Origin of the sequence: Streptomyces sp. NPDC048507, from assembly GCF_043199995.1 — a bacterium.
Classification (GTDB): domain Bacteria; phylum Actinomycetota; class Actinomycetes; order Streptomycetales; family Streptomycetaceae; genus Streptomyces.
On record NZ_JBICWZ010000001.1, the window covers coordinates 113,474 to 225,214 of the forward strand.

Annotated in this window: 102 protein-coding genes, 1 tRNA gene and 1 riboswitch (2 of these 104 only partly in view); of the genes, 55 read left to right on the plus strand and 48 right to left on the minus strand. The window is 74.1% G+C overall.

The features are described from left to right. The 4 genes in view from ACGFXC_RS00530 to ACGFXC_RS00545 are tightly spaced (at most 54 nt apart) and all read left to right on the plus strand, a layout consistent with a single transcriptional unit that may run on beyond the window. Positions 1 to 12, plus strand: partial view of a nitrilase-related carbon-nitrogen hydrolase gene (locus ACGFXC_RS00530; RefSeq protein WP_393708088.1) — the 3' portion only. Its footprint begins 831 nt before the window's first position; only the last 12 of its 843 coding nucleotides appear in the window; the start codon falls outside the window, past its left edge; the stop codon is at positions 10 to 12. Then, a complete protein-coding gene (locus ACGFXC_RS00535; RefSeq protein WP_393708090.1) occupies positions 9 to 1,304 on the plus strand; it encodes an aspartate aminotransferase family protein in 1,296 nt (431 codons plus the stop codon). The genes ACGFXC_RS00530 and ACGFXC_RS00535 overlap by 4 nt, the downstream gene beginning before the upstream one ends. A gap of 21 nt (positions 1,305 to 1,325) precedes the next feature. Then, positions 1,326 to 2,726: a dihydropyrimidinase gene (gene hydA / locus ACGFXC_RS00540; RefSeq protein ID WP_393708092.1), complete on the plus strand. Its 1,401-nt coding sequence runs from the start codon at positions 1,326 to 1,328 to the stop codon at positions 2,724 to 2,726. A gap of 54 nt (positions 2,727 to 2,780) precedes the next feature. After that, complete coding sequence (locus tag ACGFXC_RS00545; RefSeq protein ID WP_393708094.1) at positions 2,781 to 3,782, plus strand: TIGR03842 family LLM class F420-dependent oxidoreductase; 1,002 nt, start codon at positions 2,781 to 2,783, stop codon at positions 3,780 to 3,782. 14 nt (positions 3,783 to 3,796) lie between these two features. Here the strand turns inward: ACGFXC_RS00545 and ACGFXC_RS00550 are convergent, their stop codons facing one another. After that, the gene (locus ACGFXC_RS00550) at positions 3,797 to 4,795 is read right to left on the minus strand and encodes a glutathione S-transferase family protein (RefSeq protein ID WP_393708096.1); all 999 of its coding nucleotides are present in this window, start codon (positions 4,793 to 4,795) and stop codon (positions 3,797 to 3,799) included. 164 nt (positions 4,796 to 4,959) lie between these two features. Between ACGFXC_RS00550 and ACGFXC_RS00555 the strand changes: the two genes are divergently transcribed. The 3 genes from ACGFXC_RS00555 (at position 4,960) to ACGFXC_RS00565 (ending at position 7,795) form a co-directional block, all read left to right on the plus strand. Further along, complete coding sequence (locus ACGFXC_RS00555) at positions 4,960 to 5,784, plus strand: inositol monophosphatase family protein (RefSeq protein WP_393708098.1); 825 nt, start codon at positions 4,960 to 4,962, stop codon at positions 5,782 to 5,784. A 71-nt stretch (positions 5,785 to 5,855) separates the two neighbouring features. Continuing rightward, complete coding sequence (locus ACGFXC_RS00560) at positions 5,856 to 7,274, plus strand: phytoene desaturase family protein (RefSeq protein WP_393708099.1); 1,419 nt, start codon at positions 5,856 to 5,858, stop codon at positions 7,272 to 7,274. Continuing rightward, on the plus strand, positions 7,274 to 7,795 hold the full coding sequence (locus ACGFXC_RS00565; protein ID WP_393708101.1) for an O-acetyl-ADP-ribose deacetylase: 522 nt from the start codon (positions 7,274 to 7,276) through the stop codon (positions 7,793 to 7,795). The genes ACGFXC_RS00560 and ACGFXC_RS00565 overlap by 1 nt, the downstream gene beginning before the upstream one ends. An 8-nt stretch (positions 7,796 to 7,803) precedes the next feature. On the opposite strand, the gene ACGFXC_RS00570 is transcribed toward ACGFXC_RS00565, so the two are convergent. Beyond that, entirely contained in the window at positions 7,804 to 8,286 is a 483-nt protein-coding gene (locus ACGFXC_RS00570; RefSeq protein WP_393708102.1) for an Lrp/AsnC family transcriptional regulator, read from the minus strand. Between the two features lie 337 nt (positions 8,287 to 8,623). Here ACGFXC_RS00570 and ACGFXC_RS00575 point away from each other — a divergent pair, with 337 nt between their 5' ends. From ACGFXC_RS00575 to ACGFXC_RS00605, 7 genes are all read left to right on the plus strand, one after another. Next, positions 8,624 to 9,526: an EamA family transporter gene (locus ACGFXC_RS00575; RefSeq protein ID WP_393708104.1), complete on the plus strand. Its 903-nt coding sequence runs from the start codon at positions 8,624 to 8,626 to the stop codon at positions 9,524 to 9,526. Then, positions 9,519 to 10,706, plus strand: coding sequence for an aromatic amino acid transaminase (locus ACGFXC_RS00580; protein ID WP_393708105.1), 1,188 nt, complete (start codon positions 9,519 to 9,521; stop codon positions 10,704 to 10,706). Before ACGFXC_RS00575 ends, ACGFXC_RS00580 begins: the two co-directional genes overlap by 8 nt. Before the next feature lie 129 nt (positions 10,707 to 10,835). After that, positions 10,836 to 11,426 (plus strand): hypothetical protein, encoded by a 591-nt coding sequence (locus ACGFXC_RS00585; RefSeq protein WP_393708107.1) that lies wholly within the window; start codon positions 10,836 to 10,838, stop codon positions 11,424 to 11,426. Then, positions 11,423 to 12,643 (plus strand): MAB_1171c family putative transporter, encoded by a 1,221-nt coding sequence (locus ACGFXC_RS00590; RefSeq protein WP_393708109.1) that lies wholly within the window; start codon positions 11,423 to 11,425, stop codon positions 12,641 to 12,643. Before ACGFXC_RS00585 ends, ACGFXC_RS00590 begins: the two co-directional genes overlap by 4 nt. Then, complete coding sequence (locus tag ACGFXC_RS00595) at positions 12,640 to 13,575, plus strand: DNA-binding protein (RefSeq protein ID WP_393708111.1); 936 nt, start codon at positions 12,640 to 12,642, stop codon at positions 13,573 to 13,575. Before ACGFXC_RS00590 ends, ACGFXC_RS00595 begins: the two co-directional genes overlap by 4 nt. 130 nt (positions 13,576 to 13,705) lie before the next feature. Beyond that, positions 13,706 to 14,182: a DUF3574 domain-containing protein gene (locus tag ACGFXC_RS00600; RefSeq protein WP_393708112.1), complete on the plus strand. Its 477-nt coding sequence runs from the start codon at positions 13,706 to 13,708 to the stop codon at positions 14,180 to 14,182. 139 nt (positions 14,183 to 14,321) lie between these two features. Further along, positions 14,322 to 16,379, plus strand: a complete 2,058-nt coding sequence (locus ACGFXC_RS00605) for a SpoIIE family protein phosphatase (RefSeq protein WP_393708114.1) — start codon at positions 14,322 to 14,324, stop codon at positions 16,377 to 16,379. 31 nt (positions 16,380 to 16,410) lie between these two features. On the opposite strand, the gene ACGFXC_RS00610 is transcribed toward ACGFXC_RS00605, so the two are convergent. Continuing rightward, positions 16,411 to 19,197: a SpoIIE family protein phosphatase gene (locus tag ACGFXC_RS00610; RefSeq protein ID WP_393708116.1), complete on the minus strand. Its 2,787-nt coding sequence runs from the start codon at positions 19,195 to 19,197 to the stop codon at positions 16,411 to 16,413. Continuing rightward, positions 19,194 to 20,192 (minus strand): GlxA family transcriptional regulator, encoded by a 999-nt coding sequence (locus tag ACGFXC_RS00615; protein WP_393708118.1) that lies wholly within the window; start codon positions 20,190 to 20,192, stop codon positions 19,194 to 19,196. Before ACGFXC_RS00615 ends, ACGFXC_RS00610 begins: the two co-directional genes overlap by 4 nt. Before the next feature lie 113 nt (positions 20,193 to 20,305). On the opposite strand from ACGFXC_RS00615, the gene ACGFXC_RS00620 reads away from it, so the two are divergent. After that, positions 20,306 to 20,902, plus strand: coding sequence for a cysteine hydrolase family protein (locus ACGFXC_RS00620; protein ID WP_393708119.1), 597 nt, complete (start codon positions 20,306 to 20,308; stop codon positions 20,900 to 20,902). 99 nt (positions 20,903 to 21,001) lie between these two features. Here ACGFXC_RS00620 and ACGFXC_RS00625 read toward each other — a convergent pair whose 3' ends face one another. Next, a complete protein-coding gene (locus ACGFXC_RS00625) occupies positions 21,002 to 22,150 on the minus strand; it encodes a glycerate kinase (RefSeq protein WP_393708121.1) in 1,149 nt (382 codons plus the stop codon). Positions 22,151 to 22,293: 143 nt separating this feature from the next. Here ACGFXC_RS00625 and ACGFXC_RS00630 point away from each other — a divergent pair, with 143 nt between their 5' ends. From ACGFXC_RS00630 to ACGFXC_RS00640, 3 genes are all read left to right on the plus strand, one after another. Beyond that, entirely contained in the window at positions 22,294 to 24,015 is a 1,722-nt protein-coding gene (locus tag ACGFXC_RS00630; protein ID WP_393708122.1) for a BCCT family transporter, read from the plus strand. Positions 24,016 to 24,065: 50 nt separating this feature from the next. Then, complete coding sequence (locus tag ACGFXC_RS00635) at positions 24,066 to 24,566, plus strand: NUDIX domain-containing protein (protein ID WP_393708123.1); 501 nt, start codon at positions 24,066 to 24,068, stop codon at positions 24,564 to 24,566. A 61-nt stretch (positions 24,567 to 24,627) separates the two neighbouring features. Further along, the gene (locus ACGFXC_RS00640; RefSeq protein ID WP_393708125.1) at positions 24,628 to 25,056 is read left to right on the plus strand and encodes a hypothetical protein; all 429 of its coding nucleotides are present in this window, start codon (positions 24,628 to 24,630) and stop codon (positions 25,054 to 25,056) included. On the opposite strand, the gene ACGFXC_RS00645 is transcribed toward ACGFXC_RS00640, so the two are convergent. The 11 genes from ACGFXC_RS00645 to ACGFXC_RS00695 form a co-directional block, all read right to left on the minus strand. Then, on the minus strand, positions 24,999 to 25,559 hold the full coding sequence (locus ACGFXC_RS00645) for a methylated-DNA--[protein]-cysteine S-methyltransferase (RefSeq protein ID WP_393708127.1): 561 nt from the start codon (positions 25,557 to 25,559) through the stop codon (positions 24,999 to 25,001). The genes ACGFXC_RS00640 and ACGFXC_RS00645 overlap by 58 nt on opposite strands. Positions 25,560 to 25,570: 11 nt before the next feature. Then, complete coding sequence (locus ACGFXC_RS00650) at positions 25,571 to 27,046, minus strand: AlkA N-terminal domain-containing protein (protein WP_393708129.1); 1,476 nt, start codon at positions 27,044 to 27,046, stop codon at positions 25,571 to 25,573. 149 nt (positions 27,047 to 27,195) lie between these two features. Further along, the gene (gene pssA, locus ACGFXC_RS00655; protein ID WP_393709555.1) at positions 27,196 to 27,978 is read right to left on the minus strand and encodes a CDP-diacylglycerol--serine O-phosphatidyltransferase; all 783 of its coding nucleotides are present in this window, start codon (positions 27,976 to 27,978) and stop codon (positions 27,196 to 27,198) included. Positions 27,979 to 28,042: 64 nt separating this feature from the next. Then, complete coding sequence (locus ACGFXC_RS00660; protein WP_030868027.1) at positions 28,043 to 28,699, minus strand: phosphatidylserine decarboxylase; 657 nt, start codon at positions 28,697 to 28,699, stop codon at positions 28,043 to 28,045. 186 nt (positions 28,700 to 28,885) lie between these two features. Beyond that, positions 28,886 to 30,091, minus strand: coding sequence for an acyl-CoA dehydrogenase family protein (locus ACGFXC_RS00665; protein WP_393708131.1), 1,206 nt, complete (start codon positions 30,089 to 30,091; stop codon positions 28,886 to 28,888). Between the two features lie 2 nt (positions 30,092 to 30,093). Further along, positions 30,094 to 30,606: a MaoC family dehydratase gene (locus tag ACGFXC_RS00670; RefSeq protein ID WP_393708132.1), complete on the minus strand. Its 513-nt coding sequence runs from the start codon at positions 30,604 to 30,606 to the stop codon at positions 30,094 to 30,096. 16 nt (positions 30,607 to 30,622) lie between these two features. Then, positions 30,623 to 31,597 (minus strand): HpcH/HpaI aldolase/citrate lyase family protein, encoded by a 975-nt coding sequence (locus ACGFXC_RS00675; RefSeq protein WP_393708134.1) that lies wholly within the window; start codon positions 31,595 to 31,597, stop codon positions 30,623 to 30,625. Then, a complete protein-coding gene (locus ACGFXC_RS00680) occupies positions 31,594 to 33,663 on the minus strand; it encodes a protein meaA (protein WP_393708136.1) in 2,070 nt (689 codons plus the stop codon). The genes ACGFXC_RS00675 and ACGFXC_RS00680 overlap by 4 nt, the downstream gene beginning before the upstream one ends. Before the next feature lie 22 nt (positions 33,664 to 33,685). Then, on the minus strand, positions 33,686 to 35,023 hold the full coding sequence (ccrA, locus tag ACGFXC_RS00685) for a crotonyl-CoA carboxylase/reductase (RefSeq protein ID WP_393708138.1): 1,338 nt from the start codon (positions 35,021 to 35,023) through the stop codon (positions 33,686 to 33,688). A 390-nt stretch (positions 35,024 to 35,413) separates the two neighbouring features. Then, on the minus strand, positions 35,414 to 36,250 hold the full coding sequence (locus ACGFXC_RS00690) for a TetR family transcriptional regulator (protein ID WP_393708140.1): 837 nt from the start codon (positions 36,248 to 36,250) through the stop codon (positions 35,414 to 35,416). Between the two features lie 178 nt (positions 36,251 to 36,428). Next, positions 36,429 to 38,243, minus strand: coding sequence for a 3-hydroxyacyl-CoA dehydrogenase family protein (locus ACGFXC_RS00695; protein ID WP_393708141.1), 1,815 nt, complete (start codon positions 38,241 to 38,243; stop codon positions 36,429 to 36,431). A gap of 330 nt (positions 38,244 to 38,573) precedes the next feature. Between ACGFXC_RS00695 and ACGFXC_RS00700 the strand changes: the two genes are divergently transcribed. Next, complete coding sequence (locus ACGFXC_RS00700; RefSeq protein WP_393708142.1) at positions 38,574 to 39,155, plus strand: HEAT repeat domain-containing protein; 582 nt, start codon at positions 38,574 to 38,576, stop codon at positions 39,153 to 39,155. 4 nt (positions 39,156 to 39,159) lie between these two features. On the opposite strand, the gene ACGFXC_RS00705 is transcribed toward ACGFXC_RS00700, so the two are convergent. The 3 genes from ACGFXC_RS00705 to ACGFXC_RS00715 form a co-directional block, all read right to left on the minus strand. After that, positions 39,160 to 39,591, minus strand: a complete 432-nt coding sequence (locus ACGFXC_RS00705; protein ID WP_393708144.1) for a RidA family protein — start codon at positions 39,589 to 39,591, stop codon at positions 39,160 to 39,162. Between the two features lie 24 nt (positions 39,592 to 39,615). Beyond that, positions 39,616 to 41,217 (minus strand): alpha/beta hydrolase, encoded by a 1,602-nt coding sequence (locus tag ACGFXC_RS00710; protein WP_393708146.1) that lies wholly within the window; start codon positions 41,215 to 41,217, stop codon positions 39,616 to 39,618. 124 nt (positions 41,218 to 41,341) lie between these two features. Further along, positions 41,342 to 42,397 (minus strand): Rv2578c family radical SAM protein, encoded by a 1,056-nt coding sequence (locus tag ACGFXC_RS00715; protein WP_393708148.1) that lies wholly within the window; start codon positions 42,395 to 42,397, stop codon positions 41,342 to 41,344. 150 nt (positions 42,398 to 42,547) lie between these two features. Between ACGFXC_RS00715 and ACGFXC_RS00720 the strand changes: the two genes are divergently transcribed. The 5 genes from ACGFXC_RS00720 (at position 42,548) to ACGFXC_RS00740 (ending at position 47,675) form a co-directional block, all read left to right on the plus strand. Then, a complete protein-coding gene (locus tag ACGFXC_RS00720) occupies positions 42,548 to 42,991 on the plus strand; it encodes an SRPBCC family protein (RefSeq protein WP_393708150.1) in 444 nt (147 codons plus the stop codon). Positions 42,992 to 43,159: 168 nt separating this feature from the next. Further along, on the plus strand, positions 43,160 to 43,993 hold the full coding sequence (locus tag ACGFXC_RS00725; RefSeq protein WP_393708152.1) for a M55 family metallopeptidase: 834 nt from the start codon (positions 43,160 to 43,162) through the stop codon (positions 43,991 to 43,993). Next, positions 43,986 to 45,401: a M20/M25/M40 family metallo-hydrolase gene (locus ACGFXC_RS00730; protein WP_393708154.1), complete on the plus strand. Its 1,416-nt coding sequence runs from the start codon at positions 43,986 to 43,988 to the stop codon at positions 45,399 to 45,401. Before ACGFXC_RS00725 ends, ACGFXC_RS00730 begins: the two co-directional genes overlap by 8 nt. 10 nt (positions 45,402 to 45,411) lie before the next feature. Beyond that, on the plus strand, positions 45,412 to 47,415 hold the full coding sequence (locus ACGFXC_RS00735) for a prolyl oligopeptidase family serine peptidase (RefSeq protein WP_393708155.1): 2,004 nt from the start codon (positions 45,412 to 45,414) through the stop codon (positions 47,413 to 47,415). A gap of 23 nt (positions 47,416 to 47,438) precedes the next feature. Next, positions 47,439 to 47,675: a DUF1049 domain-containing protein gene (locus ACGFXC_RS00740; RefSeq protein WP_393708157.1), complete on the plus strand. Its 237-nt coding sequence runs from the start codon at positions 47,439 to 47,441 to the stop codon at positions 47,673 to 47,675. A gap of 26 nt (positions 47,676 to 47,701) precedes the next feature. Here ACGFXC_RS00740 and ACGFXC_RS00745 read toward each other — a convergent pair whose 3' ends face one another. Continuing rightward, a complete protein-coding gene (locus tag ACGFXC_RS00745; RefSeq protein ID WP_393709557.1) occupies positions 47,702 to 48,424 on the minus strand; it encodes a hypothetical protein in 723 nt (240 codons plus the stop codon). A gap of 37 nt (positions 48,425 to 48,461) precedes the next feature. Between ACGFXC_RS00745 and ACGFXC_RS00750 the strand changes: the two genes are divergently transcribed. Beyond that, positions 48,462 to 49,055, plus strand: a complete 594-nt coding sequence (locus tag ACGFXC_RS00750; RefSeq protein ID WP_393708159.1) for a GNAT family N-acetyltransferase — start codon at positions 48,462 to 48,464, stop codon at positions 49,053 to 49,055. A gap of 64 nt (positions 49,056 to 49,119) precedes the next feature. Then, positions 49,120 to 51,084 carry a DUF5107 domain-containing protein gene (locus tag ACGFXC_RS00755; RefSeq protein WP_393708161.1) on the plus strand — a complete coding sequence of 655 codons (1,965 nt, stop codon included), beginning with the start codon at positions 49,120 to 49,122 and terminating at the stop codon, positions 51,082 to 51,084. A gap of 186 nt (positions 51,085 to 51,270) precedes the next feature. On the opposite strand, the gene ACGFXC_RS00760 is transcribed toward ACGFXC_RS00755, so the two are convergent. Beyond that, positions 51,271 to 52,101: a methyltransferase domain-containing protein gene (locus tag ACGFXC_RS00760; RefSeq protein ID WP_393708163.1), complete on the minus strand. Its 831-nt coding sequence runs from the start codon at positions 52,099 to 52,101 to the stop codon at positions 51,271 to 51,273. Positions 52,102 to 52,290: 189 nt separating this feature from the next. Between ACGFXC_RS00760 and ACGFXC_RS00765 the strand changes: the two genes are divergently transcribed. The 3 genes from ACGFXC_RS00765 (at position 52,291) to ACGFXC_RS00775 (ending at position 55,772) form a co-directional block, all read left to right on the plus strand. Continuing rightward, on the plus strand, positions 52,291 to 52,863 hold the full coding sequence (locus ACGFXC_RS00765) for a TIGR03086 family metal-binding protein (protein ID WP_393708164.1): 573 nt from the start codon (positions 52,291 to 52,293) through the stop codon (positions 52,861 to 52,863). Positions 52,864 to 53,001: 138 nt separating this feature from the next. Beyond that, entirely contained in the window at positions 53,002 to 54,273 is a 1,272-nt protein-coding gene (locus tag ACGFXC_RS00770; RefSeq protein WP_393709559.1) for an aminotransferase class I/II-fold pyridoxal phosphate-dependent enzyme, read from the plus strand. A gap of 89 nt (positions 54,274 to 54,362) precedes the next feature. Beyond that, positions 54,363 to 55,772, plus strand: a complete 1,410-nt coding sequence (locus ACGFXC_RS00775) for an amidase (protein ID WP_393708166.1) — start codon at positions 54,363 to 54,365, stop codon at positions 55,770 to 55,772. A gap of 33 nt (positions 55,773 to 55,805) precedes the next feature. On the opposite strand, the gene ACGFXC_RS00780 is transcribed toward ACGFXC_RS00775, so the two are convergent. Together ACGFXC_RS00780 and ACGFXC_RS00785 are read right to left on the minus strand one after the other, a co-directional pair. Beyond that, complete coding sequence (locus tag ACGFXC_RS00780) at positions 55,806 to 56,468, minus strand: DedA family protein (protein WP_393708167.1); 663 nt, start codon at positions 56,466 to 56,468, stop codon at positions 55,806 to 55,808. Continuing rightward, positions 56,465 to 57,241: an MBL fold metallo-hydrolase gene (locus ACGFXC_RS00785; RefSeq protein WP_393708168.1), complete on the minus strand. Its 777-nt coding sequence runs from the start codon at positions 57,239 to 57,241 to the stop codon at positions 56,465 to 56,467. Before ACGFXC_RS00785 ends, ACGFXC_RS00780 begins: the two co-directional genes overlap by 4 nt. Before the next feature lie 201 nt (positions 57,242 to 57,442). On the opposite strand from ACGFXC_RS00785, the gene ACGFXC_RS00790 reads away from it, so the two are divergent. From ACGFXC_RS00790 to ACGFXC_RS00810, 5 genes are all read left to right on the plus strand, one after another. Next, positions 57,443 to 57,847 (plus strand): hypothetical protein, encoded by a 405-nt coding sequence (locus ACGFXC_RS00790; protein WP_393708170.1) that lies wholly within the window; start codon positions 57,443 to 57,445, stop codon positions 57,845 to 57,847. Positions 57,848 to 58,038: 191 nt separating this feature from the next. Next, complete coding sequence (locus ACGFXC_RS00795; RefSeq protein WP_393709560.1) at positions 58,039 to 60,144, plus strand: phage holin family protein; 2,106 nt, start codon at positions 58,039 to 58,041, stop codon at positions 60,142 to 60,144. A 75-nt stretch (positions 60,145 to 60,219) separates the two neighbouring features. Then, positions 60,220 to 61,671, plus strand: a complete 1,452-nt coding sequence (locus ACGFXC_RS00800; protein ID WP_393708172.1) for an amino acid permease — start codon at positions 60,220 to 60,222, stop codon at positions 61,669 to 61,671. Positions 61,672 to 61,739: 68 nt separating this feature from the next. After that, positions 61,740 to 62,801, plus strand: coding sequence for an ATP-binding protein (locus ACGFXC_RS00805; protein WP_393708174.1), 1,062 nt, complete (start codon positions 61,740 to 61,742; stop codon positions 62,799 to 62,801). Beyond that, a complete protein-coding gene (locus tag ACGFXC_RS00810) occupies positions 62,798 to 64,609 on the plus strand; it encodes a hypothetical protein (protein ID WP_393708175.1) in 1,812 nt (603 codons plus the stop codon). The genes ACGFXC_RS00805 and ACGFXC_RS00810 overlap by 4 nt, the downstream gene beginning before the upstream one ends. Before the next feature lie 4 nt (positions 64,610 to 64,613). On the opposite strand, the gene ACGFXC_RS00815 is transcribed toward ACGFXC_RS00810, so the two are convergent. Then, positions 64,614 to 66,197 carry an RNA polymerase sigma factor gene (locus ACGFXC_RS00815; RefSeq protein WP_393708176.1) on the minus strand — a complete coding sequence of 528 codons (1,584 nt, stop codon included), beginning with the start codon at positions 66,195 to 66,197 and terminating at the stop codon, positions 64,614 to 64,616. 238 nt (positions 66,198 to 66,435) lie between these two features. After that, complete coding sequence (locus ACGFXC_RS00820; RefSeq protein ID WP_393708178.1) at positions 66,436 to 67,197, minus strand: methyltransferase domain-containing protein; 762 nt, start codon at positions 67,195 to 67,197, stop codon at positions 66,436 to 66,438. 57 nt (positions 67,198 to 67,254) lie between these two features. Next, positions 67,255 to 67,354: riboswitch (ZMP/ZTP riboswitch) on the plus strand. Between the two features lie 27 nt (positions 67,355 to 67,381). Between ACGFXC_RS00820 and ACGFXC_RS00825 the strand changes: the two genes are divergently transcribed. Continuing rightward, positions 67,382 to 68,263 carry a bifunctional 5,10-methylenetetrahydrofolate dehydrogenase/5,10-methenyltetrahydrofolate cyclohydrolase gene (locus ACGFXC_RS00825; protein WP_393708180.1) on the plus strand — a complete coding sequence of 294 codons (882 nt, stop codon included), beginning with the start codon at positions 67,382 to 67,384 and terminating at the stop codon, positions 68,261 to 68,263. 125 nt (positions 68,264 to 68,388) lie between these two features. Beyond that, complete coding sequence (locus ACGFXC_RS00830) at positions 68,389 to 69,909, plus strand: peptide MFS transporter (RefSeq protein WP_393708181.1); 1,521 nt, start codon at positions 68,389 to 68,391, stop codon at positions 69,907 to 69,909. A 12-nt stretch (positions 69,910 to 69,921) separates the two neighbouring features. On the opposite strand, the gene ACGFXC_RS00835 is transcribed toward ACGFXC_RS00830, so the two are convergent. The 3 genes from ACGFXC_RS00835 to ACGFXC_RS00845 form a co-directional block, all read right to left on the minus strand. Then, positions 69,922 to 71,109, minus strand: a complete 1,188-nt coding sequence (locus ACGFXC_RS00835; protein WP_393708182.1) for an MAB_1171c family putative transporter — start codon at positions 71,107 to 71,109, stop codon at positions 69,922 to 69,924. Then, positions 71,106 to 72,509 carry an NAD(P)/FAD-dependent oxidoreductase gene (locus ACGFXC_RS00840; protein ID WP_393708183.1) on the minus strand — a complete coding sequence of 468 codons (1,404 nt, stop codon included), beginning with the start codon at positions 72,507 to 72,509 and terminating at the stop codon, positions 71,106 to 71,108. The genes ACGFXC_RS00835 and ACGFXC_RS00840 overlap by 4 nt, the downstream gene beginning before the upstream one ends. Positions 72,510 to 72,573: 64 nt before the next feature. Next, a complete protein-coding gene (locus tag ACGFXC_RS00845) occupies positions 72,574 to 73,152 on the minus strand; it encodes a toxin-antitoxin system, toxin component (protein WP_393708185.1) in 579 nt (192 codons plus the stop codon). Positions 73,153 to 73,486: 334 nt separating this feature from the next. Here ACGFXC_RS00845 and ACGFXC_RS00850 point away from each other — a divergent pair, with 334 nt between their 5' ends. After that, positions 73,487 to 73,912, plus strand: a complete 426-nt coding sequence (locus ACGFXC_RS00850; RefSeq protein ID WP_393708186.1) for a hypothetical protein — start codon at positions 73,487 to 73,489, stop codon at positions 73,910 to 73,912. On the opposite strand, the gene ACGFXC_RS00855 is transcribed toward ACGFXC_RS00850, so the two are convergent. Then, positions 73,898 to 74,707 (minus strand): helix-turn-helix domain-containing protein, encoded by an 810-nt coding sequence (locus tag ACGFXC_RS00855; RefSeq protein WP_393708188.1) that lies wholly within the window; start codon positions 74,705 to 74,707, stop codon positions 73,898 to 73,900. The genes ACGFXC_RS00850 and ACGFXC_RS00855 overlap by 15 nt on opposite strands. Before the next feature lie 156 nt (positions 74,708 to 74,863). Here ACGFXC_RS00855 and ACGFXC_RS00860 point away from each other — a divergent pair, with 156 nt between their 5' ends. Both ACGFXC_RS00860 and ACGFXC_RS00865 read left to right on the plus strand, forming a co-directional pair. Next, positions 74,864 to 75,169: a 4a-hydroxytetrahydrobiopterin dehydratase gene (locus ACGFXC_RS00860; RefSeq protein ID WP_362126897.1), complete on the plus strand. Its 306-nt coding sequence runs from the start codon at positions 74,864 to 74,866 to the stop codon at positions 75,167 to 75,169. Continuing rightward, on the plus strand, positions 75,169 to 75,921 hold the full coding sequence (locus ACGFXC_RS00865; RefSeq protein ID WP_393708190.1) for a class I SAM-dependent methyltransferase: 753 nt from the start codon (positions 75,169 to 75,171) through the stop codon (positions 75,919 to 75,921). Before ACGFXC_RS00860 ends, ACGFXC_RS00865 begins: the two co-directional genes overlap by 1 nt. Before the next feature lie 21 nt (positions 75,922 to 75,942). On the opposite strand, the gene ACGFXC_RS00870 is transcribed toward ACGFXC_RS00865, so the two are convergent. The 7 genes from ACGFXC_RS00870 to ACGFXC_RS00900 form a co-directional block, all read right to left on the minus strand. Next, positions 75,943 to 76,368, minus strand: coding sequence for an RICIN domain-containing protein (locus tag ACGFXC_RS00870; RefSeq protein ID WP_393708192.1), 426 nt, complete (start codon positions 76,366 to 76,368; stop codon positions 75,943 to 75,945). Positions 76,369 to 76,375: 7 nt separating this feature from the next. Beyond that, a complete protein-coding gene (locus ACGFXC_RS00875; protein WP_393708193.1) occupies positions 76,376 to 77,224 on the minus strand; it encodes an aldo/keto reductase in 849 nt (282 codons plus the stop codon). A gap of 123 nt (positions 77,225 to 77,347) precedes the next feature. Continuing rightward, positions 77,348 to 78,124, minus strand: a complete 777-nt coding sequence (locus ACGFXC_RS00880) for an ABC transporter ATP-binding protein (protein WP_393708194.1) — start codon at positions 78,122 to 78,124, stop codon at positions 77,348 to 77,350. Next, complete coding sequence (locus ACGFXC_RS00885) at positions 78,121 to 80,958, minus strand: ATP-binding cassette domain-containing protein (protein ID WP_393708195.1); 2,838 nt, start codon at positions 80,956 to 80,958, stop codon at positions 78,121 to 78,123. The genes ACGFXC_RS00880 and ACGFXC_RS00885 overlap by 4 nt, the downstream gene beginning before the upstream one ends. A 9-nt stretch (positions 80,959 to 80,967) precedes the next feature. Further along, positions 80,968 to 82,233 carry an ABC transporter substrate-binding protein gene (locus tag ACGFXC_RS00890; protein ID WP_393708197.1) on the minus strand — a complete coding sequence of 422 codons (1,266 nt, stop codon included), beginning with the start codon at positions 82,231 to 82,233 and terminating at the stop codon, positions 80,968 to 80,970. Between the two features lie 142 nt (positions 82,234 to 82,375). Further along, positions 82,376 to 84,199, minus strand: coding sequence for an AMP-dependent synthetase/ligase (locus ACGFXC_RS00895; RefSeq protein ID WP_393708198.1), 1,824 nt, complete (start codon positions 84,197 to 84,199; stop codon positions 82,376 to 82,378). A gap of 113 nt (positions 84,200 to 84,312) precedes the next feature. Then, positions 84,313 to 85,164 carry a LysR substrate-binding domain-containing protein gene (locus tag ACGFXC_RS00900; protein ID WP_393708200.1) on the minus strand — a complete coding sequence of 284 codons (852 nt, stop codon included), beginning with the start codon at positions 85,162 to 85,164 and terminating at the stop codon, positions 84,313 to 84,315. A gap of 246 nt (positions 85,165 to 85,410) precedes the next feature. Here ACGFXC_RS00900 and ACGFXC_RS00905 point away from each other — a divergent pair, with 246 nt between their 5' ends. Both ACGFXC_RS00905 and ACGFXC_RS00910 read left to right on the plus strand, forming a co-directional pair. Further along, entirely contained in the window at positions 85,411 to 86,460 is a 1,050-nt protein-coding gene (locus ACGFXC_RS00905; protein ID WP_393708201.1) for a bile acid:sodium symporter family protein, read from the plus strand. A gap of 9 nt (positions 86,461 to 86,469) precedes the next feature. Next, positions 86,470 to 86,895, plus strand: a complete 426-nt coding sequence (locus ACGFXC_RS00910; protein WP_393708203.1) for a (2Fe-2S) ferredoxin domain-containing protein — start codon at positions 86,470 to 86,472, stop codon at positions 86,893 to 86,895. A gap of 17 nt (positions 86,896 to 86,912) precedes the next feature. Here the strand turns inward: ACGFXC_RS00910 and fdhD are convergent, their stop codons facing one another. Further along, positions 86,913 to 87,764 carry a formate dehydrogenase accessory sulfurtransferase FdhD gene (gene fdhD / locus ACGFXC_RS00915; protein ID WP_393708205.1) on the minus strand — a complete coding sequence of 284 codons (852 nt, stop codon included), beginning with the start codon at positions 87,762 to 87,764 and terminating at the stop codon, positions 86,913 to 86,915. Between the two features lie 205 nt (positions 87,765 to 87,969). Here fdhD and ACGFXC_RS00920 point away from each other — a divergent pair, with 205 nt between their 5' ends. From ACGFXC_RS00920 to ACGFXC_RS00930, 3 genes are all read left to right on the plus strand, one after another. Continuing rightward, the gene (locus tag ACGFXC_RS00920) at positions 87,970 to 88,911 is read left to right on the plus strand and encodes a beta-ketoacyl-ACP synthase III (RefSeq protein ID WP_393708206.1); all 942 of its coding nucleotides are present in this window, start codon (positions 87,970 to 87,972) and stop codon (positions 88,909 to 88,911) included. A gap of 177 nt (positions 88,912 to 89,088) precedes the next feature. Continuing rightward, entirely contained in the window at positions 89,089 to 89,544 is a 456-nt protein-coding gene (locus ACGFXC_RS00925) for a hypothetical protein (RefSeq protein ID WP_393708208.1), read from the plus strand. Between the two features lie 152 nt (positions 89,545 to 89,696). Further along, a tRNA-Leu gene (locus tag ACGFXC_RS00930) sits at positions 89,697 to 89,784 on the plus strand. Between the two features lie 103 nt (positions 89,785 to 89,887). Here ACGFXC_RS00930 and ACGFXC_RS00935 read toward each other — a convergent pair. The 3 genes from ACGFXC_RS00935 to ACGFXC_RS00945 all read right to left on the minus strand — a co-directional run bounded on the left by ACGFXC_RS00935 (position 89,888) and on the right by ACGFXC_RS00945 (position 91,430). Continuing rightward, complete coding sequence (locus tag ACGFXC_RS00935; RefSeq protein ID WP_393708210.1) at positions 89,888 to 90,334, minus strand: hypothetical protein; 447 nt, start codon at positions 90,332 to 90,334, stop codon at positions 89,888 to 89,890. 73 nt (positions 90,335 to 90,407) lie between these two features. Then, a complete protein-coding gene (locus ACGFXC_RS00940) occupies positions 90,408 to 90,839 on the minus strand; it encodes a hypothetical protein (protein ID WP_393708212.1) in 432 nt (143 codons plus the stop codon). Between the two features lie 378 nt (positions 90,840 to 91,217). After that, a complete protein-coding gene (locus ACGFXC_RS00945) occupies positions 91,218 to 91,430 on the minus strand; it encodes a hypothetical protein (RefSeq protein ID WP_393708214.1) in 213 nt (70 codons plus the stop codon). A 186-nt stretch (positions 91,431 to 91,616) separates the two neighbouring features. On the opposite strand from ACGFXC_RS00945, the gene ACGFXC_RS00950 reads away from it, so the two are divergent. Genes ACGFXC_RS00950 through ACGFXC_RS00960 form a run of 3 tightly spaced genes read left to right on the plus strand, consistent with a single transcriptional unit; the run spans position 91,617 to position 93,221 of the window. Beyond that, positions 91,617 to 91,871, plus strand: coding sequence for a hypothetical protein (locus ACGFXC_RS00950; protein WP_393708216.1), 255 nt, complete (start codon positions 91,617 to 91,619; stop codon positions 91,869 to 91,871). Further along, positions 91,843 to 92,358, plus strand: coding sequence for a DUF6879 family protein (locus ACGFXC_RS00955; RefSeq protein ID WP_393708218.1), 516 nt, complete (start codon positions 91,843 to 91,845; stop codon positions 92,356 to 92,358). Before ACGFXC_RS00950 ends, ACGFXC_RS00955 begins: the two co-directional genes overlap by 29 nt. A 14-nt stretch (positions 92,359 to 92,372) precedes the next feature. After that, a complete protein-coding gene (locus ACGFXC_RS00960) occupies positions 92,373 to 93,221 on the plus strand; it encodes a helix-turn-helix domain-containing protein (protein WP_393708219.1) in 849 nt (282 codons plus the stop codon). Between the two features lie 297 nt (positions 93,222 to 93,518). Here the strand turns inward: ACGFXC_RS00960 and ACGFXC_RS00965 are convergent, their stop codons facing one another. Both ACGFXC_RS00965 and ACGFXC_RS00970 read right to left on the minus strand, forming a co-directional pair. Continuing rightward, positions 93,519 to 94,736, minus strand: coding sequence for a hypothetical protein (locus tag ACGFXC_RS00965; protein WP_393708221.1), 1,218 nt, complete (start codon positions 94,734 to 94,736; stop codon positions 93,519 to 93,521). Then, positions 94,733 to 95,335, minus strand: a complete 603-nt coding sequence (locus ACGFXC_RS00970) for a sigma-70 family RNA polymerase sigma factor (protein ID WP_393708222.1) — start codon at positions 95,333 to 95,335, stop codon at positions 94,733 to 94,735. The genes ACGFXC_RS00965 and ACGFXC_RS00970 overlap by 4 nt, the downstream gene beginning before the upstream one ends. A gap of 284 nt (positions 95,336 to 95,619) precedes the next feature. Here ACGFXC_RS00970 and ACGFXC_RS00975 point away from each other — a divergent pair, with 284 nt between their 5' ends. The 3 genes from ACGFXC_RS00975 to ACGFXC_RS00985 all read left to right on the plus strand — a co-directional run bounded on the left by ACGFXC_RS00975 (position 95,620) and on the right by ACGFXC_RS00985 (position 101,130). Next, the gene (locus ACGFXC_RS00975) at positions 95,620 to 97,677 is read left to right on the plus strand and encodes a hypothetical protein (protein ID WP_393708223.1); all 2,058 of its coding nucleotides are present in this window, start codon (positions 95,620 to 95,622) and stop codon (positions 97,675 to 97,677) included. 314 nt (positions 97,678 to 97,991) lie between these two features. Continuing rightward, positions 97,992 to 99,707 carry a methionine--tRNA ligase gene (metG, locus tag ACGFXC_RS00980; RefSeq protein ID WP_393708224.1) on the plus strand — a complete coding sequence of 572 codons (1,716 nt, stop codon included), beginning with the start codon at positions 97,992 to 97,994 and terminating at the stop codon, positions 99,705 to 99,707. A gap of 211 nt (positions 99,708 to 99,918) precedes the next feature. Continuing rightward, on the plus strand, positions 99,919 to 101,130 hold the full coding sequence (locus tag ACGFXC_RS00985; RefSeq protein WP_393708226.1) for a glycosyltransferase 87 family protein: 1,212 nt from the start codon (positions 99,919 to 99,921) through the stop codon (positions 101,128 to 101,130). A gap of 31 nt (positions 101,131 to 101,161) precedes the next feature. Here ACGFXC_RS00985 and ACGFXC_RS00990 read toward each other — a convergent pair whose 3' ends face one another. From ACGFXC_RS00990 to ACGFXC_RS01000, 3 genes are all read right to left on the minus strand, one after another. Further along, positions 101,162 to 101,827, minus strand: a complete 666-nt coding sequence (locus tag ACGFXC_RS00990) for a response regulator (RefSeq protein ID WP_393708228.1) — start codon at positions 101,825 to 101,827, stop codon at positions 101,162 to 101,164. After that, positions 101,815 to 103,119 carry a sensor histidine kinase gene (locus ACGFXC_RS00995; protein ID WP_393708229.1) on the minus strand — a complete coding sequence of 435 codons (1,305 nt, stop codon included), beginning with the start codon at positions 103,117 to 103,119 and terminating at the stop codon, positions 101,815 to 101,817. The genes ACGFXC_RS00990 and ACGFXC_RS00995 overlap by 13 nt, the downstream gene beginning before the upstream one ends. 63 nt (positions 103,120 to 103,182) lie before the next feature. Further along, entirely contained in the window at positions 103,183 to 104,637 is a 1,455-nt protein-coding gene (locus tag ACGFXC_RS01000; protein WP_393709562.1) for a YfcC family protein, read from the minus strand. A gap of 389 nt (positions 104,638 to 105,026) precedes the next feature. Between ACGFXC_RS01000 and ACGFXC_RS01005 the strand changes: the two genes are divergently transcribed. The 3 genes from ACGFXC_RS01005 (at position 105,027) to ACGFXC_RS01015 (ending at position 107,575) form a co-directional block, all read left to right on the plus strand. Next, positions 105,027 to 106,001, plus strand: coding sequence for a helix-turn-helix domain-containing protein (locus tag ACGFXC_RS01005; protein WP_393709564.1), 975 nt, complete (start codon positions 105,027 to 105,029; stop codon positions 105,999 to 106,001). 188 nt (positions 106,002 to 106,189) lie between these two features. After that, positions 106,190 to 106,756, plus strand: a complete 567-nt coding sequence (locus ACGFXC_RS01010; protein ID WP_393708230.1) for a hypothetical protein — start codon at positions 106,190 to 106,192, stop codon at positions 106,754 to 106,756. 42 nt (positions 106,757 to 106,798) lie between these two features. After that, a complete protein-coding gene (locus ACGFXC_RS01015) occupies positions 106,799 to 107,575 on the plus strand; it encodes a hypothetical protein (protein WP_393708231.1) in 777 nt (258 codons plus the stop codon). Positions 107,576 to 107,638: 63 nt separating this feature from the next. Here ACGFXC_RS01015 and ACGFXC_RS01020 read toward each other — a convergent pair whose 3' ends face one another. The 3 genes from ACGFXC_RS01020 to ACGFXC_RS01030 form a co-directional block, all read right to left on the minus strand. Next, positions 107,639 to 108,823: an MAB_1171c family putative transporter gene (locus ACGFXC_RS01020; protein WP_393708233.1), complete on the minus strand. Its 1,185-nt coding sequence runs from the start codon at positions 108,821 to 108,823 to the stop codon at positions 107,639 to 107,641. After that, positions 108,820 to 109,377, minus strand: a complete 558-nt coding sequence (locus ACGFXC_RS01025; RefSeq protein WP_393708234.1) for a toxin-antitoxin system, toxin component — start codon at positions 109,375 to 109,377, stop codon at positions 108,820 to 108,822. The genes ACGFXC_RS01020 and ACGFXC_RS01025 overlap by 4 nt, the downstream gene beginning before the upstream one ends. Before the next feature lie 64 nt (positions 109,378 to 109,441). Continuing rightward, positions 109,442 to 110,110 (minus strand): helix-turn-helix domain-containing protein, encoded by a 669-nt coding sequence (locus tag ACGFXC_RS01030; protein ID WP_393708236.1) that lies wholly within the window; start codon positions 110,108 to 110,110, stop codon positions 109,442 to 109,444. A gap of 334 nt (positions 110,111 to 110,444) precedes the next feature. Between ACGFXC_RS01030 and ACGFXC_RS01035 the strand changes: the two genes are divergently transcribed. Both ACGFXC_RS01035 and ACGFXC_RS01040 read left to right on the plus strand, forming a co-directional pair. Next, positions 110,445 to 111,317 (plus strand): helix-turn-helix domain-containing protein, encoded by an 873-nt coding sequence (locus ACGFXC_RS01035; protein ID WP_393708237.1) that lies wholly within the window; start codon positions 110,445 to 110,447, stop codon positions 111,315 to 111,317. A gap of 194 nt (positions 111,318 to 111,511) precedes the next feature. Continuing rightward, positions 111,512 to 111,741, plus strand: the 5' end (the start) of a protein-coding gene (locus tag ACGFXC_RS01040; RefSeq protein WP_393708238.1) for a 6-phospho-beta-glucosidase. It continues 1,129 nt past the right edge of the window; the window shows 230 of its 1,359 coding nt (coding positions 1-230); it begins with the start codon at positions 111,512 to 111,514; the stop codon falls past the right edge of the window.

The following is a 111,741-nucleotide window of genomic DNA, read 5'->3' on the forward strand; positions in this document are numbered from 1 at the left end:
GTACAGCCGTGACCAACCCCATTCCCCTGCACAGCCGCCACGCCACCGTCCTGCCCGACTGGCTCGCGCTCTACTACGACCGCCCCATCGAGCTCACCCACGGCGAGGGGCGCCACGTCTGGGACGCCGACGGCAACCGCTACCTCGACTTCTTCGGCGGCATCCTCACCACGATGACCGCCCACGCCCTCCCCGAGGTCACCAAGGCCGTCTCCGAACAGGCCGGGCGGATCATCCACTCCTCCACCCTGTACCTGAACCGGCCGATGATCGAGCTGGCCGAACGGGTCGCCGCCCTCTCCGGCATCCCCGACGCCCGGGTCTTCTTCACCACCTCCGGCACGGAGGCCAACGACACCGCCCTGCTGCTCGCGACGACGTACCGGCGCTCCAACCAGATCCTGGCGATGCGCAACAGCTACCACGGCCGGTCCTTCTCCACCGTCTCGATCACCGGCAACAAGGGCTGGTCCCCGACGAGCCTGTCCCCGCTCCAGACGTACTACGTGCACGGCGCCGTCCGCACCCGCGGCCCCTTCGCCCACCTCGACGACACCGCCTTCACCGCCGCGGCCGTCGCCGACCTGGAGGACCTGCTGGGCCAGGCGCGCGGGGGAGTGGCCGCGCTCATCGCCGAACCCATCCAGGGCGTCGGCGGGTTCACCTCCCCGCCCGACGGGCTCTACGGAGCCTTCCGCGAGGTCCTCGACCGGCACGGCATCCTCTGGATCAGCGACGAGGTCCAGACCGGCTGGGGCCGTACCGGGGAGCACTTCTGGGGCTGGCAGGCCCACGCCCAGAACGGCCCCCCGGACATCCTCACCTTCGCCAAGGGCATCGGCAACGGCATGTCCATCGGCGGGGTCGTGGCCCGTTCCGAGGTGATGAACTGCCTCGACTCGAACTCCATCTCCACCTTCGGCGGCTCCCCGGTCACCATGGCGGCCGGCCTCGCGAACCTCGCGTACCTCCAGGAGCACGACCTCCAGGGCAACGCCCGCCGCGTCGGCGGCCTGCTGCTGGAACGGCTGCGCGCCGTCTGCGCCGCCGTGCCCGCCGTACGGGAGGTCCGCGGCCGGGGCCTGATGGCCGGACTGGAGCTGACGAAGCCCGGTACCGACGACGCCGACCCGCAGGCGGCCGCCGCCGTCCTGGAGGCCGCTCGCGCCGGCGGCCTGCTGCTCGGCAAGGGCGGCGGCCACGACACCAGCGTGCTGCGCATCGCGCCGCCGCTCTCCCTCACCGTCGCCGAGGCGGAAGAGGGCGCCGAGATCCTCGAAGAGGCCCTCCGCAGCATCCGGTAGTCCAGTCCGTAGGGGAGTTCCATGAGCACGCGCACGCTGATCCGCGGCGGCCTGGTCATCACCGCCGCCGACGAGCTCCACGCGGACGTCCTCATCGAGGACGGCCGGATCGCGGCCCTCGCCGCACACGGTTCGGCCGCCGCCGACGTCTGGACCGCCGAACGCACCATCGACGCGAGCGGGAAGTACGTCATCCCGGGCGGGGTCGACGCGCACACCCACATGGAGCTCCCCTTCGGCGGCACCGCCGCCTCGGACACCTTCGAGACGGGCACCCGCGCCGCCGCCTGGGGCGGCACCACCACCATCGTCGACTTCGCCGTGCAGGGCGTGGGCCGTTCCCTGCGCGAGGGGCTCGACACCTGGTACGCCAAGGCCGACGGCAACTGCGCGATCGACTACGGCTTCCACATGATCGTGTCGGACGTCAACGAGCGCACGCTCAAGGAGATGGACGCGCTCGTCGAAGAGGGCATCAGCTCCTTCAAGCTCTTCATGGCCTACCCCGGGGTCTTCTACTCGGACGACGGGCAGATCCTGCGCGCCATGCAGCGGGCCTCCGGCAACGGCGGGCTGATCATGATGCACGCCGAGAACGGGATCGCCATCGACGTGCTCATCGAGCAGGCCCTGGCGCGCGGGGAGACCGACCCCCGCCACCACGGCGAGGTCCGCAAGGTCCTCCTCGAAGCCGAGGCCACCCACCGCGCGATCCAGCTGGCCCGGGTCGCCGGAGCCCCGCTGTACGTCGTGCACGTCTCGGCCGACGAAGCCGTCGCCGAGCTGGCCGCCGCCCGTGACAAGGGGCTGCCCGTCTTCGGGGAGACCTGCCCGCAGTACCTGTTCCTGTCCACCGACAACCTGGAGGAGCCCGACTTCCAGGGCGCCAAGTACGTCTGCTCCACCCCGCTGCGCCCCCGCGAGCATCAGGCGGCGCTGTGGCGGGGCCTGCGGACGAACGACCTCCAGGTGGTCTCGACCGACCACTGTCCGTTCTGTTTCCGGGGTCAGAAGGAGCTGGGCCGCGGGGACTTCTCCAAGATCCCCAACGGGCTGCCGGGGGTGGAGAACCGGATGGACCTCCTCCACCAGGCCGTCCTGGACGGGCACATCAGCCGCCGCCGCTGGATCGAGATCGCCTGCGCGACCCCGGCCCGGATGTTCGGCCTCTACCCCCGCAAGGGCACCATCGCACCGGGCGCCGACGCCGACGTCGTCCTCTACGATCCGCACGCCGAGCAGGTCATCTCCGCCGAGACGCACCACATGAACGTGGACTACTCGGCGTACGAGGGCAGGCGGATCACCGGACGGGTCGATACGGTCCTCTCGCGCGGCGAACTCGTCATCGACCGGCGCGAGTACACCGGCCACGCGGGGCACGGCTCCTTCGTCCACCGCTCCACCTGTCAGTACCTCTAGCGGTGCCGGGGCCCGCACGCCCCGGCACCCGCACTCCCCAGCAAGGAGCGACGCATGGACTTCGGCCTCGTCCTGCAGACCGACCCGCCCGCCTCGGCGGTCGTCAGCCTCATGAAGCGCGCCGAGCGCAACGGCTTCCGCTACGGCTGGACCTTCGACTCCGCCGTGCTGTGGCAGGAGCCGTTCGTCATCTACAGCCAGATCCTGGCCAACACCCGGAAGCTGCGCCTCGGCCCGATGGTCACCAACCCGGGCACCCGCACCTGGGAGGTCACCGCCTCCACCTTCGCCACCCTCAACGACATGTACGGCAACCGCACCGTCTGCGGGATCGGCCGCGGGGACTCGGCGATGCGGGTCGCCGGCCGGGCCCCCAACACCCTCGCCCGGCTCGGCGAGGCCATCGACGTCATCCGCGACCTCGCCGAGGGCCGCGAGGCCGAGGTCGACGGCAATCCCATCCGGATCCCCTGGATCACCGACGGGAAGCTGCCCGTCTGGATGGCCGCGTACGGGCCGAAGGCCCTCGCCCTGGCCGGGCAGAAGGCGGACGGCTTCATCCTCCAGCTCGCCGACCCCTTCCTCACCGAGTGGATGGTCAGATCGGTCCGCGACGCGGCCGCGGCGGCGGGCCGCGACCCGGACGCGATCACCATCTGCGTGGCGGCCCCGGCCTACGTCGGCGACGACCTCGCGCACGCCCGCGACCAGTGCCGCTGGTTCGGCGGCATGGTCGGCAACCACGTCGCCGACCTCGTCTCCCGCTACGGCGAGCACTCCGGCATGGTCCCGGACGCCCTCACCGAGTACGTCAAGGCACGCCAGGGCTACGACTACAGCCACCACGGCCGCACCGGGAACCCGTCCGCCGACTTCGTCCCCGACGAGATCGTCGACCGCTTTTGCCTGCTGGGCCCGGTCGAGGCCCACATCGAGAAGCTGCGCACCCTGCGGGACCTGGGCGTCGACCAGTTCGCCGTGTACGACATGCACGACGCGAAGGAGGCGGTGATCGACGCCTACGGACAGCACGTCATCCCGGCGGTGGGCGGCTGACACCGCCGCCGGCGTCAGCGCCGCTGCGGGGGCACGGCCTCGGCGGGGGACGGGGGACCGGGCGGGGTGCCGTCGCCGAACGGCCGCCCGCCCAGCGCCGCCCGGCCGTGCGGCGCGAGCCAGCCCGACGGGTCGGGGCCCGCGGGCACGATCCCGGACGGGTTGATGTGGCCGTGGACGACGTAGAAGTGCTCCTTGATGTGGCCGAAGTCGACCGTGTCCCCGAAGCCGGGCGTCTGGAACAGGTCCCGCGCGTACGCCCAGAGCACCGGCATCTCGCTCAGCTTGTGCCGGTTGCACTTGAAGTGGCCGTGGTAGACGGCGTCGAAGCGCACGAGCGAGGTGAACAGCCACACGTCCGCCTCGGTGATCGTCTCGCCGACGAGGTAGCGGGAGCGCTCCAGCCGCTCGGAGAGCAGGTCGAGGCGGGCGAAGAGGCGAGCGTACGCCTCCTCGTACGCCTCCTGCGAGGTGGCGAACCCGGTGCGGTACACACCGTTGTTCACGTCCGCGTAGATCCCCTCGTTGACCGCGTCGATCTCCGGCCGCAGCGCCGCCGGATACAGCTGCGGGGCCCCGGCGCGGTGGTGCGCGGTCCACTCCAGCGACAGGTCGGCGGTGATCTGCGCGTAGTCGTTGGTGACCACCTCGCCGCTCGGCACGTCCACGATCGCGGGCACGGTGATGCCCCGGTCGTAGCCGGGGTCGCGGGCGAAGTAGGCCTCCTGGAGCCGCTCTATCCCCAGCACCGGGTCGCGGCCGTCCGGGTCGAGGTCGAAGGTCCAGCTCCGCTTGTCGTGCGTCGGTCCGGCGACGGCCATGGGTAGCGCCTCCTCCAGCCCCAGGAGGCGCCGGACGATCACCGCGCGGTGCGCCCAGGGGCAGGCCCGGCTGACCACGAGACGGTAGCGGCCGGGCTCCACCGGGAAGCCGTCGCGGCCGTCGGCGGTGATCCGGGTGGTGATGTAGCGGCTGTCGCGGGTGTACCCCTTGCCGGGGCGTACGTCACTCATCCCCGGGCCCTACCCAGGAACCGGGGTGGCGAGCGGCCGCTCCACCGGGGCTCCGGCGCCGCTCGTCCCGGCCCCGGCGCGGTTCACCGGGAGTACACCCGGTGTGCGGGACGGCGACGGGAATGCCGGTGGGGTTTGTCAGCGGGGCGTGATGTGATGGGGGCATGATCGATGAATTTCTGGCCCGTGACCTGTCCGCTGTCGAAGAGGCCGTCCGCAAGGCCGCGGCGGTCGAGATCATGCCGAGATTCCGGCAGCTCGCCGCGCACGAAGTCGACCAGAAGAGCGGCCCCCACGACCTGGTGACCATCGCCGACCGGCGGGCCGAGGAGCACCTGACGGCCGAGCTGACCCGGCTGCTGCCGGGCTCGGCGGTGGTCGGTGAGGAAGCCGTCCACGCCGACCCCGGGGTGTACGGGGCGCTGCGCGCCGACGCGCCGGTCTGGATCGTCGACCCCGTCGACGGCACCCGCCAGTTCGTGAACGGCGACCCGGGCTTCTGCACCCTGGTGGCGCTGGCCCTGCGCGGGGAGATACTCGCCTCCTGGACCTTCGCCCCGGCGCTGGACGAGCTGGCGACCGCGGTGCGCGGCCAGGGCGCGTTCGTCAACGGCGAGCGCATCACGGCCGGTTCCCCGCCGCCCGGGGCCGCGCTGCGGGTGGCGATGGCCCATCCCCTCTACACCTCCGACGAGGACAAGCGGACCCTGGAGCGGCTGGACGTGCCCGGCGTCGCCGCCCGGCCGTGCGGTTCGGCGGGGCTGGAGTACCTCAAGGTGGCCCGCGGCGAGATGGACGCCCTGGCCTTCACGTGGCCGTCGGCCTGGGACCACGCGGCCGGACTGCTGCTCGTCGCCGAGGCGGGCGGCGCGCAGTCCACCGTCGACGGGGTCCCCTTCCGGGTGGACCGCGACAACGCCCTGCCCTTCGCCGTGGGCCGGGACGAGACCACCATGCTGCGGGTGCGCGGGCTGCTGCGGGGCGAGTGACCGGGAGGAGCCGTCCTGGACGGGCGCCATATCCTGGGGGCAGAGGCCGCCGCCGGACGAAGGAGCTGTCAGTGTCGTCGATTCTCGACGCAGTCGTGGTGGGGGCGGGGCCCAACGGCCTGACGGCCGCCGTCGAACTGGCCCGGCGGGGCCGCTCCGTTGCCGTGTTCGAGGCGGCGGACGGCATCGGCGGCGGGGCCCGCACCGAGGAGCTGACCCTCCCCGGCTTCCGCCACGACCCCTGTTCGGCGGTGCACCCGCTGGGCGCCGGCTCCCCGGTCTTCGCGACCATGCCGCTGGGCCGCTACGGGCTGGAGTGGCTGCACGCCCCGCTGCCCATGGCGCACCCCTTCGACGACGGCACGGCCGCGGTCCTCGCCCGCTCCGTCGCCGAGACCGCGGCCTCCTTCGGGCCCCGTGACGCGGGCGCCTACCGCCGCCTGGTGCAGCCGTACCTCGGCAAGTGGGACACCCTCGCCCGGGACTTCATGTCGCTGCCGGGCACCGCCCTGCCCCGGGACCCGCTGACCCTGGCCCGCTTCGGCCTGACCGGCCTGCCGCCGTCCACCTGGCTGCTGCGCCGCTTCCGCGACGAGCGGGCGCGCGCCCTGTTCGCCGGTCTCGTGGCGCACGTCAACGCCCCGCTGGGCGGGATCGGCACCGGCGCCGTCGGCCTGGTCTTCGCCCTCGCCGCGCACGCCGGCGGCTGGCCGCTGCCGCGCGGCGGCTCGCAGTCGATCTCCGACGCGCTCGCCGCGTACCTGGCGGACCTCGGCGGCAGCGTGCACACCGGCTTCGAGGTCAAGCGCCTCGACGACCTGCCGCCCGCCCGCGCGTACGTCTTCGACACCTCACCGACCGCCCTCGCGCGGATCGCCCGCCTCGGCCGCGCCTACGACGGATACCGGTACGGGCCTTCCGTCTTCAAGCTCGACTACGCGCTGGACGGGCCGGTGCCGTGGACCGCCGAGGCCCCGCGCCGGGCCGGCACCGTACAGATCGGGCCCACCACCCGTGACATCGACGCCGCCCTCCAACTGGCCTCGGGCGGCCGCGCGCCCCGCACCCCGTTCCTGATCACCGCCCAGCCCAGCCTGGTCGATCCCGGCCGGGCCCCCCGCGGCAAGCACGTCTTCTGGGCGTACGGGCACGTTCCCGCGGGCTGGGACGGAGACCTCACCGACGCCGTCGAGCGGCAGCTGGAGCGCTTCGCCCCGGGCTTCCGCGACCTGGTGCTGGCCCGCGCCACCGCCGGTCCGCCGCAGCTCGCGGCCCGCAACCCCAACTACGTCGGCGGGGACATCGCCTGCGGCGCCACCTCCGGCCTCCAGCTGCTGCTGCGGCCGAAGATCACCCCGTCCCCGTACTCCACGGCCCACCCGGCCGTCTTCCTCTGCTCCTCCGCCACCCCGCCCGGCCCGGGCGTCCACGGGATGTCCGGGCACAACGCCGCCAAGGCGGTCTGGCGCCACCTGCGAAAGGCATCCTGATGGTCCGCATCACCCTGGTCCGGGGCGACATCACCGCCGAGCCGGCCGACGCGATCGTCAACGCCGCGAACTCCTCGCTGCTCGGCGGCGGCGGGGTGGACGGAGCGATCCACCGCCGCGGCGGCCCGGAGATCCTCGCCGCCTGCGAGGACCTGCGGCGCTCCCACTACGGCAAGGGCCTGCCCACCGGCCGCGCCGTCGCCACCACGGCCGGCCGGCTGCCCGCCGGGCACGTCATCCACACGGTCGGACCGGTCTGGTCCCGGGAGGAGGACCGCTCGGCGCTGCTCGCCTCCTGCTACCGCGAGTCGCTGCGGGTCGCCGACGGCCTGGGCGCCCGGACCGTGGCGTTCCCCGCCGTCTCGACCGGCGTCTACGGCTGGCCCATGGCCGACGGGGCCCGGATCGCCGTCGAGACGGTCCGGGCGGCGCGCACCGACGTCGAGGAGGTCCGCTTCGTGCTCTTCGACGAGACGGCGTACGCGGCCTTCGCGGCCGCGGTCGCGGCCGACGGGCCCTGACGGCCGGTTCAGGGCCGCCGGGAGGCGCTGCCCGGACTGGGCCGGGGGTAGGTCCGGGACTGCTTCACGCTGCCGAACGCGAAGCTCGACTCGATGGAGGCGATGCCCGGAATGGCGTGGACGCGGTGGCGCACGAGGGACTCGTAGGCCTCCAGGTCCTCGATGACGACGCGCAGCAGGTAGTCGCTGCTGCCCGCCATCAGGTAGCAGTCCTGGATGTGCTCGATCACCGCCACGTGCTCCTCGAAGGCGGCGACCGCCTCCGCGGTGTGCCGCTCCAGGCGGATGCGGACGAACACGGTGACCGGCAGCCCGAAGGCGACCTGGTCGACCATCGCCGTGTAGCCGCGGATCAGGCCCGCCTCCTCCAGCCGCCGGACCCGCCGCAGACAGGGCGAGGGGGACAGCCGCACCCGGTCGGCGAGGTCCTGGTTGGAGAGCCGGCCGTCGGCCTGCAACTCCCGGATGATCTGCAGATCGACGGCGTCCATGGCCACGCTCCGGCGCTCCTCGGCTCATTCCGGTGCCGCCCCGGCGTTCCGTGGCAGATCCTGCCCCAAACGTATGTCCGAGAGGCAGAACTGGCAATCGGCTGCCCCGGCCGAAGCCCTAGCGTTGCGGGAGCACGGACCGGACCGGTCCGGGCCCCGGAGGCTGGAGTTTTCCTTGGTCGCGACGAACACCACCCGAGCGGCCACGTCCCCCGACGAGGCGGGCCCGCGTGCCGGTGACCCCGGCAGGCGCGGGCCTTCCCCCCGGCCGGCCCGCCGGTTCACCCCCCGGCCGTTCCGCCGGGGCGTCCCCCGCCTGTCAACGCAGGCCGAGGGCATGGCCGCGCTGTTCGTGACGGTGGCCATCTGGGCCGCCTTCGCCCTCAGCGCCCGCGCCCTGAGCTCCTCCACCCTGCTGCCCGCCGACGCCGCCCTGCTGCGCTTCGGCGTGCCCCTGGTCGTCCTGCTCCCCGCCCTGTGGAAACGCCGGCGGGCCATCGCGGCCGTCCGGCCGGGCCCCGCCGCCAAGATCGTCTGCGGTGCGGGAGTGCCGTTCTTCCTCGCCGCCATGCACGGCGGCGCCCTCACCTCGGCCGCCTTCGTCGGGTCGATCGTCCCCGGCATGGTCCCCCTGTTCGTCGCGGCGCTGATGACCGCCCGGGGCCGCGGCGTGCCCCGGGGCACCCAGGCCGGCGGGCTCGTCCTGATCGCCGCCGGAGTGGCCGCCCTCGTCTGGCGCTACGTCGTCCCCGTCGACGCCGCCGTTCTGGAGGGCGCCGGCACCCTGCTGGTGGCCAGCGGGCTGTGGGCCCTGTACACGGTGGGCCTGCGCGACGTCGGGCTCGACCCGGTCGGCTCGATCGGCCTGCTCTGCCTGCCCTCCTTCGCCGTCATCGGCCTGCTGGTGCTGGCCGGGGTGCTCCCGACCGGCCTCGCCCACGCGGCGGGCACCGACATCGCGCTGTTCCTCGTGGTGCAGGGGCTCGGCGTCGGGCTCTGCGCCGGTCTGCTGTACGCCTTCGCCATCCGCAGGCTGGGCGCCGAGCGCAGCTCCGTCGTCGGCAGCCTCAGCCCCGTCGCCGTCGTCCTCCTCGCCGTCCCGGTGCTCGGCGAATCCCCGACCGCCGCCGTGCTGATCGGCGTCCCCCTCATCACCGTCGGCGTGGTCCTCGCCAACCGCCGCCCCGCCGCCCCCGCCGCCCGTCCGCTCCCGCGCCCCGAGGTCCCCGCAGATGCTTGAGCTCCTTCCCCCGCCGCCCACCGACCCGCTGTGGGACCTCACGTACGAGTACGGCTGTGACGAGCGCGCCGAGCGGCTCAACCTGGTCCTCGGCGTCTACCGCGACCACACCGGCCGGACGCCGGTGATGGCCGCCGTACGGCAGGCGGAGATCCGGCTCGCGGAGCGTTCGGAGTCCAAGGAGTACCGGGGGCTGTCCGGCAACGCCGCTTTCAACCGGGCCCTGCTGAGCATGGTGCTCGGCCCCGGGGAAGGGGCGGAGCGGGCGGCGGCCGTCCAGACCGTCGCGGGCTCCGGCGCGCTGCGCCTGCTGGCCGACCTGATCTGCCGGACCCGCCCGGGCACCACGGTGTGGATCAGCGACCCGGCGTACGTCAACCACCGGCCCATCCTGGAGGCCGCCGGGCTGCGGGTGCGCACCTACGGCTGGTGCGACCCCGAGGGCGGCTTCGACTCCGCCGGGGTGCTGCGCGAGCTGGGGCGGGCGCGGCGTGACGACGTCGTCCTGCTCCAGGGCTGCTGCCACAACCCCACCGGGGCCGATCCGTCCGCCGAGGACTGGACGGCGCTGGCCGCACTCGCCGTCCGCGACGGCTGGGTGCCCTTCGTCGACCTCGCCTACCACGGTCTCGGCGACGGGCTGGAGGCCGACCTCGCGCCCACGCGCCTGCTGGCCGCGCGGGTGCCGGAGATGCTGGTCGCGGTGAGCTGCTCGAAGAATTTCGGCCTCTACAGCGACCGCACCGGCTGCGCCATCGTCCTCGGCGCGTCCGGCCGTTCGGTGCGGCACGCCGAGACGGCGCTGCAGAACGCCGCCCGCACGCTGTACTCGATGCCGCCCGAACACGGCGCCGCCGTCGTGACGGCGATCCTGGAGGACGCGGACCTGCGCACGCTCTGGCGGGAGGAACTGGAGGTCATGCGCGCCCGGATCGAGGCCAACCGCGGGGAACTGGCCGCCCGTCTGGACGCGGCCGGCCACGGGAGGGCGGCCCGCTCGCTCGCCCGCCAGCGCGGGATGTTCTCGATGCTGCCGCTCACTTCGCGGGAAATGCTGCGGCTGCGCCGGGAACACGCGATCTACGGCACCACCTCCGGCCGCGTCAACATCGCGGGCCTCCCCGCCGACCGGGTTCCCTGCCTGGCCCGGGGCGTCGCGGCGGTCCTCGGCTCGCGCTGAGCCTCCCGGCGCCCCCTCGCCCCGGGGCGGGGGAGTGGCCGGATAGAACGTGCGTCGGGTGGCCGCCAGTTGGGTGTGTGGCATCATGGCCGCGTTGTCCGACCGCTGGGTTCGCCGGAGGACTGAGGGATGAAGTTACCTGGCTCCGCGTTACCGGTGTCGGAGGACAGGCGGCTGCGCCGCCGCCTCAAGAAGGTCCGTCAGACCTGTGAGGCCCTGCTCGAAGAGTGGGGCATGGAACACGGCTGTGGAATAGACGAGTTGCTGCGCCGCCTCAGCGAACGGCGCGAGCGGCCCATCCACGTGATGGCCACGCCCTTTCCCGAACGCCACCTGTTCGGAATCTGGCTGAAGATGGACGACTTCGACGTCATCGTGTTCGAGCAGGCGGCGACGCCCTCCCACAAAGAGCACATCATCGCGCACGAACTCGCGCACATCGCCTTCGACCACAGCGGCTCCGTACGCCTGGACCAGACCGGTCCGGCCGGCCCGGGCCGGCTGCTCCCCGACGTCGAACCGGAAGCCGTGCGGAGCATCCTGATGCGCTCCCGCTACAGCGACGACGAGGAGCAGGAGGCCGAGACGATGGCCTCCCTCATCCTGGCGCGCGCCGCGAAGCGCTGGACCGAACCGGCCTGGGGCGTCCCCGCGGAGGCCGCGGAGATCGTGGCCCGCATCGAGCGCGGTCTGGGCCGGCCCGACCAGGGGCCCGTGTGATCTACACGATCCTCGCGTGGGTCTGCGCCTTCGTGGGCCTCGCCGCCTTCGGCTACCGCCTGCCCGACCTGCTGCGCCGCCGCCACGACATCGCCCTGTGGGCGCTGTGCACCTACTTCCTGTGCTCCGGCGTCAGCTTCCTCGTCGACCTGGACCAGCTGCGGCTGCACATCTCCGCCTTCTTCGGGCTGGCGAACATCACCTCGCTGATCACCCAGGCCGCGGTGGTCGTGCTCACCGCCGCCCAGCAGGTCGTCCTCGTCTACTGGTCGGCGCCGCCCGCCGAGGCCCCGCGCATGGCACGCCGCCGCGTGCTCGGTTTCGGGGCCGCCCTCGCCGTGCTGGTGGTGTCCTCCTTCTACGCCGGCCCCGTGGCGCACTCGGAGACGGCCACCTCCACGATCCTGCTCAGCATCCAGCACGGCGAGTACGCCCTCTACATGACCTTCTACCTGCTGGTCTGCGCCGTGGGGCAGTTCGAGACGGTGCGGCTGTCGCTGCGCTTCACCTCGATGGCCAACCGGCAGTGGCTCAAGGTCGGCATGCGCACGGTCACCGTCGGCGCCGCCATGATCCTCGTCTACTGCGTCACCCGGGGCATCCAGATCGCCGGCACCCGGCTGCACTACTCCGCCGACGCCCTCGACCCGGTCCAGTGGACGAGCGGCAGCGTCGGCGCCCTGCTGCAGATCGCCGGCTGGACCATCCCGTCCTGGGGCATCCACCTCACCCGCGCCCGCGGCTGGCTCCGCAGCTACCGCTCCTACCTGCGGCTGCGGCCCCTGTGGTGGGCGCTCTACCAGGCGTCGCCCGACATCGCCCTGGACCCCCCGCGGTCCTGGCTCGGCGACCTGGTCCCGCCCCGCGACCCCCAGTACAGCCTCTACCGGCGCGTGATCGAGATACGCGACGGCCAGCTGATCCTGCGCACCGCCCTCTCGATGGCCGAGTTCTCCCGCGTCGCCCGTTCCCTGGACCTCCCCCAGGACCCCACCACCCCGCTCGGCGAGGCGCTCCAGGTGCGCGCCGTGCTGAGCCGGCCCGCCGAAGAGCGCGCCGAGCGGGCCGAGCGCGCCGACGCCGAGTCCGACATCCCGGCGCGGCCGCCCTACGAGGACTTCCGCGACGAGGTGGAGTGGCTGACCCGGGTGGCGGACTCCTTCGAGGCCCTCGGCCAGAGCCGCCCCGGGCCGGTCGGCGCCGGCCTGCTGTCATGACCCGCCCCGGACGCCCCGGCGGGCCCCCGCCGCGCCCGCCCGTGGGCCCGCCCGTCTCCGCGGCCGAGGCCCTCGCCGAGGCCGGCCGTCTGGTGGCCCTCGACTCCGGTCGCGGCGCCACCGCCGCCGTGCCCGCCGTACGGGAGGCCGCGTCGCGGATCCCGGAACTGTCGGCCGACCCGGCGGCGCTGCGCGGCCAGGACGCCGACCGGCTCGCCGCCCTCGCCGAACTGTGCGAGGTGATCGGCTGGATCCTCTTCGACGCGGGCCGCTACCGCCCCGCCCACCGGATGAACGCCCGGGCCCTGGGTCTGGCCCGGCTGTGCGGGGACCGCTGGACGGCCCGGCTGGTCCTGCTCAACCACAGCATGCTCACCGCCCACACGGGCCGCCCGCGCGCCGCCCTGCGCAGCGCGGAGCGGGTGGCCGGGCCGCGCCCGCTGCCCGCCCGGGTCACCAGCCTGGTCCTGGTGCGGCGCGCGCACGCGACCGCACTGCTCGGCGCGCACCGGAAGCCCCTGGAGCTGATGGCCCGGGCCCGCAGCCGCTTCCTGGACGGCCCCTCCCGCCGGGACCCGCACTGGGCGTGGTGGATCGACGAGGCGGAGCTCCTCGGCCACCACGGCTGGGTGCAGGCCCGGCTGCGCCGCTGGGACCGGGCCGTCCCGCTGCTGTACGAGGCGGTCGCCGCGCCCGGGCCCGCCTACCGGCACCTGTTCACCGCGGAGCTGCTGGCCGCGCTGGCCGGGGCCGGGGCGTGGCGGGAGGCGGAGGACCTGATCGCGCGGCTGGCGCCCCGCGCGGCGGGCATCGGCTCCGTCCGGGCCACCGAGCGCCTCGCCCGGACGGCGGCGGCCCTGCGCCGGAGGCCGGGGGCCCCGGGCGGGGTGCGGGACGCGGCGGCCTTCCTGCTGGAGTCGCTGCCCGCCTGACCGCCCGCGCCCGCCCGCGCCGCCGGGGGGCCGGACACCCCCGCGCTGCCCGGCCCGCCCGCACGCCCCCCCCCGACGACGTCCACGACCCACACCACGGCACCACGGACACCACAGACAGGACCACGACATGCGACCCATCCGGATCTCGACGCCCGCGGCCGCCCTGCTGGCCGCCGCGGCCCTGCTCTTCGCGCTGGGCGGACCCGCGTCGGAGGCCGCCTTCGGCACGCGCACGGCCACGGCGGCGAGCGAGCAGAACGTCGCCGAGGAGGGCAGTCCGTACATCTCGACGCATCTCTACTTCGGCACCGGGCGGCACAACGGCAACCCGCCGATCACGGAGGAGCAGTTCATGAAGTTCGTCGCCGACGTGATCACCCCCCGCTTCCCCTCCGGGCTCACCCTCCAGGAGGCCCGCGGCCAGTGGCGCGACAAGGAGGGCGACATCAACCGCGAGAGATCGTACGAGCTCACCGTGCTGTACCCGGTGCGCGAGTCCCGCGCCCGCAACGCGGACATCGAGTACATCCGCAAGCTGTACTGCAAGACCTGGGAGCTGGAGTCGGTGGGCCGGGCGGACGTGCGCGCGCAGGTCGACTTCTGAGCCTGCCGGACGCCTGCCGGACGCCTGCCGGATCCGTTCGCACGGGTCCGGCAGGCGCCGGCCGACGCAGCGCCCCGCGCCGAGCCCTCGGATAGGGTGAATCGGTAGGAATCGGACCCCCCGGGGTGAGGTCGGTGCATTGGACACGTACCAGTCGACGAGCGAGGTGCCCGATCCGCCGGCGGCGGCCGTCGGGTACGCGGGCGTGCTGCGCGAGCTGCTGCCCATCGCCCTGTGGCGGGAGGACGCCGACGGCCGCGTCGTCGAATGGTCGCTCGCCGCCCAGGACCTGCTCGGCCACCCGCCCGAGGACATCCTCGGACGGCCCGGCGCCGCCGTGCTCGTCCCCGACGCCAACCGCGAACTCGCCGAGGACCTGACCCGCCGCGTCCAGGCGGGGGAGACCGTCGTCGGGACCCTGCCCGTGCGCCACCGCGACGGCCACCAGGTGGTCATGGAGATGTGGATCGTGCCCGCCGCCGACCCGCAGGGCCGGCCCGGTGCCATGCTCATCGCCGTCGAGACGTCCGAGGTCCTGCACATGCGGGACTCCCTCGCCGCCCTGCAGAGCCTGTTCACGCAGTCCCCGATCGGCCTCGCCACCCTCGGCCCCGACCTGCGCTTCCTGCGGGTCAACGACGCCCTCGCCCGGATGAACGGCGTCCCCGCCGCCGACCACCTCGGCAAACGCCTCACCGAGGTCGTCCCCGGTGTCAACGCCGACGCGCTGGAGGCCACCATGCGCCGGGTGCTGGAGTGCGGAAAGGCCGTCGTGGACATCCGCCGCACCGGCCGCACCCCCTCCGACCCCGACCACGACCACACCTGGTCCTGTTCCTACGCCCCGCTCCTCGACGGCAGCGGCCGCCCCCTGGGCCTGATCGCCTCCCTGATCGACATCACCGAGGGCCAGCGGGCCCTGCTGGAGGCCGAACGCGCCCGCTCCCGCTTCGCCGTCCTCGCCGAGGCGGGCACCCGCATCGGCACCACCCTGGACCTGCGCCAGACCGCCCAGGAGATCGTCGACCTGCTGGTGCCGCAGCTCGCGGACTCGGCCGACGTACAGCTCCTCGAAACGGTCCTCGAACCGGACGAGGCGGGCGTCTCCGGCCACGGCCTGCTGCGCCGCCTCGCCGCCGCCTTCCCCGACCCCTTCGCCCCCACCTCCCGGCTCAAGGTCGGCCAGACCCTGCGGATCCCGGCCGGGACCGCCTACGAACGGGTCATCGCCGACGGCCTCCCGATGAACCTGTTCCGCGCCGACATCCCCGCCCTGGTCACCGACCCCCGGGCCGGCGCCCTGCGCGCCTACCTCGCCACCCTCGGCTGCGCCCGCATGGTGCCCCTGGTCGCCCGCGGCAAGGTCCTCGGCGCCGTCGCCGTGACCCGGCTGCGCGGCCGGGAGGCCTTCGACGACCAGGACTGCGTCCTCATCGACGAGCTCGTCAACCGCGCCGCCCTCAACATCGACAACGCCCGGATGTACACCACCCAGCGCCGGGCCGCCCTCACCCTCCAGCGCAGCCTCTCCAACAGCGCCCTGCCCGAGGTCCCCGGCCTCGAACTCACCGGCCGCTACCTGCCCGCCAGCGACCACGACGTCGGCGGCGACTGGTTCGACGTCATCCAGCTGCCCGGCGGCCGCACCGGCCTGGTCATCGGCGACGTGATGGGCCACGGCATCCACGCGGCCGCCGTCATGGGACAGCTGCGCACCGCCGTGCGCACCCTCGCCCGCCACGACGTGCCGCCCGACCGGATGCTCGGCTCCCTGGACGCCGTCGTCGCCGACCTCGGCGAGGACGAGATGGCCACCTGCGTCTACGCCGTCCACGACCCGGCCGCCGGCGGCTGCCTCATCGCCCGCGCCGGACACCCGCCGCCCGCCGTGGCCGGCCCCGACGGCACCGTCACCTTCCTGCACGCCCCGCCCGGGACCCCGCTGGGCACCGGCGGCCGGGACTTCCGCACCGAGGAGGTCCCCCTGCCGCCGGGCAGCCTGCTCGCCCTCTACACCGACGGCCTCATCGAAACCCGCGACCGGGACCTCGACGAGGGCATGGGACGCCTCGCGCGGGCCCTGGGGCAGGTCAAGGAGCCCCTGGAGGAACTCTGCGAGGGCATCCTGGCCGGACTGCTCCCCGCGGCCCCCCAGGACGACGTGGCGGTCCTGCTGGCCCGTACCCGTCCGCTCTGACCCCCGGCCCCGCGCCGGGAGCCCGGCACGGTCACCAGGCCAGGTCCTCCAGCGCGTCCAGGTCCACCACCGCCGGCGCCGGCTCGCCGCCCCCGGCCGGGGACAGCTCCGCCCAGATGACCTTGCCGCGCTCCGTGTAGCGCGTCCCCCACCGTTCGGCGTACTGCGCGACGAGGAACAGCCCGCGGCCGCCCTCGTCCGTCGTGGCGGCGTACCGCAGGTGCGGGGAGGTGCTGCTGCCGTCGGACACCTCGCAGATCAGGTTCCGGTCGTGCAGCAGCCGGACCCGGATCGGCGCGTTCCCGTACCGGATGGCATTGGTGGTCAGCTCGCTGAGCACCAGCTCGGCGGAGAAGGAGACCTCCTCCAGCCCCCACGCGACCAGCTGAGCCGCCGCCTCCCGGCGCACCCGGGAGACGGCCACCGGATCGCCGGGCACCTCCCACTCGGCGATCCGCGACGGCTCCAGCCGCCGGGTGTCGGCGACCAGCAGCGCGATGTCGTCGCTCGGCGACGGGAACAGCAGCGCGTCCAGCACGTCCGAGCAGGCCTCGTCCGGGCTGCGGCCCGGCCGCGCCAGGGTCTCGCCGAGGAGCGCCAGGCCGGTGTCGAACTCCCGGTCGCGGTCCTCCAGCAGCCCGTCGGTGAACAGCACCAGCCGGCTCCCCTCGGACAGCCGCAGCGTGGCCGCCTCGAAGGGCATGCCGCCCACCCCGAGGGGGAGCCCCGTCGGCAGCGCGGGGAACTCCACCCGCCCGTCGGCGTGCACCAGGGCGGGCCCGGGGTGCCCGGCGCTGGCCATGGCGCACACTCCGGAGACCGGGTCGTAGACGGCGTACAGGCAGGTGGCGCCGGTGATCCCGGCGGTGTCCTCGACCTCCTGGCCCTCGGGATCCCCGGGGCCGGGCTCGGCGCTCTCCATCTGGTCGATCCGGTCGATCAGCTCGTCCAGGTGCCCCAGCAGCTCGTCGGGCGGCATGTCCAGCGTCGAGAAGTTGTGCACGGCCGTGCGCAGCCGGCCCATCGTGGCCGCCGCGTGCACGCCGTGCCCCACCACGTCGCCCACCACCAGCGCCACCCGGGCCCCCGGCAGCGGGATCACGTCGAACCAGTCGCCGCCCACCCCGGCCTTCGCGGGCAGGTAGCGGAAGGCCACGTCCACCGCGCTGACCTCCGGCAGCACCCGGGGCAGCAGGCTGCGCTGGAGCGTCACCGCGGTGGCGTGCTCCCGGGTGTAGCGGCGGGCGTTGTCGATCGAGACGGCCGCCCGGGCCCCCAGCTCCTCGGCGAAGGACAGGTCTTCCTCGTCGAAGGCCTCGGGGGTGTCGGCGGCCCGCCAGAAGTTGGCCATGCCGAGGACCACGCCGCGCGCCTGGAGCGGTACGGAGATCAGCGAGTGCAGCCCGTAGTCCAGGGCCACCCGGGTCCCGTCGGCGTCCTGGGCCCGCCAGCCCATGGCGGCGTTGAGGTCGGGGGCGAGCACCCCGCGCCCGGCGTCCAGGGCCGCTGACATCGGGGCCGTCGGCACCACGAACCGGATCAGGTCCCCGACCGGCTGGAGCGGCTGGTCGGAGCGCACCCCGGTCATCGCCGCCCGGCGCATCGAGGTGTGCATCCCGGGGGCCGGCGTGGGCTCGTCCCCGCGCAGCACCGGCTCCAGCAGCTCGACGGTGACGAAGTCCGCGAACCGGGGGACCGCCACCTCCGACAGCTCCTCGGCGGTGCGCACCACGTCCAGGGTGGTGCCGATCCGCACCCCGGCGTCGTAGAGGAGCTGGAGGCGCTCCCGGGCCACCTCGGCGCGGCCGGACAGCGACGCGAGCTCGGTGGTGTCGCGCAGGGTCATGACGCTGCCCGAGGGCCGGCCGCCGAAGGCCTTGGTGGGCCGGACGTTGACCGCCAGCAGCCGGTCGCCCGCGAGGTGGACCTCGTCGGTGGCGACCCGGCCGGAGACCAGCAGCTCGGTCATGCCCGGATCCAGGCCCAGGTCGCCCACGTGGCGCTGCTCGGCGTCGGACGGCAGGTCCAGCAGCCGGCGGGCCTCGTCGTTGGCGAGCAGCAGCCGGTGGCCGGCGTCGACGATGAGCACGCCCTCGCGGACCGCGTGCAGCACCGCCTCGTGGTGTTCGTTCATCCGGGCCATCTCGGTGGGCCCCAGCCCCCGCGTCTGGCGCCGCAGCCGCCGGCTGACCAGGGCCGCGCCGCCCGTGCCCAGGAGCAGGGCGCCGGCGGCGGAGCCGAGCAGCAGCGGGAGCTGGCCGCGCAGCGCCTGGCCGACGTTCTGCACCTCGATGCCGGTCGAGACCAGCCCGACGACCGCCCCCCGGTCGTCGCGTACGGGGACCACGGCGCGCACCGCGTCACTGGGCTTGCCCGTGAAGACCTCCGTGAACGGCTGGCCGGCGAGCGCCCGGGCGAGGTCGCCCGTGGTGCGCTGGCCGATCAGATCGGGCCGGGAGTCGGTGTAGCGGACTCCGTCCCTGGACAGGACGGCGATGAAGTCGACGCCCGAGGCCCGGCGGGCGCCCTCGGCCCGGGACTGCAGGGCCGCGGTCGGGTCGGCGGAGGCCAGTGCGGCGGGCAGGCCGGGGGCGTGGGCGAAGGCCTCGGCGGCGGCCAGCGAGCGGTGGCGGGCGTCCTGCTGGCTGTCGTAACGGGCCTGGAAGACCAGGGCCAGGGTGGCGGCCGTGATCAGCACCAGCACGATGACCGCTTCGAGCGCGAAGACCTGCCCGGCGAGACTGCGCCGGGCCAGCGAAAGGCGCGCGAGCAGGCTCACCGGCCGCGCTTCCCCGCTTCGACCCGAACGTCCGGTCATGAGCCCTTTCTAACACTGTCGCCGCCCGCAGGGGCGGTGGCGGATGCGGCGCCCGCCGCCAGGCGGTACGCGCGCGGGCTCACGCCGACGTGCGCGGCGAAGTGCTGGCGGAAGGTGACCTCGCTGGCGAACCCGGCCCGACGGGCCACTTCGGGCACCGGGTGATCGGTGCGCTCCAGCAGTCTGCGGGCCGCGTCCAGACGGTGGCCGAGCAGCCATCGGTGCGGGGTGGTGCCGGTGGCCGCCGCGAAGTGCCGGGCGAAGGAGCGCGGGGACATGCCCGCCCAGCGGGCCAGCGTGGGCACGTCCAGCGGCTCGTGCAGCCGGCGCAGCGCCTGCTCCCGTACGGCGGCCAGCGCCTCGGCGGTCCGGTCCGCCGCGGGGGTGGGCCGGTCCAGGTACTGGGCGTGGTTCCCGGTGCGGAAGGGGCCGGTGACCATCGAGCGGGCGATGGCGGCGGCCGCCTCCGCGCCGTGGGCCTCGCGCACCAGGTGCAGGCACAGGTCGATCCCGGAGGCCACCCCGGCGGAGGTCCACAGCCCGTCGTCCTCCACGTAGAGCGGGGCTTCCTCGACCAGCACCCGCGGGTAGCGGGCGGCGAGCTGCGGGGCGAGCCACCAGTGGGTGACGGCGCGCCGCCCGTCCAGCAGCCCGGCTTCCGCGAGGACGAAGGCCCCCGCGCACAGGGCGGCCACCGGCACCCCGCGGGCGTGCGCCGCCCGCAGCGCGGCCAGGACCGGCCCGGGGGTCGGGTCGGCGGGATCGGCCAGGGCCGGTACGACGACCAGGTCGGCGACGCTGAGCCAGTCGAGGCCCCGGTCGGGGGCGAGGGTCAGCCCGCCGGGCAGGGCGATCGGTCCGGGCTCCAGGGCGCAGCGGCGCAGTTCGAAGGGGGGCACCCCGCTGCGGCTCCGGTCCGGTCCCCAGACCTCGGTGATGACGGCGAGGTCGAAGCTCCGGATCCCGGGCTGGGCCACGATCGCGACGCGGTGCATGCCGCCACTCTGCCAGAACCGCATCCGGACTGACTGCCATACTGGCAGGATCCCATCGCTTCGGGTCTCCGGAGCCCCTGGGGCGCATCCCGCCCCGCGGCCACGATGGAGCCATGAACGAGCACGCGATCGAGATCGCCCCCGACAGCGCCCTGATCGTCATCGACGTCCAGAAGGGCTTCGACGACGCCTCCTTCTGGGGCCCGCGCAACAACCCGGCCGCCGAGGAGAACATCGCCGCGCTGATGGACGCCTGGCACGCGTCGGACCGTCCCGTCGTCCTCGTCCGGCACGCTTCGGTGCGCCCCGGCTCCGTCCTGGCGCCGGACGGGCCGGGCCACGCCTTCAAGCACCTCGTGGAGGAACGCCGGGGGGACGCCCCGGTCATCACCAAGACCGTCAACTCGGCCTTCTACGGCACCCCCGACCTGGCCGAATGGCTGACCGCCCGCGGCATCGGCCAGCTGGTCGTCATCGGGATCCAGACCAACATGTGCGTCGAGACGACCGCCCGTATGGCCGGGAACCTCGGCTACGACGTCCTCGTCCCGCTCGACGCCACCCACACCTTCGACCTCGCGGGCCCGGCGGGGCTGTCCCTGACCGCCGACGAGCTGGCCACCGCCACCGCCGTCAACCTCCAGGGCGGCGGCTTCGCCCGGGTGGTGACCACGGCGGCCCTGCTCGCCGCCTCCCGCGCCCGGCCGTAGGCACCCCGGACGCCCGGAAAAGGCCGGGGCCCGGCGCCCCCGTGGTGGGGGCGCCGGGCCTCGGCCGTACCGGCAAGCGTGCGTGCGTACGTGCGGGACTCAGAGCACGTCGGCGGCGATGTTCTCCGCGACCCGCTCCAGCAGCGGTCCCGCGTTCGGGATGGACTTGGCCGGGTCGGGCTCCAGGTCCGTCAGCGGGTACGCCTTGCGGATGCCGGCGGCCTCCAGGGCCGCCTGGTCCAGCAGCAGACGGCCGCAGACCGCCACGACCGGCTTGCCCGCCGCCCGTGCCGCGGCCGCCACGCCCGCCGGGGCCTTGCCGTGCAGGGTCTGCTCGTCCAGCGACCCCTCACCCGTGATCACCAGCGTGGCGCGCTCCAGCGCCGGGGCGAAGCCCAGCACCTCCAGCATCAGCTCGATGCCGGGCCGGAACGTGGCCCCGAGCAGCAGCGCGCCGTATCCGATGCCGCCCGCCCCGCCCGCGCCCGGCAGCACCGCGCACTCGGCGGCCTTCGGGCCGACCGACTTCTCCAGCACCACCGCGAAGTGAGCCAGCGCCGCGTCGAGCGTCGCCACGTCCTCGGGCGAGGCGCCCTTCTGCGGGCCGTAGACCGCGGGCGCGCCCTTGGGGCCCGTCAGCGGGTTGTCCACATCGCTGGCCAGGACGAACTCCACCTCCGCGAAGCGGGGGTCGATCCCGGTCAGGTCGGCCGAGGCCAGCGCGGCCAGCGCGCCGCCGCCTGGGCCGACGGGTTCGCCGTCCGCGTCCAGGAAGACCGCGCCCAGCGCCGCCAGCATGCCCGCGCCGCCGTCGGTGGTGGCGCTGCCGCCCACGCCGAAGACGATCGAGCGCGCGCCCGCGTCCAGCGCGGCCTTGAGCAGCTCGCCGGAGCCGTACGTGGTCGCCGTCAGCGCGGCGAAGGTACCCGCCGGCAGCAGCTGGAGCCCGGAGGCCTCCGCCATCTCGACCACCGCGGTGCCCTCGCGCAGTGCGAAGGCGGCCGTGACCTGGTCGCCGAGGGGTCCGGTGACCCGTACCTCCCGGCGTTCGAAACCGGCCGCGACGGCGGCCGCGACCGTACCGTCGCCGCCGTCCGCGACGGGGAGGGTCTCGATCTCCACGCCGGGTACGGCCTTGCGGAGCCCGGCCGTCACCCGCTCCGCGACCTGAACGGCCGTGAGCGAGCCCTTGAATTTGTCCGCGGCGATGAGCACGCGCGCGGTCTCAGTTACTGCTCCGTCCGTCACCTTGCTAATCCCTTGCTATCGAACAGTGCAGTCGCGCCCCCATGAGCCTATCCGGAGGATCCTCCTATGCCCATGGGTGGCCTGGGCCACACCCGGCGCGCCATGCCCCTAAATAGGCATATACGTCTGCATAGTGTGGCCGCATGAGCACGGATTCGCTGGAACAGTCACCTCCACATCCCCCGGGAGGGGGGCGGGACGGCCAGGTGGACGGCACGCCCGACCACACCGTCGTCACCATCGGGGTGATCGCCGTGCTGGCCGTCGTCGCCTGGGCGGCCCTGGGCAAGGACTCCTTCGACACCGCGACCGGCACGGCCCTCGCCTGGGTGCTGAACAACTTCGCCTGGCTGTTCGTGATCGCCGCCGACGTGTTCCTCGTCATGTGCGTGGTCCTCGCCGTCAGCCGCTTCGGCCGGATCCGGCTCGGCGCCGACGACTCCGAACCCGAGTTCACCAACCTCGCGTGGATCGCGATGATGTTCAGCGCCGGCATGGGCATCGGCCTGATGTTCTACGGCGTGGGCGAACCGCTGACCCACTTCCTGAACCCGCCGCCCGCTTCCGGTGCCGCCCCGGGCACCGGCGGGGCCGCGCTCGCGGCCATGGAGTACTCGTTCTTCCACTGGACGCTCACCCCCTGGGCCATCTACGGCATCGCCGGACTCGCCCTCGCCTACGCGACCTTCCGCAAGGGCCGCGGCAACCGCCTCAGTTCCGCCTTCGTCCCGCTGATCGGGCAGGAGCGGGCCGACGGCCCGGCCGGCAAGGCCATCGACCTGCTCGCCGTCTTCGCCACCGTCTTCGGCACCGCCACCAGCCTCGGCCTCGGCGCCCTCCAGGTCTCCAAGGGCCTCAGCATCACCACCGGAGTCGAGGACTCCACCAGCGTCGAGCTGATCATCATCGGCTCGCTGTCCGCCGCCTTCGTGCTCTCCGCCTTCTCCGGCCTGCACAAGGGCGTCAAGTGGCTGAGCACCATCAACATCGTCCTCGCCGCCGTCCTGATGCTCTTCGTCTTCGTGCTCGGCCCCACCGTCTACGTCCTGGACGTGATCCCCTCCAGCGTCGGCGGCTACCTGCACGAACTGCTGCCCATGGCCAGCCGCACCGGCGCGTTCACCGACAGCGCCTGGCTGGGCGCCTGGACCATCTTCTACTGGGCGTGGTGGCTGTCCTGGGCCCCCTTCGTCGGCACCTTCATCGCCCGGATCTCCCGCGGCCGCACCATCCGCGAGTTCCTCATCGGCGTCCTGCTGGTGCCCAGCGGCGCGACCGTCGTCTGGTTCTGCGTCATGGGCGGCACCGCCATCCGCCTGCAGTCCACGGGCGCCGCCGACCTCGCCGTCAAGATCAAGGAGGGCACCGAGGCCTCGCTCTTCGCGATGCTCGACGCGCTCCCGCTCGGCACCGTCACCTCCTGGGTGGCGATGATCCTGGTCATGACGTACTTCGTCACCAGCGCCGACTCCGCCTCCCTGGTCATGGGCTCGCTCACCAGCCGGGGCTCGCTGAACCCGCCGACCTGGCTCGTCGTCACCTGGGGCGTCCTGATGGCCGCCGTGGCCGCCGTCCTGCTCGTCGCGGGCGGCCTGCAGTCCCTCCAGACCGCCACCATCCTGGTCGCGCTGCCCTTCGTCATCGTCATGCTCGTACTGTGCTGGGCCCTGGTGACGGAACTGCGCGAGGACCCCGGCGCCGGGCCCGCCCGTCACCACGCCCACCACGGACTGCGCGACGCCGTCAAGGCGATGGTCGGCGACGCCATCACCGAGCAGGGCACCGCCCGCCACCCCCGGCTGCGGCGCGTCGCCGAGTCCAGGGGACGCGACCGCGAGGACGACGGCCGCCCCCCGGAGGGATGATCGCGGGGCCGCCCGCCGCCCCGGCCCGGGCGGCCGGTTAGGGTGGCCGCGTGACCACCACCGATGACTACGCCGACTACATCGCGAGCCTGCCTCGGGTGCTGGCCGGCGCGGCCGCCCTCTTCCGCGACGCGCGGGGCCGCGTCCTGCTGGTCGAGCCCAACTACCGCGAGGGCTGGGCCCTGCCGGGCGGCACCGTCGAGTCCGACCGCGACGAGTCCCCGCGCACCGCGGCCCGCCGCGAGAGCGCCGAGGAGATCGGCCTCGACCTCCCCCTCGGCCGGCTCCTCGCCGTCGACTGGAGCCTGGGCGCCGGCCGCCCGCCGATGGTGGCCTACCTCTACGACGGCGGCGTCCTCGACGCCGCCCGGCTCGACTCCATCGTGCTCCAGGAGGAGGAACTCCTCTCCTGGCGGCTCGTCGAGCCCGCCCGGCTCCCCGAGTACCTCCTCGGCTCGCTCGGCCTGCGCACCCAGGAGGCCTGCCGCGTCCTGGAATCCGGCGAGGGCACCGTGGAACTGGAGAACGGCCGCCGCCCCGACCCCGCGTAAGACCCCGGCAGGGCCGGGGGGTTCATCACGTCGCCCACTGCGAGCAGGACAGAATCAGCAGATGATCACGATGTACGCCTGGCCCAGCACGGCCGACGGTCCCGACGCCCTCCCCATGGTCCACTTCACCACCGAGCAGCAGTCCGGGGGCGAGGTCACCGAAGAGGGCACCCCGGTCTGGCTGTTCGACACCGCGATACGCGAAGGGGGCTGGTCCCCCTTCGAGGACTTCGAGGGCTGGTCCGCCCCCGCCGAGGGCTGGCAGGCCTTCTACCGCCGCGAGGACGACCTCCTCGCCGTCACCGGCCCCGGCGCCTGCGAAGGCTGGTACCAGGGCCGTCTCGGCGCCGACGGGGACTGGGTGACGGCGGCCGCCGCCCAGCAGAGCGTGGTCCTGCTCGCCGCGCCCGTCCAGCACCCGTCCCTCTACGCCTACGCGGTGGAGGCGGGAGCGGGATTCGCGCTCCTGGTCCCCCTCGCCGTGATCTGACCGGCGGGGGTCCGCCCCGGCTCCCGTTCCAGCTCCAGCAGCCGCACCTTGCGGTCCAGGCCGCCGCCGTAGCCCGTCATCGCGCCCGAGGCACCGATGACGCGGTGGCACGGCACGATGATGCTGACCGGGTTCTTCCCGTTGGCCAGGCCCACGGCCCGCGAGGCGTTCGGATTGCCCAGCTCCGCCGCCAGCCTGCCGTAGGACCAGGTCTCCCCGTACGGGATCCGCTGGAGCTGCGCCCAGACGCTGCGCTGGAAGGGCGTGCCCTCCAGGCGGACCGGGACCGTGAACCGCGTCAGCTCGCCGCCGAAGTACGCGGTCAGCTCCCGCACGACCGCGGCGAAGGGCTCCTCGCCCGCCGGGACGCGCTCCCCGAAGGTCTCCTCGCCCGGCTTGTGCCGGTGCTCGCTCATGTACAGGGCGCTGAGCACCCCGTCGGTGGCCACGAGTGTCAGCGGCCCCAGCGGGCTGTCGACGACGGTGTGGGTTTTGCTGTTCATTGCTTCGCTCCTCAGACGGGGAGGTGGTTGATGGCGTGGTCCTCGGTGGCCCACAGGTACTGCACGGCGTACGCCCGCCAGGGCCGCCAGCCGGCCGCGCGGGCGGTCAGGGCGGCCGGGGTGGACGGCAGTCCCAGCCCCTGGGCGGCCCGCCGGACCCCCAGGTCGGACGGCAGGAACGCGTCGGGGTCGCCCAGTGCCCGCATCGCGATGATCCCGGTGGTCCACGGTCCGAAGCCGGGCAGCGCGTCCAGCCGGGCGCGGGCCTCCTCCCAGTCGCTGTCGATGCCCAGCGGCAGGGAACCGTCCGCCAGCGCCGCGACCAGGGTCGTCAGCGTCGTACGGCGGCTGCGCGGCATCGCCAGCGCCCCGGGGTCCAGGGCGGCCAGGGCGGCGGGGCTCGGGAAGAGATGCGTCAGACCGCCGTGGGGATCCTCCACGGGCTCCCCGTACGCGCTCACCAGGCGGGCCGCGTGCGTGCGCGCGGCCGCGGTGGACACCTGCTGCCCCAGCACCGCCCGGACGGCGAACTCCGCCGCGTCCACGGTACGGGGGACCCGGCGCCCGGGAGCCTTGTCCACGAGCGGGGCCAGCAACGGATCGGTGCGCAGCCGGCCGTCCACGGCCTCCGGGTCGGCGTCCAGGTCGAGCATCCACCGGCAGCGGCTGATGGCGATGGTCAGGTCCCGCAGGTCGGTCAGGGCCAGCCGGCAGCCGATGTGCTCGGGGCCCGGCGTGAGCGTGACCACGCCGGTGCCGTACGGGAGCCTCAGCGTCCGCCGGTAGGCCCCGTCCCGCCACTCCTCGACCCCGGGCACGGCGGTCGCCGCCAGGTGCCCGAAGAGGTTGTCGGGGTTGAGCGGGGCCCGGAAGGGCAGCCGCAGGCTGATCATCCCGGGCACCCGGGGCTCGCGCCGCCCGGCCCTCGCCGCCCGGGCGCGCAGCTCGCCGGGGGTCAGCGCGAAGACCTCGCGCACGGTCTCGTTGAAGCTGCGGATGGAGGCGAACCCGGCGGCGAAGGCGACGTCGCCCATGGGCAGCTCGGAGGTCTCGATCAGCACCCGGGCGGTCTGCGCGCGCTGGGCCCGGGCCAGGGCCAGCGGTCCGGCGCCCAGCTCGGCGCCGAGCTGCCGCTCGACCTGCCGCGCCGAGTACCCCAGCCGGGCGGCCAGGCCCGGCACGCCCTCGCGGTCGACGACCCCGTCCTGGATGAGCCGCATCGCCCGGGCGACGGCGTCGGCGCGCGCGTTCCACTCGGGGGAGCCGGGGCTGGTGTCCGGCCGGCACCGCTTGCAGGCCCGGTACCCGGCCTGCTGGCAGGCGGCGGCACTGGGCAGGAAGCTCATGTTCTCGACCTTGGGGGGCACGGCCGGACAGCTGGGCCGGCAGTAGATCCCGGTGGTCCGCACCGCGGTGAAGAACCACCCGTCGAAACGGGCGTCCTTCGACTGCACGGCCCTGACGCAGCGATCGGTGTCGGTGTACATGCGTCCAGCTTCCCGTTCCGGCCCGGCCCGGGCTGGCGGTTTTCCGACATCAAGCCTAGCGCGGGGCCGGTCCGGGCCCCTCCGGTGATGCGCGAAGGCCCCGGACGCCTGGGGCGTCCGGGGCCTTCGCGGGTGGCGGGGCGGCAGCGTTACGGCAGCTGCGCCGCCCGCGCCTCCCGCCGGTTGTGGCGGAACGTGTTCGCGCGACGGGTCGTCGCGAACAGCGGGATGGTCGCCGCGAGGGCGATCTGGAGCGCGCAGCCCGTCTGGAGGAGGAGCTGCCCGCCGGGCGCGTCGAACGCCCAGGCCGCCAGCAGCCCCATCGCCCCGACGATCCAGCTGAGCATCGCCGCCGCGAGGACACCCCGCGGCTTGGGGTACTCGACCCGGCTCACCATCAGCCAGGCCACGCCGACGATCGCCAGCAGGGTCGGGATGAACGGCAGCTCCAGCAGGACGATGGAGACCACCGTCAGGGCTCCGAAGGGGCTCGGCATGCCCTGGAACATGCCGTCCTTCATCGTCACGCAGCTGAATCTCGCCAGGCGCAGGACCACGGCCAGCAGCACCACGATCGCCGCGAGCGCCGACATCTTCTGGACCGCGTCGTCGGCGACCATGCCGTAGACGAGGACGAAGTACGCGGGCGCCAGACCGAAGCTGATCAGGTCGGACAGGTTGTCCAGCTCCGCACCCATCGGCGAGCTGCGCAGCTTGCGGGCCACGATGCCGTCGAAGAGGTCGAAGACGGCGGCGAGCAGCATCAGTATCACTGCCGTCGCCGCGCTGCTGCGGGCCATGCCCGATTCGCCGCTGCCGGTGAGGTGCGGGATGAGGATCCCGGTGGTGGTGAAGTACACCGCCATGAATCCACAGGTGGCGTTGCCGAGGGTGAGGGTGTCCGCTATCGACAGCCGCAGTGACAGCGGCATGTCGTCCTCCGCGGACTCCTCCTCGGCGGACTCGGGCACCCAGCCGGCGGCCGGAGTCTCAGGGTCAGTCACGGTCAATTCGGGTCACCCCCGCGGTGGTGGCCTGTCCGACCTCGACCGCGACCTCGACGCCCTCGGGGAGGTAGATGTCGACGCGCGAGCCGAAGCGGATCAGACCGATGCGTTCGCCCTGCTCCACCTTGGTGCCGGCCGGCAGGTACGGGACGATGCGACGCGCGACGGCACCGGCGATCTGCACCATCTCGATGTCGCCGAGCTCGGTGTCGAAGTGCCAGACGACGCGCTCGTTGTTCTCGCTCTCCTTGTTGAACGCCGGGACGAACCCGCCGGGGATGTGCTCCACGGACGTCACCGTGCCGGCCAGCGGCGCGCGGTTGACGTGGACGTTCAGCGGGCTCATGAAGATCGCGACCCGGGTCCGCCCGTCCTTCCACGGCATGATGCTCTGCACCACACCGTCGGCGGGGGAGATGACCCGGCCCTGGGTGATCTCACGCTCGGGGTCGCGGAAGAACCACAGCATGCCCGCCGCGAGCGCGGTGGTGGGCACGGCCACTGCCGCCCAGCGTCCGGACTTGCGGGCCCGGGTGAGGCTGAGCGCCGCGGTGGCGACGGTCGGCAGGAGCCACGGCGATGCTCCGCGTGCGAGACGTCCACCGAGGATGCCGACGCGAGGTGCAGAGGTTTGGCTGTGGGGCATGGATGACCTTCGTAGCGGGTGGTTGCCGCGCCGTAAACGGGGGGACGGGACGGCGGCTTTACTGGAATGCTATCGGTTGCGCGCAACAACTGGGCAAGCCAGAAGCCGAGTCGATGGCCCGTAACCAGTGACTGGCAGTGACCCCGCGGCGGAAAACCAATGGATGATTCGCCGCAAAAGGGACTTTCAGCCCTGGAGCCGGTACTCCTCCAGCAGGCGTCGCCCGATGATCATTTTCTGGATCTCGGCGGTACCTTCACCGATCAGCAGCATCGGCGCCTCCCGGTAGAGCCGCTCGATCTCGTACTCCTTCGAGAAGCCGTAGCCACCGTGGATACGGAACGCGTCCTCGACGACCTCCTTGCAGTATTCGGAGGCGAGGTACTTCGCCATCCCCGCTTCGAGGTCGTTTCGTTCCCCGGAGTCCTTTTTGCGTGCTGCATTGACCATCATCGCATGGGCGGCTTCGACCTTGGTAGCCATCTCGGCCAGCTTGAACTGGATGGCCTGGTGCTCGGCGATGGCCTTGCCGAAAGTATGACGTTGCTGGGCATAGGAGACACCCAGCTCGAACGCACGCTGAGCGACGCCACAGCCACGGGCCGCCACGTTCACCCGGCCGACCTCGACCCCGTCCATCATTTGGTAAAACCCTCGGCCGGTCTGGCCTCCGAGGACACGATTGGCCGGAATGCGCAGTCCGTCCATGATGAGCTCGGTCGTGTCGACGCCCTTGTAGCCCATCTTGTCGATCTTGCCCGGGATCGTCAGGCCCGGACGGACCTCCCCGAAGCCGGGCTCCTTCTCCACGAGGAACGTGGTCATCGACTTGTGGGGCGCGGTGCCCTCGGGGTGTCCTTCGTCACTTCGGACCAGAACGGCCACCAGGGTGGAGGTGCCGCCGTTCGTCAGCCACATCTTCTGGCCGTTCAGGACGTACTCGTCACCGTCCTTCACCGCCTTGGACGTGATGGCCGACACGTCCGAGCCCAGACCCGGCTCGGACATCGAGAACGCGCCCCGGACCTCGCCCAGGGCCATCCGCGGCAGGAAGTGGTCCTTCTGCTCCTGCGTGCCGTGCTGCTTGAGCATGTACGCCACGATGAAGTGCGTGTTGATGATGCCCGAGACGGACATCCAGCCCCGCGCTATCTCCTCGACGCACAGCGCGTAGGTGAGCAACGACTCACCCAGACCGCCGTACTCCTCGGGGATCATCAGGCCGAACAGGCCGAGCTCCTTGAGGCCGTCGACGATCTGCTGCGGGTACTCGTCGCGGTGCTCCAGCTCGGTCGCGACCGGGATGATCTCCTTGTCGACGAACTGCCGGACGGTCTTGAGGATCTCCCGCTGGTCGTCCGTGAGGCCTGCGGTCTGGGCGAGTCGGGCCATGGCTACTTCCCCTGTTCCTTCAGCTGGGGCCGGCCGGGCTGCTCGCCGCCGCGCTCCTCGATGTACGTCTGCGTCGGGACCATCACCTTGCGCCGGAAGACGCAGACGACGGTGCCGTCCTGCTTGTAGCCCTTGGTCTCCACGTAGACGATCCCGCGGTCGTCCTTCGACTTCGACGGGGTCTTGTCGAGGACCGTGGTCTCGCCGTAGAGGGTGTCGCCGTGGAAGGTCGGCGCCACGTGCCGCAGCGACTCGATCTCCAGGTTGGCGATGGCCTTCCCCGACACGTCGGGGACGGACATGCCCAGCAGGAGCGAGTAGACGTAGTTGCCCACGACCACGTTCTTGCCGAAGTCGGTGGTGTTCTCGGCGTAGTTGCTGTCCATGTGGAGCGGGTGGTGGTTCATGGTCAGCAGACAGAAGAGGTGGTCGTCGTACTCGGTGACCGTCTTCCCGGGCCAGTGCTTGTAGACGGCCCCGACCTCGAACTCTTCGTACGTGCGTCCGAACTGCATGGTGCTCAGGGCCCTTCTAGTTGGCGGGGATCTCGAACTTGCTGGTGCGCTGCATGCCGGCGGCCCGCCCCTTGCCCGCGATGACCAGGGCCATCTTGCGGCTGGCCTCGTCGATCATCTCGTCGCCGAGCATCGCCGAGCCCTTCTTGCCGCCCGCCTCGGAGGTGCACCAGTCGTAGGCGTCCAGGATCAGCTCGGAGTGGTCGTAGTCCTCCTGCGAGGGGGAGAAGACCTCGTTCGCTGCGTCGACCTGACCGGGGTGCAGGACCCACTTGCCGTCGAAGCCGAGGGCGGCGGCGCGGCCCGCGACCTCGCGGTAGCCGTCGACGTTCTTGATCTGGAGGAAGGGGCCGTCGATCGCCTGGAGGTTGTGGGTGCGCGCGGCCATCAGGATGCGCATCAGGATGTAGTGGTAGGCGTCCGCGCCGTAGCCGGGCGGCTGCATGCCCACGACCAGGGACTTCATGTTGATGGAGGCCATGAAGTCGGCCGGGCCGAAGATGATGGTCTCCAGCCGGGGCGAGGCGGCGGCGATCTCGTCGACGTTCACCAGGCCCTTGGCGTTCTCGATCTGCGCCTCGATGCCGATCTTGCCGACCTCGAAGCCCATGGTCTTCTCGATCTGGGTCAGCAGCAGGTCCAGGGCCACGACCTGCTGGGCGTCCTGGACCTTCGGCAGCATGATGCAGTCGAGGTTGTGGCCCGCGCCCTCGACGACCGTGATGACGTCGCGGTAGGTCCAGTGGGTCGTCCAGTCGTTGACGCGGACCACCCGGGTCTTGCCCGTCCAGTCGCCGTTGTTCAGCGCGTCCACGATCGTGTGGCGGGCGCCCTCCTTGGCGAGCGGGGCGCAGGCGTCCTCCAGGTCGAGGAAGACCTGGTCGGCGGGCAGCCCCTGGGCCTTCTCCAGGAACCGGGGGTTGGAACCCGGCACCGCGAGGCAGGAACGGCGCGGGCGCAGCCGGTTGACCGGGGAAGTGGGCGTGGTCATGCGGGGACCTCCGTGCTGTCCGGGATGTCGAGTGGTTCGAGCTTGTTGGCCTTGCGGATCTCGTCGACGATACGTCCGATGATCTCCGTGATGCCGAAGTCCTTGGGGGTGAAGACGGCGGCGACCCCGGCCGCCTTCAGCGTCACGGCGTCGGCGTTCGGAATGATGCCCCCGACGATGACCGGGATGTCACCCGCCCCCGCGGTGCGCAGGCGTTCCAGTACGTCCGGGACGAGCGCGCTGTGCGAACCGGACAGGATGGACAGTCCCACGCAGTGCACGTCCTCGGCCAGTGCCGCCGAGGAGATCTCCTCGGGCGTCAGCCGGATGCCCTGGTAGACCACCTCGAAGCCGGCGTCGCGGGCCCGGACGGCGATCTGCTCGGCGCCGTTGGAGTGGCCGTCCAGGCCGGGCTTGCCGACCAGCAGGCGCAGCCGGCCCGAGCCGAGCTCGTCGGCCGTACGGGAGACCTTGGTGCGGACGAGGGCCATGGGGGTGCCCTCCTCGGCGGTGACCGCGACGGGGGCCGAGGAGACCCCGGTCGGGGCGCGGAACTCACCGAACACCTCGCGCAGCGCGTTGGCCCACTCGCCGGTGGTGACGCCGGCCCTGGCGCACTCCAGGGTGGCCTCCATGAGGTTCTCGGTGCCCGCGGCGGCGTCCTTGAGCCGGTCCAGCGCCTGGCCGACGGTCGGGAAGACGAACGGGTCGCCGCCCCCCTGCCGGTCCGAGGACTCCTGCCGCTCGGCGCGCCACCGCCCGATGCGCTCCACGGTCAGCGCCTCGACGGCCGCATCGACCGTCATGATGGCGCCGTCCAGGTCGGCGGTGAGCGGGTTCTCCTCGGTCTGCTGGAAGCAGTTGACACCGACGATCTTGTCCTCGCCGGCCTCGATCCGGGCGCGCCGCTCGGCGTGCGAGGAGACCAGCTGGGACTTCAGGTAGCCGGACTCGACGGCGGCCATCGCGCCGCCCATCTCCTGGATCCGGTCGATCTCGGCCAGGCACTCCCGGACCAGGGACTCGACCTTGGCCTCGATGACGTGCGAGCCCGCGAAGATGTCCTCGTACTCCAGCAGGTCGCTCTCGTGCGCCAGGACCTGCTGGATGCGCAGCGACCACTGCTGGTCCCACGGCCGGGGCAGGCCCAGCGCCTCGTTCCAGGCGGGCAGCTGCACCGCGCGGGCGCGGGCGTCCTTGGAGAGGGTGACCGCCAGCATCTCCAGGACGATCCGCTGGACGTTGTTCTCCGGCTGCGCTTCGGTCAGCCCCAGGGAGTTGACCTGGACGCCGTAGCGGAAGCGGCGCTGCTTGTCGTTCTCGATGCCGTAGCGCTCGCGGGTGATCGTGTCCCAGATGCGTCCGAAGGCGCGCATCTTGCACATCTCCTCGACGAAGCGGACGCCCGCGTTCACGAAGAAGGAGATGCGGGCGACGACCTCGCCGAAGCGTTCCTCGGGCACCTGGCCCGAGTCGCGCACCGAGTCGAGGACGGCGATCGCGGTGGACATCGCGTACGCGATCTCCTGGACCGGGGTGGCCCCGGCCTCCTGGAGGTGGTACGAGCAGATGTTGATCGGGTTCCACTTCGGGATGTGGCTGACCGTGTACGCGATCATGTCCGTCGTCAGGCGGAGCGAGGGCCCGGGCGGGAAGACGTGCGTCCCGCGCGAGAGGTACTCCTTGACGATGTCGTTCTGGGTGGTGCCCTGGAGCAGGGAGACGTCCGCCCCCTGCTCCTCGGCGGCCACCTGGTAGAGCGCCAGCAGCCACATGGCGGTGGCGTTGATCGTCATCGAGGTGTTCATCTGCTCCAGGGGGATGTCCTGGAACAGCCTCCGCATGTCACCCAGGTGGGAGACCGGAACCCCGACCCGGCCGACCTCGCCGCGGGCGAGGACGTGGTCGGGGTCGTAGCCCGTCTGCGTCGGCAGGTCGAAGGCGACGGACAGGCCGGTCTGGCCCTTGGCGAGGTTGCGGCGGTACAGCTCGTTGGACGCCTCGGCCGTGGAGTGGCCGGCGTACGTCCGCATGAGCCACGGCCTGTCCTTCTGGCGCTCTGTCATCTCAGGCGATCCTTCGCGGACTTCAGATGTTGCGGAACCGGTTGATGGCGTCGAGGTGCGTCGCGCGCATCTCGTGGTCGCGGACGCCCAGGCCCTCCTCGGGGGCGAGCGCGAGGACGCCGACCTTGCCCTGGTGGAGGTTGCGGTGGACGTCGTAGGCGGCCTGGCCGGTCTCTTCCAGGGAGTAGACCTTCGACAGGGTGGGGTGGATCTTGCCCTTCGAGATCAGGCGGTTGGCCTCCCACGCCTCGCGGTAGTTGGCGAAGTGCGAGCCGATGATGCGCTTGAGGGACATCCACAGGTAGCGGTTGTCGTACTCGTGCATGTAGCCCGAGGTCGAGGCGCAGGTGGTGATGGTGCCGCCCTTGCGGGTGACGTACACGGAGGCGCCGAAGGTCTCGCGGCCGGGGTGCTCGAAGACGATGTCGATGTCCTCGCCGCCGGTCAGCTCGCGGATGCGCTTGCCGAAGCGCTTCCACTCCTTGGGGTCCTGGGTGTGCTCGTCCTTCCAGAACCTGTAGCCCTCGGCGCTGCGGTCGATGATCGCGGTCGCGCCCATGGCCCGGCAGATGTCGGCCTTCTGCGCGCTGGAGACCACGCAGATCGGGTTGGCGCCGCCCGCCAGCGCGAACTGGGTGGCGTACGAGCCGAGGCCGCCGCTGGCGCCCCAGATGAGGACGTTGTCGCCCTGCTTCATGCCGGCGCCGTTGCGGGAGACCAGCTGGCGGTAGGCGGTGGAGTTGACCAGGCCGGGGGAGGCGGCCTCCTCCCAGCTCAGGTGGCCGGGCTTGGGCATCAGCTGGTTGGACTTGACGAGCGCGATCTCGGCCAGGCCGCCGAAGTTGGTCTCGAAGCCCCAGATGCGCTGCTCGGGGTCGAGCATCGTGTCGTTGTGGCCGTCGGAGGACTCCAGCTCGACCGAGAGGCAGTGCGCGACGACCTCGTCGCCGGGCTGCCAGGCGTTGACGCCCGGGCCGGTGCGCAGCACGACGCCCGCGAGGTCGGAGCCGATCACGTGGTAGGGGAGGTCGTGGCGCTTGGTGAGGTCGCTGAGCTTGCCGTAGCGCTCCAGGAAGCTGAAGGTCGACACCGGCTCGAAGATCGACGTCCACACCGAGTTGTAGTTGACCGAGGAGGCCATGACGGCCACCAGGGCCTCGCCCGGGCCCAGTTCGGGGACCGGGACCTGGTCCAGGTGCAGGGACTTGCGCGGGTCCTTCTCGCGGGTGGTGAGCCCGGCGAACATCTCCGCCTCGTCCTTGTGCACGGTGACCGCGCGGTACGAGTCGGGGAGCGGCAGGGCCGCGAAGTCGTCGGTGGTGGCGGCCTGCGACTGGATCGCGTCCAGGATGTCCTTCACGGTGTTGCCTCCGGCGATGCGCTGATGAGGGTGCGCTGAGGGATACGCGTCGTGCGTGGGAGCTGGTGTGGGTGCTGCGGTGCCGTCGGTCCGGCGGGGCTGTGGTGCTGTGGCGCACCCGTGGTGGGGTGCGGTGGCCTGGTGACGCAGGCATCCGGGGCGCGTTCCGTGCCGAGTGGGCGTGGGCCGCGGGGACATCCGGACGAGATTCAACGTATGGCACCCGGTGTCACTCGACAAGGCACCCCGTGCCAAAAGTTTCTCTCATTTGCCGATTGACCTGCGCAGATGAGCGATGATCGATCAGAGTTACCGGCGAGTAGGGGCAACCCGGACAAACGACAGCGGCCGCCCCCGGACGGGAGCGGCCGCTGTGACGAGCAGTGGTCGTTACTTCTTGTTGCGCAGTGCCTCTTCGATGGTGCGCATGACCTGGTCCAGCGGGGCGTCGGTCCGCGCCACGGCGACCAGCACCTCGCCCTCGGTCCGCACGGCCGCCCGCGGCGGCAGCTGCGCCGCCGCCGCGTCGCCGCCGGCGCCGAGCGTACGGCCCGCCCCGATCCCGGAGCCGAAGGTCTGGCGGACGATCGAGAAGGCGTGGTCGAGCTGCGCCTCCACGTCCCCCTGCCCGCCCGCCCGCAGCCAGCGCCGCAGCACGTGGTTGTGGGCGGTCACCACCGCCGAGGCGGCCACCTCGGCCAGCAGCGGGTCGTCGTTGCCGTCGTGGTGGTCCTGCTCGTCGAAATGGGCCAGCAGGTAGCGCGTGAACAGCCGCTCGTAGCGGGCCACCGAGGCGATCTCCCGCTCGCGCAGCGCCGGCACCTCGCGGGTCAGCCGGTAGCGCTCCACCGACACCGCCGGGGAGGCGGCGTACATCTTCATGACTTCCTTGATCCCCCGGCACACCGTGTCCAGCGGGTGCTCGTGCGCCGGTGCCACGTCCAGGACCGCCTCGGCGCGGGTCAGGGTGTCGTCGTGGTCCGGGAAGATCGCCTCTTCCTTGGAACGGAAGTGACGGAAGAAGGTCCGGCGCGCCACTCCGGCGGTCGCCGCGATCTCGTCGACCGTCGTCGCCTCGTACCCCTTGGTCGCGAAGAGCTCCATGGCCGCCGCGGCGAGCTCGCGGCGCATCTTGAGCCGCTGGGCGGCCGCCCGCGTACCGGCCGCGCTCTCCGTGGCATCGGTGGCGGAGGAGGCGCGGGGCGAGGTCTTGGCGGGCTGGGACATAGAGCGAAAGTACTTCATTCGCGCAGGGGAGCGCGCCTGCGGGGGGTCGCGGGGGGTCGGATGCGGGGGAGGGCCCGCACTGGGCCCGGGAGGGTTCGTCCGCCGTGAGGGTCCGGCGGACCCGAGCAGCCCTCCCCACGCATCCTGCTCGTGGGCCGCGCGATCGGGGTCGGTCCCCTTACCGGCGGGCGTACTCACGGAATCCGCGGCCGGTCTTCCGGCCCAGGCAGCCCGCCGCGACCAGGTGCTCCAGCAGCGGGGACGGGGCCAGGCCCGGATCGCGGAACTCCCGGTGGAGGACCTTCTCGATGGCGAGGGACACGTCCAGGCCGACGACGTCGAGGAGCTCGAAGGGGCCCATCGGGTACCCGCCGCCCAGCTTCATCGCCGCGTCGATGTCGTCGAGCGTCGCGTAGTGCTGCTCCACCATCTTGATGGCGTTGTTCAGGTACGGGAACAGCAGCGCGTTCACGATGAACCCCGCCCGGTCCCCGCAGTCCACCGGGTGCTTGCGGACCTTCGCGCAGACCTCGCGGACGGTGGCGTGGACGTCGTCCGCCGTCAGGACGGTCCGGACCACCTCGACCAGCTTCATGGCCGGCGCCGGATTGAAGAAGTGCATCCCGATCACGTCCTGCGGCCGGGCCGTGGCCCGTGCGACGGCGATCACCGGCAGTGAGGAGGTGGTGGTGGCCAGCACCGCGCCCGGCTTGCAGACCTTGTCCAGCCCCGCGAACAGCTCCTGCTTGACGGCCAGGTCCTCGGCGACGGCCTCCACGGCCAGGTCCACGTCGGCGAAGGCCTCCAGCGAACCCGCCGGGGTGATCCGGCCCAGGGTCAGTGCGGCCGCCTCCTCGGTCAGGCGGCCCTTGGACACCGCACGGCCCAAGGACTTCCCGATCGCGGCCTTCGCGGCCTCGGCCTTCTCCTGGCTGCGGGCGGCCAGCACCACCGCGTAGCCGGCCTGCGCGAAGACCTGGGCGATCCCGCTCGCCATGGTCCCCGAGCCGGCCACGCCGACGCCGGAGACCGGGCGGCCCGTACCCAGCAGGGAGCCGTCCAGCGGGGTCTGCAGGTCGCGGACGACCACGGAGCTGCCCGGCGCCTCGTACGTGTAGAAGCCGCGGCCCGACTTCTGCCCGGTCAGCCCGGCCTCCGCGAGGTGGCCGAGGATCGGCGCCGGGGCGTGCAGGCGGTCGCCGGAGGAGGCGTACATGGCCTCCAGCACGGTGCGCGCGGTGTCCACGCCGATCAGGTCCAGCAGCGCGAGCGGGCCCATCGGCAGGCCGCAGCCCAGCCGCATCGCCGCGTCGATGTCCTCGCGGGAGGCGTACTTGGCCTCGTACATCGCGGCGGCCTGGTTGAGGTAACCGAAGAGCAGGCCGTCGGCGACGAAGCCCGGCCGGTCGCCGACCGCCACGGGCTGCTTGCCCAGCTCGCGGGCCAGCGCGGTGACCGCCTCGACGGCCGGCGGGGCGGTGAGCACGCAGGAGACCACCTCGACGAGCTTCATCGCCGGGGCCGGGTTGAAGAAGTGCAGGCCCAGCACCCGCTCGGGGTGCCGCGATTCGGCGGCGAGCCGGGTCACCGACAGGGCGTTGGTGCCGGTCGCCAGGACCGTGTCGGGGCGCACGATCGCGTCGAGCTCGTCGAAGAGGCGGTGCTTGAGGTCGTAGTCCTCCGGGACCACCTCGATGACGAGGTCGGCGTCGGCGGCGGCACCGAGCTCGGTGAAGGTGCGGAAGCGGGCCAAGGCCGCCTCGCGCTCCTGCTCGGTGAGCCGGCCCCGGGCGACGGAACGGGCGGTGGCGGTGGCCAGGGCCGCGGCCGCCCGGCGGGCGGCGGCCTCGCTGACGTCGATGCCGATGACCTCGCGGCCGGCCCGGGCGAGGACCTCGGCGATGCCGGAGCCCATCGTGCCGAGGCCGACGACGGCGATGGTGCGGGGACTGCTGGACGGGGCGGACTGACCGGACGTGGACGGAAGGTCCATCGCGGGACTCCAGTGGAAGAGGGTGACGGCTGGGGCGCGGCGCGCGCGGTGCACGGGGCGCGGCCGCGGGCGGCGTGCGGTGCGAGCGCACGGCATGCCCGAAGGGGCGCGGAAAACGGCGGACCCTGTCCCGGGGCCACACCGTGGGAGAGGCAGCGCGAGCTGCCGCGGTACCTGGGGTACCGGACCGAACGGCACGGGGCGGCTGCGTCACCAGGCCGGTCCCGTACGTGTTGAAGGGAGAGTAACTCCTCGGTAACTGCTTGGCCAGAGCGGGGGAGATGTGACGTACGCCGCCCGCCCCCGGCGCGCACGGCCTAGGGTGGGCCCGTGAACGACGTGCTGGAGCGGCTGCGGGCCGAGGCTGACGGATCGCCGGAGTACGCGGACCTGTACCCGGAGCTGCTGGTGGCGGGCCCCGACGCGCTCGCCGCGTCGCTGACCTCGGCCGGCCGGCCCCTGTGGGCCCGCGAACTGGCCGCGTACCGGCTCGGGATGGCGGGGGACCGGCGTGCCTTCGAGCCGCTCGTCCTGCTGCTCAACCACCGCGACCCGCTTCGCTGCGAGGCCGCCGCGCAGGCCCTGGCCGTACTCGGGGACCCGCGCACCGCCCGCGCGGCGGCGGCCCTGGCGACGAACGGCCTGCGCACCGCCTACGCCCTGCACCCGGTGCGCCTCCTGGCCGCGCTGCGGGCCCCCGAGTCGGCCCCCGCCCTGATCGCGACCCTGTCGCGGCTGCTCGCGCCGCACGATCCGTACTGGCGGGTGGCCCTCGCCTGCGTCGAGGGGCTCGGGGCGCTGGCCGACCCGCGCGCCCGCGACGTCCTGGTCCGGGCGCAGTCCCACCCCCGGCTGGCGGTGGCCGCGACCGACGCCCTGGGCCGGCTGCTGGCGGGCCACCCGGACGCGTAGCCGCTCAGCCCTCCGGCGCCGGCGCGATGGCGAAGGCCTCCACCTCCAGGAGCAGTTCGGGCAGGAACAGGGCCGACACCTGCACCGCCGAGGAGGCCGGCAGCAGGTGCGGGGGCAGGAACGCGTCACGGACGGCCCGGATCTGCGGGAAGTGGGCCACGTCCGTGACGAAGTAGGTCAGCTTCACCACGTGTTCGAACCCCACCCCGGCCGCGTCCAGGCACCGGCGCAGGTTCTCGAACACCTGCCGGGTCTGGGCCGCCGCGTCGCCCGCGCCGACCACCCGGCCCTCCTCGTCCAGGGCGCACTGCCCGGACACCGCGATGAACCGGCCCGTCCCCCAGACGACGTGGTGGTAGCCGTAGCCGGGGGCGACCCCGTCCACCGCCGTGATCCGGGTGAGGCCGCCGTCGGCGTCGTACTCCGTAGTGGTCATGGACACGATCCTGCCCGGCAGGGGTCAGCCGCGGAACCCCAGCAGGCCGTGCAGGGCGGCGCCGCCGGCCGAGGGCGGCACCACCCGGGTCGCGGTGGCCGGCTTCGGCGCGGGCTGGGCGGGGCAGGAGGCGTCGGCAGCCAGACCCGTCCTCAGGTAGGCGGCGAGCTTCTCGTCCAGGCACTTGTTGCCGCTCAGGGCGACGCCGTGGTTGCCGCCGCCCTCCTCCCGCACCAGGGCCGAGCCGACCAGCCTGCGCTGCATGCTCACCGCGCCCTCGTACGGGGTGGCCGCGTCCTCGGTCGCCTGGAACAGCAGCGCCGGGGGCAGTTCGGCGTTCGTCACGTCCGGGGCGGCCAGCGGCTCCGTCTTCCAGAACGCGCACGGGGCGTTGTACCAGGCGTTGTTCCAGGTCATGAAGGGCGCCTTGGCGTGCGTGCGCCACATGTCGGCCCGCCACCGGTTCCAGTCCCGGGGCCAGGCCGAGTCCCGGCACTGCACCGCCGTGTACACGCTGTAGCTGTTGCCCGCCGAGGGCTCCACCGCCCCGAACCGCGCGTACGCGGCCACCAGCGGCGCGGGGTCCCGGCGCACCGCGTACGCCGAGAAGGCCTCGGCGAGGGCCGGCCAGTAGCCGTCGTAGTAGCCGCCTGGCATGTAGGTGTCCTCCAGCTCCGCCGGACCCACCTTGCCGCCCGCCGGGTCCGCGCGCAGCGCACCGCGCATCGCGTACCAGGCCGCCTCGACGCGGGCCGGGTCGGTGCCCAGGTGGTAGGTGGAGTCGTACCGGGCGACCCAGGCGAGGAAGGCCTTGTGGCGGGCGTCGAAGGCCCGGTCCTGGGCGAGGTTGTCCTCGTACCAGACCCCGCCCGGGTCGACCACGGAGTCCAGCACCAGGCGGTGCACCCGCTGCGGGTACAACCGGGCGTACACCGCGCCGAGGTAGGTCCCGTAGGAGTAGCCGAAGTAGCTGAGGCGTTCGGCGCCGAGCGCGGCGCGCAGCACCTCCAGGTCGCGGGCGGCGGACACCGTCCCCACGTACGGGAGGACGTCGGCGTGCCTGCTCTGGCAGGACTCGGCGAAGGACCGCACCCGCTCCAGGTTCGCCTGCTCGGTCGCCGTGTCGAGGGGTACGGAATCGGGCCGCACCGGCGTGAAGTGGCCGGCCCCGCAGTCCAGGGCGGGCTCGCTCTTGCCCACGCCCCGGGGGTCGAAGCCGATCACGTCGTACTGACCGGCCACGTCCTTGGGCAGGGTGGCGGCGACGAACCCGGCCAGGCCGCGCCCGCTGCCGCCCGGGCCGCCGGGGTTGACGAGCAGCGGGCCCTGGAAGGTGGCGGAGGTGTGCGGGACCCGGGTCAGGGCCAGCGAGATCTGCCGCCCGGCGGGGTGGTCGTGGTCGAGCGGGACCTTCAGGGAGGCGCACTGCAGCGTCGGGTAGCGGGGGGTCGCGCAGCCGGTCCAGGCGGGGGCGGCGGCGGGGGCGGCGGCGGGGGCGGCGGCCGGGGCGGCCGGGGCGGGCACCGGGGCCGCGGTGACGGGGCTCGCGAGGGCGGCGGCGACGGTGGAGAGCGACAGCAGGACGGCGGCGCGCTTCTTCAGGGGGTGGGGCACGGGGTGGAGCATGGGGCCTCCCAGCCGAGGGTTCTGGGCGGAATCGTCCCGGAAACCGTGGCGGGAAGACGGGATTGGGCCGTCCATTGGCCCGATGTGATGACCCCTCGGACGGCGTGTCGGGCCGACGGGGTGATCAGAGCAGGGTGAGCTGGGTCGGCCCGGCGGCCGCGGGCCGCCCGGGCCGTTCCGGCGCCGCGACCGCGCGCGCCGCCCGCGGCCCCGCGGGGCCGATGCCGAATTCGGCCGCGAGTTCGTGGACTTGGCGGGTGATCCGGCGCTGGTACCAGGTCGGGGCGTACGCGCCGCCCGCGTACATGCGTGCGTAGCGTTCGACCAGGTGAGGGTGATGGCGTTCCAGCCAGGCGGTGAACCACTCCCGCGCCCCGGGCCGCAGATGGAGTACCAGGGGTGTCACGGAGGTGGCCCCGGCGGCGGCGACGGCGCGGACGGTCTCGCGCAGCTGCTCCGGCGCGTCCCCGAGGAACGGGATCACGGGCGCCATCAGCACCCCGCACTCGATGCCCGCGTCGGTCAGCGTCCGGACGGCGGCCAGCCGGGCGGCGGGGGAGGGGGTGCCGGGCTCGACCGTGCGCCACAGGGCGGTGTCGGTGAACCCGGCCGATACGGACACGCCCACGTCGGTGACGGCGGCGGCCCGCCGCAGCAGCGGCAGGTCGCGCAGGATCAGGGTGCCCTTGGTCAGGATCGAGAAGGGGTTGGCGCGCTCGGTCAGCGCCTCGATGATCCCGGGCATCAGCCGGTAGCGGCCCTCGGCGCGCTGGTAGCAGTCGACGTTGGTGCCCATCGCGACGTGGGCCCCGCTCCAGCGGGTCGCGCCCAGCTCGCGGCGCAGCACTTCGGGGGCGTTGACCTTGACCACGATCTGGGAGTCGAAGCCGGTGCCGGTGTCGAGGTCCAGGTAGGAGTGCGTCTTGCGGGCGAAGCAGTAGACGCAGGCGTGGCTGCACCCCCGGTAGGGGTTGACGGTCCATTCGAACGGCATCCGCGAGGCGCCGGGTACCCGGTTGAGGACCGACCGGGCCCGGACCTCGTGGAAGGTGATCCCGCGGAACTCGGGGGTGTCGACGGTGCGGGTGACGACGGAGTCCGCGCCGAAGAGCGCGGCCGGGCCGCCGGGCCGCCCGCCGTCGGCGGCCCGCGGGTCCTCGGTCAGATGGTTCCAGCGCATGGCGCCGCCTTTCGCTAGCCGTCCGCCCGAGAATAGAACAAACGTTCCCATGATCGTGCGGCGTGTTCCCCGGCACCCCGGATTTGGGCGCCCGCCCCGAAGGTGGTTGGCTTGCCGCGACGAGCGAGAACGACTGCTGGAGGAACAGCCATGGCGCAGGTCGAGGCCACCACGGAGCGCATCATCGGGGCCGACGCGGAGACCGTGTTCGACACGCTCGCCGACTACAGCGGAAGCCGGGCCAAGCTGCTCCCCGAGCACTTCAGCGAGTACGAGGTGCGCGAGGGCGGCGACGGCGAGGGCACCCTGGTCCACTGGAAGCTCCAGGCCACCAGCAAGCGCGTCCGCGACTGCCTGCTGGAGGTCACCGAGCCCACGGACGGCCAGCTCGTGGAGAAGGACCGCAACTCCTCCATGGTCACCACATGGACGGTGACCCCCGCGGGCGAGGGCCGCTCCAAGGTCGTGGTCAGCACCGTCTGGAACGGCGCGGGCGGCATCGGCGGCTTCTTCGAGCGCACCTTCGCGCCCAAGGGCCTCGGTCGCATCTACGACACCCTCCTCGCGAACCTGGCGCAGGAAGTCGAGTCCTGAGCAAGGCCGTTGGTCCCGAGCCCGGGCGGCCGGCTCACCGGATCGGGTGGATTTCCCGCTCCCGGTGAGCCGCCCCGCGCACCGCGGCCGGCCCCGGGCGTGGCCCCGGGACCGGAGGCGGCCGGGCGGCTAGGGTGGGGCTCCGCGACCCGACCCACCGGGGGCCCGATGAAGATCCTCGTCTCCGCCGACATGGAAGGCGCCACCGGCGTCACCTGGCCCGCCGACGTGCTGCCCGGCACCGCCGAGTGGGAACGCTGCCGGGCCATGTTCACCTCCGACGTCAACGCCGCCGTCCTCGGCTTCCACGACGGCGGCGCCGACCGGGTCGTCATCAACGAGGCCCACTGGACCATGCGCAACCTGCTGCTGGAGAAGCTCGACGCCCGCGCCGAGATGCTCACCGGCCGGCACAAGACCCTCTCCATGGTCGAGGGCGTCCAGCACGGGGACGTCGACGGGGTCGCCTTCGTCGGCTACCACACCGGCGCCGGCGCCGAGGGCGTCCTCGCCCACACCTACCTCGCCAACTCCATCACCGGGGTCTGGCTCAACGGCCTGCGCGCCAGCGAGGGACTGCTCAACGCGCACGTCGTCGCCGAGTACGGGGTCCCCGTCATCCTCGTCACCGGGGACGACCTGACCTGTGCCGACGCCGCCGCGTACGCCCCCGAAGCGCGCACCGTCGCCGTCAAGGACCACGTCTCGCGCTACGCCGCCGTGTGCCGCACCCCGGCCCGCACCGCCGCCGACATCCGCGCCGCCGCCGCCGAGGCCGTGTCCCTCGCCGTCCGGTACGAGCCGGTACGGGGCGGCCCGTTCGCGGTCGAGGTGGAGTTCGACGCCGAACACCTCTCCATGGCGGCCACCGTGGTGCCCGGCGTCGAACGCTGCGCCGAGCGCCGGATCGCGTACACCAGTGGCACCATGTTCGAGGGGATCCGGACCTTCAAAGCCGTCACGACGGTCGTCTCCGCGGCCGTGGAGGAGCAGTATGGCTGACATGCGATGGACGGACGGCGACGGCGGCGCGGCCGCCGCGGGAGCGGGACCGGCCGGGGCGGACCCCGGGCCCGGCGGGGCGGCCGGGGGATGCCCCGACGCGACCGCCTTCGAGGAGGCCGTCACCTTCACCTCCGAGCTGATCCGCATCGACACCGCCAACCGGGGCGGCGGCGACTGCCGCGAACGGCCCGCCGCCGAGTACGTCGCCGAGCGCCTCGCCGGGGCCGGCCTGGAACCCGTCCTGCTGGAACGCACCCCGGGCCGGACCAACGTGGTGGCCCGCGTCGAGGGCACCGACCGCGACGCCCCCGCCCTGCTCGTCCACGGCCACCTCGACGTGGTCCCCGCCGAGGCCGCCGACTGGAGCGTGCACCCCTTCTCCGGCGAGGTCCGCGACGGCGTCGTCTGGGGCCGCGGCGCCGTCGACATGAAGAACATGGACGCGATGGTGCTGGCCGTCGTACGGGCCTGGGCGCGGCACGGCGTGCGGCCGCGCCGGGACATCGTGCTCGCCTTCACCGCCGACGAGGAGGACAGCGCCGTCGACGGGTCCGGCTTCCTCGCCGACCACCACCCCCACCTCTTCGAGGGCTGTACCGAGGGGCTCAGTGAGTCCGGCGCCTTCACCGTGCACACCGGACCGGGCCGGGCCCTCTACCCGGTCGCCGCGGGCGAACGCGGCACCGCCTGGCTGAAGCTGACCGCACACGGCACCACCGGACACGGCTCCAAGCCCAACAAGGCCAACGCCGTCAGCCGGCTCGCCGGCGCCGTCGCCCGGATCGGCGACCACACCTGGCCGGTCCGGCTCACCGCGACCACCGCCGCCTGCATCACCGAACTCGCCGCACTCCAAGGCCTCTCGGCCGACCCGGCGGACCCGGGCTTCGACCTCGACCGGGTGCTCGCCGCCCTCGGCCCGGCCGCCGCCCTGGTCGACGCCACCGTCCGCAACAGCGCCAACCCCACCATGCTGGAAGCGGGTTACAAGCTGAACGTCATCCCCGGACGCGCCACCGCCCACATCGACGGACGCACCCTGCCCGGCACCGAGGCCGAATTCGCCGCCACCCTCGACGAACTCACCGGCCCCGACGTCCAGTGGGAGTTCCACCACCGCGAAGTGGCCCTCGAAGCACCCGTGGACGGGCGGACGTACGCGGTCCTGCGCGAGGCGGTCGAGCACTTCGACCCCGACGGGCACGTCATCCCCTTCTGCATGGCGGGCGGCACCGACGCCAAGCAGTTCTCCCGCCTCGGCATCACCGGCTACGGCTACTCCCCGCTCAAACTGCCGCCCGGCTTCGACTATTGGGCCCTCTTCCACGGCGTCGACGAACGCGTCCCCGTCGACGCCCTGCACTTCGGGGTCCGCGTCCTCGACCGCGCCCTGCGGGCCCTGTGATGGGCCCGCGTTGACGGCCCCCACCGCCTCCGGCGGCCCCTACGGCAGCTGGCCCTCGCCGATCGACGCCGCGCTCGCCGCCTCCCACGACGGCCGCCCCGAATACGTGGGCACCGTCGGCGCCGAGGTCTGGTGGACCGAGCCGCGCCCCCGCGAGGGCGGCCGCCGCACCCTGGTGCGCCGGGCGGCCGACGGCAGCGTCGCCCGCTCCGTGCTGCCCGCGCCGTGGAACGTCCGCAGCCGCCTCACCGAGTACGGGGGGCTGCCCTGGGCGGGCGCCGAACGCCCGACCGCAGGACCGCTGGTGGTGTTCGTCCACCACGCCGACCAGCGGCTCTACGCCTACGAACCCGACGCCCCCGGCAGCCCGCCGCCGCGCCCCCTCACCCCCCTCTCCGCGACCGGCGGCGGCCTGCGCTGGGCCGATCCGGTGCTGCGCGGGGGCGAGGTCTGGTGCGTACTGGAGGAGTTCACCGGGCCCGCCCCCACCGACGTGCGCCGCGTCGCCGCCGCCGTCCCGCTCGACGGATCGGCCGCCCGGGACCGCTCCGCCGTCCGCGAGCTCACCGACGACCGCCACCGCTTCCGGACCGGCCCCCAGCCCTCCCCCGACGGGCGGCGCGCCGCCTGGCTGGTGTGGGACCACCCCCGGATGCCCTGGGACGGCACCGAGCTCCAGCTCGCCGACATCGCCCCCGACGGCACGCTCGGCGCCCCCCGCACGGTGCTCGGCGGACCCGAGGAGGCCGTCGCCCAGGTGGCGTGGGCGTCCGACGGGGCCCTCCTCGCGGTGAGCGACCGCAGCGGCTGGTGGAACCCGTACCGGGTCGACCCGGACGGCGGCGCGGCCGTCAACCTGTGCCCCCGGGAGGAGGAGTTCGGCGGCCCGCTGTGGAAACCCGGGCTCCGCTGGCTCGCCCCGCTGCCCGACCGGCTGCTCGCCGTCCTGCACGGCCAGGGCGCGAGCGCCCTCGGCGTCCTCGACCCCGACAGCGGGGACCTCGTCGACGCCGCCGGACCGTGGACGGCCTGGCAGCCCGCGCTGGCCGTCAGCGGCACCCGCGTCTACGGGGTCGCCGCCAGTCCCCGCAGCGCGTACGAGGTCGTCGAACTCGACACCGTGACCGGACACACCCGGGTCGTCGGCGCCCCCGCCACCGACCCCGTCGACCCGGCCCACTACCCGGAACCCCAGACCCGGACCTTCCCCGGCCCCGGCGGCCGGGAGGTCCACGCCCACGTCTACCCGCCGCACCACCCCGCCCGGCGGGCCCCCGCCGACGAACTTCCCCCGTACGTGGTGTGGGCGCACGGTGGCCCCACCGATCACGTGCCGCCCGTGCTCGACCTGCACATCGCCTACTTCACCTCGCGCGGCATCGGCGTCGTCGAGGTCAACTACGGCGGCTCCAGCGGCTACGGCCGCGCCTACCGGGAGCGGCTGCGCGAACAGTGGGGCGTCGTCGACGTCGAGGACTGCGCCGCGGTCGCCCGCACCCTGGCCGCCGAGGGCACCGCCGACCCCGCCCGGCTCGCCATCCGGGGCGGCAGCGCCGGCGGCTGGACGGCCGCCGCGTCCCTCGCGGCCACCGACGTGTACGCCTGCGCGGCGGTGATCTACCCCGTTCTGGACCTGTGGGGCTTCGCCGCCGAGACCCACGACCTCGAATCGCGCTACGTGGACGGGCTGGCCGGACCCCCGCAGACGCTGGCCGTGCGCTCCCGCGAACGCTCCCCGGTGGCCCTCGCCGACCGGATCACCGCCCCCTTCGTCCTGCTACAGGGCCTGGAGGACCCGGTCTGCCCGCCCGCCCAGGCCGAACGGCTGCTGGCCGCCCTGCGCGGCCGCGCGGTGCCGCACGCCTACCTCACCTTCGAGGGCGAGGGCCACGGCTTCCGCCGGTCGGAGACGATGGTCCGGGCCCTGGAGGCGGAGCTGTCCCTGTACGCGCAGGTCTTCGGCTTCGAGCGGGACGACGTCCCCCGTCTGGCCCTGCACAGCCGACCGGCGTGACGGTGAGCGGCGAGCATGGGGCCATGACCCGCCACGCACCGAAGGACGGCCGTACGGGCCGCACCGCGCTCACCCCGGGCCGCGTGGGCATCCTCGCCCTCGTGGCCCTCACCCTGGTCTTCATCTTCGAGAACACCCAGTCCACCGAGATCCGGCTGCTGATCCCGAAGGTCACCATGCCGCTCTACCTGGCCCTGCTGGCCGCGGCCCTCCTCGGCGGGGTGTGTGGGGCCTACCTGTCCCGGCGCCGCCGCCCGTAGCCCCCGGGGGCCCCGGGCCGCGGGGTTCAGCCGGTGCGCAGCCACACGCGCAGCGGGCCGATCGGCGCGAACCCGGCGCGGACCGCCGCCTCCAGGTCCTCGCCCCGCTCGTACCCCACCACCGGCCGACCGGGCCAGCGGTCCGCGACCGCGTCCAGGACGGCCGCCCAGACGGCTCCGGCGTCCGCGCCGTCCCCGGCGTCCGCCCCGGCCGCGCCGAAGAGGTTGGACACGCCCACGACGCCGCCCCCGGCGCTCGCCACGGCCCCCGCCACGATCCGCTCCCCGCGGCGCCCGGCCAGGAAGACCAGGTCCCCGCCGAGCAGGCCGGCGTGGAACGGCCCGGGGTCCGCCCCGCCGCTCCAGGCGGCCGCCCAGGCACCCAGCTCCCCGGCGGTGCGGACCGCGGACCACCGCAGGCCCGTGTCCGCCGCCCCGGCGGGCCCCGCCGCCCGGTGGATCCACCGGGCCTCGAAGAGGACCTCGAAACCGGCCGGGGCCAGGTCCAGCGCCGCGAAGCTGTCCTTCACCGCACAGCCGGGGCAGCGGGTGTCGATGCCGCCCACCACCTCCGCCGCCGTCGCCCCGGGGGTCAGGGTGACCGCGTCGGGATGGAGCGGCGGGGTGCGCCGCGCGCTGCTCCACACCGAGGCGGAGAAGGTGCCGCTGCGGCTGACGGCGGCGCACCACTCGGCGTTGTTGCGGGCGGCCATGCGCACGAGGTCTTCGGGAGTCTCCGGAGTGATCATCACGCCGGGATGCTGCCACACCCCCTAACCTGGGGCGATGTCTTTTCCTTCGTACCTCGCCACGGGCCGGCGGGTCGGCCTGTGCCCCGTTACCCCCGCCGACGGTCCCGAGTTCACCGCCCGTGCCCGCGAGAGCCGCGCCCTGCACGCCCCCTGGCTGTTCCCGCCCGCCACGATCGAGGAGTACGAGCCCTACGCCGCCCGGCTGGCCGGCGGCGAGGGACGGGCCGGGTTCCTCGTGCGCGAGCTCGACGGCGGCGCCCTCGCCGGATTCGTCAACGTCAACAACATCGTCCACGGCGCCTTCCGCTGCGGGGCGCTCGGCTACGGGGCCTTCGCGCACGCCGCCGGACGCGGCCTGATGGGCGAGGCCCTCGATCTGGTCCTCGCCCGCGCCTTCGCCCCGCAGGAGCGCGGCGGCCTCGGACTGCACCGGCTGGAGGCCAACATCCAGCCCGGCAACACCGCCTCCCTCGCTCTCGTACGGGGGCGCGGCTTCCGGCTGGAGGGCCTTTCCCCCGACTTCCTCCACGTGGACGGCGCCTGGCGGGACCACGAACGCTGGGCCGTGACGGCGGACATGTGTGCGGACGCCCGGCCCCCGGGCCCCGCCACGGGGGGCTTTGCGTAATCCTGACCGGTGGTGATGCGCGGAACCCCTGTGCACCGGCCGGGACGGAGTGTTCCATTCCCTCATGGCCACCACCGTCCGACGTGCCCTGCTGACCCTCCCGGCCGCCCCGTTGGGTCCCGACAACCCCCTCCCCGCCCTGCGCGCACCCGTCGCGGTCCACGAGCTGGACGAGCGCTCGCGCCACGGGCTGCCGCGCGACATGGCCCGCCAGGTCGGCCACGAGCCGCTGCGCTCGCTGCTGCCGGTGCGCCTGCGCGACGGGTACGGACGCGAGCGCGCGGAGCGGGAGTTCGAGGCGGTCGTCATCGACAACGGCCGGCTGCGCGCCACGGTGCTGCCCGGACTGGGCGGCCGGATCCACTCCCTGGTCCACCTGCCGAGCGGACGCGAACTCCTCTACCGCAACCCGGTGTTCCAGCCCGCGAACTTCGCGCTCAACGGCGCCTGGTTCTCCGGCGGCATCGAATGGAACATCGGTGCCACCGGCCACACCACCCTGTCCTGCGCCCCGCTGCACGCCGCCCTCGTCCCCGCCCCCGACGGCGGGACGATGGTGCGGCTGTGGGAGTGGGAGCGGCTGCGCGACCTGCCCTTCCAGGTCGACCTGTGGCTGCCCGCCGACTCCGACTTCCTCTACGTCGGCGTCCGCGTCCGCAACCCGCACGAGCGGCCCGCCCCCGTCTACTGGTGGTCCAACACCGCCGTCCCCGAGGCCGCGGGGAGCCGGGTCCTGGCCCCCGCCGAAGAGGCCTGGCACTTCGGCTACGAGCGCACCCTGCGCCGCGTGCCCGTACCCCGCTGGGAGGACGCCGACCGCACGTACCCGCTGGACAGCGCCCACCCCGCCGACTTCTTCTACGAGGTCCAGGACGAGGAACGGCCCTGGATCGCCTCTCTCGACGCCGACGGGCAGGGGCTGGTGCAGGCCTCCACCCGCCTGCTGCGCGGGCGCAAGCTCTTCGTGTGGGGCGCGGGCGCGGGCGGCCGCCGCTGGCAGGAATGGCTCACCGAACCGGGCACCGGCGGCTACGCCGAGATCCAGGCCGGGCTGGCCCGGACCCAGCTGGAGCACGTACGGCTGGAGGCCGGGGCGGAGTTCAGCTGGCTGGAGGCGTACGGACCGCTGTCGGCGGATCCCTCGGCGGTGCACGGCGAGGACTGGGCGGCGGCCCGGGGGGCCGCCTCGGCGGCCCTGGACGCCGCACTGCCCGCCGCCGCCCTGGAGGCGGCCCGCACCGCCTGGCGCGCGCACGCCGACACCGAACCGGGGGAGCGGCTGGCCGAGGGCTCGGGCTGGGGCGCGCTGGAAGTGCTGTGCGGGGGCTTCGAGCTGCCCGGCACCCCCTTCCCGGAGTCCGGCCTCGGGGAGGCCCAGGAGCCGTGGGCGCAGCTGTGGCGCACCGGGGTGTTCCCCGCCCCCCGCAAGGTGGTGCCGCCGGGGGAGGCGCTGGTCGCCGCGCACTGGCGGGACATGCTGGAGACGGCCCCGGCCGACCCGCTGACCGAGTACCACCTGGGCGTGGCCCAGTGGCACGCGGGCGACACCGCCCAGGCCGTACGCAGCTGGGAGCGCGGGCTGGCGCTGGCGCCCTCGCGCTGGCCGCTGCTGCGGGCGCTGGCGGTGGCCGACGAGCTCGCCGGAGACAGGGAACGGGCCGCCGACCGCTATGCGGAGGCCTTCGAGGACCTCGTGCAGGAGAGCCGGGGCGGTGACCGGTGGGCGGCGGCCGAGTCCGCGCTGGGGCGGGAGGCGATGACCGCGCTGCTCGGCGCCGGCCGGCCGGCGGCGGCCCGCGCGGTCTGGGACCGGCTCCGGCCCGCCCTGCGCGAGCAGGGCCGCTTCCGGCTGCTGGCCGCCCGGCTGCTGGCGGCGGAGGGCCACGTGGGCGCGGCCCGCCGCCTGTTCGAGGACGGTTTCGAACTGCCCGATCTCAGGGAGGGCGAGGAAACCCTGTCCGAGATCTGGTCCGCCCTCACGGACGCCCCGCTCCCGGCGGCGTACGACTTCCGCATGCGGCCGGCCTAGGGGCTGTCGTCAAAGTCGTGTCGTAGCCCGGAGGGCGGTCCCGCGGCGTCCGGTGCGTGCTCTCGGCGTGCCGGGCGGAAGCCCTCGTACTGGACGTACTCGGGATTTCGCCCGGCACGGCGAGAGTGCGTGCCGGGCGTCGCGGGGCAGACACGACTTTGACGACAGCCCCTAGGGGCCCCGCCGTCAGGCGCGGCAGATCAGCTCGCCGTTCAGCACCGAGAACCACGCGTCGGGGTGGCCGCCCCAGGCGTGCCAGGCCCCGGCGACGGCGGCCAGGCCGTCCGCCGTCGCGTGCCCGCCGCGGACGGCGATGTCCGCGTAGGCGGAGGCGGTCGTCCGGTCCGCCCACAGGGCCGACCACCAGGCCGTCTCCTCGGGGGTGGCGTAGCACCACGCCGTCGCCGAGCAGGTCACGTCCGTGAACCCGGCCTCCCGCGCCCAGGCGTGCAGCCGCCGTCCGGCGTCCGGTTCGCCGCCGTTGGCGCGGGCGACCGTCCGGTACAGGTCCTGCCACTCGTCCAGGGCGGGCGAGGCCGGGTACCAGGTCATCGCCGCGTAGTCGGCGTCCCGTACCGCCACGATCCCGCCGGGCCGGCACACCCGGCGCATCTCGCGCAGCGCCCGTACCGGGTCGCCGACGTGCTGCAGCACCTGGTGGGCGTGGACCACGTCGAAGGAGTCGTCGGGGAAGTCCAGGGCGTGGACGTCCGCCACCGCGAAGTCCACGGACCCGGCGCTCCCGCGCTCGGCGACGTGGGCCGCGGCCTGCTCCAGTACGTCCGCCGCCGCGTCGACCGCCGTCACCCGACCGCCCGGGGCGACCAGCTCGGCCAGGTCCGCCGTGATGGTGCCCGGGCCACAGCCCACGTCCAGCAGCCGCATGCCCGGACGCAGTTCGGGGATCAGGTAGGCCGCCGAGTTCGCGGCCGTGCGCCAGCGGTGCGAGCGCAGGACCGACTCGTGGTGGCCGTGCGTGTAGACGGCGCTCTCGCGTGCCCGGTGCGGGTCGTTCATGGCGGGACTCCTCGTCGTCGAAGCGTGGTGATCACGGTAGCCCCTCTGATTGATATGTGAGATAGGTGTTTCGATATATGGACACAAGGCTGGCGCGCCAAGGTGCATGGCCGACACGGTGGCAGCGTTTGAGGTGGGCGAGGACAGTGGGGCGCAGGGGATGCCAGAGCGTGGAAGACGGTGAGAGCCATGCCGGAAACGCTGCTCGGACAGCACGCCGCGGCGCTGCGGCTGTTCGGTGAGCGGGTGCGGGAGGTCGCGGAGGACCACTGGGGCGCGCCGACCCCCTGCGCCGAGTGGACCGTGCGGGACCTGGTCGGCCACGTGACCGGCGAGCAGCTCTGGATCCCGCCCCTGCTCGCCGAGGGCCGCACGGTGGCGGACGTCGGCGACGCGCTGTCCGGCGACCCGCTCGGCACGGACCCGGTGGCCGCCTGGGACCGGGCCGCGGCCGCCGCGCTGGAGGCCTTCGCCGAGCCGGGTGCGCTGGAGCGGACCGTCGCGCTGTCGTACGGGCCCACGCGCGGCTCGGCGTACTGCTCGGAGCTGACCACCGACTGCGTCGTGCACACCTGGGACCTGGCGCGGGCGATCGGCGCGGACGAGCGGCTGCCCGACGCCCTGGTGGAGTTCGCCCTCAAGGAGGTCATGCCCTACGCCGACACCCTCGCGGACGGCGGCATGTTCGCCCCGCCGCTGGAATTCCCCGCCGGGGCGAACGCGCAGACCCGGTTGCTGGCGCTGGTCGGCAGACGGGGCTGAGGAGCCGCCGCCCGTCCGACGCCGCCCGTCCGGGGCTGACACAAGCGGGCATGGCGGAGTAAATGGTCGTATAAAGGTCACGGCTGGTCGGTCGGTGACGCAGTGGCGGCGGCAACGGGAGGCGGACACGTGTCGGGGATGGCGGAAGGGCGGCTGGCCGGGGTGTCCGGGGCCTCCGGCGCGTCCGGGGCGTGGCGCGCCGCCGCCCAGGGGCGCGGTCCGGTGCGCTACGGACCCCCCGCCCCGCAGCCCGGCCTGCCCGTGCTGCCCGAGCTGACCGCCGTCCTCGCCGAGGCGGCCGGGCGGGCGGCCCCCGAGCCCCCCGGCGGCGGGCCGGCCGTGCACGAGGCCGCCTGCCGGCACTGGGGCCGGCGCGGGCTGGCCACCGCCCCCGACAACGTGGCCGCCGGCCCGGGCGCGCCCGCCCTGCTGCTGGCCCTGCTGGGGGCCTACGGCGGGGACGTCATGCTGCCCCGGCCCTGTCCCGCCTGGTGGACCCCGCAGGTCCGGCTGCTGGGACGGCGGGCCTACCACGTCCCCACCCCGGCGGAGTGCGGCGGCATCCCGGACCCGTACGCCCTGCTGGAGACCGTCCGGCGGGTGCGGGCCGAGGGCGGCGACCCGCGGGTCCTGCTGCTGTCCGTCGCCGACGACCCCACCGCGACCGTGCCGCCGCCGGAGATGCTGCGCGAGGCCTGCGAGGCGGCGGAGTCCGCCGGGCTGTTCGTGGTCAGCGACGAGAGCTGGCGCGACACCGTGCACCGGCCCCACGACACCCTGGTGCTGAGCCCCGCCGAGATGCTCCCCGAGCAGGCCGCCGTCCTGATCGACCTGTCCGGCGCGCTGCTGCCGGCCGGCTGGCCCGCCGCCGTGGTCCGCTTTCCCGGCACCCCGCGCGGCACCTGGCTGCGGGCCCGTACCCTCGACGTCCTCACCGCCACCGGGGCCCTGGTCGCCGGGCCCGTCGCGGGAGCCGCCGCGCACGCCCTCGACGAGTCCGACGCCGTCGCGGGCCGCGCCTACGCGGCCGCCGCCCTGCACGGCACCGTCGCCGCGGCCGCGCACCGCGAACTCCTGGCCGTCGGGGCGCTCGCCCGGCCCCCGCAGGCCGGCCGCCACCTGTACGCGGACCTGACCCCGCTGCGGGGCGCGCTGGCCCGGCACGGCGTCGGCGACGCGATGGAGCTGGAGGACTGGCTCGGCGCCCGGCTGGGCGCGCCCACGCCGGGCGGGCAGCGGTTCGCGGATGAACTGGGCGCGCTGCGCGTGCGGCTGTCGACCGGCCCGCTGCTGGGGGCCACCCCCGCCGAACGCCTCGCCGCGCTCGGCTCCGGCGATCCGCTGGCGCTGCCGCACGTCCGGGACGCGCTGGAGCGGCTCCGCTCGGTGCTCGCCGGCCTGGCCGGCTGACCCGCCCCGGCCGGTCGTCATCCGCCGCCGCGCCGGGGCCCGGTGTCGCTAATCTGTGCGACACACACCCCGCAGCGGAAGGCGCGTACGTGGACGACAGTGAGCTGCTGTTCCTGGGAGCCGCCCGGCAGGCCGCCCTGGTGCGCGCGGGGAAGGTGTCCGCGCGGGCCCTGACCGAGGCCTCGCTGCGCCGGATCGAGCGGCTCGACCGGGACCTGGGCGCCTTCCGGGTGGTCCTCGGCGCCCGGGCGCTGGCGGAGGCCGACGCCCGTGACGCGGCCCGCGCGGCCGGGGCCGACCTCCCGCTCCTCGGGGTCCCCGTGGCGGTCAAGGACGAGCTGGACGTGGCCGGAGAGGTCACCACCTTCGGCGGCGCCGCCAACCGCACCCCGGCCGCCCGCGACTGCGAGGCGGTGCGCCGGCTGCGGGCGGCCGGCGCGGTGATCGTCGGCAAGACCACGATGCCGGAGTTCGGGCAGTGGCCGTTCACGGAATCCGCCGCACACGGCTACGCCCGCAATCCCTGGGACACCTCCCGCACCACCGGCGGCTCCAGCGGCGGGAGCGCCGCGGCGGTCGCGGCCGGACTCGTCGGCGCCGCGCTCGGCGGCGACGGCGGCGGTTCGATCCGCATCCCCGCCGCCTGCTGCGGCCTGTTCGGGCTCAAACCGCAGCGCGGCCGGGTCTCCACCGCCCCGCACCCCCACCTCTGGTACGCCCTCGGCACCGTCGGGCCGCTCACCCGCGGCGTGCTGGACAGCGCCCTGCTCTACGACGTGCTGAGCGGCCCGGCCCCCGGCGACCGCTGGGCGGCCCGGCCCGCCGCGACGAGCTTCGTCCGGGCGGCGTCCACACCGCCCGGCAGGCTGCGGATCGGCTGGTCGGCCAAGCCCGCGGTGCCCGGCGTACGCCCCCACCCCGACCACCTGGCGGCCCTGCGCGAGACCGTCCGGGCCCTCGGCGAACTGGGCCACGACGTACGGGAGACCGACCCCCGCCACCCCGACACCACCGCCGCGTTCCTCCCGCAGTTCTACGGGGGCGTGCGCTACGAGGCGCTGGCCGTCGAGCACCCGGAACTGCTGGAGCGCCGGACCCGGCAGACCGTGCGCGCCGCCCGGCTGGCGCCCGGGGCGGCCGTGGAATGGGCCGTCCGGGCGGGGGAGCGGATGGCCGTGCGCGCCAACCGGGTCTTCGACCGCGTCGACCTGCTGCTCACCCCGACGCTCGCCGACCGGCCCCGGCGGGTGGGCGTCCTCGACGGCCGGGGCATGGCCGGGGCGATGCTCCGTTCGCGCCCGATGATCGCCTACACCGCCCTGTGGAACGTCACCGGCAATCCGGCGGCCGCCGTCCCGGCCGGATTCGCCAAGGACGGACTGCCGCTCTCCGTCCAGCTGGTGGGCCGGGAGCACGACGAGGCCACCCTGCTCGGGGTGGCCGCCCAGCTGGAAGCCGCCCGTCCCTGGACCGCCCGCCGACCGGGCGCGGCCGCCTGACACCCCGGCCCGGCGCCCCGGCGCCGGGCCGGCTCACGCGGCCGGGGGCGCGGGCGGGGGCGCGGGCGGCGCCGGGCGCAGGCGCCGCCACACGGCCGGGGCCGCGCTGATCAGCAGGGTCAGGCCCACCGCCAGGGCCACGCCCTTCCAGGGCTCCGAGAAGAGCGAGCCGCCCAGGATCCCGATCAGCCCGTACGTCACCGCCCAGGCCAGGCACGCCGGCGCGTCCCCGCGCGCGAACCGCCGCAGCGGCATCCCGCCCAGCAGGCAGGCCAGCATCACCGGGATCCGCCCCGCCGGGACCAGCCGCGACAGCACCAGCACCAGCACTCCGTGCTCGTCCAGCTTCGTCTGCGCCCGCTCCAGCCGCTCCGGCGTCGCCCGCCCGCGCAGGGACTCCAGCCAGCGGGAGCCGTTCTTCGAGTGCACCCCCCGTCGCCCGAGCCAGTACAGGGCCACGTCCCCGCAGAAGGCCGCCAGGGCCGCCACCGCGCACACCAGCAGCACGCCGAACGGCAGCGACCGCTGATGGAACGCCACCACCGCCGCCGAACTCACCAGCGCCCCCGTCGGGATCACCGGTATCAGGGCCCCCAGCGCCACCAGCACGAACAGCGCCGGGTACCCCACCGCCTGCCGGGTGCCCTCCGGGGTCACCCGGCCCACGGTCTGGGCCGCCTCCCACCACGCCGTCACGGCAGCAGCACCCGCTCCCCGTGCGCGGGGACCCGTACGGCCACCTCCGGCGCGAGCCGGCGCGCCCACCGGGCGAACTCCTCGCCCGGCGCGTGGAACTCGTGCGGCCGGACCGCGTCCATGCCCACCGGCCAGTACGTCCCGTAGTGCACCGGCACCGCCGCCGCGGGCCGCAGCAGCGCCGCGGCCCGCGCCGCCCGCTCCGGGTCCAGGTGCCCCGCCCCCAGGTAGGGGCCCCAGCCGCCGACCGGCAGCAGCGCCACGTCCACCGGACCGACCTCCTCGGCCATGGTGTCGAACAGGCCGGTGTCCCCGGCGAAGTACGTCCGCTCCGAGCCCCGCACCACGTACCCCAGCGCGGGCGCCCGCTCGGGCCCGAACGGCATCCGCCGCCCGTCGTGCCGGGCCGCGACCGCCCGGACCCGTACGCCCTCCCGCACGTCCGCCTCCTCGCCCGCGGCCAGCTCCGTCACCGCCAGCCCCCGCACCCGCGCGAGCCGGGCCAGGCCCGGCACCGCCCGGCGCGCCCCCCTGGGCACCACGAGCCGGGTGCCGGGAGCGAGCCGGGCCAGCGACGGCAGGTGCAGGTGGTCGGCGTGCAGGTGCGACACCAGCACCAGGTCCGCCTCCGCCGCCTCGGGCGGGGGCAGCGCCCCGCGCCGCCGCCGCAGGTGCGCGAACCGCCGGGCGAACAGCGGGTCCGTCAGCACCCGCACCCCGGAATCGCGCACCGTGCACGTCGCGTGCCCCCACCAGGTGATCTCCACCGGCACCCCGGACTCCTTCCCTCGCCCTGCGCCCCGCGGTCCGTCGAGCCTAGGGCCTGTCGTCACCCTCCCGTCTGCCCCGCGACGCGCGGGTGACCACGGATCCGGGGCCCCGGCCGCGCCCGCCCGCCCGCGCGGCCCGCTTCCGGCAACCGGTCCCGGCCGCCCCCTCCTCCCGGAGCCCGGATCGGAGTAGGGTCGGGCGCCATGGAAGCGCTGCGCGTGGCCGCGATCGCCAGCCTGGCCCCGCTCGAGGAACTCGACACCGACCCCTTCGCCGTGGACACCCGCGGCCAGCACGCCATGTGCGGGCGCTGGGCCGACGCCCGGGGCTACGTGGTCACCCGCCACCTGCTCTTCTACGGGCTGCGGGCCGACCACTGCGGACTCTGGTGCGACGTGGACGCCGGACAGGTCGATCTGTTCGTCGCCCCCAACAGGCGGGTCCTGGCCCGCGCCCTGTGCTCGGTGGAGGAGTTCACCGCCGAGTGCGCGCGGCGCGGCGTCCGCCTGGAGACCGCCGGACTGGAAGAACCCGCCTACACCTCCGCCATGAAGGCCGAGGTGCACCGGCGCCTGTCCATGCCCACCGCCGGCTACGACGGCACGTAGACCCCTCCGGACGGGGCGGTCCGCCCCGTCCCCGCATCGCGAACGCGCGTGCGAGTGACCCGCCGACCAGCCGGAACGCGCGCGTTGTGCGACGCTGGCCGGGGATCCGCGGGCGGGGCGCGGACCGTGGAGCGAGGCGGTACGGCGTGTGGCGAGGGCGGTTGCGGTGGCGGGCCGCGGGCCGGGCACTGATACGGGTGGTCCTCGTCTGGGCCGCGTCCACCCTCACGATGCTCGCGCTCGCCGCGGTCCTGCCCGACTTCCGCCTCCAGTCCGCCGACGGCGCCAGCGTCTCGCGGGTCGCCCTGACCGCCGCCTGGGCGGCCGGAGCCTTCGGCCTGCTCAGCGCGCTGGTCTGGCCGGTCCTGGTACGGGCCCTGCTGCTCGTGCCCGCCCTGGTGCTCGGGCTCCTCGTGTTCTTCCTCAACGGCTCGCTGCTGCTGATGGCGCTCGACCTGATCCCCGACGGGCGGGGGGCGAGGGTCGCCCCGGAGACCGCGGTGGTCGTCGCCGCCGTCATGTCCGCCGTGGCGTCGGCCACCTCCACCGCCCTCGCGGTGCGCGACGACGAGGCGTACCGCCGCCGCCTGCACCGGCTGGCCGACCGGCGCCGGCGACGCCACGGGGCGCCGGCGGGCGGGGCCGGCCCCGGGCTGGTCTTCCTCCAGCTCGACGGCGTCGGGTACGAGGCGCTGCGGCGGGCGGCGGCCGACGGCCTGATGCCGGCCGTGGCCGACCGGCTGGAGCGCACCCACCGGCTGACCCCCTGGCGCACGGACTGGTCCAGCCAGACCGGCGCCAGCCAGCTCGGCATCCTGCACGGCTCCAACTTCGACGTCCCGGCCTTCCGCTGGTACGAGAAGGACACGGGCGAGGTGATGGTCTGCAACCGGCCCACCAGTGCCGCCGAACTCCAGCGCCGGGCGATCGAGCGGACCGCGGACGGCGGGCTGCTCACCCTCGACGGCGCCAGCCGGGGCAACCTCTTCAGCGGCGGCGCCGACCAGCTCGCCCTGGTGCTCTCGGTCGCCGCCCGCCGGGGCCGCGCCAACCGCTCCCGCGCGGGCTACTTCGCGTACTTCTGCGATCCGGCGAACGCGGTGCGCACCGCCCTGTCCCTGGTCGCGGAGGTGGCCCGGGAGATCGGCCAGTCGCTGCGGGCGCGGGCGCGCAAGGTGAGGCCCCGGGTCTCGCGGGGCGGCCTGTACCCGGTGATCAGGGCCTTCGCGACGGTCATCGAACGGGACGTGGTCGTCTCGGCGGTGATCGGGGACATGCTGGCGGGCCGGGCGGCGGTGTACGCGGACCTGGTGGCCTACGACGAGGTCGCGCACCACTCGGGGCCGCACGGCCGCGACACCGACCAGGTGCTGGCCCGGCTGGACCGGAGCCTGGCACTGATCGCCCGGGTCGCCGAGCACGCGCCGCGGGAGTACCGCCTGGTGCTGCTGTCGGACCACGGCCAGAGCCCGGGGGAGACCTTCCTCGCCCGGTACGGGCTGACCCTGAAGGACCTGGTCCGGGCCGGCTGCGGGCTGCCCGTCCCGCGCCGGGCGGGCCGCACCCGCAGCGGCGCCGAGGCCCGGGCGGCCGTCCTGGCGGCCCTGCACCGGCCGGTGGAGGAGGCGGGCGAGGAGGCCCGCCCGGCGCCCGGCTCCGATCCGGTGGTGCTGGCGTCGGGCAACCTCGGGCTGGTCTCCTTCCCCGAGGTGCCGGGCCGGGCCACCCGTGAGTGGATCGAGCGCGCGCACCCGGCCCTGCTGCCCACCCTGGCCCACCACCCGGGGGTGGGCTTCCTGCTGGTGGACGGGGAGGTGCTGGTTCCGGGCGGGGCGAGCGCCCGGCTGGACGTGCCGGGGGCGGCGGAGGAACTGCTGGCGGCCTTCGGTCCGGGCGCGGCCGACGCGGTCCGCCGGACGGACTCCTTCCCGCACGTGGCCGACATCATGGTCAACTCCGCGTACGACCCGCGGACCGGGTCCGTGCACGCCTTCGAAGAGCAGATCGGCTCGCACGGGGGCCTCGGCGGGGAGCAGGGGCACCCGTTCCTGATGTGGCCGACGGAGCTGTCTGAGCCCGGGCCGGACCTGGTGGGCGCTGAGTCCGTGCACCGGGTGCTGCGGCGCTGGCTGCGGGAGGCCGACGGCCCGCAGGTCCCGCTGACCGGCGGGGAGCCGGTACGGGAGCCGGTGCGCGGAGCGGGGGCGGAGCCCCGGCGGGAGGATCACCGGCTGGTGCCGGAATCGGGTGGAACCTTTCCTTCCGCAGAGCTCCCCGCACCGGACGAAATCCGGTGATTTGGTGCCGACTCCGGCGTGGTCAACCATGTGGTGACCTGCCCACCATGTGAGACGTCCCGAGGCGCACCCCCGATGACCAGCACCGCAGCACCACCCGCCGTGACCGACACGGCCCCCGCACCCCCCTCGGCGGACACCGCCACCGGCACCGCCACCGGCACGCCCGCGCCGGCCCCCGGCCCGGGCGGCGACCGGCACGCCCGCCGCTTCGGTCTCCCGGTCGCCACCTGCCTGGTCATGGGCAACATCATCGGCGGCGGGATCTTCCTGCTCCCCGCCTCGGTCGCCCCCTTCGGCACCATCAGCCTCGTCGCCTTCGCCGTCCTCACCGCCGGCGCCGTGGCCCTGGCCCTGGTCTTCGGCCGGCTCGCCGAACGCCACCCGCGCACCGGCGGCCCGTACGTGTACGTCCGCGCGGCCTTCGGCGACTTCGCCGGCTTCCTCGCCGCCTACAGCTACTGGATCACCGCCTGGGTCTCCAACGCGGCCCTCGCCGTGGCGGCCGTCGGCTACCTCGGCGTGCTCTTCCCGGCCGTCGGCGCCCACCGGTGGTCCATGTGCCTGGCGGCCCTCGCCGTCCAGTGGCTGCCCGCACTCGCCAACCTGGCCGGCACCCGGTACGTGGGCGCCGTGCAGCTGGTGGCGACCGTCCTGAAGCTGGTCCCGCTGCTCCTGGTGGCCGTGGGCGGGCTGTTCTTCTTCGACCCGGCGAACCTCGGACCCTTCCGGGCCACCGGCCAGGGCCCGGTCGGGGCCGTCTCGGCCTCGGCCGCGATCCTGCTCTTCAGCTACCTCGGGATGGAGTCCGCCGCCGTCAGCGCGGGCGAGGTCCGCGACCCGGCCCGCAACGTCGCCCGGGCCACCATCCTCGGCACCGGCGGCGCCGCCGTCGTCTACCTCCTGGGCACCCTCTCCGTCTTCGGCCTGGTCTCCCACGCCCGGCTGGTCGACTCCCAGGCCCCCTTCACCGACGCCGTCAACGCGATGTTCGGCGGCACCTGGGGCGGCACCCTCGTCGCCTGCGCCGCCGTGATCTCGATGCTCGGCGCCCTCAACGGCTGGACCCTGCTCAGCGCGCAGACCCCGTACGCGGCGGCCGAGGACGGGCTCTTCCCGAAGGTCTTCGCGACCAAGCGGCGGGGGGTCCCCGTCGTCGGCGTCCTCGTCACGGCCGCCCTGGCCTCCGCGCTCACCGTCTACAACTACACCGCCGGCTCCGAGGGCGTCTTCGAGGTCCTGGTCCTGGTCACCACCTTCACGGCGACCGTCCCCTACCTGCTGTCCACGGCGGCGCAGCTCTACTTCCTGGCCTCCGGCCAGGGCGGGCGCGTGCGGCGGGGGCGGCTGGTGCGCGACGCCGTCCTCGCCTCCCTGGCCTTCGGCTTCTCGATGTGGCTGGTCGCCGGATCCGGCTACGCGGCCGTCTACCAGGGCGTGCTCTTCCTCTTCGCGGGCGTCCTCGGCTACGCCCTGATGGCGGCCCGCAAGCAGCGCGCCGCCGCGCCGCAGGGCGGAAAAACCTGATGCCCCGGGCCGTGCGGTGCGCCCACACTGGGCGCACCACACGACCCGATCCCCGAGGAACAGCACTCGTGCAGGCCGCCGCCACCGTCACCCCCGCCCGGATACCCGAACTGCTCCTCGGACTCGCCACCGTGCGGCCCGTCTTCATCTGGGGGGCGCCCGGCATCGGCAAGTCCTCGCTGGTGCGGAAGTTCGCCGACTCGCTCGGCCTGGAGTGCGTCAGCCTGCTCGGCACCCAGCTCGCCCCCGAGGACCTGATCGGCGTCCCGCAGATCCGCGACGGCCGGTCCGTGTTCTGCCCGCCCGAAGCCATCGCCCGGGACGAGCCCTACTGCCTGTTCCTCGACGAGCTCAACGCCGCGACCCCGGACGTCCAGAAGGCCTTCTACTCGCTGATCCTCGACCGCCGGATCGGCTCCTACGAACTGCCCGCCGGCTCCATCGTGATCGGCGCGGGCAACCGGGCCACCGACAACGCCCTGGCCCGCCCCATCGCCTCGGCCCTCGTCAACCGGCTCACCCACGTACACCTCCAGGCGTCCGCGGCCGACTGGCTCGTGTGGGCCGGGGAGAACGGCATCCACCCCTGGGTCACGGACTACCTCACCGACCGCCCCGACCACCTCTGGTCGCCGCCGCCCAAGACCGAGGAACCCTTCTCCACCCCGCGCTCCTGGCACATGCTGTCCGACGCCCTGCACTCCTTCGGGACCGGACTGGACGAGGAGACCCTGAAGATCGTCGCGCACGGCACCCTCACCCCCGCCCACGCCGTCTCCTTCTGCGGCTACGCGAAGATCGTCCGCCACTCCTTCGGCATCGAGGCGATCCTCAAGGGAGACGCCTCCTGGCCCACCCGCCCCGCCGACCGCGACCTCCTCTACTTCCTCGCCGACGCCTTCCGGGGCCGCCTGGTCAAGGAGCTCCCCGCCCGCAAGGAACACGTCTCGCCCGCCCTGCGGCAGACCGCCCACCGCGCCAAGTCCCTGCTGGTCCAGCTCGCCGAGATCTCCGTCGAGGTCGCCCAGACCGTCATCGCCGACGACGCCGACGGCCTGCCCGTCCTGCCCGCCTGGTTCCTCGTCGAGGCGGCCCGCGACATGCCCCGCCTCGTCGAGGCCCGCCGGTGACCACCCGCCGCCGCGGCCGGGCCGAGGACCGCCCCGACCCCGCCGCCGAGGCCTTCGCCGCGGGCCTCGCCCTGGTCAAGCGCAACCCGGCGCTCGCCGCCCTCGACGCCCACGTCTGCCGCCGGGCCGGATGCCCGCACACCGCCGCCGCGGGACTGGCCGCCGTGGACTCCAACGGCACCGTCCACGTCCACCCCACCCGGCGCGCCGAGCCCGCGGAGTGGGCCTGGACCCTCGCCCACGCCCTCCTGCACCTCGGCTTCGGACACGTGCCCGCCGCCCGGGAGGAGCGCCGCGCCCAGCCCGACCGCTTCGACCTCGCGGCCCGCTGCGCCGTGGTCAACCGCTTCCTGCTGACCTTCCCGGCCGGCCGCGCCCCCGACCACCTCCCCGGCGCGTACCCCGGGGGCGACGAGGAGACGCTCGCCGCCCGCTGGCGCCGTGACGGCATCCCCGCCGCCTACGAACGGTGCGGGACCGCCGGGGACCGTCCCGACCAGGTCTGGCTCACCTGGAACACCTGGAACAAGACCGCCCCCGACTGGGAGACCGCCTTCGCCCACGCCCTCACCCGCAGCGTCTCCGCCGCCATGGACGTGGCCGGCGGCCGCCGCGACCGGACCACCGGCGAGAGGGTGCGCCGCCATCCCTGGGACCTGGCGCTGAACTGGTTCGTCTCCGCGTACCCGCTGCTCGGCGGCCTCGCCGCGGGACTGACCGTCGTCGCCGACGCCGAGCTGGCCCGCGCCCAGGGCATCGCCGTCGCCGCCGTCAGCGCGAGCGCCGGAGAGATCTACGTCAACCCGCTGCGCACCTTCAGCGACGAGGAGTGGCGCTTCGTCCTCGCCCACGAGATGCTGCACGCCGCCCTGCGCCACGGGGAGCGCCGCGGCGCCCGCGACCCGTACCTGCACAACGTGGCCGCGGACTACGTCGTCAACGGCTGGCTCGTCGAGATGGGGGTCGGCGACATGCCCGAGGGGCTCCTCCACGACCAGGCCCTCGCCGGTCTGTCCGTGGAAGAGGTCTACGACCGCATCACCACCGACCTGCGCCGCTCGCGCCGCCTCGCCACGCTCCGGGGCAAGGGCCTCGGCGACATCATGGGCGAACCGCTGCCGCACCCCGCCGCCCGCCCGTACACCGACCTCGACACGTTCTACCGGCGCGCCCTGCTCCAGGGCTTCGACCTGCACGCGTACGGGGACCGCGGTCTGCTGCCCGCCGGGCTCGTCCAGGAGATCCGCGCCCTGGCGCACCCGCCGGTGCCCTGGGACGCCGCGCTGGCCCGCTGGTTCGACGAACACGTACCGCGCCCGGTGCCGGTGCGCACCTACGGACGCCCCGCGCGCCGCCAGGCGTCCACGCCGGACATCCCGCGCGCCGGCCGCCACCACCCGACCGAGGAGGTGGCCCGCTGCACCTTCGGCGTGGTCCTCGACACCTCGGCGTCCATGAACGCCGAGCTGCTCGGCAAGGCGCTGGGCGCCATCGCCTCGTACGCCGAAGCCCGCGACGTACCGGCGGCCCGCGTCGTGTTCTGCGACGCGGCGCCGTACGACGCGGGCTATGTCCCGCCGAGCGAGATCGCGGGCCGGGTACGGGTGCGCGGGCGGGGCGGGACCGTGCTCCAGCCCGGTGTCGACCTGCTGCACCGGGCCGCGGACTTCCCGCCCGGCGCCCCGGTCCTGGTGATCACCGACGGGTGGTGCGACACCCTGCGGATCCGGCGCGAACACGCCTTCCTGGTTCCGCAGGGTGCCTCCCTGCCGTTCACTCCCAAGGGGCCGGTCTTCCGACTGGCCTGAGGGCTTAGTCGAGGTAGTCGCGCAGCACCTGCGAACGGGACGGGTGACGCAGCTTCGACATGGTCTTGGACTCGATCTGGCGGATGCGCTCACGGGTGACCCCGTACACGCGGCCGATCTCGTCCAGCGTCTTCGGCTGGCCGTCGTTGAGGCCGTAGCGCATGGAGACCACGCCCGCCTCGCGCTCGGAGAGCGTCCCCAGGATCGACTGGAGCTGCTCCTGGAGGAACGTGAAGGACACGGCGTCCGCCGGGACGACCGCCTCGGAGTCCTCGATGAGGTCACCGAACTCGCTGTCGCCCTCCTCACCCAGCGGGGTGTGCAGGGAGATCGGCTCGCGGCCGTACTTCTGGACCTCGATGACCTTCTCGGGGGTCATGTCGAGTTCCTTGCCCAGCTCCTCCGGAGTGGGCTCCCGGCCGAGGTCCTGGAGCATCTGGCGCTGCACGCGGGCGAGCTTGTTGATGATCTCGACCATGTGGACGGGGATGCGGATGGTGCGCGACTGGTCGGCCATGGCACGCGTGATCGCCTGCCGGATCCACCAGGTCGCGTACGTGGAGAACTTGAAGCCCTTGGTGTAGTCGAACTTCTCCACCGCGCGGATCAGACCGACGTTGCCCTCCTGGATCAGGTCCAGGAAGAGCATGCCGCGGCCGGTGTAGCGCTTGGCCAGGGAGACCACGAGGCGGAGGTTGGCCTCCAGGAGGTGGTTCTTGGCGCGCCGGCCGTCCTCGACGAGGATCTCCAGCTCGCGCTTGAACGCGGGCTTGTGGTCCTCCTCCTCTTCGAGCTTGTACTCGGAGAACAGGCCCGCCTCGATGCGCTTGGCGAGCTCGACCTCCTGCTCGGCGTTGAGCAGCGGCACCTTGCCGATCAGCTTCAGGTAGTCCTTGACGGGGTCGGCGGTGGCACCGGCCACCATGACCGTCTGTGCCGGGGCGTCGTCCTCGTCGTCGTCGGACAGGACGAAGCCCTGGGTGCCGCCCGCCTTGGGGGCCTCCTCCTCGGGCTCGTCGGCGAGGTCCTCGGCCGCCCAGTCCTCGCCCTCGGCGGCGGGGGTCTCGGCGTCGTCGCCGTCCTTGCCGCCGGCCTTCTTCGTGGCGGCGGTCTTCTTCGTGGCCGTGGCCTTCTTCGCGGCGGCCTTCTTGACCGTGCGCTTCTTCGGCTCGGTGGCGGCCGCGGCCGCCGCCTCGTCCTCGGCGCCGGCCGGCGAAGCGGATATCGCCGCGGCGGCGGCCGGGGCGGCGGTGGCCGCGGTCTTGCGCGCGCCGATGGGGCGCGGCGCCGCGGCCTTCTTCGTCACGGTGCGGGCAGGAGCGGCTGCCGCCTTGCGGGGCTTCTTGGCGGCGGCCTTCGTGGCGGGGGCGGCGCTGACGTGGAGGGCGACACCCTCCTCGTCCAGGACCTGGTTCAGGCTGCGCAGGACCCGCTTCCACTGGTCCACCGGGATGCGGCCGGCCTCGAAGGCCTGACGCACATCGTCACCGTTGATGTGACCCTGCTCGCGGCCGCGCTCGACGAGCGCGACGAGGGCCTCCGATTCGGCGATCTCCGGAGGGAACGTACGGGACGGGCTGAGCGACACAAGGAGCCTCTCGTTGCGAACAGATAGGGAGTGGGCGGGACATCATCGCGCGAACTCGGGAAACAGACCCGAGGGGGGTCTGTATTCCGGGGCCGCGCGAGGACACCTGTCGGTTCATCGCATGCCCGAGTCGATTCGTTACGCGCTGAATTGAGTGACCTGCGCCACGCTGTGGCCGCGCAACCGATCCCGCGTGGATCCGTCCGCCCCGGATACGTGCCCTCCGCCGGCCGAAACGTCAGCCCGTTCTGCGGGCTTCGATCAAGAACCGGGCGGTGTGCGCGACGAACGGGCCCTCGCGCTCGATCCGTTCGTGGAGCTCGCGCAGCCGGTCCCGGTACTGCCCGACCGTGAAGCCGGGCACCATCCAGATCACCTTCCGGAGAAAGTAGATCACGGCTCCGATGTCGTGGAACTCCGTCCGCAGCCGCTCGGAGCGCAGATCGACGACGTCCAGGCCCGCTTTCGCGGCGTCGGCGACCGCGTCGTCGGGGTGCCGGCCGCGCCGGACCTCCTCGGGCTGGGGGCCCAGGAAGTACTCGACGAGCTCGAACACGCTCGCCGGACCGACCTGCTGGGAGAGGTAGCTGCCGCCCGGTGTCAGCACCCGGGCGATCTCGTCCCACCAGATGGTCACCGGGTGCCGGCTGGTGACCAGCTCGAAGGCCCCGTCGCCGAAGGGCAGCGGCGGCTCGTCGGAGTCCGCGACCACGACCGCGCCCAGCGGGTGCAGCAGCCGCGTCGCCCTTTCGATGTTCGGCGGCCACGACTCCGTGGCCGCCGTCAGCGGGGGCAGCGGCCCGGCCCCGGCGAGCACCTCGCCGCCACCGGTCTGGATGTCCAGCGCGGAGCGGACCCGTGCCAGGCGCTCGCCCAGCAGCCGTTGGTAGCCCCAGGAGGGCCGCTGCTCGGTGGCCCGGCCGTCGAGCCAGGAGAAGTCCCAGCCGTCCACGGAGACGGACTCCGCTTCTGCGACGAGATGGTCGAAAGTGCGCGTCATGCCCCGATCGTCCCAGGTCCGAAGCCCGTCAACCACCGGATATGTCGACTAGACTGTGCGGCGGGCCGTGACTGGCGTTCGGGTGGATCACCACCGGGGAGCGGCCCGGCGTACACCCACTCCCGTACGCCGACTGCCGCGCGCCTGGGCGATCCGCGATCCGCTGCGACGTCCAGGAGACCCCATGACGACCGCCACCGCCCGCCTGATGGACGGCACCGCCCTCGCCCGCCGCACCGCCGAGCGGACCGCCGCCCTCGCGGCGAAGATCACCGGGCGGACCGGCACCGCGCCCTGCCTCGCCACCGTCCTCGTCGGCGAGGACCCCGCGTCCGTGACCTACGTACGCATGAAGCAGAACCGTTGCGCCAAGGCCGGGATCACCTCCCGCCACGTGGAGCTGCCCGCCTCGACCACCACCGAGGAGCTCGTCGCGCAGATCACGGCCCTCTCCGAGGACCCGCAGATCAGCGGCATCCTGCTCCAGCACCCCGTCCCGCACCACATCGACGAGCGCGCCGCCTTCGAGGCCATCGCCCCGGGCAAGGACGTCGACGGGGTCACCATGCACTCCTTCGCCGCCATGGGCTTCGGCCTGCCCGGCTTCGTCTCCTGCACCCCCGGCGGCATCATGCGCCTGCTGGAGGCCTACGACGTCGACCTCACCGGCAAGCACGCCGTCGTCGTCGGCCGCAGCGCCATCCTGGGCAAGCCCGCCGGCATGCTGCTGCTGGAGCGCAACGCCACCGTCACCTACTGCCACTCCCGCACCGTGGACCTGCCTTCCATCGTCCGCCAGGCCGACGTCCTGGTCGCCGCCGTCGGCAAGGCCGAGTTCATCCGGGGCGAGGACATCAAGCCCGGTGCGGTCGTCCTCGACGCCGGCTACAACGAGGGCAACGTCGGCGACGTCCACTTCGAGTCGGCCGCCGCCCGCGCCTCCCTGATCACCCCGGTGCCCGGCGGGGTCGGCCCGATGACCATCGCGGTCCTGCTGGAGCAGACCGTGCACGCCGCCGCCGCCCAGGCCGGCCTGGACCTCGCGGAGCTCCTCGCGGACCTCTGACCCCCACCGCGCCCCACGGAGCACGGCGAACGCCCCGGGTCCTTCGGTCCGGGGCGTCGCGTCCGCCCGCGCGGGGGCCGAAAGACCGATCCGCGACCGCCGCGCCCGGCGCTGCACTGGTGTACGTGAACGGATCGACGGACACCTCCACTGACCAGCGCTCCCGGGCCGGGCGGGCCCCCGGATGGCACCCGCGCGGGCTCGCCACCCTCGTCCTCGCCGAGCTGTGGGAGCGCTTCAGCCTCTACGGCATGGTCGCCGTCCTCGTGCACTTCCTCGCCGCCTCCCGCGGCCACGGGGGCATGGGCCTGCACGAGGGCACCGCGGAGGCGGTCGAGGGCGTCTACATGGCGATGATCTCGCTCCTGGCGCTGCCCGGCGGCTGGGTCGCCGACCGCTTCCTGGGGGCCCGCCGCGCGGTCCTGTGGGGCGGCGTCGTCATCATGGCGGGCCACGTGCTCATGGCCGTCCCCGGCCCCGCCTTCGTCTGGCCCGGCCTGGTGCTGATCGTCATCGGCACCGGCCTGCTCAAGCCCAACATCTCCGCCCTGGTCGGCCGGCTCTACGCGGCCGACGACGACCAGCGCCGCGACGCCGGCTACTCGATCTTCTACATGGGCATCAACCTCGGCGCCGTCATCGCCCCGCTCGTCGTGGGCTACCTCGGCGAGGAGGTCAACTGGCACCTCGGCTTCGCCGCCGCCGCCGTCGGCATGGCGCTGGGCCTGCTCCAGTACGTCCTGGGCGGCCGCCGCCTGGCCGGACAGCTGCGCGAGGAGCCCGTGGTCCCCCCGACCCCCGCCGAGCGGGCCCGCCTGCGGCGCACCACGGGCTACGGGCTGGCCGCCGCGGCCGCCGCGACCGGGCTGCTGTACGCCGGGCACGCCCTGAGCATCGACGGCGTCACCTTCGCCCTGACGGTCGTCGCCGTCCTGGTCCCCGCCGCCGTGCTGCTGTCCATGTACCGCAGTCCCAAGGTGACGGCCGTGGAGCGCACCCGGCTGCGGGCCTACGTCTGGCTGTTCCTCGCCGCGACCCTGTTCTGGCTGGTCTACGACCAGATGGGCAGCGAGCTGAACCTGTTCGCCGCCCGCAGCACCGACCTGAGCCTGCTGGGGTGGCACGTCCCGGCCAGCTGGACCCAGTCCCTGCCCGCCCTGTTCGTGATCCTCCTCGCGCCCGTCTTCGCCGCCTTCTGGGTGCGCCGGGGCCGCCGGATGAGCACCCCCCTCAAATTCGGCCTGGCCCTGCTGCTGACGGGCGCCTCCTTCGTGGTGATGTCCGGCGCGGCCGCCCTGGCCTCCACCGGGGTGAAGGTCTCCCTGATGTGGCTCGTCGGCGTGTACGTGATCCAGGTCATGGGCGAGATGTGCCTGAGCCCGGTGGGCCTGTCGGTCACCACCAAACTGGCCCCGAGGGCCTTCACCAATCAGATGATGGGCGTGTGGTTCCTCGCCGCCGCCACCGGGGACGCCATCGGCGCGCAGCTGCCCCGTCTGGACGCCGTGTTCGGCCAGAGCCTCAACTTCCTGTGGCAGGGCGCCCTGGTGATCGTGGCGGGCGCGGTGATGGTCCTGTTCACCGGCCATCTGAAGGCCCTGACCGGCGAAGCCGCGGCCCCCGTACCGGTGGCGGCCGCCGCCTGAGCGGCCGCGCCCTCAGCCGGCCGGCTCCCCCCGGCCCGCCGCCGCCACGATCGGGGAGGTGCGCAGCGCCCGGGCGAGGGCGCGCAGCGGCGGACGCTCCGGGAGCCGCCCGGCGTCCGCCCCGGCCGGCCAGGGCGGGGGCTGCGCCGTGCCCGCGCGGTCCGCGGCCTCCCGGCCGCGGCAGGCCGCCGCCAGCACGGCCGCGTCCGCCACCACGGAGGCGGCCGGGCCGTCCAGACCCTGCCGGCGCGCGGCCGCGTACGCCGCCTCGCGGACGGCGGGGTCGAACCAGCCGGCCAGGGCCAGCAGCCCGTCGTCGATCACCGACTCGCGGTGGACCAGCCGGATCCCGAGCGGCGACCACCAGGCCAGCGGCACCGTCGTCACGCTGCGGGACGCGAACGCGCGCAGCGCCTTCCACAGCGGGCGCAGCCCGTGGTAGTGGCGCAGGTCCCGCCAGGCCGACGAGCCTGCGACCAGCGGTACGAGGAATCCCGCGCCGACCGTCAGGGAGGCCGCGGAGGCCAGCGGCGGCGCCACGTCCGTGGACAGCACCACCCAGTCGCGGCCGGCCCAGCGGGCGGCCACCGAAGCCCACTTGGCGGCGAGGTAGGCCAGGTCCAGCAGCCCGCTGAGCACGATCAGGGCCAGTCCGGTGCGCAGCGTGCGCAGCGAACGGTCCGCGTGCCGCCACCACTTCGCGCACAGCACGGTCAGGGTCACGGTGCCGGCGGTGTGCGCCACGAGGAAGCAGACGATCATCTCGCGGATCCAGGGCGTCGTGGCGTAGTACGTGTCCAGGTCCCGCAGCCGCTCCACCGGCGCGTCACCGATCACGAACAGGACGACGATCGCCACGGTCGTCGATCCGAAGACGGCGGCCGTCAGCCGGGTGGCCCGCCGCAACGCCACGGGCGGCCCGCCGCGCCACCGCAGGACCAGGACCACGCAGGTCCCGGAGAACAGCGTGGCGAGGGAGAACACCAGCGGCGCCGAGAAGTTGACCACCCCGGTCGCCCGGTTGACGGCCGAGATCGTCGGCGGTGACGCCAGAAAGGTGATCGGGGCGCCCAGCACGAGCAGGAGGCAGGCGGTCCGGTTCAGCGGCCGGTCCCAGTCCCAGCGCAGTGAGGGTGCCTTGACCAGCAGCGCCAGGACCATCAGGGAACCGGGCAGGTAGCGCAGCAGCCCGCTGTTCACCGGGCGGGACCCAGCCCGGCCACGGCCCGCTCGGCCGCGGTGAGCGGCGGTCCCTGGAGCGCGCCGCGTTCCGAGGCGCGCAGCACGTGCCAGACCACCGAGGGCCGCAGCCAGTCGGTGGGCGGTCCGCTCATGGTGATCACCTTGAACAGGGCGGCGCTCAGCGCCTCGTCGGTGGTGGCTCCCGTCATCAGCCGGCCGACGTACCGGTCGAGCAGGCCCGACCCGGCCTTCGGCTCCATCCCGGTGGCCCCCGGGTACAGGATGTCCTGCGAGGTGGCCAGCTCCCAGGCGGTGGCCACCTGCGGGGTGATCGCGCGCTGCGCCGCGCGGCCGGTCCCCGGTGCGGCGAGGTCCCGGTCCCGGAGCAGGGCGCGCACGGCCAGCAGCCCCTGGGCGGCGACCGTCATACCCTGCCCGTACAGCGGGTTGAAGGTGGCGACCGAGTCGCCGACGGCGAAGAAGCCCTCGGGCAGCGCGGCCTTCTCGAAGTAGAGGCGCCGGTTGGCGGTGCCCGGGGTGACGGCCACGTCCGTCAGGGGCTTCCTGTCCTCCAGCAGCTCACCGACGACCGGGTCCCGCAGGCCCTTGGCGAACGGTACGAACAGCTCCGGATCGGCGGTCGGCTGGCCGCCCCGGGTGCCGGAGAGGGTGGCCTGCCAGCGCCCGTCCTCGATCGGCACGATCGTCCCGGTCCGCCCGGGTACGGGCATCCGCGGATCGGACTGCACGTTGACGATGGGGAACCCCGCCGCGTGCGCCCCGGCCGGGGCCTCGAAGATCCGGGTCGCGTAGACCAGCCCGGAGTCGACCTCGGCCCGCCGGACGCCGTCCACGCCCAGGGCCCCGAGCCAGGCCACCGCCCGCGAGCCGCGTCCGCTCGCGTCGACCACGAGGTCGGCGGCCACCAGCCGGTCCCGCTCCCCGGGCGTGTCGACGCGGACCCCGGTGACGCGGTCCGCCGTGCCCTCCAGCCCCCGCACCCGGCTCCGCGGGAGCATGCCGACCCCGTCCAGGGCGCTCACCCGGGCGCGGAGCACCGAGTCGAGGAGGTCGCGGCTGCACGAGACGGTGAACTGGGTTCCGCCGCGGCGCGGGATCCAGCCCCGCGCGGTCATGGTGGCCAGGTCGGCGGGCAGGCTGCGGCGCAGCGCCCCCGCGTCCGTCAGGGCGTCGAGGACGCCCGGCAGGATCTCCTCCATGGCGCGGGCGCCGCCCGACCACAGCAGGTGGGTGTGGCGGCCCTGCGGGAGCCCGCGGCGGGGGGCCGGTCCCTCGGGCAGCGGGTCCGCGTCGATGACGGTGACCGTCGCGTGTCCGGCGAGGACGGCGGCGGCGAGCAGCCCGGTCAGACTGCCGCCGATGACGACGGCGTGGCGGCGCGGTGGGGACTGGTTCATCGTGTCGTGCTCTCTGTCCGGGGCCGTGCCGGGACTTCGGCACGCGGTGGGTGTGCGGGGCGGGTCACCCGCGGGACGTGGGGCTTCCCCAGCCGAGCGAGGTGTTGATGCGTTCGAGCGCCCCGGGGAAGCGGTCCTCGCGCGGGGCCGGCAGGTAGGGCCGCAGGAGCATGCCCGCGTGCAGGCCGAAGGTCTCCGCCCGGATCTCCGCGGGATCCCCCTGGTCGGCCCGGGCGGCGGCCTGCCGGACCACCGCGTCCAGGCCGCCCTCGCGGGCCAGCAGTTCGGCGAGGCAGGCGTGGCGCGCCGTCAGCCGGGCGGCCACCGCCATGCCCGGCCCGAGCTCGTAGCCGGTGCCCTCGGCGACGTGCCACAGCTCGTGGCAGGCGATGACGATCTGGTGCTCGGGGCGCGTGCGCTCCTCGATGACGATCAGGTCGAGGTCCTCCAGCTCCAGCCACAGCCCACTGGCCGATTCCGGCGGGAAGGCGGTGAAGTGGAAGTCGACCGGCCGCCCGCCGCGCCGGCGCCCGAACGCCGTGCACAGGGCGCGCAGGAGTCCGGCGACGTCGGCGGGCGGCGCGCCGCGCACCTCGGCCAGCAGTTCGGCGCCCAGCCCGCGCATCTCCCGGGTGGTCCTCATGACGCCCTCCCCATGGCCGGGTCCGGGGCCACGGCGGGTTCGGGTCGGGCGGCGGCTCGCACCGGGTCATTCTCCATTTGTCGACAAGACGTTCGAGTGGTTGGCTCCGCGCAGCCTAGCCCCGCTCCCGCCGCCCAACCAGCACCCGCCCAAAAGGCGGAACCCGTGCGGCGGGCCCCGGCCGCCGGGCTGCCGCCCGCCGGGTTGACCCCGGAGGTAATCGACCCCGCCCCGGCGCCCGGGCAGGGTGGGGGCAAGGGTTCCGGGGCCGCGCACACGGCCCCGGGGTCCGTACCCGCCCGCGCACCCACCCCTCGACGGAGGCCGATCCGCCATGTCCGCGACCCTCTGCGCCACCCTCGCCCGTACGAGCGCCCCGCAGGCCGCGCTGCGCCGCTTCCTCGCCCTCGACGCGGTGGTCACCGCCGGCAACGGCCTCGCCTACGCCCTCTTCGCCGGGCCGCTGGGCCGGCTGCTCGGCGTGGACCGCCCGGTCCTGTTCGTCCTCGGCCTGGCCCTGACCGGCTACGGCGCCGGGGTCGGCCTGCTGGCCGCGCGGCGGCGGCCGCCCGTGCCGCTGGTCCGGTGCGTCATCGGGGCCAACTGCGCCTGGCCGGTGCTCAGCCTGCTCGCGCCCCTCCTGTGGCTCTCGCCCACCGTGGCCGGAGCGGTGTGGATCCCGGCACAGGCCCTCGTCGTCGCCGCCTTCGCCCTCCTGCAGTGGCTGGCCCTGCGCCCGGCGGGCTCAGGAGCCCAGTGAGTGCAGGTACTTCACCGTCGCCGGGTCGGCCGGGAGGAAGGTCTCGATGGCCAGCTCGGCCACGGTCACGTCCAGCGGCGTGTTGAAGGTGGACACCGACGACACGAAGGAGAGCAGCTGCCCGCCGTGTTCGATCCGCAGCGGCAGCGCGAAGCACGGGTATCCCTGTCCGCCGGCCTCCGCCCCGCCCGCGTCCTCCCCCTTCTCGTCCCGCGGAGCGACGGGGTAGGCCGCGACCTCCTCGTACAGGGCGCGCAGCGGCTCCGAGCGCACCAGCGCCATCTGCCGCTCCATCTGCTCCAGCAGGTGGCCGCGCCACTGCCGCAGGTTGCGGATCCGCGGCGCGAGCCCGCGCGGGTGCAGGGTCAGCCGCATGGCGTTCAGCGGCGGCTCCAGCAGATCCTCGTCGATCCCGTCCAGCAGCATCGCGATGCCCCGGTTGGCCGCCACCACCGTGTACGTCCCGTCCACCACCAGCGCCGGGTACGGCTCGTAGCCGGTCAGCAGCCGCTCGATGCCCTCGCGCAGCGCCCCCATGGCGGGCGCGTCCAGCGGGGTGTGCGCGTACCGCGGGGCGTAACCGGCCGCCACGAGCAGGGCGTTGCGGTCGCGCACCGGCACGTCCAGGTGCTCGGCCAGCCGCAGCACCATCTCCTCGCTCGGCCGGGACCGGCCCGTCTCCACGAAGCTGATGTGCCGGGACGAGGAGTCGGCGCGCCCCGCCAGCTCCAGCTGGCTGACCCCCCGCCGCTCCCGCCAGGCCCGTAGCAGCGCACCCACACTCGCCGTCGTCATGCCCCGACGGTAGCCGAGCGGACGACGCCGCGGCCCGCCGCGGTCCCCGGGGGCGCGCGAACGCGCCGGTGCGCCCGGGCGCACCGGGGCGCGAAGGGGTCCCACCGGCGGTCCCTGTGGGAAACTGACCGGACGTCACACGGAGGGAGAACGCGGATGCCGAGCGAGCCGCTTTCGCAGAAGGAGATCGAGGACCGGCTGCGGGAGCTCCCCGGCTGGGCCTTCGAGGACGACCGGATCCTGCGCACCTACCGGCTGGCCACGCACCGGGCCGCCAGCGCCCTGGTCGCGCACATCGCCGTCGTCCAGGACGAGTTGAACCACCACTCGGACCTCACCCTCGGCTACGACACCGTCCGCCTCGCGGTGAACAGCCACGACGCCGGCGGCCTCGTCACCGAGAAGGACTTCGGCCTCGCCGAACGCGTCGAGGCCCTCGCCCCCGCCCACGGGGCCGCCTGATGCGGGCAGCGCGACCGCTGCTGGACTACGACGCCGAGGCCGGGGCCTACGACGCCACGCGCGGCGGCGTCCCGCGCGCCGAAGCCGCCGCCGCGGCGGTGCTCGGCCTGCTCCCCGACCCCGCCCGCACCCTGCTCGACCTCGGCTGCGGCACCGGCATCGTCACCGCCCGGCTCACCCGGCCCGGGCTCACCGTCCTCGGCGCGGACACCTCGTACGGGATGGCCTCGACGGCCGCGCGGCGCGGCGTCCGCACCGTCCTCGCCTCCGGGAGCCGGCTGCCGCTGCGCCCGGCCTGCCTCGACGCGGTCAGCGCCGTCTGGCTGCTGCACCTGCTGCGCGGCCCCGGCGCCGTCGCGGAGCTGGTCGCGGAGGCGGGGCGGGTGCTGCGGCCCGGCGGGGTGCTCGTCACCACCGTCGACAAGGACGCCGCGCACGACGTCGGCAGCGACATCGACGCCCTGCTCGCCCCGCACCTGACGACCGGACCCGCCGACGCCTCGCACGAGGTCGAGGCGTACGCGGCCCGGGCGGGCCTGCGCCCCGACCGCGAGACGCGGTTCACCGGCCACGGCCAGGGCCGCACCCCGCGCTCCACCGCAGCCGATCTGCTGGCCGGACGCTACGCCTCGCGGATCAGCCCGCGCGGGACCACCGCGGCCCTGCTGGCGGCCCGGCTGGCGGAGCTGCCCGGGCAGGACGCCCCGCGCGCGGAGCCGACGTACCGCGTACGGAGCTTCGTCCGCGGCTGAGCCCGGCTCCCCGGCCCGGGGCTACGCCCGTTCCAGGCGCCACCACTGGGAGGGGGAGTCGGTGTCCTCGCCCTGGCGGGCCGCGCCCTGCGCGTCGGCCTCCAGCGGGAGGCCGCTGATGCACGCGATCAGGGACACCACGCCCGGCTCGTCGAGGTGCTCCTCGACGAGCCACTCCTGCGCCCCGAACGCGTTGGCCCGCCACACCTGCACCCGGGCACCGCTGTCCGTCGAGGCGTTCGCGACGTCGAGGCGGCGGCCGTTGTCCTCGCTCACCACGTGGAAGATCCCGCCGCCGCTGTGCACCGGCGAGATCCGCCACCGGCGGGCGGCCGCCGGCGCGGGCGGCCCGTCCGGGCCGACCCGCACCCGCGAGGCGCCCTCCAGCTGGAGCACCAGCCCACTGCCGACGTTGCGGATCCGGTAGATCCCGTCCGGAAGGTCCACGCCGCCCTCAGACGTCGAAGACGGCCGGGTCGGGACCGATCCGGCGGCCCGCCGCGCTCGCGCCCAGGGCGTCCAGCGCCGCGAGGTCCCCGGCGTCCAGCTCGAAGCCGAACACGTCCAGGTTCTCCCGGATCCGCTCGGGCGTCACCGACTTGGGGATCACGACGTTGCCGAGCTGGAGGTGCCAGCGCAGCACCACCTGCGCGGCGCTGCGGCCGTGCTTGGCCGCGACGGCGGCGACGGCCGGCAGGGTCAGCAGCTCCTTGCCCTGGCCCAGCGGGGACCAGGCCTCGGTGGCGATGCCGCGCTCCGCGTGCAGGGCGCGCAGCTCCTCCTGCGGGAAGAGGGGGTGCAGCTCGATCTGGTTCACGGCCGGCACCAGGCCGCTCTCGCCCGCCAGCCGCTCCAGGTCCGCCGGACGGAAGTTCGACACGCCGACCGCCCCGGCGCGGCCGCTCGCGGCGATCTCCTCGAAGGTCTGCCAGATCGCAAGGAAGTCCTCGCGCATCGGACGCGGCCAGTGGATCAGATACAGGTCGACCCGGTCGAGGCCCAGCTTGCCGAGCGACTCGTCGAAGGCCCGCAGCACCTCGTCGCGGCCCCAGCGCTGCTTCGGGCCGTTCCACAGCTTGGTGGTGACGAACAGGTCCTCGCGCGGCACCCCGGACGCGGCCAGGGCCCGGCCGGTGCCGCGCTCGTTGCCGTAGACCGCCGCCGTGTCGACGCTGCGGTAGCCGGCCTCCAGCGCCGTCCCGACGGCCCGCTCGGCCTCGGAGTCCGGGACCTGCCAGACGCCGAAGCCGATCCGGGGCATCAGCGTGCCGTTGTTGAGCTTGATGGTGGGGACCTGGTTCACGTGGGGTCGTTCCCTCGGGGATCGGTGCGGTGTGGCCCGTGCCACGGCGTACGAGGGGCCACAACCGGCCCCTCGTACGCCGTATTCCCGCCATCCGGTGGGTCTTTCCCCGGGGGCGGCCGCTCAGGCCGACCCCAGGTACGCCTCCCGGACCAGGGGGTTCGCCCGGACCTCGGCCGCGGTGCCCTCGGCCAGCACGCTGCCGAGGTCGAGTACGACGATCCGTGCGCACAGCTCCATCACGAAGGCCACGTCGTGCTCGACGAGCAGCACCGCGCAGCCCTCCCGTTCGGCCAGCCGCCGCACCACCGCGGCCAGCCGGTCCCGCTCGGGCGCCGACAGCCCCGAGGCGGGCTCGTCCAGCAGCAGCACCCGCGGCGGGTCGGCCACCGCCCGGGCCAGCTCCACCATCCGGGCCTGCCCCACCGGCAGCCCGGCCGCGGACGCGGGCCCGAGCGGGCCGATCCCGCAGTCGGCCAGCACCCGCTCGGCGCGCTCCCGGCGGGTGCGTTCCCGTGCCCGGCGGCCGGGCGCCGCGAGCAGGTCGGCGGGCAGCCCGCCCCCGCCGCCCCGCCACTCCTGGGCGACGAGCACGTTGTCGGCCACGCTGAGCTGCCCGAACAGCTGCTGGCGCTGGAAGGTCCGGCGCATCCCGTGCCGGGAGCGCCAGACGGGGGAGCGGCGGGTGATGTCCGTCCCGTCCAGCAGCATCCGGCCCCGGTCCGGCCGCCGGATCCCCGACAACACGTCGAACAGGGTGGTCTTCCCGGCCCCGTTCGGGCCGATCAGCCCGCACACCTCCCCGGCCCGGACGCCGAGGCCGACGCCGGTCAGGGCCGTGACCCCGCCGAAGCGCACGGTGACCCCGCGCGCCTCCAGTACGTACCCGCCCGCGCTCACGGCGCCGTCCCCAGGTAGGCCTCGGTCAGCCGGTCCGTCTCCACCTCGGCCCGGGGGCCGCACCAGGAGACCTCGCCCCGGGAGAGGCAGGCCACGGTGTCGGCGATCCCGAGCACCTCGGCGGCCCTCTCCTCCACCAGCAGCAACGCCGTGCCGGACGAGCGGAGTTCGCCGAGCAGCACGTACACCTCCTCCACCAGGCGCGGGGCGAGCCCGAGCGAGGGTTCGTCCGCGATCAGCACGGCCGGCGGCCGCTGGAGCAGCGGGGCCAGCGACAGGATCTGCTGCTCCCCGCCCGACAGGGCGCCGGCGGCGGCCGCGCGGCGCTCGGCGAGGCGGGGGAACCGGTCGTACACGGCGTGCCGTTCGGCGGGGTCCGCCAGGTACAGCGCGAGGTTCTCCTCGACGGTGAGCGCGGGGAAGATCCCGCGCCCCTCGGGGGCGAGCAGCACCCCGGCCCGCGCGCGGCGCACGGGGCCGTCACGGGTGGCGTCCCGCCCGGCGACCAGGACCGAGCCGCCCGCGACGGGCAGCAGCCCGGCGGCCACCCGGCAGGCGGTGCTCTTCCCGGCCCCGTTGGGGCCGAGCACGGCGAGGACCTCCCCGCCGCGCACGGCGAGCCCGACGCCGCGCAGCACGGTCCCGCCGTCGTACCCGGCGAAGACCCCGCGCAGTTCGAGGGCGGCCGCCCCGCCGGGTCCGGGCCCCGCACCCGCACGGCCGGCGGGGTCCCGCTCCCGGGCGGCGCCGGGACGGGGCCGGGCCGCTGCCGCGCCCCGCCCCCGGACGCCACCGGCGGGCCCCCGGTCCGCTCCGGTCCCGGGGCCCCGGCCGGTCCCGGTCTCCGGGCCGGTCGCGGGGGCCGGGGGCCGGTCCGCGGCGTCCGCCGTACGGGGCGCCGGGACGGCCGTATTCCGCCCCGATGCCGCCGCGCGGCGCTTCGCCAGGCGGAGCGGGAGCGCCGCGCAGTAGCCGTCGGGGTCGTTGGCCAGGGCCAGGCCGGCCAGGCCGAACAGGATCACCGGCAGGTGCGAGGAATCGGTGACGTAGTCCGCCAGGAGCCTGGGCGCCACCGCGAACACCAGGCCCGCCACCACCGCGTACGCGGGCCTGCGCACGCCCGCGGCGACCACCACCGCCAGCCACACCAGGCCCGTCATCGCGGTGAAGTCCGTCGCGGTGATACGGGTGTTGTACGAGGCGTACAGCACGCCCCCGAATCCGGCCAGCCCCGCCGACAGCGTGAACAGCAGCAGCTTCGTGCGCAGTACGGAGACCCCCGAGGCCGTCGCCGCCGCCGGAGCGGACCGTACGGCCAGCATCGCCCGCCCCGACGGCGAGTTCCGCAGGGCGCTCAGCCCGGCCGCCACCAGCGCGACCAGCACCACCAGCGCCACCCCCAGCGCCCGGTCGTCGGACAGGTCCACCGGCCCCACCACGGGCCTGGGCACCGCCCAGCCCGCGTCCCCGCCCCGCAGCCACCGCATCTGGAACAGCACCTGGTCCGCGAGGAACGCCAGAGCCAGGGTGGCCAGGGCCAGCGCCCGCCCGCCCAGGCGCAGCGCGGGCAGCGCGACCAGCGCCCCCAGCAGGGCGGCCACGCAGGTGCCCGCCGCCAGCGCCGCCACGAACGGCCAGCCCCGGCTCATCAGCAGCCCCGCCACCAGCGCCGCGGCGGTGACGAAGGTGGCCTGTGCCAGCGAGACCATGGCCCCGAGCCCGGTCACCACCGTGAAGGACAGGAACACCAGCCCGATGGCCAGCCCCTGCGCGAGCAGCCCGCTCCAGAAGGGGGTGGTGACGGTGTAGAAGGCCGTGCACAGCAGGCCGCCGCCCGCCGCCCACACCCCCCACCGCCGCCCCCAGGACGCCCCCGCCAGAGGGTCCGGCGCGGGCGTCTCCACCACCGCGACCCCCGCCGTCCGGGCCCGCCGGGTCAGCACCAGCAGCCCGCCGAACAGGATCAGGAACGGCACCGCCGTCCTGAACCCGGTGACGGACTCGGCGAAGGAGGCGTACCCGGCCACCAGGTTCTGCACCACGCCGAGCCCCAGCCCGCCCGCGAACGCCAGCGGCACGGACGCGAACCGCCCGATCACCGCGGCCGTCGCCGACACGAACAGGAACAGGGTGAAGTCGTGCGCGGACAGCCCCAGCAGCGGTGTCGCCAGCACCCCCGCCAGGCCCGCGAGCCCGGACGCGATCATCCACGCCACCGACGACAGCCGGTCGGCACTGATCCCGCGCAGCTCGGTCAGCGACCGGTCGTCGACCGCGGCCCGCAGCCGCAGCCCGAGCCGCGTGTGCCGTAGCAGCACCCACAGCGCCACCGCCACCACGGCCGTCACCACCCAGGTGATCAGCTGGTCGGAGTCCACGCCGATGCCGTCCGCGAGCCGCCAGGACGTCGCGGGACTCGGCCCCACCCCGGGCAGTCCGAACTGGTTCTCGGCCGGTTTGACGGGGACGCCCGCGTCCGCGAGCAGCTCCACCGTCCACAGCCCGGCCGCCGGGAGCGCGACGAGCAGCCCGATGGTCGCCACGATCTGGGCGGCCTCCCCGACCCGGGCGAGCCGCCGGAACATCAGCCGGTCCAGCCCCCACCCGAGCCCGGGTGCCAGGACGCACACCACCAGCAGGGCCGCCGGGACCGCCGGCCAGCCGAGCCCCGAGTGCAGCTCGTAGAAGACGAGCGCGCCCAGGTAGGCGGTGGCCCCGTGCGCGAAGTTGAACAGGCCGGACGCCGAGTACGACAGGACCAGCCCGGTGGCCAGCAGGGCGTACAGGGCGCCCGAGACCAGGCCGCTCAGCACGAAGACGAGCAGATCTCCCATGCCGGGGCCCTACTTGAAGGGGATGGGCTCGTGGCAGGCGAACGGTACGGAGACCTCGTACGCCCCGTCCTTGAGCTGGACCAGCGCCCCGCAGCCGAAGCTGTCCTTCTGCCCCTTGGGCTCGGACCGGTCGCCGACCAGGGTCCCGGGGTCGGAGAAGCCCTGCGCGGCGGCCTGGAAGGACTCGACGGTCAGGTCCCGGCCCGCCTTCTTCGCGATGGACACGAACAGGTCGGCCGACATGTACCCGGTCAACATGTGCATGTTCAGCGGTACGTCCTGGCCGCCGGCCGCCGCCTTGATGTCGGCCTTGAACTGCGCCATCTTCGGGTCCGTCGATTCGAAGGGCTCGAACTGGAGGAGGACGTGGACCCCGTCCAGCGCCTGCTTCGTGGCGTCCTTGGCGAGCAGTCCCGGGTCGTAGTCGGTGGGGTCGCTCAGCACCCCGCGGTAGCCGGCCCGCTTGAGGGCGGTGAACAGCCCGATGTTGTTCGGGGTCTGCATGACGGAGACGACGGCGTCGGGCGCCTTGCCGCCCTCGCCCGCCAGGAGTTCGCGGACGTACGCCGACCAGTCGCTGGGCACGGCCGTCGCCGGTACGGAGGCCTTGGCGTAGGAGACCGTGAACCCGGCGGCGGCGAAGCCCTGCTGGAAGGTGCGGATGCCGAACTTCCCGGCGTCGCTGTCGTTGGCGATGATCGCCACGGACTTCCCGGCGGCCCCGCCGAGGACCTTCGCGATGCCCTCGGGCCAGGTCTGGTTGAGGGTGCCGCCGGGGGAGGGGACCAGACAGCCGTTGAACCCGTAGAGGTAGCTCGGCCCGCAGAAGGAGGGCAGCGTGCCCCAGCCGAAGGTGGGCACCTTCTCCTGCTGGAGGAAGTCGGCGCCGCTGAAGGTCACCGAGCTCATGGGGGAGACGGCGAAGACCTTGTCCTGCTGCACGAGCTTGCGGGCCGCCGCCAGGTTCCTCCCCGGGTCCTGGCCGTCGTCCTGCGCGCCGATGTAGTCGATCCTGCGTCCGCCCACGCCGCCTTCGGCGTTGGCGCGCAGGTAGCGGGCCTTCGCCCCGAGGTCGGTGTCCTTCTTGCTGTAGCCGCTGGCGCTGGTCATCGACACGATGCCGCCCACCTTGACGGCGTCGGCGCTCACCCCGCGCGTGTTGCCGGCGGAGGCGCCGGGCTTGCCCGGGTCGCCCTGCTTCGAGGCGGAGTTGCAGGCGGAGACGAGCGCGAGGGCGGCCGCTGCGGCGGCCAGGGCACGGACGGTGCGCGACATGGGCGGTGATCCCCTCCGGTAGGAATCCCCGCATTCTGTGCGGGACCTGACGGGTCGTCAATATCCGGGACGGAGTGGAATGACGGACCGTCAGAAACGTGCAGGGCGCCGGGCGGACCGGGCGTCACGGCCCGGTGGCGGCTCAGGAGGGGTAGAGCGCCGCCACCTCCCGCGCGTACGCCTTCTCGATCGCCCGCCGCTTCAGCTTCAGCGACGGCGTCAGCAGCCCGCGCTCCTCGGTGAACTGCCCGGGCAGCACCCGGAAGGCCCGGATCCCCTCGGCCTGCGAGACCAGCGTGTTGGCCGCCACCACCGCCCGCCGCACCTCCGCCGCCAGCTCCGCGTCGCCCACCAGCTCCTCGGCGGGCCGCTGCGCCAGCCCGCGCATCGACAGCCAGTGCGCGATGCCCTCCGGGTCCAGGGTCACCAGCGCCGCGATGAACGGCCTGTCGTTGCCGACCAGTACGCACTGCGACACCAGCGGATGCGACCGCACCCGCTCCTCCAGCGCCGTCGGCGCCACGCTCTTGCCGTTGGAGGTCACCAGGATCTCCTTCTTGCGGCCGGTGATCGTCAGGTACCCGTCGCGGTCCAGGCGCCCCAGGTCACCGGTGGCCAGCCAGCCGCCGCGCAGCACCTCCTCCGTGCCCCGGGGATCGTTCAGGTACCCGGAGAAGACGTGGCCGCCGCTCAGCCACACCTCCCCGTCGTCGGCGATGTGCACGGTGCAGCCCGGGATCGGCCGCCCCACCGTCCCGTACTTCGTCGCGCCGGGCGGATTCGCGGTGGCGGCCGCGGAGGACTCCGTCAGCCCGTACCCCTCGAAGACGGTGATGCCGGCGCCCTCGAAGAACAGCCCGAGCCGCCGCGACATCGCCGAGCCGCCCGACATCGCGTGCCGCACCCGGCCGCCGAGCGCCGCGCGCACCTTCCCGTACACCAGCTTCTCGAACAGCTGGTGCTCCATCCGCAGCCCGGCGGAGGGCCCCGGCCCGGTGCCGAACTGCTTCTGCTCGCGGGCCTCCGCGTACCGCACGGCCGTCTCCACCGCACGGTCGAAGGGCCCCCGGCGCCCCTCGGCCTCCGCCGTGCGGCGGGCCGCCGCGAACACCTTCTCGAAGACGTACGGGACCCCCAGCACGAAGGTCGGCCGGAAGGCGGCGAGGTCCGGCAGCAGCTCGGACGCCGCCATCACCGGCTGGTGTCCCAGCTTCACCCGGGCCCGTACGGCGGCCACCTCTACCATCCGCCCGAAGACGTGCGCCAGCGGCAGGAAGAGCAGGGTGGACGGCTGCTCCCCGCCGCCCGCCTGGAACACCGACTCCCAGCGGGTCACCATCGTGTCGGCCTCGAACATGAAGTTCGCGTGGGTGAGCACGCACCCCTTGGGGCGGCCCGTGGTGCCCGAGGTGTAGATCACGGTGGCGACGGCGTCCGGGGTCACCGCCCGGCGGTGGCGGTGCACCACGTCCTCGGCCACCGATCCGCCCTGCGCCACCAGCTCCGCCACTGCCCCCGCGTCGAGCTGCCACAGCATCCGCAGCTGCGGCAGCCGCTCGATCACCGAGCCGACGGTCATGGCCTGGTCCTCGTCCTCCACGACGCACCCGGTGCAGGAGGAGTCGTAGAGGATCCAGTGCACCTGCTCGGCGGAGGAAGAGGGGTAGACGGGCACCGGCTGGGCGCCGATCGACCACAGCGCGAAGTCGAACAGCGTCCACTCGTAGCGGGTGCGGGACATCACGGCCACCCGGTCCCCGAACCGGATCCCCTGGGCGAGGAGTCCCTTGGCGAGCGCCAGCACCTCGCCGGCCAGCTCCAGGGAGGTGACGTCGCACCAGGTCCCGCCGGTCTTGCGCCCGAGCACGACCCGGTGCGGATCCTGCTGCGCGTGCTGGAAGACGACGTCGGCCAGACCGCCGACCGGCGCTCCTGTGACCACGGGGGGCACGGTGAACTCGCGCAACATCCCGCTCCTCTCCGTGCTGGGCGCCGCGACGCTACCCCACCCACCCCGCCGGCCGGCACCCCCCGGGAAACCTCCACAAGATCCCTACGGCGGCGGTGGCGGGGCCCGCTTCAGGCCGGACGGCTCAGCCGGTCGGCGCCCCTCAGGACGGCCGCGGCCAGGGCTTCCGCCGCCGGGGCGGGGCGGCGGCCCAGGAGCAGCGCGAACTCCACCGGCCCCAGTTCCGGCAGGCCCGACACCCGGACGAGGCCCGGCGGGATCAGCCCCCGCGTGTGCGCCATCACCCCGAGCCCCGCCCGGGCCGCCGCGACCAGACCGCTGAGGCTGCCGCTCGTACACGCGATCCGCCAGGCCCGCCCGTCCCGTTCCAGCACCTCCAGCGCCCGCGCCCGGGTGATCCCCGGCGGCGGGAAGACGATCAGCGGCACCGGGCGCTCCGGGTCCACCCGCAGCCCCTCCGCCCCGATCCACACCATCCGGTCCCGCCACACCAGCCGGCCCCGCTCGTCCTGCGGGCCGCGCCGCTTGGCCAGCACCAGGTCCAGGCGGCCCGCGTCCAGCCGCTCGTGCAGGGTGCCCGACAGCTCCACCGAGAGCTCCAGGTCCACCTCGGGGTGCTCGTGCCGGAACCCCTCCAGGATCTCCGGCAGCCGGGTCAGCACGAAGTCCTCGGACGCCCCGAACCGCAGCCGCCCGCGCAGCCGGGTCCCGGTGAAGAAGGCCGCCGCCCGCTCGTGCGCCTCCAGGATGGTCCGCGCGAACCCCAGCATCGCCTCGCCGTCCTCCGTCAGCGCCACGCTGTGCGTGTCGCGGGCGAACAGCGGACGCCCGGTGGCCTCCTCCAGCCGCCGCACGTGCTGGCTGACGGTGGACTGCCGCACGCCGAGCCGGGCCGCGGCCTGCGTGAAGCTGAGCGTCTGGGCCACGGTGAGGAAGGTGCGCAGCTGGACGGGGTCGTACATGGGGCCAGCATAGGGCGGCCCATCGCGTTGCGTGATGACAGTGAGTGTGGTGTGCGTGTTTCCCGATGGGCGCGCAGCGGCGAGCATGAACGGGGAGCCCGCGGGCGGCCCCCGGCGGCCCTCCTGCCCCGCCCGCCGCGCCGCGCCGACCCGTCCGCTGCGCCGACCCGCCGACCCGCCCCGTCCGCCGATCCACCCCGCCCGCCGACCCGCCCCCGCCGCCCCGACACCGAGTGAGCACCGACCATGCGACGCCCCCGCCCCCGCCTCCCCGCCCGGCTGCCCCTGGACCCGTACGTCCTCGCGCTGCTCGCCACCGTGGGCCTCGCCGCCCTGCTGCCCGCCCGGGGCGCCGCCGCCCCCGTCGCCGACGGCGCGTCCACCGCCGCCGTGGCCCTGCTCTTCTTCCTCTACGGAGCCCGCCTCTCCACCCGCGAAGCCCTCGACGGCCTGCGCCACTGGCGCCTCCACCTCACCGTCCTGGCCTGCACCTTCGTCCTCTTCCCGGTGCTCGGCCTGGCGGCCCGCTGGGTGGCTCCCGGCCTGCTCACCCAGCCCCTCTACAGCGGGCTGCTCTTCCTGTGCCTGGTCCCCTCGACCGTCCAGTCCTCCATCGCCTTCACCTCCCTGGCCCGGGGCAACGTGCCCGCCGCGATCTGCGCCGGATCCTTCTCCAGCCTCGCCGGCATCGTCCTCACCCCCCTCCTGGCCGCCGCCCTGCTCGGCTCGGGCGCGGGCGGCTTCTCCGCCGGGTCCCTCCTCAAGATCGTCGTCCAGCTGCTGCTGCCGTTCCTCCTCGGCCAGCTCCTGCGCCCCCGGGTCGGCGCCTTCCTCGTCCGGCACAAGCCGGTCCTCGGCTACGTCGACCGGGGCTCGATCCTGCTCGTCGTCTACGCCGCCTTCAGCGCGGGCATGGCCGCCGGGGTCTGGCACCAGATCAGCCTCCCGCGCCTGGCGGCCCTGCTGGCGGTGGAGGCCGTACTCCTGACCGTCATGCTCCTGGTCACCTGGTACGGGGCGGGCCGGCTCGGCTTCGGCCGCGAGGACCGCATCGCGATCCAGTTCGCCGGGTCCAAGAAGAGCCTGGCCGCCGGACTCCCCATGGCCAGCGTGCTGTTCGGGGCCCAGGCGGGCCTCGCGGTGCTGCCGCTCATGCTGTTCCACCAGATGCAGCTGATGGTCTGCGCCGTCCTGGCCCGGCGCCGCGCCCGGGACCCGCTGGAGCCCGAACTCCCCGGCGCGCGTGTGGCGGAGGTCTCGCCCCCGGCCCAACACCCCGCCGCGCGGGGCCGGTAACGTGCGTCGGTGACCTGGATACGCCCGCTCGCCGCCCGCGCCCCGCGCCCCTGCACGCTCGTGGTCTGCCGCGGCTGCTGCTGCGGGGACCCCCGCAAGAACCCCGGCACCGACCATGCGGGCCAGCTCGCCCGCCTGCGGGAGGCCGCCGCCGCCTCCGAGGGGCGGCTGGCCGTCCGGACCAGCGACTGCCTCGGGCCCTGCGCCCAGGCCAACGTCATCGTGGTCCAGCCCACCAGCGAAGCCCGCGGCCGGGGTGCGCGGGCCGCCTGGTTCGGCTGGGCCCTGGACGACACCGCGACCGACGAGGTCATCGCCTGGGCGCAGTCCGGCGGCCCGGGTGTCGCACCGCTGCCGGCCACCCTGGACCTGCACCGCATCGACCCGCCGCAACCGAAGCAGTCCCCGGCCCCGCGCAAGACCCGCCGCCGCTAGGCCTCGGGCCTCGGGCCTCAGGCCGGGGAGGCGGGGCCGGAGGGCAGGATCACGCGCTGCTCGCCCGCGTAGACGTTCATGTCACGGCCCCGCAGGAAGCCCACCAGCGTCAGCCCGGCCTCCACCGCCAGGTCCACCGCCAGCGAGGACGGCGCCGAGACGGCCGCCAGCACCGGGATGCCGGCCATGACCGCCTTCTGCGCCAGCTCGAAGGAGGCCCGGCCCGACACCAGCAGCACCGCACCGGCCAGCGGCAGCCGCCCGGCCTGCAGCGCCCGCCCCACGATCTTGTCCACCGCGTTGTGCCGCCCCACGTCCTCCCGTACGTCGAGCAGCTCGCCCCCGATGGTGAACAGCCCGGCGGCGTGCAGCCCGCCCGTGCGGTCGAAGACCTTCTGCGCCGCGCGCAGCCGGTCCGGCAGCTCGGCCAGGAGCTCCGCCCGTACCCGTACGGGATCCCCGGCCAGCCCAGGGAACCGGGTCGCCGTCCGGACCGCGTCGAGGCTGGCCTTGCCGCACAGTCCGCAGGAGGAGGTGGTGTAGACGTTCCGCTCCAGCGTGATGTCCGGCACCGGCACTCCGGGGGCCAGCTGCACGTTGACGACGTTGTAGGTGTTGGAGCCGTCCTCGGCCGCGCCCTCGCAGTAGGTCACGGCCCGGACGTCCGAGGCGTGCGCGATGACGCCCTCGCTGGCCAGGAAACCCACGGCCAGCGCGAAGTCGTCCCCCGGCGTCCGCATCGTGATGGCCAGCGGCTTGCCGTTCAGCCGTATCTCCAGCGGCTCCTCCGCGACCAGCGTGTCGGGGCGCATGACGACCGCCCCGCCCCGGATCCGCACGACGCGGCGCCGCTCGGTGACCCGTCCCATGGCGATCAGCCACCCGTTCTCTCGTGGTCGTGCACCTGACGAGCACATTCTCCCGGATCCACGGTGCACGGCGCTCCCGGCAGCAAGTTGCTCGGAATTCTCCAAATTACGGTGTGGGAATCCTGTTGGGTCACGCGCACCCGTACCCACCAGTAGCAGGCCAAGCTGGGTGATCCTGACCGCCGTACAAAGGGGGACCCCGCCCATGACCGGTTCACGCGTGGTGGCGCTTGGGCACTACCAGCCCGCGAAAGTGCTCACCAACGAGGACCTCTCGGCCATGGTCGACACCAATGACGAGTGGATCCGCTCCCGCGTCGGCATCCGGACCCGGCACGTCGCGGGTCCCGAGGAGCCGGTGGACGAGCTGGCCTACCAGGCCGCCGGCAAGGCCCTCGCGAACGCCGGGCTGCTCCCGGACGACGTCGACCTCGTCCTGGTGGCCACCTCCACGGCCATCGACCGTTCCCCCAACATGGCCGCGCGCGTCGCCGCCAAACTGGGCATGGGCGGCGGCCCGGCCGTGATGGACATCAACGTCGTCTGCTCGGGCTTCACCCATGCCCTGGCCACCGCCGACCACGCGATCCGGGCGGGCGCCGCCACCCGCGCGCTGGTCATCGGCGCCGACAAGATGACCGAGATCACCGACTACAACGACCGCACCACCTGCGTGCTGACCGGCGACGGCGCGGGCGCGGCCGTGGTCGAGGGCTGCGCCGAGCCGGGCATCGGCCCGGTGCTGTGGGGCTCGGTGCCGGAGATGGGGCACGCGGTCCGCATCGAGGGCACGCCCCCGGTCTTCGCGCAGGAGGGCCAGGCCGTCTACCGCTGGACCACCAGCCAGCTCCCGCCGCTCGCCCGCAAGGTCTGCGAGAAGGCCGGGATCACCCCCGAGGACCTGGCCGGCGTCGTGCTGCACCAGGCCAACCTCCGCATCATCGAGCCCCTCGCGGCCAAGATCGGGGCCGTGAACGCCGTCGTCGCCCGCGACGTCGTCGACTCCGGGAACACCTCCGCCGCCAGCATCCCCATGGCCCTGTCCAAGCTGGTGGAACGCGGCGAGATCCCCTCGGGCGCCCCGGTCCTCCTCTTCGGCTTCGGCGGCAACCTCTCCTATGCGGGTCAGGTCATCCGCTGCCCGTAGTCCGCACCCCGCATCGCACCCCGCAGGCCCGTCCCCACCCCGGGGCCGGGCCTGTGGCGCGTGCGACCTGAGAGGGAGCGGATGTGGCCCGCCGGACTGATGCCTGCCGGCTCCGGCCCGCCGCAGGATGGCAGTACGCACTCCGTCCCGCCCGTCGACACCAGGAGCACGATCCCCATGAGCCGCCGCAGGACCCTCGCCCTGACCACCGCCGCAAGCGTCATCGTCGTCGGCCTGGCGGCCGTGGTGGCCCTGCCGGCCGCGGCCCACTGGTACGGCGGCCGGCACCAGGAGTCGGGCGGCTACGCGACCGGCGCCGAGGCGAAGGGCGCCCGGGCCTCCGTCCCGCGCTGGCTCCCGGACGGCGCGACGTCCGTGGAGTACGCGATGGGCACCACCGGCGGCCAGCGCCTCCTGAAGGCCACCCTCCGCACCCCGGGCCTCCCGCCCGGATGCACCGGCGCCCCGGGCTCCGGCGCGGGCGAGCCGGAGCTGACGGCGTCCTGGTTCCCCAAGGACGCCGAGGACAGGGCCACCGCGCGCTGTGGCCTGTACTACGCGTATACCGAAGGCGACACCCTCTACGCCTGGCAGCGCAACGACGACTGGATCAGGAACGGCGCCGGCCAGTGACCGAGACGCCCCGTCTCGCCCATCCCGCTGGGCATGCCCGCAGGTCAGCGCGGCGCGTCCGCCGTCCGGCCGCCCGGATAAGTGGTCGGAGGCCCGCCGATCCTTTGCTATTGTTGTCCATGTCGCCGCGGGAAACCGGGGCCGACCACCTGGTCCGGGTGGCGGAATGGCAGACGCGCTAGCTTGAGGTGCTAGTGCCCTTTATCGGGCGTGGGGGTTCAAGTCCCCCCTCGGACACCAGCTGAGACCCCACTTCGTGTGGGGTCTTTTGCTTTTCCAGCGGAAGATCGCCCCCTCCGGAGCGAGCCGACCCGGCCTGGCATCCCCGGCCTGACGTGGAGGTTCACCGGGCCGTTGGTTGCGTTCCGTGGAGCGAAGGGCGCGCGGCTACCTGATCAGGGCTGAGGCTGTCCACGGTCAGGTTGCCGGTCCACAGGTGGTCTCGGTGGGCGTAGGGGGAATCGAAGCCGACGCGCTTTCCGCCGGGCTCCAACCTCCAGACCTGGTCCTGGAACTGGGCAATGCGGTCGCTGCCACAGACGAACGAGCGCGTTGCCTGGATCAGAATCCACTGCGCAAGTTCGGCGTCCTTGGCGGCCGGCCTGCCGCAGGTGCGGGCCATCTGCCAGAGCCGGGGCCATTCGACGCCTGGGCTCAAGGGGCCGATGACGGCCACCTCTCCGATCCGCCGGTCGTCAAGGTGGTGGGTGGCGTAGCCGAAGACCGTGCCGAACATCGCGAACACCGTGACCCGACTGCGTCCGGTCAGGCCCTCGTCATTGCCGCTCATCCTTGGAACCCTTGGCTGTGGCCGTCCGGGCGCCTTAGCCACGCCCGGACCGCTTCCGTTCGGTGAGAGTGGATCAGCAGCCGTCGCCGTCACCGCAGCACGCGGGCGGGTTGCAGTCCCTCGCCGCGCCCCACAGCCGGTCATCGACGTGGAACCCGGCGGCCTTGACGCGGTCCACCACGGAACCGATCAGCGGGCGGGTGCGGACGGTGGCCCCGGGCTCGTGTCCGAGGAAGAACCCGAACTGCTCGTCGCACCAGGCGGCGTATGCCTGGGTGTGGAGCACGAACGAGTGCCATCCGGGGTCCACGGCGTCGGACGGGGTCATGTCGAACGCGCGGGTGTCGCCCATGACCTTGAGGAAGGCAAGGGCCTGGTCCACGATCCGGCGGGCGGTGGACAGCTCGTGTCCGTACTCCTCCGCGCAGAACTCCGACACCTTCTCGAACAGCTCGGGACTGACGAGGTCCCGACCGTGCCGTAAGGCGACGGGTGATTCCAGCATGGTCGTCACAGTGGGATTCCCTCTCTCAACGGTTGGGGGCTGGTTACGCGGCGGGCGGGGGCGGGAACTTCTCGCCGCCGTCCTTCTCTCCGGGGTCGGTCATCGCTTCACCTCCTCTCGGTCGCGGTCGGGCATCACCAGCGAATCCGCTGGGCGTTCCCTCCGGCGCAGTCGGGGCACCTGCGGCGGCCGAGCTTGCACATGCGGCACTGCTCGAAGTCGAACCCGCAGCAGTAGTCACACCAGACCGTTCGACGCCCAATGCAGGTGCCGCAATAGGTCACGCCCGGGATCAGGTGAGTGCTGGTGTCTGCCGGGTCGGGTCCGGGCGTCACGGCCCGAGGCCGTAGCGGCCATCCCGCCACGCTTGTATCTCCATCAGGCGGCCACAGCCTGAGCGCTGAGGCACTTGTTGTGCCGGTACACGGTGGCCGGCGGACCCGACGTGCGGTCCACGACGCGTCGGCGTACGGGCTCCAGGGACTGGATGGGCCGGTGGCAGGCGTAGCACTCATGTCCGGGTGCGTAGGTCAGGTACTCCCACCCATCCCGATCAAGCTCCAGGGCCTCCGCCTTCGTCGCCCTTGCCATGTCGCGCCCCTCCCGATTGCTTCCGAGGTCGATGCGAGGACCCTAGGAAGTGAGCAGTCGCGGGCTCCACAAACTTGCATCAGCTTGCACGTCAATTTGCTTGGCTGGTAGCCCTGTTGACGCTGTCTCTGCTGCTCAGCCAAGCTCATGCAAGCCCGAGCAAGCACCTAGACCAGGGAGCCATCCATGGCCGTAGAGTTCGTGGGTATCGACCCCAACACTGACCGGGACCACTGCCCCACTGTGTGGGCGGATGCAGAAGCTCAGGAGATCTTGTTGCAGGGATGGAAGCCGACCCCCGAGACTCAGGCGGAGTGCGAGGGGAGTAGTCCCGCGAACGGTCCGGTACCCGAGAGCGAAGCCATCGTCAGGATTCCGGCCCGGATGATTCCGATGATCAGGGAGGCATGTGATGCCGTCGAGCGTGCCCAGCTTCGCTGAGCTGCTTGGCCAGTGCGAGCGGTCCGCCGTCCACTTGGAGCTGCGTGATTCCTACGCCCCGACGGACCGGTTCGAGGCGTGGAGGCGGGGTGAGCGGATCAAGTGGGAAGACCGCGAATCCTGGTGGCACTCCTATGACCAGCTGATCACGGATACCGTGGCCCGGGGCGTGGCGATCCGCCGGGCCCGGGTGGTCTCCGAGCCCGTCTCGGAATACATCCGCTGGGAGCACTACGTCACCCACGCCAACGTTGCTGCTGGCGAGGAGGTCCGGTGGCTGCCACGGCGACGGGCCACGAGCGTCCCCCTGCCAGGGAACGACTTCTGGCTGTTCGATGGCGCGCTTCTCCGAGTGCACCACTTCTCGGGTGACGGAGTGGTGGTGGAGGACGAAATCACGGCCGACCCGGAAGCCGTGAAGCTGTGCTCCGATGCTTTCAAGGCGGTCTGGGAGCGAGCGATCCCGCACCACCTGTACGAGATCTGACGAAGGCCGGCTCCATGTCCCCACACCCCTCTTCCAGCGTGCAGAAGGCCCGCGAAGACCTTGCCGGGCGTCTGGGCGAGATCCGGAAGGATGCAGGGATCAGCGGGCGGGAGCTGGCTGTCAGGTGCGGCTGGTCCGAGTCGAAGTCGTCCAGAATCGAGAACGCCAAGACCCCACCATCCGACGCGGACATCAAAGCGTGGTGCCGAGCCTGCTCGGCAGACGATCAGACCTCTGACCTGATTGCGGCAAACAGGCAGTCCGCCCATGCTCACGTGCAGTGGAGAGGACTCCAGCGAAGCGGTCTTCGTCGCCTGCAAGAGTCCACAGGCGACCTATACCAACAAACCAAAGCGTTCCGGGTCTACGTTTCCGACGTCGTCCCCGGATTCCTCCAGACGCCCGGTTACGCCGCTGCCCTTCTGTCGTCCATCGCGGACTTCCGGGGAACCCCCAACGACGTGAGTGAGGCCGTGGCGGCCCGCATAAGGCGTAACGCGGTGCTGAGCAGCGGCGCACGCCGGTTCTCGTTCGTCCTGGAGGAGTCCGTATTGCGGTATCGCCTGTGCAGTGCCGAGACCATGGCGGCGCAGCTTGGCCACCTACTCGGGGTGATGGATCTCCAAAATGTCGCCGTGGGCATCGTTCCCTTCTCGGCACAGCGGACCGTGTGGCCGATGCCCACTTTCACGATCTTCGATGACGCCAGGGTGCATGCGGACAGTCTGGATGCCGCTTCCACCCTCATGCAGCCCAGCCAAGTCGAGCTGTACGCCAGAGCCTTCGAACGGCTCTCACAAGGAGCCGCCCGGGGTGCTGCTGCTCGATCTCTCATAACAGGTGCGCTGGCGGCCCTGGACTGAGTTGGTCACGTGACCAACGCATGACCAACAGCGGCCTGAAACAGGCAGAAGCAGCAGGTGAGAGTGACCAACCGTGGCAGGCCCTGGACGACCTCCACGGGGGCGTTCATGCAGGTCAGCTGAGTAAGAGGCTGGTGCCCGAGTGGAGAGTTCAAGTCCCCCCTCGGACACCAGCTGAGACCCCACTTCGTGTGGGGTTTTTTGCTTTTCCAGCGGAAGATCGCCGCCTCCGGAGCCGCGCCAAGGTCATCCGGCTCAACGCCTGCCGTCCCGCCCCTGTGCCACCGTCGGGCGGTCTCACATGCGCAGGACCACCAGGCCGTCGGGGTGGGGGAGAGTGCTCGGGGTGATGTCCGTGACGGTGCGGGGGAGGGCGAGGCGGTACGGGTCGGGGTCGGCTTCGAAGAGGTAGGCCGCCGCCGTGACGGGGTCGTTGACCAGGTAGGCGCGCGGGTCGAAGGCGGGGCCCCGGGGCGCCACGGCGCCGAACGGGGTCCGGCCGTCGGTGGGGGGCCGCGCGGTGAGCCGGGCCCGGCGGTGGTGGGGGGCGCCGGGCCGCTCCAGGGCCGGGCCGCGCGCGTACACCCCCGCGCCCGGACGGCAGGCGTACCCCTCCTCGCACAGCATGGTCAGCAGGGGACGCAGGGCCCGCTCGGTGAGGCCCGACTCGCGCGCGAGCCGGGCGGCCCGGACGCCCAGCGGGTGGCGCTCCAGGACCCGTACGACGGCCAGCGCGCGCCGCGCGTGCGCCAGGGCGTCGCCGGAGCCGGTCCGGACGGCCGTCCCGCGCGCGGCGGAGGCCGGCTCCGGGTGGGGGCGGCGGGCCGCGGGCGGGGGGAGGAAGGCGGGGAGCACCGAGGGCAGGCCCGGTCTCGGCAGCGGGACCGGGCCCAGGTCGGGGTCGTCGAGCCGGTCGACGTGGCGCAGGACGGCGGCCTGCGCGCACAGCCGGATCTCGCGCAGTTCGCGGCGGCCGCCCGGCCGGAAGCCGCGGCGGCCCAGTTCCCGGGCCCAGAGGCGGGCGTCGTGGTGCTCGCCGCGCCGGGAGTGGTCGAGGAAGAGGCAGTACGCGGCGGGGGCGGTGCGCTGGGTCCCGGCGCCCGCGGCGAACTGCCACCAGAAGCGGGAGCCCTCGCGCAGCCCCGCCAGGTGCAGCAGGCAGCCGAAGACGGCCGCGCCGGGCGGGTCCGCGTGGCCGCCGTCGAGGAAGCGGCCGAGGTCCTGCCCGGCGCGGGGGTCGCAGACCACGGCGAGGCAGGCGGCCTTGAGGTCGCGGCGGGCCCGTTCGGAGTCGAGGGGCCGGTCGCGGGCCGGATCGCTCCATCCGAAGGGGCGGCGCCGGTTGCGGACCGCCGGTGCGGGGGCGTCCGGGGCGCGGGGGGCGCGCAGCAGCCGGGACTCGGCGGCGCCGAGGTCGTAGTGCGGGTAGCGCTCGCGCACGCCCGCCCGCGCCAGGAGCTCGGCCAGGGCGCGCGGCGGCCCGGCGGGTGGGCCGGTGTGCTCGCGGGGCCTCATGATCCGGCGGAGACGGCGAGCAGCCGGGCGAGGCGCCGGTGGGCCTGGCCCAGCTGGGAGCGGACGGTGGCCTCGTCGACGCCCATCACGGCGGCGGCCTCGCCGGGGGTGCACTGGAGCCCGTAGCGCAGGATCACGGTGTCGCGCTGGCGTTCGGCGAGGCGGGAGACCGCCGAGTAGAAGCGGATGGTGTCGGCGAGCACCTCGTACCGGTCGGCGTGGGCCTCCTTGAGGGCCGCCTCGAAGGCGGTGGTGTCCATCGGTTCGGGCTGCCGCCGGCGCGGGTCCCGGCGCCGCCCGCCGTCGACGATCCGCTGTTTGAGCACGGTCCAGGCGTAGGCGTCGAGCCGGTCCATGTGCAGCATGCGGAGCCACTCGTCCATGATCGATGCGAAGGCGGCGTCCACGGCGTCCTCGGCGGCCGCGTCCGAGCCGAGCTGGAGGTACGCGAAGCGCATGTACGCGGGCCGGCGGTTGGCGTGGAAGGCCCAGTACGACAGGCGCGCGCTCGGATCCCACTGGCTCACGGGCGTCGGCTGCCGCCTCCGGCTGGGCAGTCCCACGGCCCCGCCGGACTCCTCCGGTCCGCCATCGTTCACCGGTCCCCACCTCATCCCCTGTGCGGGTCCATGGAAGCAGCGCGGGCGCACGCGGAGGGCGCAGAGGAGAAACCTGGAAATATTACGTTCGGTGATGGCCGGTTGGTGATCGATGCCGACCGGGCCGGCGGCGGTCGGGCTTCCGATCCGGAACCGCCGGTCCCGTGTCGGTCCGGTGCCGGTCCGGTGTCGGTCCGGTGTCCGGTGGCGGCTGACGGTCCCTCAGGGGGCGCGACGGCCCCGGTGGCGTGTGACCATCCCACGATTCACTCGTTTGTCCGGTCGTGGCCACAACACCGCGATCCGGTTCCGAGCCCGAGACCACCCCGCCGTCCCCGGCGCCCCCCGGCGGCGGGGCCGTCGAGCGGGCCGAGGCCGTCCTGGTCGAGCAGTACCCCCGGCTGGTGCGCCTCGCCTACGTGACCCTCCCGCCCTCCCTCGGTCGGCACACCCGGGTCCTCCTCGCGCACCGCGCCGTCCAGCACGCCCTGCCCCGCACCGGCGGCGGCCGCGACCCCGGCGGAACGGGCAGCCCCGACAGCCCCGGCGGCCCGCTGGAGGAACTGCGGGTACGGGTCCTGCGCGCCGCCCTCGCCCCGGCGGGCGGGGCCCGCGGTCTGCTGGCCCGGACCGGCTGGCCGCCCGCCCCGCCCTTCGTGTGGGGGCTGCGGCTGTGGCCCCCGGCGGGCGGCATCGACGAGGCGGCCCGGCTGCTGGCGGAGGCGCCGGGTCCGGTCCGGGCCGCGTTCGTCCTGCACCGGCTGGACGGACTGCCCGAGGAGGCCGTCGCCCGGCTCCTCGGCGCTGCCGGAGCGCCCGGGCCGGACGCCGTCCGCGAAGCCCAGGCCGTGGCGGCCGGCGAGCCCCTCCCGCCGGCGCTGCTGAACCCGGAGTTCGACGCCAGCGTGGTCAGCGCCCGCCCCACCGACCTGCTGCGCCGCCGCCGCCGGGTCCGCGCCGGGTGGGCCGCCGCGGCCGTGGTGGCCCTGGTCGGCGGGGTCCTCGTCGCCGACGGCTCGCCCCCGCGCACCGAAGCCGCCCCCGCGGCCGGGCCGGTGGCCGCGGGGGTGATGGACCCGGCCCGGCTGGTCCGGGTACCCGCCGAGGCCTGGGCCGACACCGCCCGCGTCGACTTCACCGCCTGGCCCGCCCGGGGCGCCCGCACCGCCGACCGGGCCCTGCTGACCCGGGCCCTGGGCGCCTGGGCGGCCCGGCCCGGGGGCGTCCGCACCACGGCCGCGCCGGGCACCCCGACCGACCCGCCCGGGCGGCCGCCGCGCCTGCTGTACGCGGGGGACGTGCCCGCCGCCCCGGGGCGGGACGCGGGAGCGGCGACCGCCGTGGTGGTCCTGCTCGACGCCGAAGGCGACCGCGTCGTCCGCTACACCGAACCCGAACGGGGCGGCGGCGGGTCCGGCGGCAGCGGGTCCGGCACCGGCGGATCCGGCGGCGCGGCGCGCACCCTCGACCTCGCCCGTACCGACGAGGCGGGCGTCACCACCGCGGCCGCCCTCACCCTGACCCGGGCCCCCGACGGGACGGCCGCGCGCTACCTGCTCGCGCCCTGGATCGCCTCCGCCGGTACCCGCGACCTGCTCCGCGCGGGGGACACCACCAGGCCCCTGACGGTCGCCGCGGACGGAGTCACCGCCCCGGTCGCCGTCCCCCGCGAGGCCGGGGCCTGCGACGCCTGGCCCGTGGTCGAACTCACCTCCTCCGCCCGCATCGTCGAGAAGCACTCCTTCCTCCTCGCCGACCTGGGCACCCTCACCCCCGTCCACCTCACCTACACCCCGCTGCCCGACGGCCCCGGCGCCGTGGCCGCCCGGCAGCCGCGCGAGGCCACCGGAGCGGCCGCCCGCGCGGCCTGGGCGCCGGGGGCCTGCGGACTGCGCGCCCTGCGCGGCGACGGCGTACGGGCCGTCAACGTCTGGGACTTCGCCGGCACCGACCTCCCCGACGGGGGCGGCCGGGCCGTCTGGAGCTGTACCCGCGCCTCCGGCTGGGCCGGGCCGGGCGACGTCCTCGTCCAGCTGCGCCCGCCCGCCGGGCCCCCGCAGGAGGTGGCCCGGGCCCGGGCCACCGCCGCCTGCGGCCGCTTCGGCCAGCACCTGCTCGCGGGCACCCGGTGGCGCTCCCCGGCGGGCCGCTGGTACCTGCTGGCCGCCGGGAGCCGGGAGGTCGCCGCCATCACCGCGAGCGGCGCCGTCCGGGCGGAGGCGGCCGGCCGCAGTCTCACCGCACCCGCGGGACCGGAGGGCGCCCCCGTCTCCCTGACGGCGCGGCTCGCGAGCGGCGCCCGGATCACCGCCCTCGACGGCGGGGCGGGCGGCCGCGACTGACCGGCCGGACCGCCCGTCCGACCGGCGCCCGGACCGGCCTCCGGACCGGCCTCCGGACGCCGATCGGACGGCCGTCCGGACCCCGGACGCCGGTCGGGTCGTCCGCCCTGCGCCTGTACCATGGGCCCCTTGCGAGGGCCGTGACGCAGAGGTCACCGCCCTCGCCGTTTTTGCGTCACGACCACCCGGGCGAAATGCGGGCGCGTGCCCTTTCGGCGGTTCGATACGATGAACCGCATCACAATCCGTCACGGCACGCCGTCGCGGATGAATCCGTCACCACCGTACAAATGAAACGAATGGAGCATCCGAGGATGGCTCGACACCTGATCACCAGCGCGCTTCCCTACATCAACGGGATCAAGCACCTGGGCAACATGGTCGGGTCGATGCTTCCGGCGGATGTGTACTCCCGGTACCTCCGCCAGCGCGGCCACGACGTCCTGTACATCTGCGCCACCGACGAGCACGGCACCCCCGCCGAACTCGCCGCCAAGGAGGCCGGGATCTCGGTCGCCGAGTTCTGCGCGCAGGCCCACGACGCCCAGAAGGCGGTCTACGACGGCTTCCAGCTGTCCTTCGACTACTTCGGCCGCAGCTCGTCCGCGCAGAACCGGGAGATCACCCAGCACTTCGCGCGCAAGCTCCAGGAGAACGGCTTCATCGAGGAGCGCGCGATCCGGCAGGTCTACTCGCCGGTCGACGGCCGCTTCCTGCCGGACCGCTACGTCGAGGGCACCTGCCCGCACTGCGGCTACGACAAGGCCCGCGGCGACCAGTGCGAGAACTGCACCCGCGTCCTGGACCCCACGGACCTGATCGAGCCCCGCTCGGCCATCTCCGGCTCCACCGAGCTGGAGGTCCGCGAGACCAAGCACCTGTTCCTGCGCCAGTCCGTGCTCCAGCACGAGGTCGAGGCCTGGGTCGCGGAGCACGAGGAGGAGTGGCCGCAGCTCGCCTCCTCCATCGCCCGCAAGTGGCTCACCGAGGGTCTGCACGACCGCGCCATCACCCGCGACCTCGACTGGGGCGTGCCGGTCCCCGCGGACACCTGGCCCGAACTGGCCGCCGAGGGCAAGGTCTTCTACGTCTGGTTCGACGCTCCGATCGAGTACATCGGCGCCACCAAGGAGTGGGCCGACCTGGATCCGGCGAACCGGTCCCACACGTCGTGGTGGTACGAGGCCGAGGACGTCCGCTACACGCAGTTCATGGCCAAGGACAACGTCCCGTTCCACACGGTGATGTTCCCCGCCACCCAGCTCGCCACCCGCGAGCCGTGGAAGAAGGTCGACTACGTCAAGGCCTTCAACTGGCTGACGTACTACGGCGGGAAGTTCTCCACCTCCCAGAAGCGGGGCGTCTTCACCGACCAGGCGCTGGAGATCCTCCCGGCCGACTACTGGCGCTACTTCCTCATCGCCAACGCGCCCGAGTCCGACGACTCCTCCTTCACGTGGGAGCACTTCACCGCCACGGTGAACAAGGACCTCGCCGACACCCTCGGCAACTTCGTCAACCGCGTGCTGTCCTTCTCGCGCAAGCGGTTCGGCGACGACGTCCCGGCGGGCAACGCGGCCGGCGAGGCGGAGGCGAAGCTCGGCGAGCAGATCGCCGAGCTGCTGGCCGAGTACGAGGGCCACATGGACACGCTCCAGTACCGCAAGGCGGCGGCCGCGCTGCGCGCCCTGTGGTCGGCCGGAAACTCCTACCTGGAGGAGAAGGCCCCCTGGCTGGAGATCAAGACCGACCCCCAGGGCGCGGCGCTGACCCTGCGCACCGCGATGAACCTCATCCACCTCTACTCGGTGGTCTCCGAGCCCTTCATCCCGACCTCGGCGCGCGCCATGCGCTCCGCGTTCGCCCTGGCCGACGACACCGCGACGTGGGTGACGGCGGAGCAGGCCAAGGCGCTGGACGCCGTCCCGGCCGGGACCCCGTTCACCGTGCCGCCGGTGCTCTTCGCGAAGATCACCGAGGAGGACCTGGAGTCCTACCGGGAGCGCTTCGGCGGCACCCCGGAGGCCTGACGGTCCCCGCATCCGGCTCCCGAAGGGCGCGACCTCCCAGGTCGCGCCCTTCGGCGTGAGCGGCGGGTCCCCCGGGCGCGGGTCCCCCGGGTGCGGGTGTCCCCGGTGCGGGCGTCCCCCGGGTACGGGTGCCCCAGGTAGGGAAAACCCGACCGCGAAGGCTCCGCCTGACCGTGCAGACCGCAGCGGGCCGCGCGGCTGGAATGGGTCCATGACCCCCTCCTCCCGCCTCCGGGCCGCTTCCCCCGCCGTCCGCCGGACCGCCGGGTGGCTGCTCGCGGCCGCCTGGGCCCTGTCGTTCCCGCTGGTCTCCTCGCTCGGCCCGCACCGGCTGTGGGGCTGGTGCGCGGCCGCCGGGTACCTGGCCGCCGCCGGGGCCACCGTGCTGGGGCGCCGCCGGGCGGCACTGGGCGCGGCCCTGCTGGGAGCCGTGGCCGTCCCCCTGCTGTACCTGGTCCTCACCGGGCAGGGGCAGTCCGAGGTCGGGGTGATCGAACGGTCCGGGCGGCTCCTGCTGGAATCCGGACGGCTCTACGTGGACCGGCCCGCCGGGGTCGAGGAGTACACCCCGTACCTGCCCGGCATGGCCCTCCTCGGCCTCCCCCGCGCCCTGCTGGGCGGCGGCGACGGCTGGGCGGTGCGCCTCCTCGGTGATGCCCGGATCTGGTGCGCGGCGGTGCTGTTCGCCAGCCTGTGGGCCGGCCGCCGGATGCTGGGCGGGCCCGCCCAGCAGCTCCTCCCGGTCCTGGTGGCCTCGCCGGTGGTGGCCCTGCCGCTGGTGGTGAGCGGGGTGGACCTGCCGCTGGCGGGCCTGTGCTGCCTGGCGCTCGCGGCCGCCGTCTCGGGCCGCCCGGCGGTGGCGGGGGCGGCGCTCGCGGCGGCGTGCGCCCTCAAGTGGACGGCCCTGCCCGCGGTCGCGGTGGTCCTCGCCGTCCTCGGGGCCTGCCGGGGAGCCCGTGCCGCGGTGCGCTGCGCGGCGGTGGCCGCGTCGGGCACGGCCGTGCTGGTGCTGCCGGGGGTACTGCTCCAGCCGCAGGAGCTGTGGCGGCAGGTCTTCGCCTTCCCGACGGGCCGGGCGGAGGTGGCGACCCCGGCGAGCAGCCCGCTGCCGGGCCACCTGCTGGCCGGACTCGGGCCGTGGGGCTGGTACCTGACGGTGGGCCTGCTGGCGCTGGGCGGCCTGGCGGTGGCGCTCTCGCTCCGGGTGTGCCCGCCGCGGACCCTCGTCGCCGCCGCCGACCGGCTCGCCCTCGGGCTGACGCTGGCCTTCCTGCTGGCTCCGGCGGGCCGCTTCGGGTACCTGGCCCTGCCGGTGCTGCTGGTGCTGTGGGCCCGCGCGACGGCCCCGCGGCCGCAGCCGGCCCCCTCCCGCGTCGTGGCCCGCTCGGGCCGGCGCGAACGCCGCCCTGCGGTGGCCCGGTAGTCCGCGCGGGCAACCCGTCCCGGGGCCGCGTTCAGGGGCGGGCGGCCGCGCCGCGGAGGTGGGCCAGGACGGCCAGGACGCGGCGGTTGCCCTCGGTCGGGTCCAGGTCGAGCTTCATGAAGATGCTGGACGCGTGCTTGACGACGGCCGCCTCGGTGACGAACAGCCGGGCGGCCAGGGCCTGGTTGTTGAGCCCCTCGGCCATGAGCGCCAGCACCTCGCGCTCGCGCGGCGTCAGCCGGGCCAGCGGGCGGTCCCGCTCGTCCCGGGGGGCGAGGAGCACCCGGACCACCTCCGGGTCGATGACGGTCTGGCCGCCGTGGACCCGTTCCAGGGCGTCGAGGAACTCCGTCACCTCCCCGACCCGGTCCTTGAGCAGGTAGCCCAGCCCGGCCGCCGAGCCCCCGCCGAAGAGCTGGGTCGCGTACGCCGTGGCCACGTACTGGGAGAGCACCAGGACCGGCAGTCCGGGGTCCTCGTCCCGGAGCTCCAGCGCGGCCCGCAGGCCCTCGTCGCGCAGCCCGGGCGGCATCCGCACGTCCGTGACGACGACGTCCGGCCGTTCGGCGCGCACCGCCCGCAGCAGCGCGGGGGCGTCTCCGACGGCGGCGAGCACCCGGTGCCCGCCCAGGGTCAGCAGCTCCGTCAGCCCGGCGCGCAGCAGGACGGAGTCCTCGGCGAGGATCACCCGGAGCACGGCACCTCCACGCGCAGTTCGGTCGGTCCGCCCAGCGGACTGGACACCGTCAGCCTGCCCCGCAACATCGCCACCCTGTCCGCGAGTCCCGCCAGGCCCGCCCCCGCGCCGGGATCGGCCCCGCCGCGGCCGTCATCGCTGATGGTGAGGGTGAGCCGGTCGCCCTCGACCCTACCGGCGACGGCGACCCGCGAGGCACCGCTGTGCTTGGCGGCGTTGGCGAGGGCCTCGGTGACGGTGAAGTAGGCGGTGGTCTCCACGGGTTCGGGAAGCCGCGGCAGGCGGGCGAGATCGACCGTGACCGGTACGGGATGGCGCAGGGCCACCTCGGCGACGGCCGCCGCCAGTCCGTGGTCGGCGAGCACCTGCGGGTGGATCCCGCGCACGAGGTCGCGCAGTTGCTCCAGGGCGAGCTTCGCCTCTTCGTGTCCCCGTGCGACCAGCGCCGCGGCCGGGGCCGCCTCCGGGATCCCGCGCAGCTGCAGCTGCGCCAGGCCCAGGGTCATGCGGAGGGCCACCAGCTGCTGCTGGGCCCCGTCGTGCAGGTCGCGTTCGATGCGGCGGCGCTCGGCCTCGAAGGCCTCCACCAGGCGGACCCGGGAGCGGGTGAGCTCAAGGACCCGGCCGTCCTCCTCGCGGGGCCCGAGCAGCCACCGGCCGGTCCGCACCTGTGCCCCGGCGACCAGCGCGCCCGCGTACGCCGACAGGGCCAGCCCCGCCAGCCCGGCGGCCGTTCCGCCGAGGGCCTCCAGCGGGCCCGCCACGGCCCGGCCGGGTATCAGCATCACCGGTTCCGGGGCGAGCGCCCACACGATCGCGGGGGAGGCCACCAGGAGCAGCGAGAACGCGACCAGGGCCAGCACCCCGAAGCCGGCCGCGCCGAAGAGGGTCCCGAGCAGGGCGGCGTACCCGAACTCCCGCCGGGTGGCGCGCTCGCGCAGCCGGGTCCGCAGCCAGGCGGCCGGACCGGCCCCGGCGAGCGAGGTGTGCGGATCGGCCACCGGCTCGGGGTCGATCCAGCGCAGCCGGGCGCGCTCCAGCTCCCCGAGGGGCACCGAGCCGGCCAGGGCGGCGGCCGCCGGCAGCAGTCCGACCCCGGTGACCGCGAGCAGCACCGCGAGGCCGGTGAGCAGCACCACGGCGACGAGCACGGGGCAGCCGAGGAGGAACCCGCCGCCCAGGTAGGCCCAGCACCGCCAGGGCCACCACGAGCCGAGGAACCGCAGGGGCCGCCGCGCCACCTCCCACACGGCCACCGGGGGAGCGGGGAGGGGGGAGGTGATCGCGGACATGCGGTCCAGCCTAGGCCGTCCGGGCGGGGCGCCGGCCGGGCCGCCCGCCGCCCCGACGTGCCGTCACATCGCGGCGCCCAGCGCCACGAAGCCGCAGATCAGCACCAGGAGGACGGCCAGGAGCGGCCATACGAAGCGCAGGTAGCGGTCGTAGCCCACCTTCGCCAGGGCGACGCCGCCGATGGTGACGGCCGTGGTGGGGACCCAGAGGTTCATCCAGCCGCTGGCGGCCTGCCAGGCGGTCACCACCACCGCGCGGGAGACGCCCGCGAAGTCGGCGAGGGGGGCCAGGATGGGCATGGCGAGCGTGGCGTGGCCGGAGGTGGAAGGGATCAGGAAGGCCAGCGGGAGGTTGACCAGGAAGACGATCACCGCGAAGAGGCTGGACGAGGTGCCCTTGACCACGCCCTCGATGGAGTGCAGCACGGTGTCGGTGATCTTCGAGTTGTTCATGATGACGGTGACCCCGCGCGCCAGCATGATCACCAGGGCCGGGGAGATGAAGTCGGCGGCGCCCTGGATGATCGTGGAGCTCAGCTTCGCCTCGCCCATCCGGGCCACCAGGCCGACCAGCACCGCCGCGCACAGGAAGAGCGCCGAGAGCTGCGGGAAGGACCAGTCGAGCTCCCAGGAGTACGGGGCGGCGTCGGCCTTGCCGGTGAGCGCGCTGGACCAGGGCACCACCGAGAAGATCATGAAGGCGAAGACGAGCACCAGCAGCACCAGCACCGTCCGGTGCAGCCCGCTCAGCACCGGCTCCTCGTCGGAATCGGCCGCGGCCTTCTGCATCCGGTCGCCCGGCAGGAAACCGCACAGGGACTTCGCCGGGTCCTTCTGGACGCGCCGCGCGTAGCGGACGACGTAGAGGATGGTGACGGCCGTCAGCACGATCCACATCACGAAGCGCAGCGCGATGCCGTCGCCCAGCGAGATGTCCGCCGCCGAGGAGGCCACGCCGGTCGCGAAGGGGTTGACGGTGGAGCACAGCACCCCGATGCCCGCGCCGAGGATCGCGGCGCCGACCGCGACGAGCCGGTCGTAGCCGAGCGCGAGCATCATCGGGACGAGCAGGCCGTAGAAGCCGAGGGTCTCCTCCGCGAAGCCCTCGACGGTGCCGAGCACGGAGAAGACGAGCATCACGGCGGTGATCAGCAGGGCGCCGCGGTCGCGCAGCCGGTGGGCGAGGCGGGCGATGCCCCGGTCGAGGGCGCCGGTGGCGAACACGACGGTGATGAAGGAGCCGATGGCGAGGACGAAGAGGAAGACGCCCGCGCTGCCGTACAGGGCGCCGGTGAAGCTCGGGCCGACCTCGTGGGTGGTGAGGTCCTGGATGCCGTACAGGCCGTTGACGGGGGAGAGGAAGAGGTCGTTCAGCCGGTCGGTGAAGCTCTGGGTGTCGTGGACGCGGTGGTAGGTGCCGGACAGCGGGGCGCCGCTGTCGTTGCGCGCGTACTGGCCGGCCGGGACGAGGAACGCCAGCAGCCAGACCGCGACCGTGACCAGGGCCAGGACGGTCAGGGCACTGGGGAACGCGAGCCGCTTGGCGGGGGCCGGGGGTTCGTGCTCCGCGACGGGCGGGACGGGCGGGGGCGGTGCCGCCGGGCCGGCGCCGTCGGGGCGGCCGCCCGCGTCCGCCGGAGCGGCCTGATCGTCTGCTGCCACGCGCCACCGTCCCTCTGGTGCGACCTGCGACCTGCGATCTGCGATCTGCGATCTGCGATCCGAGATCCCCCACCGCGATCCGTGCTCCGCGGCCCGCGGTCGGGGGCCCGCTGCCGGGGGTCCGCGGTCCCGCGTGTTCCGATCATCGGCCGGAGGAGCGGTGCGCGCCGTGGCGGCGGGCCCGTACGGGTGAACGGGCGCTCCGGGGCGGGCGGGCGCGGGCCCCGTTCTAGGATCGGATCATGATGCGGACCAGCACCAAGACCGAGCTCGGCGACTTCCTGCGGTCCCGCCGTGCCCGGATCCGCCCCGAGGACGCGGGACTGACCGCAGTCGGCGGACGCCGCCGGGTGCCGGGGCTGCGCCGCGAGGAGCTGGCCCGGCTCGCCGGGGTCAGCGTGGACTACTACACCCGCTTCGAGCAGGGCCGCGCCGAGAACGTCTCCGACGCCGTCCTCGACGCCGTGGCGGCGGCGCTGCGGCTGGACACCGCCGAGACCGCGCACCTGACCCGGCTCGTGCGCAACGCCGGGCGCGCCGGCTCCCGTACGGCGGCGCGGGGCGCGGACAGCGACGACGGGGCCCAGCGGGTCCGGCCGGGGCTGCTCCGGCTGCTGGACTCGATGCCCGGGACCCCCGCCTTCGTGGTGGGCCGGCGCACCGACGTCCTCGCCTGGAACCCACTGGGCGCCGCCCTGCTCACGGACTTCGCCGCCCTGCCGCCCGAGCGCCGCAACAAGGCCCGGCTGGTGTTCCTGGACCCGGACGTGCGGGGCCGCTACGCCAACTGGCGGACCAAGGCGCGGGACCTGGTCGCCTACCTCCGCTATGACCTGGCGCGGCATCCGCACGATGCCCGGTTCGCCGCGCTGATCGAGGAACTGGCCGAACACAGCCCGGAGTTCGTGGAGCTTTGGCAGGAGCAGGAGGTGGCGGAGAAGACGCACGGCGGCTACCACCTGCGCCACCCGCTGGCCGGCGGGTTCACCGTCGCCTACGAGAGCCTGCGGCTGCCCGACGACCCCGACCAGATCCTGATCGCCTACACCGTGGAGCCCGGCTCGCCCTCCGAGGCGGCGCTACGGATCCTCGCGGCGGCGGCGGCGGCGGCCACGGCCACGGCGACGGGCCACGGCCCGGCCGGCGGCGCGGGCGCGGCCGACGCCGCGGGCCCGAGCGGGCCGGAGAGCGAACCCGCACCGCCGCGGCCGGGTCGCTGACCTGCCGGAAGCCGTGCGGTGGCCGTTCCGAGGCCGCCGGCCGGCGGGGTGCGGACACCGCGCCCCGCGAGCGCCCGAAGTCGGTACTCGCACAAGGATCTTGACCTGTATGCCGCGTGTCGAACCGGCCCCCTGATCGTTTCTTCAGCCGTAACCCTCACATCGGCTGCCGGATCGGGAGGCGTGCGGTGACGGCTTGGCAGTACTTCGCCGGGGCGGGTCTGGTGGCGGCGCTGTGCCCGCTGCACGGCCACGTGGCGGTCGCGGGCGACGGCCACGGCCACGGGGCGCGGGTCGACGTCTGCGTGCCCGGCGGGCATCCGAAGCCGCCCGCCGTGCGGCCGCCCGCCTCGTTGCCGCCCGGGGTGCCGGTGCCGCCCGTGGCCCTGCCCTCCGTGCGGGTGAGTCCGCCCGGGGTGGAGCGCCCCACGGTGCGCCACCCGGGCGTCGCGCCGGGCCTCGCGCCGGTGTCCGGGCCCGCGGCCCCGGCGCCGGGGGCCCCGGCGCGGCCGGCCCGGCCCGCGCCGGCCGCCGGGCCCGGACCCGAGCCGGTCCCGGCCGCCGCTCCCGCCCCGCCCGCGGCCGGGACCGCCCTCGCACGGGTGAGCGCCTTCCACGTGCGCCCGTACCGTTCCGCGGCCTCGGAGCGGCGCGGCCCGAAAGGCCTGACGACCATGATGCTCTTGGTGGTCGTCACCACCCCGGCCGTGCTCGCCGCCGCCGCGCTGCGCCCCCGCTCCAAGAGCCGCGGCTGACGCACCCGATGAACCCACGCACCCACGAACGGGAGATTTCTCGTGTCCGAATGGCTGGTCCTGGCCATCGCCATGGCGCTCGTCTGCGCCGTCGTCCTCGCCATCACCGCGATCCGGCACCGCCGGGTCGCGGCCGACGAGGACACCAGCGAAACCCCTGACGTCATCGAGTACATGACGATGATGGTCGGGGTGGTCTACGCGATCGTCCTGGGCCTGGCCATCGCCGGGGTCTGGGAGGCGCGCGGCTCGGCCGAGGACAGCGTGCGCCGCGAGGCGCAGTCCCTGTACGAGGTCACCCAGCGCGCCGACGTCTACCCGGCGCCCGTCCGGGACCGGATCCGGGGCGAGGTGGACGCGTACGTCTCCCACACCGTCAGCGTGGACTGGCCGCGCCTGGTGTCGGGGCAGAGCGCCTCCGACGAGGGCGCGCAGCTGCTCGGCAAGCTGCGCGGGGACGTCACCCACCAGAGCCCCGCCAATGAACTCCAGGCGCAGGCCTACCAGCCGTTGCTGGACCACATCGCGGCCGCCGACGACGCCCGCCACTCCCGCACCCAGAGCGACGAGTCCACCCTGCCGAGCGTGATCTGGTTCGGGCTGGTGGTCGGCGGTCTCGTCACCATCGGGCTGATCTTCACCCTCCAGATCCGGCGGTCGGGACGTGAACTGCTGCTGGCGGGCCTCTTCAGCGCGCTGATCGTGTTCCTGCTCTTCATGGTGTGGAGCTTCGACGCCCCGTACGGGCGGGACGGCACCGACTCCGCCGGGCCCTTCCAGGACCTCTTCCCGGCGGTGACGGTGACGGCCTCGCGCTGAGCCGTCGTCCCGCAGGCGTCACGCGGTCCCGGGAGGCCCGGTCAGCTCCCCGTCAGCGGCCCGTCAGCTCGCCGCCAGGGCCGCCTGCCGCCGGGCCGCCGCCACCACCGGGGAGTGCCGCAGGGCGTCGGAGATCCGGACGAGGTCGCGCGGGCCGTCGGCCGCCACCAGCACCTGCTCGCCGTCCGGATCGCCGTCCGCGTCCGCCGTCCCCTCGGGGGCGGCGGCGCTCGTGCGCACGGCGGCCGCGACCATCGCGGCGTCCGCGACGGCGCGGGCCGTCTCCTCGTCCGCCCCGGCCGCGCGGGCCCGCTCGTACGCCGAGTCGCGGTGGCGGCGGTCGAAGCAGGGGCCGAGGCGCAGGAAGCCGTCGTGGATGTCGGACTCCCGCTGGATCACCCGGATCTCGGCCGGGGACCACCAGGACATCCGCACGCAGGGGGTGCCGGGGGCGGTGCTGCGCACCTCGTGCCACAGCGCGCCGAGCCGCCGGTACGTCGTCCAGGTGTGCCAGCTGTCCGACAGCCGCTGGCACACCAGCGGCAGGACGAAGCCGACCGCGCTGACCAGGGCGGCGGCCGACGCCAGGGGCGGGGCGACGTAGGTGCTCAGGAAGTCGAGGTCGTGGCCGAGCCAGCGCGCGCCGACGGCGGACAGCTTCGTGGCGTCGTAGGTGAGGCTGATCGAGTAGCCCGACACGATGATCACCAGTCCGCCGCGCAGCCAGCCGCGGACCTGTACCGACCAGTGCCAGCACATCGCGACCATGGTCACTGCGGCCACGCTGTGCGCCAGCAGGTAGGACACGATCATCAGGCGGACGTACGGGGTGTTCGCGTAGTACGTGTCGAAGTCGCGCAGCCGCTCGACGGGCGTGTCCCCCAGCACGGACAACACCATGATCGCCACGATCACGACGGAGTAGCCCGCGATCCAGCGCCGCGTGGTGCGCCGGATCTCCCGCGCCGGGCCGCCGCGCCAGTTGAACATCAGGATCAGGCAGGAGGCGCTGAAGGCCGTCATCAGGCAGTACACCAGCGGGGCCGAGACGTTGGGGATGCCGGTCCAGCGGTTGACGGCCTCGATGGTGGGCGGGGCGGCGAAGGTGAACACCAGGGTGGCCAGGACCAGCAGGACGCAGACCGACCGCAGGAGCGGATCGCGCCAGTGGGTGCGCAGGGCCGGCAGCTTGAAGACGAGGGAGACCGCCATCGCCACTGCCGGGATGTAGTAGTCCTGTCCGTTCAACGGTCGTTCCTGTGCCCCCGGTAGCCGAGGGAGGTCTCGATGCGGCCGGCCAGCTCGTCGCGCTGGGCCGGCGCCCGCAGTCCGGCGGACCCGGCCAGCCAGGTGCGGCACCGGCTGCCCAGCAGGAGCCCGAAGGTCTCGGCCTCCGTCTCCTCCTGGACGTCCGCACGCGTGCGCGCCGCGACGCTGCGCACCGTCTCGCCGAGGTCGGCGCCGTCGGCGAGCAGCCGCGCGGCGACGGCGGCCCCGTCGACGTGGTGACTGCAGTGGCCCGCCTTCATGTGCCACAGCTCGTGGCCCAGGATCACCAGCTGGTGGTCTGGTGCGGTGCGTTCTTCGATGACGACCAGGTCGCGGTCCGCCATGTCGAGCCAGAGCCCGCTGGCCGTCCCCTGCGGGAAGGCGGCCATCCGGAACTCCACCGGGCGCCCGCGGTGCCGGCTCATGCCCTCGCAGAGGGCGGCGTAGAGGTCCAGGGGCTCGACGGGGGCGGGCAGCCTGATGCCGGACACCAGCTCCCCGCACAGTCGCCGCTGCGCTCTGCCTATGCTCACCGTTCTCCCCGTCGGCGCGGATCCGGATCAGGACTCAAGGATCAGATCCAGACTTTCGACTGGGTCATGATTCGTTCGGTTTGACGCTTTCCAGAAGCATGTCCAGCCATTCGGTCACCTTGTCCCGGTGCTTGTCGCTGGGCAGTTGGGCGGCGCGCCAGGCGATGCCCCGTACACCGTGGTTCTGCAGGAGTCTTGCCAGCGGATCGCCGGCCGAAGCGGCCTCGGCCGGTACGGTTTGCCGCTCGCGCCCCGCGAAGTCCTGGAGCAGCTGCTGCTCGGTGCGCTGGAGGGCGTCGGTGAGGGCGTCGGCGTCGTGGGCGGTGAGGAAGCCGGCGTGCACCCCGAAGAAGCGCTGGATGGCGTCACAGTGCTCCATGGTGGGGCGGCGGTCGCCGTTGATCAGGGCGCCCGCCTGCTGCCGCGACATGCCGGCGCCGTCGGCGATCTCCTGCTGGGTGTAGCGGCGGCCGTTGGGCTTCACCCGGGTGCGTCGCAGCAGGTCGAGGCGCTGGAGGAAGCGCGCCTGGAGATCGGGTTCGCCGGCGGAGCGGCCGTCGAGCAGGGTCTTGATCACGTCCGTGGGGACCCCGGAGGCCTCGGAGAGCCGCCGCAGGTCGAAGACCTGGTTCCTGGTTCGGCCCAATTTCGTCGCGAGTTCGGCGACCCGCGTGACGGTCGCTGCCAGGGGCGCGTTGGCCACCGCGACGGGAGCCGGGAAGCCGTCTGTCACCAGTGGTTCTCCTAGATCGCGCGAGGTCAGTGGGCACGTGGTCGGCCTCAGGGAATCTATCCGGTCTACCCCGGGAGAGCTAGAACTTGCCACAGCTGTGGCGGGAATGAGCTGTCGCGAGGCTGGAATTGCCACAATAGTTGACACTCGAATGAAGTCGGTAGCAGGATCGCCACACGGAAATGAAGATCCAGACCGTGAGGAGGGGGAGCTCTCGGTGCCACATCTCGCAGCGGTGGGCCCGTCTGATGGCCTCGTCCGAGCCGGTGAGGAACGCCTGGCGGGCGAGGAGTCCGTCCGTGGCGCAGTGCGGTCGGAGCGACGCAAGGAGATTTTGCGCCAGCGCCGCGAGGAGCTGGGCCTGAGCCAGGAGGACGTCGCGTCCCGCCTGCGCATCAGCGTACGTGCGTACGGAAACTGGGAGCGCGGGCTCGTCAAGGAGTGGACGGACCGCAAACTCCTCGCCCTGGCCGAGGCCTTGGAGATGAGCGAGCGGCAGTGCTTCTGGCTGTTCAGGGTGATGGTCGACCGCGATCCGCCGCCCACCTGGCGCGCGGCCGAGGAGAACCGGCTGCCCCAGGACCCGGCCCAGCGCGATTACCTGTGTGACTACGCGGCCCTCATGGAAGCCGTTCCCTACCCGAGCTTCCTGGTGGACCACCGCTGGGACGTCGCGCTCACCAATTCGGCCTTCGACCGGCTCTTCCAGTCGGTGCGCCCGCATCCGACGGCCCTGCCGGACGACAACTTCCTGCGCTTCGTGCTGTTCCACCCGGACGCCGCGGCCGTGCTGGAGGACCACGAACCGGCCTGGTGCGTACCGCTGCTCGCCCAGTTCGCGACCGCGCTCGGCGCGGCTCCGGAGGACGAGGGACTGCGGAGCATCCGTCAGGAGGTGGCCCGCGACCCGTTCATGGAGGCGGCCTACCGCTACGGGGTCCCGCACTGGCTGAGCACCCACGGGGAACTGGCCGCCGAGCAGGACGGGGCCGTGCGGACGGTCCGTCACCCCGACCCCGGATACGGCGTCGTGCGGTGCCGGATGGTGGCGGAATCCAGCCGAATGCTGGAGGGCATGGGACTGACCCGGGTCACCCTGGTGCTGTCGGCGCCGCAGGGCCTGCCCTCGGGTCCCGTGCGCGGCGGGACCGGGTTCCCGCAGCAGCAGGGGGCGCGGCTGCGGGCCGTGCCGTCGCCGGTGGACTGACCGGGAGCGCGGTTCCCGGGGCCACGGCCGCCTTCCGCGGTGGGTCCGCGCGGGGTGCGTGCCACGATCCGCGTCATCGCGCGGATGTCACCGATCGTGGCATCCGCGGCGGTCCGGGCGGTCCCGGCGCCGTCCGTGGTTCCCTGGTCCGGTGATCCACGGCAGCGGCCGTGACGGCGAAAGGCGGTAGGGGCGTGCGGTTGACCATCCTCGGCGGGGGCGGATTCCGCGTTCCGCTCGTCTACGGAGCCCTCCTCGCGGACCGCGGCGAGGGCCGGGTGTCCCATGTGACGCTCTACGACGCGGACCCCGCCCGGCTCACCGCCATGGCCCGCGTCCTCGCCGGCCAGGCCGCCGCCGCCGCGGTCCCCGACGCCCCGGCCGTCACGGCCACCGGGGACCTCGACGAGGCCTTGCGCGGGGC

Excerpts from the sequence above, each read along its gene's own strand:
- ACGFXC_RS00750 (WP_393708159.1), top strand. The coding sequence starts at position 48,462 with ATGTCTTTTCCTTCGTACCTCGCCACGGGCCGGCGGGTCGGCCTGTGC.
- ACGFXC_RS00680 (WP_393708136.1), bottom strand. The coding sequence starts at position 33,663 with ATGACAGAGCGCCAGAAGGACAGGCCGTGGCTCATGCGGACGTACGCC.
- ACGFXC_RS00920 (WP_393708206.1), top strand. The coding sequence starts at position 87,970 with ATGACCGGTTCACGCGTGGTGGCGCTTGGGCACTACCAGCCCGCGAAA.
- ACGFXC_RS00670 (WP_393708132.1), bottom strand. The coding sequence starts at position 30,606 with ATGCAGTTCGGACGCACGTACGAAGAGTTCGAGGTCGGGGCCGTCTAC.
- ACGFXC_RS00715 (WP_393708148.1), bottom strand. The coding sequence starts at position 42,397 with ATGCGCTGGAACCATCTGACCGAGGACCCGCGGGCCGCCGACGGCGGG.
- ACGFXC_RS00885 (WP_393708195.1), bottom strand. The coding sequence starts at position 80,958 with ATGGGAGATCTGCTCGTCTTCGTGCTGAGCGGCCTGGTCTCGGGCGCC.
- ACGFXC_RS00585 (WP_393708107.1), top strand. The coding sequence starts at position 10,836 with ATGAAGTTACCTGGCTCCGCGTTACCGGTGTCGGAGGACAGGCGGCTG.
- ACGFXC_RS00790 (WP_393708170.1), top strand. The coding sequence starts at position 57,443 with ATGGAAGCGCTGCGCGTGGCCGCGATCGCCAGCCTGGCCCCGCTCGAG.
- ACGFXC_RS00760 (WP_393708163.1), bottom strand. The coding sequence starts at position 52,101 with ATGAACGACCCGCACCGGGCACGCGAGAGCGCCGTCTACACGCACGGC.
- ACGFXC_RS00840 (WP_393708183.1), bottom strand. The coding sequence starts at position 72,509 with ATGAACCAGTCCCCACCGCGCCGCCACGCCGTCGTCATCGGCGGCAGT.
- ACGFXC_RS00900 (WP_393708200.1), bottom strand. The coding sequence starts at position 85,164 with ATGTACGACCCCGTCCAGCTGCGCACCTTCCTCACCGTGGCCCAGACG.
- ACGFXC_RS00765 (WP_393708164.1), top strand. The coding sequence starts at position 52,291 with ATGCCGGAAACGCTGCTCGGACAGCACGCCGCGGCGCTGCGGCTGTTC.
- ACGFXC_RS00960 (WP_393708219.1), top strand. The coding sequence starts at position 92,373 with ATGTCCCCACACCCCTCTTCCAGCGTGCAGAAGGCCCGCGAAGACCTT.
- ACGFXC_RS00690 (WP_393708140.1), bottom strand. The coding sequence starts at position 36,250 with ATGTCCCAGCCCGCCAAGACCTCGCCCCGCGCCTCCTCCGCCACCGAT.
- ACGFXC_RS00665 (WP_393708131.1), bottom strand. The coding sequence starts at position 30,091 with ATGGCCCGACTCGCCCAGACCGCAGGCCTCACGGACGACCAGCGGGAG.
- ACGFXC_RS00945 (WP_393708214.1), bottom strand. The coding sequence starts at position 91,430 with ATGGCAAGGGCGACGAAGGCGGAGGCCCTGGAGCTTGATCGGGATGGG.
- ACGFXC_RS00905 (WP_393708201.1), top strand. The coding sequence starts at position 85,411 with ATGCGACGCCCCCGCCCCCGCCTCCCCGCCCGGCTGCCCCTGGACCCG.
- ACGFXC_RS00550 (WP_393708096.1), bottom strand. The coding sequence starts at position 4,795 with ATGAGTGACGTACGCCCCGGCAAGGGGTACACCCGCGACAGCCGCTAC.
- ACGFXC_RS00820 (WP_393708178.1), bottom strand. The coding sequence starts at position 67,197 with ATGACGCGCACTTTCGACCATCTCGTCGCAGAAGCGGAGTCCGTCTCC.
- ACGFXC_RS00660 (WP_030868027.1), bottom strand. The coding sequence starts at position 28,699 with ATGCCCCACAGCCAAACCTCTGCACCTCGCGTCGGCATCCTCGGTGGA.
- ACGFXC_RS00770 (WP_393709559.1), top strand. The coding sequence starts at position 53,002 with ATGGCGGAAGGGCGGCTGGCCGGGGTGTCCGGGGCCTCCGGCGCGTCC.
- ACGFXC_RS00825 (WP_393708180.1), top strand. The coding sequence starts at position 67,382 with ATGACGACCGCCACCGCCCGCCTGATGGACGGCACCGCCCTCGCCCGC.
- ACGFXC_RS00695 (WP_393708141.1), bottom strand. The coding sequence starts at position 38,243 with ATGGACCTTCCGTCCACGTCCGGTCAGTCCGCCCCGTCCAGCAGTCCC.
- ACGFXC_RS00865 (WP_393708190.1), top strand. The coding sequence starts at position 75,169 with ATGCGGGCAGCGCGACCGCTGCTGGACTACGACGCCGAGGCCGGGGCC.
- ACGFXC_RS00800 (WP_393708172.1), top strand. The coding sequence starts at position 60,220 with ATGACCAGCACCGCAGCACCACCCGCCGTGACCGACACGGCCCCCGCA.
- ACGFXC_RS00570 (WP_393708102.1), bottom strand. The coding sequence starts at position 8,286 with ATGGACGCCGTCGATCTGCAGATCATCCGGGAGTTGCAGGCCGACGGC.
- ACGFXC_RS00620 (WP_393708119.1), top strand. The coding sequence starts at position 20,306 with ATGAACGAGCACGCGATCGAGATCGCCCCCGACAGCGCCCTGATCGTC.
- ACGFXC_RS00720 (WP_393708150.1), top strand. The coding sequence starts at position 42,548 with ATGGCGCAGGTCGAGGCCACCACGGAGCGCATCATCGGGGCCGACGCG.
- hydA (WP_393708092.1), top strand. The coding sequence starts at position 1,326 with ATGAGCACGCGCACGCTGATCCGCGGCGGCCTGGTCATCACCGCCGCC.
- pssA (WP_393709555.1), bottom strand. The coding sequence starts at position 27,978 with ATGCCGCTGTCACTGCGGCTGTCGATAGCGGACACCCTCACCCTCGGC.
- ACGFXC_RS00965 (WP_393708221.1), bottom strand. The coding sequence starts at position 94,736 with ATGAGGCCCCGCGAGCACACCGGCCCACCCGCCGGGCCGCCGCGCGCC.
- ACGFXC_RS00545 (WP_393708094.1), top strand. The coding sequence starts at position 2,781 with ATGGACTTCGGCCTCGTCCTGCAGACCGACCCGCCCGCCTCGGCGGTC.
- ACGFXC_RS00710 (WP_393708146.1), bottom strand. The coding sequence starts at position 41,217 with ATGCTCCACCCCGTGCCCCACCCCCTGAAGAAGCGCGCCGCCGTCCTG.
- ACGFXC_RS00630 (WP_393708122.1), top strand. The coding sequence starts at position 22,294 with ATGAGCACGGATTCGCTGGAACAGTCACCTCCACATCCCCCGGGAGGG.
- ACGFXC_RS00740 (WP_393708157.1), top strand. The coding sequence starts at position 47,439 with ATGACCCGCCACGCACCGAAGGACGGCCGTACGGGCCGCACCGCGCTC.
- ACGFXC_RS00580 (WP_393708105.1), top strand. The coding sequence starts at position 9,519 with ATGCTTGAGCTCCTTCCCCCGCCGCCCACCGACCCGCTGTGGGACCTC.
- ACGFXC_RS00675 (WP_393708134.1), bottom strand. The coding sequence starts at position 31,597 with ATGACCACGCCCACTTCCCCGGTCAACCGGCTGCGCCCGCGCCGTTCC.
- ACGFXC_RS00595 (WP_393708111.1), top strand. The coding sequence starts at position 12,640 with ATGACCCGCCCCGGACGCCCCGGCGGGCCCCCGCCGCGCCCGCCCGTG.
- ACGFXC_RS00745 (WP_393709557.1), bottom strand. The coding sequence starts at position 48,424 with ATGATCACTCCGGAGACTCCCGAAGACCTCGTGCGCATGGCCGCCCGC.
- ACGFXC_RS00935 (WP_393708210.1), bottom strand. The coding sequence starts at position 90,334 with ATGAGCGGCAATGACGAGGGCCTGACCGGACGCAGTCGGGTCACGGTG.
- ACGFXC_RS00575 (WP_393708104.1), top strand. The coding sequence starts at position 8,624 with ATGGCCGCGCTGTTCGTGACGGTGGCCATCTGGGCCGCCTTCGCCCTC.
- ACGFXC_RS00555 (WP_393708098.1), top strand. The coding sequence starts at position 4,960 with ATGATCGATGAATTTCTGGCCCGTGACCTGTCCGCTGTCGAAGAGGCC.
- ACGFXC_RS00850 (WP_393708186.1), top strand. The coding sequence starts at position 73,487 with ATGTCCGCGACCCTCTGCGCCACCCTCGCCCGTACGAGCGCCCCGCAG.
- ACGFXC_RS00950 (WP_393708216.1), top strand. The coding sequence starts at position 91,617 with ATGGCCGTAGAGTTCGTGGGTATCGACCCCAACACTGACCGGGACCAC.
- ACGFXC_RS00995 (WP_393708229.1), bottom strand. The coding sequence starts at position 103,119 with ATGTCCGCGATCACCTCCCCCCTCCCCGCTCCCCCGGTGGCCGTGTGG.
- ACGFXC_RS00615 (WP_393708118.1), bottom strand. The coding sequence starts at position 20,192 with ATGCACCGCGTCGCGATCGTGGCCCAGCCCGGGATCCGGAGCTTCGAC.
- ACGFXC_RS00985 (WP_393708226.1), top strand. The coding sequence starts at position 99,919 with ATGACCCCCTCCTCCCGCCTCCGGGCCGCTTCCCCCGCCGTCCGCCGG.
- ACGFXC_RS00940 (WP_393708212.1), bottom strand. The coding sequence starts at position 90,839 with ATGCTGGAATCACCCGTCGCCTTACGGCACGGTCGGGACCTCGTCAGT.
- ACGFXC_RS01005 (WP_393709564.1), top strand. The coding sequence starts at position 105,027 with ATGCGGACCAGCACCAAGACCGAGCTCGGCGACTTCCTGCGGTCCCGC.
- ACGFXC_RS00565 (WP_393708101.1), top strand. The coding sequence starts at position 7,274 with ATGGTCCGCATCACCCTGGTCCGGGGCGACATCACCGCCGAGCCGGCC.
- fdhD (WP_393708205.1), bottom strand. The coding sequence starts at position 87,764 with ATGGGACGGGTCACCGAGCGGCGCCGCGTCGTGCGGATCCGGGGCGGG.
- ACGFXC_RS00845 (WP_393708185.1), bottom strand. The coding sequence starts at position 73,152 with ATGAGGACCACCCGGGAGATGCGCGGGCTGGGCGCCGAACTGCTGGCC.
- ACGFXC_RS00645 (WP_393708127.1), bottom strand. The coding sequence starts at position 25,559 with ATGAACAGCAAAACCCACACCGTCGTCGACAGCCCGCTGGGGCCGCTG.
- ACGFXC_RS00730 (WP_393708154.1), top strand. The coding sequence starts at position 43,986 with ATGGCTGACATGCGATGGACGGACGGCGACGGCGGCGCGGCCGCCGCG.
- ACGFXC_RS00890 (WP_393708197.1), bottom strand. The coding sequence starts at position 82,233 with ATGTCGCGCACCGTCCGTGCCCTGGCCGCCGCAGCGGCCGCCCTCGCG.
- ACGFXC_RS00725 (WP_393708152.1), top strand. The coding sequence starts at position 43,160 with ATGAAGATCCTCGTCTCCGCCGACATGGAAGGCGCCACCGGCGTCACC.
- ACGFXC_RS00705 (WP_393708144.1), bottom strand. The coding sequence starts at position 39,591 with ATGACCACTACGGAGTACGACGCCGACGGCGGCCTCACCCGGATCACG.
- metG (WP_393708224.1), top strand. The coding sequence starts at position 97,992 with ATGGCTCGACACCTGATCACCAGCGCGCTTCCCTACATCAACGGGATC.
- ACGFXC_RS00955 (WP_393708218.1), top strand. The coding sequence starts at position 91,843 with ATGCCGTCGAGCGTGCCCAGCTTCGCTGAGCTGCTTGGCCAGTGCGAG.
- ACGFXC_RS00650 (WP_393708129.1), bottom strand. The coding sequence starts at position 27,046 with ATGTACACCGACACCGATCGCTGCGTCAGGGCCGTGCAGTCGAAGGAC.
- ACGFXC_RS00755 (WP_393708161.1), top strand. The coding sequence starts at position 49,120 with ATGGCCACCACCGTCCGACGTGCCCTGCTGACCCTCCCGGCCGCCCCG.
- ACGFXC_RS00855 (WP_393708188.1), bottom strand. The coding sequence starts at position 74,707 with ATGACGACGGCGAGTGTGGGTGCGCTGCTACGGGCCTGGCGGGAGCGG.
- ACGFXC_RS00610 (WP_393708116.1), bottom strand. The coding sequence starts at position 19,197 with ATGACCGGACGTTCGGGTCGAAGCGGGGAAGCGCGGCCGGTGAGCCTG.
- ACGFXC_RS00640 (WP_393708125.1), top strand. The coding sequence starts at position 24,628 with ATGATCACGATGTACGCCTGGCCCAGCACGGCCGACGGTCCCGACGCC.
- ACGFXC_RS00860 (WP_362126897.1), top strand. The coding sequence starts at position 74,864 with ATGCCGAGCGAGCCGCTTTCGCAGAAGGAGATCGAGGACCGGCTGCGG.
- ACGFXC_RS00925 (WP_393708208.1), top strand. The coding sequence starts at position 89,089 with ATGAGCCGCCGCAGGACCCTCGCCCTGACCACCGCCGCAAGCGTCATC.
- ACGFXC_RS00600 (WP_393708112.1), top strand. The coding sequence starts at position 13,706 with ATGCGACCCATCCGGATCTCGACGCCCGCGGCCGCCCTGCTGGCCGCC.